Origin of the sequence: Pseudomonas saxonica (genome assembly GCF_007858365.1) — a bacterium.
In the GTDB taxonomy this organism is placed as follows: Bacteria; Pseudomonadota; Gammaproteobacteria; order Pseudomonadales; family Pseudomonadaceae; genus Aquipseudomonas; species Aquipseudomonas saxonica.
Genome location: NZ_VFIO01000014.1, coordinates 1 through 81,746 on the forward strand (window position 1 = coordinate 1; position 81,746 = coordinate 81,746).

Consider the following 81,746-nt stretch of genomic DNA (forward strand, 5'->3'; position numbering starts at 1 on the left):
TCAGATTTAACTATTTGAACCAGAAGCACTTCGTGCTCAGGTCTAATTTTGATGTTGGCCACTGACAGGCTTCCACGAATACGATGTTGGTCGCATGTTATCAGCGTTTTATTTGTAAACACCCTCTTACGGCGAGGTACTTTTGGCAAACGCCCCAAAAGTACCCAAAAGGTCTGTGCCCTACCATACGGCCGAGCTCGCCTAGGCTCGCCCGGTGCCTTCACTCCGGCACTGTTATGGGGGCCCGCCGCGACGGGCCATCCTTGGCCCGATCGCGGCTGGCTCGGCGTCCTGCCTCGCCACCCCCATAACAGCACCTGCGTTCAGCCTCCTGTGATGGGCCCCAGCGTCGCTCCCACTGTTTCGGTGGCAGCAGTGAGATTGTTTTGAAACTGAAAGCTGAAAGCTGGGCTAGATGCTCTGCAACGCCTGCTGCTGTGGCTGCAGCTGCTTCTGTAACAGATTCACGAGACTCTTTAGAACTGTCCGCTAATCAAATCCCTCAGCCCGTCATATCCTTATGCCCTAACGGTATTTAAATTAATTTTCTTATACCTATAAAGTCACACACCTGCGTACAGGTCGACCAATCGACGCGCCGCACGAAATGAACGAACACGGGACCTCCGTGAGTTTCTTATCGAATAGCGCGCTGTTGGGCGTGCACTGCGTGGGAGTGTTTTATGTCTGCACCGTCTGGCTCTACGATTGCTCTGAGCATCGCCCCTCAAGCGTTTCAAATCCGCCCCTTCAACGGAGCCGTTGGCGCCGAAATCATTGGGCTTGACCTGGCACTGCCGGTCAACGATGAAGACTTCGCACGCATTCACCGCGCCCACCTTGAGCACCATGTGGTGGTGTTCCGTGATCAGCGCATCACGCCAGAGCAACAGATCGCTTTCAGCCGCCGTTTCGGTGTGTTGCAAATCCATGTGCTCAAACAGTTCTTGCTAGCGGACCATCCGCAAATTCTCATCGTCTCGAATGTGATCGAGAACGGCCAATCCATCGGCCTCGGAGATGCCGGTAAGTTCTGGCACTCGGACTTGTCTTATAAAGAGCTGCCAAGCCTTGGCTCCATGCTGCATGCCCAAGAGCTGCCAGCCGAAGGCGGCGATACGTTATTTGCCGACATGCATCACGCCTGGGACACCCTGCCTCAAGCCCTGCGCCATGCGGTCGAAGGCCGTTCGGCGGCGCATTCCTATACCGCCCGTTACAGCGAAACCAAGTTCGAAGGCAACTGGCGCCCAACCCTGACCCCGGAACAACTGGCGCAGGTCAATGAAGTGGTGCACCCGGTCGTACGTACCCACCCGGAAAACGGCCGCAAAGCATTGTTTGTCAGTGAAGGCTTCACCACCCGCATCATCGGCCTGCCCGACGACGAAAGCCGTGAGTTGCTGGCGCAGCTCTACGCCCACAGCGTGCGCCCGGAAAATATCTATCGGCATCAATGGCAACCCCATGATCTGGTGTTTTGGGATAACCGTTCGTTGATCCATCTCGCGGCCGGTTGCCCCCGCCATCTGCGCCGCACGCTCTACCGCACCACCATTCAAGGCGACGCGCCTTACTGATCCGCCACGCTTTGACACTTTCAAGGAACTTCTCATGCCCCTGTCATTAAAAACGCTGGCCGCCAGTCTTGGCCTCAGTTTGCTAGCCGCAAGTTTTGTTGCGCCGAGCGTAGCCCATGCCGAAGGCGAGATTCGTATCGCAGAACAGTTCGGCATTGTTTACCTGTTGCTCAATGTGGTGCGCGATCAACAACTGATCGAGAAGCACGGCAAGGAGGAGGGCATCGACATCAAGGTGGACTGGACGCAATTGTCTGGCGGCGCGGCGATCAACGATGCCTTGCTCTCCGGCTCGATTGATATTGCCGGTGCCGGGGTTGGCCCGCTGCTGACGATCTGGGACCGCACCCACGGTCGGCAGAACATCAAGGCAGTGGCGTCGCTGGGCAATTTTCCGTATTACCTGGTGAGCAATAACCCGCAGGTCAAAACCATTGCCGACATCACCGACAAGGACCGTATCGCCGTGCCGGCAGTCGGCGTTTCGGTGCAGTCACGCTTTCTCCAGTACGCAGCCGCCAAGCAATGGGGCGACAAGGATTTCAATCGACTGGACAAGTACACCCTCGCACTGCCGCACCCTGATGCCACTGCGGCACTGATCGCCGGCGGCACTGAGTTGAGCGGGCATTTTTCCAACCCGCCGTTTCAGGATCAGGCGCTGAAGAACCCCAACGTGCATGTGGTGCTCGACAGCTACGACTTGCTCGGCCCCAATTCACCGACGGTGCTGTTTGCCACTGAGAAATTTCGCAACGACAACCCCAAAACCTATAAAGCGTTCACGCAAGCGCTGGCCGAAGCCGCCGAGTTTGCCCAAAACGATAAAGGCGCCGCCGCCGATACGTATATCCGCGTGACCAAAGCCAATATCGACCGCGCCGAGCTGCTGAAAATCATCGACAACTCTCAGTACGAATTCACCGTGACGCCGAAAAATACCTACCCGCTGGCCGAATTTATGTACCGCATCGGCGCGATCAAAAACAAACCCGAATCCTGGAAGGATTATTTCTTTCAAGACGCAAAACCGTTGCAGGGGAGCTGATCACCATGAACGCGTCTGTGCAAGGCCACACGGCCAGCCACTTGAACGCAACAGGGCCTGCCTTGTTGTCGGTTGATAACGTCAGCCTCGAATACCGCACGCCGCAGCGTGTGGTGCGGGCCACCCATCAGGTCAGTTTCGAGATTGACCCGGCGGACCGTTTTATTCTGTTGGGCCCCTCCGGGTGCGGCAAGTCCACCTTGCTCAAGGCTGTGGCCGGGTTTCACCCACCCTGCGAAGGGCAGATCAGGTTGCAGGGCCAAACAGTGACAGCACCGGGACCAGACCGGATGGTGGTGTTTCAGGAGTTCGATCAATTACCACCCTGGAAGACCGTCAAGCAGAACGTCATGTTCCCGCTATTAGCGTCCAAAACACTGCCACGGCGTGAGGCCCAAGAGCGGGCGCTGCACTATCTGGACAAAGTGGGGCTGGCGGCCTTTGCCGACGCGTATCCGCACACACTGTCGGGCGGCATGAAAGCCCGCGTGGCTATCGCCCGGGCGCTGGCCATGCAGCCGAAAATCCTGTTGATGGACGAGCCTTTCGCCGCGCTTGACGCCCTGACTCGGCGCAAGATGCAGGAAGAGTTGCTGCTGTTGTGGGAGGAGGTGCGCTTCACGTTGCTGTTCGTCACCCACTCCATCGAAGAAGCATTGGTCGTGGGCAACCGCATCCTGCTGTTGTCACCGCATCCGGGCCGGGTACGGGCCGAGATCAACAGTCATCAATACAACCTGCACAGCCTGGGCGGTCTGGAATTTCAGCACACGGCGCGCCGTATTCATCGGCTGCTGTTTGATGAGGCGGATACCGGTAACCCGGAACAAGCCCTGAATTTTGCCGATATTCGTATCGCTTATTGAGCCCTGGAGGATTGCCCGATGAGCCATTCATCATCTGTACGCCCGGAATACGAAGTTCACCTTGAACCCCTGGTGTCAGTGCCGCTGGAACGCGAACTGCCCTTGGGGCAACGGTTATGGCAACAGGGCTGGTTGCGTAAAAGCCTGATATTGATAGTGCTGGCGATACTTTGGGAAGTGGTTGCACGGGTGCAGAACAACGACCTGCTGCTGCCCAGCTTTGTGCAAACCGCCAGCGCGCTGTATGACGGCCTGATCAGCGGCGAGTTGCTGAGTAAAGTCGGTATTTCGTTGGTGGTGCTGATCAAGGGTTACCTGATCGGCATTGTGCTGGCGTTTGCCTTGACCACGTTGGCGGTGTCGACCCAATTGGGGCGCGACCTGTTGAGCACCTTGACCTCGATGTTCAACCCGCTGCCGGCCATTGCCCTGTTGCCGTTGGCGCTGTTGTGGTTTGGTCTTGGGCAAAACAGCCTGATCTTTGTGTTAGTGCATTCGGTGTTATGGGCGCTGGCCCTCAACACCTATGCAGGTTTCCTCGGGGTCTCGGAAACCCTGCGCATGGCCGGTCGCAATTATGGTCTGAAGGGTATCCGTTTTGTGTTGTTTATTCTGATTCCCGCCGCGCTGCCGTCAATTCTCGCGGGGTTGAAAATCGGTTGGGCCTTCGCCTGGCGCACCCTGATCGCAGCTGAATTGGTGTTTGGCGCCACCAGCGGCAAGGGTGGGTTGGGTTGGTACATCTTTCAGAACCGTAACGAGCTGTACACCGACAAGGTATTTGCCGGGTTGGCGGTGGTGATTCTGATTGGCTTGCTGGTGGAGAACCTGGTGTTCGACACACTGGAGCGGGTCACGGTCAAGCGCTGGGGGATGCAGCGCTAGCTCGTTCATGGCGTTAAATGGGGTCGAAACGACGGGCCTGTGATCGTGGCAAGCGCCGCCACACCAGTCGACCCAAGGCGATTGCCCAGTTAAGCAGGGCAATCAGCAAAATGACCGACAGCAGCGCCCCCATGCCTTGACTGACGATGATGAGCCCTGCCAGCCAGGGAAATCCGAAAACGCCAACAAAGTACGCCAGGCTGAACAGCACCAGCGATTGCGCGGTGTAACCGGCAGGGGCTTCGTTGGCGGCCAGACCATTGATCACCGAATACGTCAGACCGTAACCCACACCCAGCACAATGGCGGCGAATAAATAAGTAGCGGCAGTGTCAACGGTAAACATAAACATCAGCACTGACGTCACGATCAATGAGGTCAGAATACCGGCCATTCGATATGGGTCGCGCTTGACGATAAACCCGGCGACCAGCAAACGGCAGGTAATCACCGCTGCCATAAAGCCTAGAAAGAAAATCGAATAATCCAGTTGTTTAAGGTGTGCGTACGAGGTTTGAAAGCTCGACAACCCGCCGAAAATCGCGCCCCCCAAGCCGACCATGACGATTGCAAAAGCGGCTTTGGAACGCATGACCAGCGCACCCGCCTGAGGGCTAATCCGGCACACAGTGACCGCTCCCGATACGAGGTGCAGCTGCTTGATTTTCGGCCCTAGCAGTACAAAGGCAACGCCGCCGATCACGCTGGCCATGGCCGCCATCACAAAGGCTGCTTGCAGCGGGTAGCCAAATGCTTCGCTGGCCCGCCCCAGCAGAGGGCCTGTGCCGATACCGGACATCATGCACCCCGACAGCAGGGCGAAATACTTCACCCGGCGGGCGGGTTCAATCATCATCGCGACAATAATGGGGCCTAACGTATAGAACACGCCCCAACCCAAACCCAGAAGCAAGCCGAAGCCCAATGCGCTGAGACCGAACGTCGGGAAGCAGGCGAAGCCGGCACACGCGGCAGCCAGCAGAACTGCCCCGAATGCAATCGTTTTGGGTGCTCCGAACAGATCGGTCAGGTGTCCCGAAAAAATCACGGCAATAAAGGTACTGAACATAGCAGCCGACATAATGCTGCCAGCGTCTGCTTCGCTGGCGCCGTGGGCACTGAGGGACATGGCCAGTAAAAACGTGGTGCCATAGGAAACAGACAGCAGGTAACTGCCCCCGCAGAACAGGGCGAAGAGGCCCTTGGTGTTGCGCTCCTGGTAACCGGGGTTCGCGAGGGAGGGCATACGGGGCATCCTTGAGGTTCAATGGCTGTTTGATGAACCTGATATCAGAAAACCTGCACCCGGCAGGATTCAAACATTTGAATCCTGAGGTGAGTCAGTTCTAAACAAACGCTCAAACCGTTGGAAGAGGGGCCCTCATGACACAACCGGCTGCACGTGTGGGGCGACCGCTACGCGCTCGATCGCAGCCTTCGTTCCTCGTCAGCGGCTACAGGTTACCGCTCGCGAGCTTTTGATCTGCCGGAAGGGGCGGCAGATCACGATCAAAAACACGAGGGCTGTCGTTTACACCGCCGGGCGGGTATGGGGCTTGATCTGCGGGCTGGCGTATTGCGGTTTGAGCGTGCCCTGATTATCGAGCAACCAGGCATCCATCACTTTACGCACCACAGGGCCCGCCACCCGGCCACCCGCTTCGCCGTTTTCGATCATCACCGAAATCACAATCTGCGGGTCTTCGGCCGGGGCAAAGCCGACAAACAAGGCGTTGTCGCGATTGCGTTCGGCGGTCTTGAGTCGGTTGTAACGTTCGCCTTGTTTGATGGCCACCACCTGCGCCGTACCACTTTTGCCCGCGATGCGGTATTGCGCACCCGAGGCAGACGCCCTGGCAATGCCGCGCGGGTCATGCATAACCAATTGCATGGCATGGTTGACCTGTTCCCACTCTTTGGGGTCGTGCAGAACAATATTGGCGATCGGGTGTTCGTCCACCGGTGGCGTGCCGTCAATGGTTCGGGCCAGGTGCGGACGATTCCACACGCCTTTGTTGGCGATCAATGCGGTGGCCTGTGCCAGCTGCAACGGCGTGACCTGCATGTAGCCCTGGCCAATGCCCAGGATCACCGTTTCACCGGGGAACCAGGCCTGACGGCGAGTGCTGCGCTTCCAGTCACGCGAGGGCATCAAGCCTGATGACTCTTCGAACATGTCCAGCGAGACTTTTTGCCCGATGCCAAACATCGACATGTAATCGTGCATGCGGTCAATGCCCAGTTTTGAGGCCAGGTCATAAAAGTAGGTGTCATTGGAGCGCATGATGGCGGCGTTCAGATCGACCCAGCCGTCGCCGCTGTGGTTCCAGTTGCGGTATTTGTGGTCAACGTTGGGTAGCTGGAAGTAGCCGGGGTCGAACACCCGCGTCGAGGCCGAAATGACACCGCTGTCGAGACCGGCAATTGCCACTTCGGGCTTGATGGTCGAGCCGGGTGCATAGAGGCCGCGCAAAGCCCGGTTAAACAGCGGTTTATCGATGGAGTCGCGCAGTCCCGAATAATCCTTGGAGCTGATGCCGGTCACAAACAGGTTGGGGTCAAAGCTGGGCTTACTGACCATCGCCAACACTTCACCGGTTTTGGGATCCAGCGCGATGATGGAGCCACGACGATCACCCAAGGCTTCTTCGGCGGCTTCTTGCAGTTTGATGTCGAGGCTGAGCACGATATTTTTACCGGCCACGGCGTCCGTGTGGCGAAGCACGCGCATCACTCGCCCCTGAGCATTGGTCTCGACCTCTTCAAAACCAACCTGACCGTGCAATTGCGGCTCGTAGAAACGCTCGATGCCGGTTTTGCCAATCGACTGGGTGCCCCGGTATTGCGTCGGGTCTAGCTGCTTGGCTTCTTTTTCGTTGATTCGCCCGACGTAACCCACGGAGTGGGCGAAATGATCACCTTGCGGGTAATGACGGACAAATTGGGCGTCAACATCAATGCCCGGCAGGCGGTATTGATTGACGGCCAGCAGGGCAATTTGCTCTTCGCTCAGTTCGTACAGCAAGGTCGAAGGGTCAAATGGATGGCGCGCCTGCTTCATGGCTTTGGCGAACACGGCACGGTCTTCTTCGGGCAAGTGCAGAATACTGATCACCGTATCCAGCACCTTGGCGGTATCGCCCGCCCGCTCGCGGGTAATGGTCATGTTGAAGCTGGGCTGATTATCGGCCAGCAACACGCCATTGCGGTCGTAGATAAAACCGCGCTCCGGAGGGATGGGCAGCACGTGCACCCGATTGTTCTCGGACACCGTCGAGTTGTAGGCGAACTCGGTCACTTGCAGAAAGTACATGCGCCCGACCAGTGCACAACTGATGGCCAGCACCAGCGCGGCGCAGGCGACCAGTCTTTTGTTGACCAGCCGCTTCTCGGAGTCGTGATCTTTTAGAGGGATCGGCTCGGGCATATCAGGGGTGTCTCACGTCAGAAAACAGAAAGCAGCAGCCCGCAGATCGTTAGCGGGCTACGAAAGTCGGCGCACACCTTACCAAGAAGCCCGAGTGTGAGTCAGATTATTGGTCGCATTTGAGATGAAAGCCGACAGGCTGCCGAGGTGTAAACTCGCCTCTTTTTTTAATCAAATGGATGGGATCTGCATGTTGCCCCTGATCGATTGGCAGCCACGCGCCGCGCTGCAACGCTTGCACTTTGACTGGTTGCAACGGGCCGGTGTCGAGGTGGCGGTGCTGCGTCTGGATCAGATCGACTCACTGATCAGTGGCAACAAGTGGTTCAAGCTCACCGAACACCTGTTGGCCGCCCACAGTGGCGGTGCGCAGGGGCTGATCAGTCTCGGCGGGGCGCACTCCAACCACCTGCATGCCCTGGCCGCTGCGGGTAAGCGTTTTGGCTTTCCAACCGTTGGCCTGTTACGGGGGCATGCGCAACACACCCCAACCACCCGCGACCTTGAAGACTTCGGCATGCAGTTGCACTGGTTGGGGTTTGCCGGGTATCGGGCGCGCCATGAAGCCGGTTTCTGGCAGCCTTGGCTCGCGCGCTATCCAGCGTTTCATCCCGTCCCGGAAGGGGGCGGCGGGCTGGCCGGTGCGCGGGGGTGCATGACGCTGGTCGGGCAGGTGCGTGAGCAGTTGGGTGACGTGGGTTGGGACGATTACGACGGTTGGTGGCTGGCGGCTGGAACCGGCACCACAATAGCGGGTTTGCTTTTGGCTGAAGCGCCACAGCGCAGGATTTACGGGGCGCTGGCCGTGCCCGAAGATCATGGGGTGGCACCGCAGATCGAGGCAATCTTGCAAGCGGCACATCGCTCGGAATGCAACCTTGAACTGATTGATGCCAGTCGCGGTGGTTTCGCCCGAGTGGATGACACCTTGACCGGGTTTATCCACGACAGCGAATCCGCCAGCGGGCTGCTGCTGGAGCCGCTGTATACCGGCAAAGCGCTATTGGCCCTCAAACAAGCGGTCGACGCCGGGCGCCTTGCCACAGATCAGCGTTTGGTGTTCGTTCACACAGGCGGCTTGCAGGGCCGTCGGGGATTTGAAAGCGGGGCGTGAGGATCTTCGCCGGCTTTACGATTTCCTCTCTACGGTGCGTCAACCGGCTGCTGCGCGCACGGTGCAGCACCTCACGGCGGCCCCAGTCAGAGTGACGATGCCCCCTGATTATCGTAATCGCACGTCCTAAATTTCCTTTCAAACCTGATTAATCACGACGGGTCACTGCGCCTATAAATGTCCCGCTCGCCCAACTTCATTGAGGCAGAGTAACCCGCCAACAAAGATAGCCAGTTAGGCGGGGTGTAATAAGACACCAGGGGTTTACGCGCTCACGTACTTTCACGCTCGATCACCCTGCACGCCAGCTTATTCAGCCGTTGCACCTCGTCCTCCAGTGGCAAAACCCCCAGACTTTCCAGCACTCGCGTGGCCGCCAGCACACCGATCTCCAGTGCAGGCGGTTTGATGGTGCTTAAACTCGGCAGCAGCATTTCGGCAAAGGGATAATCGCCAAAGCCAAGCACCGCACAGTTTTCGGGAATCTTCAGCCCTGCGCGTTGCCCGGCAAGCAATCCGCCCGCCGCCAGGTTGTCGTTGGCAAAGATAATTGCATCCGGTGGAGCAGGGGCCAGCATGAGCGCTTGCATGGCCTGTTTGCCGGCTTCAAAGGGCGCCATACCCTCTTGGGGGGTATACACCCGCGGCTCCAGTCCCAAATCGCGAACGGCGCTGAGGTAGCCATCGCGGCGCTCCAATGCGCTGAAATCACCCGCGCTGCTGTTCAGTACAAAGGCAATGCGTCTATAGCCTTTTTTATGCAGGTAGCGCGCGGCTGTAACGCCCACCTCAACATGGGAAAAACCAATCTGTATCGGCCCGCGTGCGGGTTGGTAGTCCCAGGTTTCAATCACCGGGATGTCCGCTGCGGCGATCATTTTTTCGGTGCCCGGGCTGTGAAAGTGACTGGTCAACACCAACGCTGCGGGCGACCAGCCCAGGAATGCGCGCACCGCACTCTCTTCCTGCTCGACGCTGAAGTAACTGGATGCCAGCAGCAGTTGATAGCCGTGGCGACTCAGCGTGTCGCTGAAACCCTGAATCGTGTTGGCGAAAATTGGCCCCGATATGTTGGGAATGACCATGCCAACGATTTTGCCGCGCGCCGAGGCCAGCCCTCCAGCAACCAGATTGGGCACGTAGCCCAATTGCGCGACCACCGCAGCAATGCGCTCGCGTCGCTCCGGGGAGACCTGGTCTGGCTGATTGAAATAACGCGACACGGTGATGGCCGAGACCCCGGCCTGTTGCGCGACAGTGCTTAGAGTCACGCGCCCGGCGCCACGGCGTTTGCGGGGTGAATGGTCGATCAACGCGCACTCCTTGTAATAACTAAAGGGTATATCAGGGCAATATTTAAGTATTTGACGGTCTATGCGACGGTTATTGATACTGGCGATGTTAGCGCTAACAACGCGCTTTGTCTGCTACTCGCTCGAGCGAATGTCCAAGACACATTTCCGCCATTGTCGTCGTAGAACGGCAGCGGTTCAGGGCACTTTTTGAGCGGGTAGACCATGCGTATTTTTCCTGGGGCAACACACACACTGGCGCACACGTTGTGCGCTGCGGGGTGGTTCTTTACCGGCTTGGGCGTGGCGCCCGGCCTGACGTTCGCCGCCGACAGCAATGAACAGGCGGTGACCCTTCAATCCGTCACGGTCAGTGCGACCCGCCGCGAAGAACCGCTGCAAAAAATCCCCGTGGCCGTGACCGTCGTCAATGGCGAGCAACTGGAACGAGACGGGCGCAACAGCGTCTCGAGCATCGTCCAGCAAGTTCCCTCGCTGAATTTTCGTACCGGTGCCTCGAACAAGGACACCTCGTTGTTTGTGCGGGGCGTGGGCACGATCTCTACCTCGCCCGGCGTTGAGCCGACGGTGGCGACGGTGATCGACGGGGTGGTCTACGCGCGTCCGGGGCAGACGACCCTCGACCTGTTGGACCTCGATCGCATTGAAGTCTTGCGTGGCCCGCAAGGTACGTTGTTCGGCAAGAACGCCTCGGCCGGGGTGATGAACATCGTCAGCCGTGCACCCACCACTGAAACCCACGGTTACATCGATCAATCGAACTTCACCGGCAACGAAAGCCGTACGCGCTTCGGTCTGGGCGGAAGTTTGATTCCTGACACCCTCACGGGCTCGTTCACCGCCATGTTCCGAACCTATGACGGCAATGTCGATAATCAGTACAACGGGCAGGAGGTGAATGGCTACAACCATAAAGGCGCGCGCGGCAAGTTGGTGTTTACCCCTGACGATGACCTCACGCTCACAGTCATTGCCGACTACATGCAGTCCCATGACGACGCCCCCAATGGCGTGGTCGTCCAGTCACTGACGCCGGGCTTTGGCAATGCGCTGGCTCCGGTATGGGCGTCCAGCGACAACCGCAAGATCAATACAGACACCCGTTCGCGTGTGGCAGACATCAATAAAGGCCTGTCTGCCCAACTGGACTGGAATCTGGGTGATTACACCCTGACGTCGATCACCGCGTGGCGGGGTTGGGACAACACTCAATATCAGGATGGCGATCGCCTGAGTACCATCACCGCCGACTTTCCAGGCTCTGCCGACAAAGGCGACCTGACGTTCAATCAGTATTCGCAAGAGCTGCGGCTGGCTTCACCCAAGGGGGATTTTCTGGAGTACGTGGGTGGGCTGTTCTACATGCACGGCAAGGATGACGAAACCTATCAGCGCACCTTGACCACGCCTGCGAGCGTCAACCGCGGCGTCGCCGATTACAGTACCACCAGTGACAGCTACGCGGTCTTCGGCGAAAGCACGCTGAACTTCACCCCGACCTTGCGTGGCATTGCCGGCCTGCGCTGGACCCATGACGATTTGAAATACGATCACCGCCGAGTGTCCACGTCGGCGACCGCCGTGACGGGCATCCAGCCGGACACCAGCAGCTCCGGGTCAGTGGATGAAGACGGCTGGTCAGGTCGGCTTGGCCTGCAATACGACCTGACCGACACCGTCACCACCTATCTGACCTATTCGCGAGGCTATAAAGGCCCGGCCTACAACGTGTTCTTCAACATGCAGCCGCGTGATACCGGCGCACTCAAACCTGAAACGTCGAACAACTGGGAACTGGGGATTAAAACCACGGCCTGGAACCATCGCCTTACCGCTAACGTCGCGGTATTTCACAGCGAATACGACAATTATCAAGCGAACTTCTTCGACACGGTTGCAGGCCAAGTCGTTACCCGGCTGATCAACGCGGGGAGTGTCAGCACCGAAGGCGTGGAACTCGACTACGCGTTGCAGGCGACTCGGCAATTGAAGCTCTCTGGCGCACTGGCATACACCCATGCACGTATTGACGAATTTGGCTGCCCAGCAGGCGCGGCCGCATCGTGCAACGTCAATGGCAAGCCGCTGCCCTACAGCCCGGACTGGAAGAGTTATGTGCGCGCCGACTACAGCATCCCGCTGGATAACGGTCTGGATGTAGAACTGGGTACCGATTACAGCTGGCAGAGCGAAGTGCAGTACGACATCAGCCAGAACCCGGACACCAAGCAGGGCACGTATGGCATCTGGAATGCCAGCATCGCGTTGGCGGATTACACCAACGGCTGGCGTGTGGCGCTGCTGGGCAAAAACCTCGCGGACAAGTCCTATTCACCCTTGCTGGCCACAGGCGGCAGCTACATCTACCGCGCGGTTCCAAGGGACGATGAACGCTATTTTGGTGTGCAACTGCGCAAGGAATTCTGAACATGACTCGACAGCTCAAACTGGGCGCCTTTCTCATGGCCGGCGGTCACCACGTCGCCGCATGGCGTCACCCTGAGGCACCGGCAGACGCCGGGCTGGACTTCAGCCATTACAAACGCTTGGCACAGATTGCAGAGGCAGCGAAGTTTGACGCTTTGTTCGTCGCCGACAGCATCGCCGCGCCGAGGGATGACATCGCCAGTCGCATGGCCCGTTCGGCTTACTTTGAGCCACTGACATTGCTGTCAGCCTTGAGTGCGGTGACGGAGCGCATTGGGTTGATCGCCACGGCCACCACCAGCTACAACGAGCCCTACCATGTAGCGCGAAAATTCGCGTCGCTGGATCACTTGTCCGGCGGGCGGGCAGGGTGGAACCTGGTGACCTCGGATAACGCCGCTGAGGCGCAAAACTTTGGCCGCGAGCAACATATCAGTCACGCTGAACGCTACAGCCGCGCCCGCGAGTTTCATCAGGTCGTCACGGGACTGTGGGACAGCTGGGAAGATGATGCATTTGTCCGCGACAAGATCAGCGGCGCTTACTACGACCCCGCCAAGCTGCATGTGCTCAACCACCAGGGTGAGCACTTTCGGGTCAAGGGCCCGCTGAATGTGGCGCGTTCCCCGCAAGGGCAACCGGTGATTGTGCAAGCCGGCTCATCCGGGGTCGGTCGCGATTTGGCCGCACAAACGGCAGAGGTGGTGTTCACCGCACAAACCTCATTGGCCAATGCTCAGGCGTTTTACGCTGATCTCAAAGGCCGTTTGAGCCAATACTGCCGCCACCAGGACTCCCTGAAAATCATGCCCGGTATTTTTGTCGTGGTGGGGGCCACTGAAGCGCAGGCGCAGGAAAAATTTCAGACCTTTCAGCGGCTGGTCGAGCCTGAAGTGGGCGTGGCTTTGCTGGGGCGCATGCTGGGCAATTTCGATTTGTCGCAGTTCCCGCTGGACGGGCCGCTCCCCGACTTGCCGCTGACAGAAAGCGGTCAGCAAAGCCGTCAGAAGCTGCTGACCGAATTGGCAGGTGAAGAAAACCTTAGCCTCGCCGAACTGGGCAGAAAGATTGCCGGAGGGCGCGGGCATTACACCCTTGTGGGTACAGCGGTACAGATTGCCGACCAGATGCAGGCGTGGTTCGAGCAAGGGGCCGCCGATGGATTCAACGTGCTGGTGCCTCATCTTCCGGCAGGCCTGGAGGATTTCGCCAATGAAGTCATACCTGAGTTGCAACGCCGGGGCCTGTTCAGAACCGAATACGAAGGCCGTACGTTGCGCGAGAACCTTGGCCTGACCCGGCCTGCCAACAGCTTCACGCGACAACCACATTCCTCTACAGACCAGCAGGACATCGCTCAATGACCTATATCGCTGCCGAAAACCGCTACGACGCCATTCCTTATCGCCGCGTGGGCCGCAGCGGGTTGGTGCTGCCGGCACTCTCCCTTGGCCTGTGGCACAACTTTGGCGACAGCACGCCGATCGACACCCAGCGTGCGCTGTTGCGTACAGCCTTCGACCAGGGCATCAACCACTTTGACCTGGCCAACAACTACGGCCCGCCCTATGGCAGTGCCGAGATCAACTTCGGCCGTTTGCTGCGTGAAGATTTCAAGCAGTACCGCGATGAGTTGATCATCTCCAGCAAAGCCGGGTGGGACATGTGGCCCGGCCCGTACGGTCAGGGCGGTGGTTCGCGTAAATACGTGCTGGCCAGCCTCGATCAGAGCCTGCAACGCTTGGGCGTGGACTATGTCGACATTTTTTATTCCCACCGCTTCGACCCGGACACCCCGCTGGAGGAGACGGCCAGCGCCCTGGCCACGGCCGTGCAGCAGGGCAAGGCGCTGTACATCGGCATCTCATCCTACTCAGGGGTAAAAACCCGAGAAATGGCGGCGTTGCTCAATGACTGGAAAATCCCGCTGCTAATCCACCAACCGGCCTACAACCTGCTCAATCGCTGGGTGGAAAAGGACTTGCTGGACACCACTGAAGCACTGGGCAGCGGTGTGATTGCCTTTACCCCCCTGGCGCAAGGCTTGCTGACCGACAAGTACCTCAACGGTGTGCCGACGCAGGCGCGGGTCAATCGCGCGGGCGGCGACTCCTTGCTGCCCTCGCATCTGAGCGAAGCCAACCTCGCCCGGGTACGCGGTCTCAACGAGATTGCCAGGGCGCGCGGTCAGAGTCTGGCCCAGATGGCATTGGCCTGGACACTTCGCGACCCTCGGGTGACATCAGCGTTGATCGGTGCCAGTCGACCGGAGCAGATCATAGAGAACGTCGGTGCCTTGAAGAACCTGCACTTTAGCGTGCAGGAGCTGACCGAAATTGACCGGTTTGCCCAAGAGGGCGGGATCAACCTGTGGGAAAAGCCCTCGAAGGCTGAGTAAACAAGGCTATCTCAGGTGTTCTTCCAGACTTCAGCAGCGAGACAATCATGAAACTTCGCACCCTTTTATTTAGCGGGTTGGCACTGTTCAGCCTGACAAACGCCGCGCTGGCCGCAGACCCGGCAACCCTGAGAATCGGCTACCAGAAAGGCTCGATTGCCTTGTTGCTCGCCAAAGAGCATGGCCTGCTGGACAAACGCTTTCCTCACACGGCCGTGCAGTGGATTGAGTTTCCCGCCGGGCCGCAGATGCTCGAAGCGCTTAACGTCAATGCGCTGGACATAGGATCCACCGGAGACATCCCGCCGCTGTTCGCCCAGGCAGCGGGGGCCGATCTGGTCTACATCGGCGCCGAACCGGCAAAACCACAGGCGGAAACCCTACTGGTTCGCGGCGACAGCCCGCTTAACACCGTTGCCGACCTTAAAGGCAAGAAAGTGGCCTTTCAGCGCGGGTCCAGCTCACACAACCTGATCCTGAGGGCGTTGAACAAGGCCGGGCTGAGCTATCAGGACATCCAGCCCGTGAACCTGCCGCCTGCGGATGCTCGCGCTGCCTTCGAGCAGGGCAGCGTCGATGCCTGGGCCACATGGGAGCCTTATTCCTCGTTGGCCTTAAGTCAGGGCAATGCCCGTGTGCTGGCCAACGGTGAAGGGCTGGGCCTGTCAGGCCCCGTGTACACGGCCCGGCGAGCTTATGCCAATGCCAACGGCGCCTTTGTTCACGCATTGCTGGATGAATTGACTGACGCTGAAGCGCTGACCCGCAGCCAGCGGCAAGAAAGCCTCAAGGTGATCCAAAAATACATGGGGCTGCCCGATGCAGTGATTGCCAGCTACCTCGACAATCGGCCGCCATCTCCGGTGCTACCGATTGATCAAAGCATCATCAATGCGCAGCAAGTAACGGCGGATCTGTTTTATCAAAACAAGCTGCTGCCCAAAAAAATAGCGGTGCGTGATGCGGTATGGCAGGCCGCAGACTGAGCCGCACTCGGGGAGAAATGGGCCAGCCTCCCGAATACAGGGTGTCGAAAAGACAGGCCCGCACGTGGCACACGTGCGGGTTTGGCGATTTTAAATGAACTGCACACGAAACTAATTGCGTCTGGCATACCTCCATTACTTACCGACCCTCACCGACAACACCGGACGTAAGTGTGGTTTGACCTGACGTAGTCGCCTTTTGGAGGGTACGTGTAACCGCTCTGTACGTGTCCCCCTTGGCCAAAGGTGACCCTGATGACAGAACACCAAACAACCCTGCGTCTCAAAGAAGACACACCCAGCCCTGCCGGGAATGATCACAGCATAAAACTTCAGATAAACGGGCAGGTGTACCCCCTTGATGTGCCCGCCAATGCCATTTTGCTCGATGTGGTACGCGATCGCTTGCAACTGACCGGCACCAAAAAGGGCTGTGACCACGGCCAATGCGGGGCCTGTACGTTGCTCGTCAATGGTGTGGCCATCAACTCGTGCCTGTCACTGGCAGTTCAACATGATGGCGATAGCATCACCACCATCGAGGGGCTGGCCGAGGGCGATGCGCTGCATCCCGTGCAACAGGCCTTTTGGGAGCACGATGCCTTCCAATGCGGCTACTGCACCACAGGGCAGATCATGAGTGCAGTGGCCTTGCTCAATGACCCGGACAGTGCGGCGGACGATGCCAGTGTCAGGGAGGCCATGAGTGGCAATATCTGCCGCTGCGGTGCGTATAAAAACATCCTCGCGGCCGTGCAGTCGGCGCGCGTCAAAATGGCCGGGGGTGTCTGATGCAGACTTTCGATTACGTCCGGGCGCAGTCTTGCGCCCATGCAATAAATACAGCATCGACCCTTGAGCTGACCCGGTACCTGGCCGGTGGCACCACGCTTCTGGATCTGATGAAGCTGGATGTGGTCAAAGCCGACCACTTGGTCGATATCAACCGATTGCCCTTGCAGCAGGTTGAGACCCTGGACGACGGTCGCTTGCGCATCGGGGCGTTGGTCAGCAATACCGCGCTGGCGCGTCATCCACAGGTATTGACGCATTACCCGGTGCTCGCTCAAGCCATCATGGCGGGGGCTTCCACTCAGCTGCGCAATAAAGCCACCACTGCCGGCAATGTGATGCAACGGGTGCGCTGCAATTATTTCCGCGATGGGGTTTCACCGTGCAATAAGCGCCAGCCCGGCTCGGGTTGCGCAGCGCTTGTGGGCCTCAATCGCAGTGTGCATGCGGTGCTGGGTACCAGTGATCACTGCATTGCCAGCCATCCTTCGGACATGTGTGTGGCCATCGCGGCCATTGGTGCGCACGTCACCCTGCAAAACCCGCAGGGGCAGTCGCGTGAAGTCAATTTTGCTGACTTTCATCTGCTGCCCGGCGACACACCGTGGCGCGAGCATGCGCTAGAGCCCCACGAACTGATTACCCATGTGACGCTGGATGCGCCGCTGTCTGCAAGTCGTTCAGGCTACCTGAAGCTTCGCGACCGCACGTCTTACCAGTTTGCTCTGGCATCAAGCGCCATCATTCTGGTGATGGATGGGCCAACCGTAGTAGAGGCGCGTATTGCCCTTGGCGGTGTGGCCACCAAGCCGTGGCGAGCCGTTGAAGCAGAACAGCAGCTCACCGGGCAAACACTCTCAGCGCAGCTCATCTCACAGGTGGCCGAGGTGGCTCTGAAAGACGCGCGGGCCTATGAGCATAACGCGTACAAAATCCCCCTCGGCCAGCAGGTCATTGCGCGCAACCTTCGCGACCTGACGGCGCAGGAGTCGGTATGAACGAATCCATTATCGGTGTTCCTCAACGCAGGATTGACGGGCAGCTCAAGGTCAGCGGCAAAGCTCGTTACGCCGCCGACCACCCCATGGTGGGCATGCTGTATGCCTATGGTGTCTACAGCACCATTGCGCGCGGTCAGATTCGCACCCTCGATGATGCAAAGGCGTTGAAAATGCCCGGTGTCGTCAGCATCGTGCATCATCTCAATTGCCCGACACTGCATCGCACGCCGGCCACGCCGATGGACATGGCGAAAATTCTCGAAGCCAGCAAGGTTGATGAGTTTCGCACTCCGTTCGAAGATGATCGCGTGTCCTATCCGGGGCAGTTTGTCGCGCTGGTGGTTGCCCAAACCTTTGAACAGGCCAGGGCCGCGGCGCATCAGGTGTCGGTGGAGTACGACGTTGCCGAGCCAATCACCAGCTTGACTGAAGGTCTGAAGGCGCAAACTCCTCAGAACGGGGCAGGCGGGCACACACGGGGCAAACCGGAACCCGCATTTGCCTCGGCCGCTAAAAAAATCGACGTGACTTACACCACGCCTGTTGAAAATCACAACCCGATGGAAATGCACGCGACCACTGCATGGTGGGAGGATGGACACCTTTTTGTGTACGAAAGCTCTCAGGGCGTGGTCAACCACCGTAATGTGCTGGCCAATGTCTTCGATTTACCGCCTGACCAGGTTGAGGTGCGTGCGCCTTTTATCGGTTCGGGTTTTGGCAGCAAGTTATGGCCGTGGCCGCATTCCGTTGCCGCCTGCGTTGCGGCGAAAATCACCGGGCGACCTGTGCAATTGATGCTGCCCAGAGCGCAGATGTTCACCACCAGCGGCCACCGCCCGCAAACCTCGCAACGCATGCGTCTGGCCACGGACGGTCAGGGCAAGCTGGTATCGCTGCGCCATGAGTCCATCAACAGCACGTCGACCACCGATGCCTACACCGAACCTTGTGCCAGCGTGACCAAAAGTCTGTACGCCTGCCCGAATGTGCTGGTCAGCCACAAAAACGTGCCGGTAAACCGTGGCACGCCCACCTCGATGCGTGCTCCCGGTGCCGCCCCCGGTTTATTTGCCCTGGAGTCGGCCATCGATGAAATGGCCTTGGCCAATGGCATCGACCCCCTGGATTTTCGCCTGCTCAATCGGGCAGCCAAGGATGAAAGTGTCGGCCTGCCGTGGTCCAGCAACCACCTTGAAGAAGCCATGAACGTTGCGGCGCAGAAAATTGGCTGGCAGCAGCGCAACCCTGAAATCGGCTCCATGCGCGACGGCGACGAAATCATTGGCTACGGCATGAGCGCGTGTAATTGGGAGGCTTCACAAGTGCCCACCGATGCCCGTGTGATGTTGCGTGCGGACGGTACGGCGTTGGCGCAATGCGGTCTGCAAGATATAGGCACCGGTACTTACACGGTGGTGGCACAGACCCTGAGTCAGTTGTCCGGGCTGGCGCTGGATCGCATTGAAGTGCAGTTGGGCAGTTCAGCGTACCCACCCGGCGCAATGTCTGGCGGATCGTGGGCAACGTCGAGTGTCATGCCCGCCATCGCCGGTGCGACCCGTCAAGCGCTGGACAACTTGAGGCAGATCGCCGTGTTGAAAGGGGCGCCCTTTGAAGGTCAAAAAACCGAAGCCCTTCACGTAGAAGATGGGCATTTAGTGTGTGGCGATCAGCGCGCCTCATTCGGCGACATCCTCGATTCGCAGCGGGTGGCTCACGCCGAAGGCACCTTCCAGAGCGGTGCTGCCAAAGCTGACACCTATTCCTTCAGATCATTTGGCGCACATTTTGTGGAAGTGCGTTGGGACCCCGGCATTTCGCGCTTGCGAGTGGCCCGCGTGGTCAGCGCCATTGACGTGGGCCAAGTGGTCAACCCGCTGGCTGCACGCAATCAGGTTGAAGGAGCAATTGTCATGGGCATCGGCATGGCGCTGTTTGAGGCCGGGGAGTACGATCCGAACAGCGGTTTACCGACTAACAATAATTTCGCTGAATACGTGGTACCGGTGCATGCCGACCAACCCGATATCGATATCACCCTGCTGGATTACCCTGACCTCAACTTCAGTGAGTTCGGGGCCCGCGGCATAGGTGAAATTGGGATCACCGGGTTGGCCGCGGCCATCGCCAATGCGGTGTATCACGCCACCGGCATACGTATCCGTGACTTGCCCATCACCAAGGAAAAATTAATGCATGGACTCGCTTGATCTACAGGTTGTGCAACGCGCTCAGGGTTGGCTAGCCGAGGGTAAATCCATCTGGCTGTGCACGGTTGTGTCTACCTTCGGCTCTGCACCGCGCGGCCCGGGCGCCATGCTGGTGGCGTTGACTTCAGGTGAGTACAGCGGCTCGCTGTCGGGCGGCTGCGTCGAAGAAGACTTTATGACGCGGCTCTCACACGGTCATTTTTCTGAACACAATCATGTTGTGCGTTACGGCGAGGGTGGGCTGGCACCCAATGTGGCCTTGCCCTGTGGCGGCGTACTGGACGTATTGATTGAGTACCTGGCCCCCGATGACGATACGTACGAACACCTCCAGGCCATGAAGTGCGCCTTGGGCGGGCAGTACCTGGCCACTCGAACGGTTCAGCTCGGCAGTTCGCGCAGATGCCTGGCGCGCAGCGATGAAAACGTGCCGAGGGTCACGCTAAAGGTCGATGAGGTTTCTATCAGGGTGGGCGCTGTGCGTCGGCTGGTGCTGGCCGGTCTGTCTCCGGTGGCCGAGTTTTGTGCCAGTTTTGCCTTGGCCTTGGGCTATGAAGTCATCCTGTGTGATCCAAGGCCAGAAGTCATCGACCGCTTTTCCATGCCCGGCGTGCAGGTACATAAACGCCTGCCATCAGTCTATATCGAAGAGAACGGCTGCCACGCCACCACCGCAGTGGTAGCGCTTACCCATGACCCTCGGCTGGACGACTTGACCCTGATGGAGGCGGTGCGAACCGACGCTTTTTACATTGGCGCCATGGGCTCTCAACGCACCAGTGCAAAAAGATTTGAGCGACTGGCGCGCATTGGCGGGCTCGACGCTCAGGCATTGGCACGTATCCATGCCCCGATCGGACTGCGCCTTGGCAGCAAAACCCCGGCAGAAATCGCCCTGGCCGTCATGGCTGACATACTGCGTGTCTCCAATGGCATCAGTCACTGCAACTACGCCACTCAGAACGCAGCGCAGCCCCTGTAGCCGCTGACGAGGAACGAAGGCTGCGATCGGCGGCGAAGCCGTCGTAAAACCTGACACACCGAGTCGTCCTATCTTGCGACCGCTGCGCGCTCGATCGCAGCCTTCGGCAGCTGCTACAGATCAACGTGTCTCTGCGAGAAGGCGCGTAGCCGTCGTAAAACCTGACACAGCGAGTCGTCCCATCTTGCGACCGCTTCGCGCTCGATCGCAGCCTTCGGCAGCGGCTACAGGTCAGGTGTAGCAGCTGACGAGGAACGAAGGCTGCGTTCGGCGGCGTAGCCGTCGTAAAACCTGACACACCGAAGTGTTCCATTTTGCGACCGCTTCGCGGCCGATCGCAGCCTTCGGCAGCTGCTACAGGTCAGGTGTAGCCGCTGACGAGGAACGAAGGCTGCGATCGGCGGCGTAGCCGTCGTAATACCTGACACACCGAGTCGTCCCATTTTGCGACCGCTTCTCGCCCGATCGCAGCCTTCGGCGGAGCATGGCGCGTAGCAGCTGACGAGGAACGAAGGCTGCGATCGGCGGCAAAGCCGTCGTAAAACCTGACACACCGAAGTGTTCCATCTTGCGACCGCTGCGCGCTCGAACGCAGCCTTCGGCAGCGGCTACAGGTCAGGTGTAGCCGCTGACGAGTAACGAAGCCGTCGTAAAACCTGATACAGCGAGTCGTCCCATCTTGCGACCGCTGCGCGCTCGATCGCAGCCTTCGGCAGCTGCTACAGGTTAATGTGTGGCTGCGAGCATGGCGGCGTAGCCGTCGTAAAACCTGACACACCGAAGTGTTCCATCTTGCGACCGCTGCGCGCCCGATCGCAGCCTTCGGCAGCGGCTACAGGTCAGGGTGTTGCTGCGCGTTTGGGTCGTGGGCTCATGCTCTGATGCATCTGTATCGATCAATCATGCAAAGAGCTTTCGTGGTAAGGCATTGATGACGCCGGATGCAATCCTAATAACTTTTCGAAAAGCCACTTGGTGGAGCAGACGCAGCGTCCTTGCGTGCTCCTCGGGTTAGTGGTTTCTGACAGCAGTTGAATATTTCGCGCTCCAGAAGAATGTCCCCTTCAGGGGACGTTACCCTGTGCGCTTGGGTTTAGAGTGGCCTGAGACAAAATTTGTCCCCGAGAACAATAAAACAATAAACCGGGAGCCACCGGACCATGCATCAGCCTCAAGTCGTACCTCATAAGTCCCTCTATTTTCCCTATCAGGTTTACCCTGCTTTCGTGCAATCCCCAGGCATCGCCACTCGCTCACCCGTGGTGATTGTGGGGGCGGGGCCCATTGGCCTGACGCTGGCGCTCGAACTGGCGCGCTACGGTGTCGGCAGTGTTGTCCTGGCGGCTCAGCAGCAGGTCTGTGAAGGGAGCCGTGCGATTGTTTTCACCCGTCGTTCCATGGAAATTTTTCAGCAAGTGGGGGTGTCCCAGGCAGTGGCCGAGCAGGGGCTGCCTTGGCGCTTCGGAAATTCGTACTACCGCGGCCAGCGGGTTTTTCGCATGGAGGCTCCGGTCGACGAGCATGATCGTTTTGCACCGATGACCAACCTGCAACAGCAATATCTGGAGCAGCATCTGGTGGCCGCAGCCCAGGCACAGCCGCTGATCGAACTGCGGTGGGGCAATAAAGTCATCGATATCGAGCAACGGCTCGACCATGCTGTGTTGCAAGTCGATACCCCGGGCGATGTTTATTCTCTGGAGGCCGATTGGGTTGTGGCCGCTGATGGCGCTCGCTCCGGACTGCGTTCCATGCTTGGGCTCAAGCTTGAGGGGGCGTCCTATGAAGGGCGCTTCGTGATTGCCGATATCCGCATCAAGCTCGATCTGCCGACTGAACGTCTGGCGTTTTTCGATCCCTCCTGGAACCCCGGCAATACCGTGTTGATGCACCGCGAGCCCGGCGATATCTGGCGCATCGATTACCAGTTGCCCGTGGACGAAACGCCCGAGCAGGCGTTGCACCCCGACTCCTTGCGTGAGCGCATCAATGCGCAACTGGCGATGCTCGGCGTCGAGAACCCGGAGTGGGAGCTGGATTGGAGTTCTGTGTACTCGGCCCGGGCGCTGACCCTGGCGCACTACATTAATGAGCGTGTGATTTTTGCTGGAGACGCGGCGCACCTGTTGCCGATCTTCGGTGTACGCGGCGCCAATACCGGGTTTCAGGATTGCCACGACCTGGGCTGGAAACTGGCACTGCACATCAAGGGGTTGGCCGGTGCCGGGCTGCTGGCCTCCTACAGTGAGGAGCGGGTCAAGGCTGCACGGGAAATCATTGAGGAGGCGGGCAAAAGCACTAGGTTCATGGCGCCGCCCAGTCGCGGCTATCGACTGTTACGCGATGCGGTGCTGTCGCTGTCGTTGACCCGGGAATTTGTACGCCCGCTGTACCACTGGCGAACCTCAAGAGCTCACGACTATGCCGATTCGCAGCTCAACGCGATGGACGACGATAATCGTTTATTCGTTGGCGGCCCGCGCAACGGTGCACCGTTACTCAATGTGCGTTTGGCCGAGCAGCACTATTTGTTCGACGAGCTGGCGCCCGCCTTTCATTTGCTTTGCTTCACCGACGCTGCGGCGCTCGATACCGAAGTGGTGGCGCAGGTTCAGGCTCTGCGCCACCAGGGACTGGCCATACAAGTGATCGCGATCGCCATGAGTGGGGTCGATCAGGTGCAACATGCCGACCTGACCCTGGCCGATACGGATGATCTGTTCAGTACGCGTTATGGCGTGCAGCACGCTGGCGCCGCCTATCTTGCGCGCCCGGATCAGCATGTCTGCGCCCGCTGGCTGCATCTGGATGGCGAGCGTTTGCGCCATGGTCTAAACCAGGCCCTTGGCCACAACGGGAGTAACCACCCATGAGTCAGTCAATGAACATGACAGACCTGGAGCGCGTCTATGATCGGCTCGCCGAGGCGATTGATTGTACGGGTCACAACAGTGAGTTGTTTCTGGTCAAGCTGGCGCTGCTGGCGGCAGAGTCGCTGAACGATATCGAGCGCTTCGACGCACTGATCGAGAGCGCCGTGCAGGACCTGTAAAACCTTTGCGTCAGCCAATAATTACAATAATAGGATCACCCAATGCCATCCCATCCTGCTGTGGCCCTTGGCGAGGAGGCCGGCGCTCATCCGCTGGTTATTGCCAAAGTCTCGAAACGCCTGTTGTGGTTTCTCTTCATCTGCTTCGTTTTTTCGTTTCTGGACCGTATCAATATCGGTTTTGCCGGGCTAACGATGATGGGCGACCTGGGGTTGAGCAGTACCCAGTTCGGCATGGCAACCACGATTTTCTATCTGGCCTATATCGCATGCGGTATCCCCAGCAACATCGTTCTGGCCAAACTCGGTGCCCGTCGCTGGATCGGTAGCCTGATGATCGCCTGGGGTTTGGCCTCGACCGCAACCCTGTTTGCGTATGACGCAACCAGCCTGTATTGGCTGCGTGCATTGGTTGGCATCACCGAGGCCGGGTTTCTGCCGGGTGTGCTGTTATATATGACGTTTTGGTTTCCTGCGGCATACCGGGCGCGGGCCAATGCGTTGTTCATGATCGCCATGCCATTTACCGCGGGCTTTGGCTCGGTCCTGTCCGGCAGCATTCTGGGACTGGATGGCCTCTGGGGGCTGGCAGGCTGGCAGTGGTTGTTTTTGCTGGAAGGGTTGCCCTGCGTCCTTCTCGGTCTGGCAGTGTACGGTTATCTGGACGATCAGCCGTCTCAGGCACGCTGGCTGAGCAACAATGAAAAGCTACAGCTGGCAGACTTGATGGAGCGCGACCGTCAGGCACCTTCGCCTCACGCGCATTGGGGCCGTGAGTTGCTGTCGCCCTCAGTGATTCTGTTCTGCCTGGTGTACTTTTGCCTGGTCAACACCTTGGCGATGATCGCGGTCTGGACCCCGTTGATCGTCAAGAGCTTCAGCGCTGGTCAGAGCAATACGCTGATCGGATTGTTGTCGGCAATTCCGCAAATATGCACCATTGTTGGCATGATCCTCTGGGGCCGACACTCGGACCTGACCCAAGAGCGGCGTTGGCACCTGGCCCTGCCAATGCTGCTGGCTGCAGTGGGCTGGTTCTGCACAGCCCTGTCGAGCGAACCCATCGTACAACTGGCAGGGGTTTGCATGGCGGCGACCGGCTCCTACACGGCCATGTCGATATTCTGGACCCTGCCGGATCGGTCATTGAGCTTTCAAGCCAGGGCAGTGGGCATCGCCGTGATTAACGCAGTCGGTAATCTGGGGTCGGCCCTAAACCCTTTAGTGATCGGCTGGCTAAAAGACCTGACCCATGCCTATACAGCCGGTTGCCTGTATGCCGCGCTGCTATTATTAGTCGCGGCCTTGCTGGTGCGCACGCTGCCCCACAAACCCCAACCTTCCTACGTGAGCTGACCCCCAATGAACCACTGGCTGCTCACCACCGCTTACCATCAGAGCCCATTGACGACGGGGCAAGTCGCGCATCTATTGGCTCGAGTGGGCGAGGACTGCCGGACCTGGCTGGCCGCAGAATTACTGACTCTGGTGCGGGGTGAGATGCCGTTGGCACAATGTACGATTTTCGCTTATCCGGAGGGCCAGGAACCGCAGGTATTATCGTGTTCCGATCAGGCCAGGCTTGTCCAGATATCGCGCATTTCCCGCGATTACGTGAAGCGCTTTCACAGCCTGGACGGCAACCGTCAGGCGATGCTCGGTCATCGAGCGAAATATGGAGGCGCGCGAATCCTGGCTCAACTTCAGTCAGTCGAGGACATCACCCACCGTGAATATCGGCGGGTCTGCTATGAACAGCCGCAAATTTCCCAGCGCATGGCCTTGCTCAATCATCAGGAAGAGGGCGGGGGCTGGCTGTCGATCAACTTCTATCGAGGTCGTGAGCACGGTAACTTCACTCAACGCGAGATCGAATTTATCGAGTCAATGGCACCCTTGCTGATTCAAGTCACACGATTGCACTATCGCGCGTATATCGAAGCCAATCAGATGCCGGCCTTACTGAGCCAGCGGGTCGAGCAGCTTTATCCTGAACTGACTCGGCGGGACCGAGAGTTGCTCAGGTATTTACTCAGTGGTCTGGGAGCGGAAGACATCGCGCCCTTGATGGGCATTCAGCGCTCAAGCGCCGCTACCTACATCAAGCGGATCTATCGCAAGGTAGGTGTCAGCGGATATCGAGAATTGCTGGGGCTTGTCGTGAGAGGTCGCTGGTCCTGAGTGTGCTCTGCATAGTTGAATAAACGAAGGTTTGACTACGCGCAGAGAGTCCGGATTGTTAGATAAAACGCTTGCCTGACAACGCCTAGAGACTCTCTGGATCCCCAAAAAACATTTGAATCCGCGAACGAAGCCAGCGTTCACCCGGGTCGTTGTCCTGGGCGCCGCGCCAGGCCATGTGCAATTCAAAGCTTTGCATCTCTATTGGAGGGTCTTCGGCCCGCACGCCACCCGCGGCGGTCAAGGCCTGGGCCGTATAGTCCGGCACGGTGGCAATGATGTCGGTGCCGGCCAGCAAGGTGCTCAGACCATTAAACTGCGGTACCGCCAGCACCACATGACGCTTGCGCCCGAGTTTCTCCAGCTCAACATCAATAAAGCCGCTCAAGTCACCCGCAAAGGAGACCAGTGCGTGGGGGCGGGCACAGAAGTCGTCCAGGCTCATCGGCCCCGGCATGGTGTCAGCCCGCAGCAGTTTGGGCTTGCTGCGCCTTAGTACTTTGCGCTTGGCGTTGGCGGGCAGGTCGCTGGTGTAACTGACGCCCACCGAAATTTCGCCAGAGGCCAGCAACGGCGGCATCAATATGTAGTTGACCCGGCGGATGACCAGCACGATGCCCGGCGCCTCGGCGCGCAAGCGCTTAAGCAGCAAAGGCAGCAGGGCGAACTCTACGTCATCGGACAAACCAATGCGGAACACCGAGGTGCTGGTGGCCGGGTTGAACTCTGCGGCACGGCTGACAGCGGTTGAAATCGAGTCCAATGCCGGGGACAGCAAAGCGAAAATCTCGGTCGCCCGTGCCGTAGGCTCCATGCTGCGGCCGGTGCGCACAAACAGTGGGTCGTCAAACAAACCGCGCAGGCGTGAGAGCGCCGCGCTGATGGCAGGCTGCCCCAGAAACAGCTTTTCGGCCGCTCGGGTCACACTGCGCTCATGCATCAGGGTTTCAAAGACGATCAACAAATTCAGATCGACGCGACGCAAGTCGTTACGGTTCATCTGGCAGACTTCGCAGGCGGATCAACGGTAGAAGGGTAAGGATCTTACTGACAAAACCGATAGATCGTCACTCTGAAGATAGGATTTCGCGTTTTTATGTGTGAGAAACGTGCGAATCTTGAGCAGGAAACCCGGCTTTCCGGATGTAGAAAATGCCTGCGGATCAATGTCAGGCATGTCGACTATTAATGCTGTCTGTTAGTCTTGCTCACAAAGCCCGGATAAAGTCCCGTGGTATTAGCGATTAATTAAGCGAGGTTTGCAATGTCGCGCACGATCCGTTTTCACAAGTTTGGCCCGGCCGAGGTGCTCCAGTGCGAAGAGCACGAAGTCGCTGCGCCTGCGCCCGGCGAAGTGCAGGTGCGTGTCGAAGCGATTGGTATCAGCTGGTATGACGTGCTTTGGCGGCAAAACCTGGCCCCGAGCCCGGCACGTTTGCCGGCCGGTATCGGCCATGAAATGGCCGGTGTTGTGACCGCCGTCGGGGCAGGGGTTGATGATCTTGCCGTGGGCGACAAAGTGGCCAGTTTTCCCGGTCAGAGTGCCAACGATTACCCGACCTATGGCGAATTGATCGTCATGCCGCGCTCCACCCTGACGCGCTACCCAGATGTGTTGACGCCGGTTGAAGCCAGCGTGCATTACACGCCGCTGTTAATCGCTTATTTCGCGTATGTCGACCTGGCGCGGGTAAAGGCTGGGCAAACGGTGCTGATTACCGATGCCAGCCACTGTTCTGGCCCTTCATTCGTGCAGTTGGGCAAGGCGCTTGGGGTCAACGTCATCGCGGCCACAAAAAATGCGGATGAGCGCGAGTCCCTGCTTAAGCTCGGTGCTGACAAGGTGATCGTCACTGAGGAACAAGACCTGTTGCTGGAGATCAACAAGATCACTCACGACAAAGGTGTCGATGTGGTCATGGATGGCCTTGGTGGCCCACAGATGTCAGTGCTGGGTGATGTGCTGGCGCCCCGTGGCAGCCTTGTGCTCTATGGACTGCAAGGGGGCAATCACACTCCCTTTCCGGCCTGTGCAGCGTTTCAGAAGAACATTCAGTTCTTTGTGCACTGCATCGGTAATTTCACCGGCAAACCGGAGCTGGGCATCACCCAGGATGAGCAAGCCATGCAGCGTGCCCTGCGCGAGATCAACCAGCTGACGGCTGACCGGGTGCTGTTGCCTCTGGAAGTAAAAGTCTTTCCGTTTGAGGCCTTTGTAGACGCCCATCGCTATATGGATGATTGCCCATGTCGCGGCCGGGTTGCGTTGCAATTACCCAGTAACTGAAAGGCGGCATAACCTTTCATGAAAAACGCCTTCGAGCCGTGAGTTCGAGGGCGTTTTTGTGTATATACCCTCGGAAAAATGGATACTCACGGCCGCACCAAACCCCTGCCAAGTGCCGTCTTTAGCTGCTTTTATATTCGTATGGATAATTTAAAAATCAATTTGCATCCATTTGGTTTTGTTTTTTGTAGGGATATTCCTCTGCGGATGTGCGGTGCATCTGTAACGGATTGAAACCACAAGTTAATTGTGGGCGTTCCCGGTGCAGCTGCCGATAATAAAGCGCTCACATGGAGGGATGCCCTATGAACAATTTTCATGAACAAGCCATGAGCTTTGTTTATCAGCAAGTGCTGCATCGGTTACAGGGGTTTCTGGAACGTACCGAGCGCATTGCCTTGCAGCTGTTGATTCAGCGATTACTGGTGGCTGCCGGTGGCCTGGAGCGACTCGCCCAGTACCGGGTCATGGTTGTTCTTGAAGGGGGCAGGGAATGCGCCTATACACTGGCTTTTTTGCGTGCCGCTCAGTTGAGTATTGCGGGGCGCTATCCAGACACGTTCATATTGCGCGTGGCCATTTTGCACCAGCCTCGCCTCACGCCCAGGGTGTTGGAGCGGATACAGACTCAATGCAGTGAGTTGTTCCTGTATGACGACCATCGCGTCGAGTTGCTGTTCGTCAATGACAAGGGGGTTCGCAGGCTGGATAAACCTCTGGGCGGCATTCATAAACCTTGCGCCACCAACAGGACAATGATGCTGATGTCCGGCCATTTGACCCGGGGTGATGCGCGAGGGACTTTTTTTTATGCTGATTTGCTGGCGCGGGCAAAGCTCTTCAGCAGTGCCTTTGAATGGGGGCAACCGGCAGATGCCTTGATCGATCGGCGCCCGCCCAGGCATCTGGCTAGATACATGGCCTGGATTCAGCGTGTCGCCAGCCAGCGGGGGCATGCCGGCCAGCCGGTCAATGGCGATGATCTGCAAACCTCCGTCAGGCTGTGTTCCTTTCTCGACGACGACTACAAGGACGTCTTGTGCCTGCCGCCCACTGATCAACCCTGCAACCCCTTTACTGACGATACAAAAATAGCCGTGCTCAATGTCTTTGATTGCCTCTTCACCGACATAGACATGTTCAATTCAAGGTTGCTCACTTACCTGCACGGCTCGTTTGCCCTCAAAGACCTGGATATAGAAGAGCCACAAGTGGCGGTGATAGTGCTGGCTGCGCACCTTCAGGGGTTGCGTGCGGCCTGTGAACAACGCCTGAGCTATAGAGCCGCCGTTGAACTGTACTGGCAGCAGGCTGCGACTCAATACCCCCCGAACGAACGCCTCAAAGGTCAACTCATCAAGCTCCTGGGGACCGCGTTCAACACCCCGAGACGAATAGACCAAATGCGCCTGATAACGGCTCGATACCTGGATGAATTGCACGGTGTTAGCGACGTGCAGCTGGGCTGTTTTATCTACTCGCCCTTTATCAATGAAGGTCAGAACCTTGAGCTGTTTCTACGCAACTGTTACCCCGAGAAACTGCCATTCATCAATGAGTACCACCAAATGATGATGCATAAGCCGCTTTCGACGCCGGTTGACGTGACCTGGCTTGAGCATGTCAGTGGCTTGCCCCTGAGCTCGATTCAGGTGCTGTATCGCATGCAACACGTCCAGTTCCGCGAGGACGACTCCTTAATGACGTCACTGTGGGCCAGCGATCCGCACAAGCAGCCGTGGGCATTGGTTTAGACGTATCCGCCTGATGACTATGTGCCTGTCTGCCGCTTTGACAGGCGCCACGCAAGGCAACCGCTCATCCCTTCGGGTTGCCAGAGCGGTGAGCAAACTGCTATCTGTACGCATATCCAGTACCTAAAGTCAGTGGTTTGTTCTGCCTGTGATTTCCAATCCCCTTGAAGACCCCTTTTATTACCTGAAAAACTTTGATCATGTGCTCGGCTGGATTTCGGCGCGCTATGACGATGTATTAACGGTTGAAGAGCAGCAGTTCATCGCCGAGTTTGGCCAGTTGCCCAGCGCATCCCAAGCGCTGTGGGTGCGGATGGTCATGCGCAAAGGTCAGCATTTTCGGGCCAGCAAGCTCAGCTACCCGGAAATTGGCGACATCAGCCAGGCGGCGGCCCCTCTGCTGGGTGTGGGCTGGCTCAACGATCAGGCACCGCTCGCACTGCCAGAGGTGTTTGAGGTATTGAGCAAGCCCGAGATTCACGCCCGCTTTAGCTTGCATATCGCCAGGCCCAAGGCCAAAAAAGATCAATGGCTGGAAGACCTTGCGCCTCAATTCCCTCAAGTTCAGAGCCTCAGTCAGTGGCATCCCGCACTGGCGGAACAGCTTTACAGCCTGAGCCATCGTGAATTGTGTGATCGTCTGCGGCTGATGTTTTTTGGCAATCTGAGCCAGAGTTGGGCCGATCTTGTGCTGGCCGACCTTGGCCTGTTTACCTACGAGAAGGTTGCGTTCAGCCCGCAGTCACGGGCGCTGGCTTGTCGCGAAGACATTGAAGGCTATGTGCACCTGTACCGCTGCCGTGAGCAATTTGAAGCCGGTGCCGAGGTGATTGACGTACTGCCTCACGTATTGGAATACCGCGTGAACAATCCCTGGCTACAGCGCCGGCGTGAGCGTTTGTTGTTCATGCTGGGCCAGCACTGCGAGCGTGCGGGAGAACTGAGCCAGGCCCTTCAGATCTATCGGCATGGCCAGCATCCGGAGGCGCGGGTGCGCACGATCAGGGTGCTGGAGCGGCTGGGCCAGACGTCAGAGGCTTTGGCCCTGGCAGAGGCGGCAGAGCAGGCGCCCGGCAATGACGCCGAGCATCAACAGCTGCTGCGCATGCTGCCGCGCTTACGGCGCAGCCTTGGGCTGGCTGCGCGCGCAAAAGCCAAGCCGCGCAGTTATGAGCGCCTTGATCTGGTGTTGCCGCACGAGGCTGCAATGTCTGTGGAGTGCAGGGTCGCCACCCATCTGCACGGGCCTGAACAGCCGGTGCACTATGTCGAAAACACGCTGATCAATGCGCTGTTCGGCCTGCTGTGCTGGTCAGCGATCTTCGCGCCGCTGCCAGGTGCGTTTTTCCATCCGTACCAGAGTGGCCCGGCTGACTTGTTGGACGAGGACTTTTACCTGCGTCGTAGCGAGCTGTTTGATGCCTGCCTGCAACAGCTTGACGATGGACGCTACACGGACACCATACACGCGGCCTACGTGGCCAAATTTGGCGTTCAATCGCCTTTTGTGGCCTGGAACTGTCTGAGTCGATCCTTGCTTGATGAGGCTTTGCACTGCCTGCCGCCTGCGCACTTGAAGGTCTGGTTCAGGCGTTTGTTGCAGGACATAAAAGCCAACCGTACCGGCATGCCCGACCTTATCCAGTTTTGGCCGGCGCAAAAGACCTATCGCATGATTGAAGTCAAAGGCCCGGGTGATCGTCTGCAAGATAACCAGCTGCGGTGGTTGACGCTGTGTGAGCAGCACAACATGCCGGTGACCGTGTGCTACGTGCAGTGGCAGGATGTGGCGCACGCATGACGTATCGCATCGCAGTGCGTGCCTTGTGCGAGTTCACGGCCAAGGCCGGTGATCTGGATTTGCGCTTTACCCCATCGCCCACGGCGCAACAGGGCATCGCCGGGCATCGCACGGTCGCGTCACGGCGCAGCGTCGGTTATCAGGCCGAAATGAGCCTGCAAGGTGAATACGCCGGCGTGCAGGTACGGGGCAGGGCAGACGGCTATGACCCGCTGGGCAATGTGCTGGAAGAAGTCAAAACCTATCGTGGTGATTTTACCGCCATCCCGGCCAATCACCGTCAACTGCATTGGGCTCAGGCTCGGGTATATGGCTGGCTGGTGTGCCAAAGCCTGCAATTACCCGAGGTCAATATCGCGCTGGTGTATTTCGATATTGTCAGCGAAAAGGAAACACGTCTTCAGGAGACCTGGACTGCTGGGCAGTTACAGGGGTTTTTCAATCAGCAATGCACCCTTTTCGGGGCTTGGGCCGAACAGGAAGCGCAGCATCGGCAGGTGCGGGATGATGTGGCCCGCACGCTGGCATTTCCCCATGCCCAGTTTCGCACTGGCCAACGCGCGCTGGCTGAAGCCGTCTACAAGACCGCCAGTGGCGGCCGCTGCCTTATGGCGCAAGCTCCCACGGGGATAGGCAAAACCATTGGCACCTTGTTTCCCCTGCTCAAGGCCATGCCCGTCAAGCAGTTGGACAAAGTGCTGTTCTTGACCGCCAAGACACCGGGGCGAAAGCTGGCCCTCGACTCGCTGCAGGTGCTCTATCCACGCGCCTTGGATGCACCCTTGCGAGTACTGGAACTGGTCGCGCGGGACAAGGCCTGCGAATACCCCGCCAACGCCTGCAATGGCGACGCTTGCCCGTTGGCCAAAGGCTTTTATGACCGCTTGCCTGCAGCGCGACAGGCGGCGGTTGCGCAATCAACCCTGGACCAACAGACACTGCGCGACGTCGCCCTGGCGCACCAGGTCTGCCCGTATTACTTGAGTCAGGAAATGGCACGCTGGGCGGATGTGATCATTGCCGACTACAACTATTACTTCGACTTTACGGCGTTGTTGTACGGGCTTGCGCAGGCCAATCAGTGGCAGGTCGGGACATTGGTGGACGAAGCGCACAATCTGGTCGAGCGCGCCCGCCAGATGTACAGCGCAAGCCTCGACCAGCAAAGCCTCAACCGCGTTCGGCAAAACGCCCCGGCAGTGCTGGACAAGTCGTTCAAGCGCCTTAACCGGGAGTGGAATGCCCTGCACAAGGAGCAAATCGGGCCTTATCAGGTGCACTCACATTTGCCGGCCAAGTGGCTGAATGCCCTGAGTGGTTGCATCACTGCCATCGGCGACTACCTTAACGACCACCCGCAAGGGCTTGCCGGTGATTTGCAAAGCTTTTACTTCGAAGCCCTGCAATTCAACCGTGTGGCAGAGCTCTTTGACGGGCATTTTTTGTTTGACGTCAGCCTGCATGAGCACGGCAAACGTCGGCTGTCCCAGCTCAACCTGCGCAACATTGTGCCTGCGGCCTTTATCGGCCCACGGCTGGGCAGTGCGCAAAGCAATGTGCTGTTTTCGGCCACCTTGAGCCCGCGAACCTATTACGCCAACTTGCTGGGTTTACCGGCCGACACCGTGTGGATCGATGTCGAGTCGCCCTTCAACGAGCGGCAACTGGCCGTTCATGTGGTAAGCGAAATATCCACGCGCTTCAACCATCGTCAGGCCTCTCTGGGCCCTATTGTGGAGTTGATCGCCCGCCAGTTTGAGGAGAGACGCGGTAACTATCTGGCCTTTTTCAGCAGCTTTGATTACCTGCAGCAAGTGGCCCAACTGCTGGCCGAGCGCTATCCGCACATTGCGCAGTGGGTGCAATCACGGCGTATGGATGAGGCGGCGCGCCAGGGGTTTCTCGATCAATTCACCCACGCCAGTCAGGGCATCGGCTTTGCCGTATTGGGCGGCGCGTTTGGTGAAGGCATTGACCTGCCCGGCGCGCGATTGATTGGCGCATTCGTCGCAACCCTTGGGCTGGCTCAACTGAACCCGGTCAATGAACAGATCAAACAACGCATGGCAGCGCTGTTCGGCGCCGGCTATGACTACACCTACCTGTACCCGGGCGTGCAAAAAGTGGTGCAAGCCGCAGGGCGGGTGATTCGCACCCAAAGCGATCAAGGCACGCTGTTTTTGATCGACGACCGTTTTGCCGAGTACAAGGTGCAGCAACTATTGCCCAGTTGGTGGCGACTGGGTTGACCTGCGACCTTATGGCACACTACGGCGTCCCTGACGCATGAAGCGTCTGTCATCAGCAGTGGAGTTTGCCTATATGAGCATCAAACGTTTCGGTACTGGCGCAGTCGGTGCAGGCGGTCAACCCTTACCTTTCGCCCGTGCAGTCGAGGCTGATGGCTGGTTACACGTCTCGGGGCAAGTGGCGATGGAGAACGGTGAAATCATCAACGGTGGCATCATCGAGCAAACTCACAAAACCATGCAAAACCTGATCGCCATTCTCGAAGAAGCCGGCTATGGCCTCGAAGATGTGGTGCGGGCGGGCGTGTGGTTGCAAGACCCACGAGACTTCTGGAGCTTCAACAAGGTATTTGCCTCGTACTTCAAAAGCGAACATGCCCCGGCGCGTGCTTGTGTGCAGGCCATGATGATGGTCGATTGCAGGGTCGAAATTGACTGCATTGCTTACAAAGCCAAAGCGAGGGCCTGAGTGTGTCGATGATTTTGAAAGGTGCTGCCCAGCCGGGTGCTGATCTGGTACGCGACGTAAGTTTGCCTGCGCTGGTGATTCATCGCGATGCGCTGGAGCACAACATTGCCTGGATGCAGGATTTTGTAACCCGCAGTGGTGCCGTACTGGCTCCGCACGGCAAAACCAGCATGGCCCCGGCGCTGTTTCGCCGCCAATTGGAGCAGGGTGCCTGGGGTCTGACCCTGGCCACGGCGGTGCAGACCTGCACGGCGTATGCCGGTGGTGTGCGTCGGGTATTGATGGCGAACCAACTAGTGGGCCGCGCCAACATGGCGTTGATTGCCGACCTGCAGGACGACCCGGCATTCGAGTTTTACTGCATGGTCGACCACCCGGACAACGTTGCGGCCCTGGGGGCGTTTTTTGCTGAGCGTGGCCAACGTCTCAACGTAATGATTGAGTACGGTGTTGTCGGTGGCCGTTGTGGTTGCCGCACTGAAGACGAAGTACTGGCTTTGGCGCAGGCGATCAAGGCACAACCGGCGCTCGCCCTCTGTGGGATTGAAGGCTACGAAGGGGTTATCCACGGGGAACACGCGGTCGACGGAATTCGTGCGTTTGCGGCATCCCTGGTGCGATTGGCTCTGCAACTGCAACGTGAAGGCGCCTTTGCCCTCGACAAGCCGATCATCACGGCCTCGGGTTCAGCCTGGTATGACCTGATTGCCGAAGGGTTTGAAGCTGAAGCGGCCAGCGGGCGTTTTCTGAGTGTCCTGCGCCCTGGCAGCTATGTGGTTCACGATCACGGTATCTATAAAGAAGCGCAATGTTGTGTGCTGGATCGACGCAGCGATCTGCATGAAGGGTTGCGCCCGGCGCTGGAAGTCTGGGCCCATGTGCAATCGTTGCCTGAGCCGGGTTTTGCCGTTATTGCGCTGGGTAAACGTGACGTTGCCTACGATGCCGGATTGCCGATGCCGTTGAAGCGCTACCGCGAAGGTGTGTTGCCCGCAGTGGGTGATGACGTCAGCGCGTGCAAGGTGACGGCGGTGATGGATCAGCATGCGTTTATGACCGTGGCACCCGGCACTGAGCTTCGGGTAGGGGACATTATCAGTTTTGGTACTTCACACCCTTGTCTGACTTTCGATAAATGGCGAACTGGCTGTGTGGTGGATGAGCAGTTCAAGGTGGTTGAGGCGATAGAGATCACGTTCTGAGTGTCAGGCTGTGAGCTTGTAGCTTCAAAAACAATGCCACTGCCGCCACCGAAACAGTGGGAACGACGCTGGGGCCCATCACAGGAGGCTGAACGCAGGTGCTGTTATGGGGGTGGCGAGGCAGGACGCCGAGCCAGCCGCGATCGGGCCAAGGATGGCCCGACACTCGGCGTTTGCCAAAAGTACCTCGCCGTAAGGGCGAAACCACAACTTCAACTAGACGCTAGTAATGGATATGTACTCGAAGCTTTTAATTGGCCTGCGTACATATCCATTAGGTGTATTAAGACGTTCTACGGGTTACGCCCTTACGGCGTGTCACTTTGCAAAAGCGGCAAAGTAACCAAAGCGCTTCCGCCCCCGCGTACGGCCCTCGCTTCGCTCAGGTGTCCCTCACTCCGGTCCCGCTCCGTGGGCACGCTGCGACGGGCCATCCATGGCCCGATCGCAGCTCTCCCGGCATCCATGCCGGTCGACCCACTCCGCAGAACCTCCACTCGGCCTCCCGACGGGGCGGTAGATCAAGATCAAGATCAAGATCACAAGCAAGATCACAATCAAATGCTCGCTTACGCTCTTGTAGCCGCTGTCGAGGCACGAAGGCTGCGATGCGGGCCGCAGGACCGCTGATTAATCTCGGTAAAACACTTGCACCAAGTGATAACCAAACTTACTTTTGACCGGCCCGTGCACCACTCGCAACGGCTTTTTGAAAATAATCTGGTCAATCACACCCACCATCTGCCCCGGTCGCACTTCACCCAGATCTCCACCGCGTTTGCCCGACGGGCAGGTCGAAAATTTCTTGGCCAACACATCGAACGCTTCGCCCTTGGCAATGCGTTGCTTTAATGCTTCGGCTTCTTCGGCAGTTTTTACCAATATATGGCGGGCTTGAGCTTTCATGTCGTGGGACCTTGGAACTGTGGGGCAATGTGCGCGGCCGCGGATTATGCCTGAGTTTCTTCAACATGGCGCGGCAGGTATACCCGCACGCAGGTGCCCACACCCACTTCGCTGCTGAGGCTGACATGCCCGCCTGACTGTTGGGCAAAACCGTAAATCATCGACAGACCAAGTCCGGTGCCGACGCCTACCGGTTTGGTAGTGAAGAAGGGATCAAAGGCTTTGGCAAGGATCTGCGGGTTCATGCCTGTACCGTTGTCAGACACTTCAAACATCACGTAATCACCCGAGTTAACGGTTTCAAGGCTGCTGATCGTGCGGCCATCAAGCACACTGTTCGCCGTTTTGATGCTCAGTGTTCCACCATCGGGCATGGCATCCCGGGCGTTGACTATCAGGTTGAGCAGGGCACTTTCAAGTTGCCCTGTATCGGTATTGACCGGCCAGATGTCTTGGCCCAGTTCAATAACCAGCTGGATCTTCGCGCCTTTGGAACTGTTGAATAATGCCTGCAAGGAGTTGACCAGCACGTTGGGGTCCAGCGGCTTTCTGTCCAGCGACTGACGCCTGGAAAACACCAGCAAACGGTGGGTCAGTGCTGCCGCACGCTGCGCAGAGGACACCGCAGCATCGGTAAAACGGTCAATTTCGTCACTGCGGCCTGCTGCGATGTAGCGTTTCATTAAGTCCAGACTGGCAATGATTCCGGTCAGCATGTTGTTGAAATCGTGAGCAATACCGCCCGTCAATTGACCGACCGCTTCCATTTTTTGCGCATGCAGCAGCGCGTCCTCGACCCGCTCACGCTCAAGCATCTCGTGTTGTAATTGCTGATTGGCCTGCGCCAGGGCCTGGGTGCGCTCGGCGACACGCTCTTCCAGGGTTTCATTGAGCTCACGCAGGGCTTTTGAGGTTTGCTTGAGTGCCGTGCGCCGACGGGATATTTGCACCGCAATCATTAATATGCCGGCAACCTTGCCTTGCTCATCGCGCACGGGGCTGAAGGTCAGGTCAAGCCATAGTTCGGTCGCGTGCTGGTGATCGGGCAGCACATAGTACTGGTCGACATATGACAGGCTTTGACCCGCCAGCACCGCTTTAATGATCGGCTGGCTGTACGTGCTGTACTCCGGCCAGCAGAGGTGGAACGGCTGGGTAAAAGCGGTGGGGTGTTTATGCCCGGCCAGTACTGCAAAGCTGTCGTTGTACACCTGCGTCAGTTGTTCGCCCCATAGCAAAAGCATAGGGACAGGCGAGCTGAGTACCACTTGCGCAGTGGTGCGCAAACTTTGCGGCCAGTCTGCAACATCCCCCAAGGGGCTGAGGGCGAGCGAGCGGCGTTGACTGCCAGAAAATACAACGCTCATGGATAAGTCCCGAGTCTGAATCTAAAAAAGTGCGTATTTAATGCTGGATACCGGCAAAAGGCCATCTTTTGAGCGAAAAGCCTTGAGATTGAGCCTTCGACTAAGGTCGTATGAGTGTCCGGCTAAGCCTTTCGTACAATTGCGCGTTTTTTCTGGATTGAGGTAAACCGTGCTGCCACTAGCAGTCGGTAGATCTTCGATTGGTTTTGTTGTGCGAATGATTCGCTGTTGGAGCTCGTCCATGGTTGTCCCTTTTTCATTGTCTCACTGCCGGGTTGCTCGGGTTGGCGCGCTGGCGGTGTGCGCCGGTTTTGCGGCTAACACGCAAGCGGGCGGTTTTTTTGAAGACAGCAGCGCCAAGCTGGAAGCCCGTACGGTGTATTTCAACCGCGATTTTCGCGATGGCAGCAGCTCCAGCCCCCAAGGCGCCTCCAAACGCGAAGAGACCGCAGAAGGTTTTATCCTTAATGTGCAATCGGGTTATACCGAAGGCACCGTGGGGTTTGGCCTTGATGCGCTGGGCATGCTGGGGATCAAACTGGACTCCAGCCCGGCCGACAGCAACAGCGGTCTTATGCCTTCGACAGGCCATGACCCGCGTCGTTCCAAAGATCAGTACGCCAAGTTCGGCCTGACCGCAAAAATGCGCGTTTCCGAGACCGTTCTTAAATACGGCGCGTTACTGCCAGATCTGCCGTTGCTCAAGTACAACGACGGCCGCTTGCTGCCGAACATGTTCAATGGCGCCATGCTGGTCTCGCAGGAAATCAAAGACCTGACGTTCACCGCCTCGCGCCTGAACCGCTATACCGCGCGTGACTCAAGCGATTCACAGGACTTGCGTCTGAACTGCAAAAACAAGCGCTATGCCTGTGATATCACCGCCGATCATTTCACCTTGTACGGGCTGGATTACAAGGTGAATGACCGTCTGACGGCGCAGTACCAATATGGCGAGCTGGAAGACATTTATCGTCAGCACTTTGTCGGTCTTTTGGCTAATCAACCGATAGGCCCCGGCGTGCTGGCGGCGGATGTGCGCTTGCTCAAGAGTGACAACGCCGGTTCGGCCAAGGCCTCGACCATCGACAACCGCGCGCTGGGTGCGCTGCTGACCTACTCGCTGGGCGGGCACAAGTTCGGCGTGGGCGGGCAGCGCATGAACGGCGAAACATCGATGCCGTACCTGGATGGCAGCAACCCGTATCTGGTCAACTACTTGCAGGTCAACGACTTCGCCAACGCTCAGGAACGTTCCTGGCAACTGCGTTATGACTATGATTTCAAGGCCGTGGGCGTCAAGGGCCTGACCTTTATGACCCGCTATGTGAACGGCGATCATATCAACGTCAAGGGCCGCGACGGGGAGGGCAAAGAGTGGGAGCGCGACAGCGAGCTCAAGTATGTCGTGCAAGGTGGCACGTTCAAGGACTTGAGCTTTCGCCTGCGTAACGCCACGTATCGCACCAACTATTCGAAGTTCGCCCGCGACGTGGATGAAACCCGTTTGATCGTCAGCTACAACCTGTCGATCTTTTAAACCGCGCGGCCTTGCTCACAGTTCTGTGCGGTAGGGCAAATCCGGGCCGGTTTTGCTGCAGGTCAGCGCTGCCGCCCGGCTGGCGAAATCGAGCAGGTCGTGAAGTTGCGACAGGCTCAGTTGCTGTAACCCTGCAACCGAGTCCAGGTTGTGCTCGGTAAGCCAGGCAATGATCGCCGCCTGAAAGGTATCGCCTGCGCCCACAGTGTCAGCGACCTTGACCGGGATGGCTGCGACAGCATGGTGGCCATGGGTACGGCTGAATACGCTGGCACCGTCCGCGCCACGGGTCAAAAACACCAGTTGGCAACGCTGTTTCAGCCATGACTGGGCTATCTGTTCGGGATCTTGCCCCGGATACAGCAGCTCGAGGTCTTCATCACTGACCTTGATCAGATCAGCGTAAGGAATGAGCTGGTTGATGCGCTCGCGCCACAGGTTGATGTCCGGTTGTGGATTGAGCCGCACATTGGGGTCGAGACTGATCAAGCGTTGCCCGCTTTCGCGTTGCACGAGTGCGAGCAAGGTGTCGGCTATCGGTTGCACCACCAACGAAAAGGATCCGACATGGATACCGCGCACTTGCGGGCCGAGTTCGGGCAGATGGTGAGCGTGCAGTTGCCTATCGGCGCACCCTTCGCCTCGAAAGCTATAGGCGGGCGAGCCGTTGGCGTCCAGGGCCACCATCGCCAGCGTGGTGGGGGAGTCCACATCCAGCAAAAATTGATCACTGACGCCTTCGTCCATCAGGACGCGCTTTAAACGACGGCCCAGATAGTCGGTGGACAGCCCGGCAAACAACCCGGCCTCAACCCCCAGACGGCGTAAGCCCACGGCCACGTTGAAGGGCGAGCCGCCGGCAATTGCCTTGAAATCGACCCGATTGGCCTGCTCACGGCTGTCGGCCTGAGCGAAAAAATCAAACAGTGCTTCTCCACATACCAGATACATAACATTCACTCGGATAAGGCTGCGACCTGTTGACGGTAGCGCAGATAGAGTTGTTCGTAGGCTTGAACGTTTTCGGCAATGGGCCGGCTTTCGCTCGTGGGGTCAAGGCGCACGCAGCGCTGGCAGAGATCGGCCAGCGTTTGCTTGCCGGCTGACACGCACCAGGCCGCCTGAATCGCCGCCCCCAATGCCGCGGCTTCGCTTTGTTCGGTACAGATGACCGGGGTGTTCATGATGTCGGCAACCAACTGACGCCACAACGGACTTTTTGATCCGCCGCCCACCAGGCGGATGGTCTGGCTTTGTACGCCGTTGGCGCGCAGTAGATCCAGACCGTAACGTAAGCCATAGGTGGTGCCTTCCAGTGCGGCCCGGCAGATATTGGCCGGGGTCATAGTGGTCAGCGTCAGGCCCTGAATGCTGCCCGTTGCGTCGGGCAGGGCGGGCACGCGCTCGCCATTGAGAAAGGGCAGCATGCTGACGCCTTCGGCGCCAATGGGCGCCTGACCGGCCAGGGTATTGAAGTCGTTGAGAGACAGCGACAGCAATTCGCGCACTGCGCTGGTGGTTGTGGTCAGGTTGAGGGTGCAGATCAGCGGCAGCCAGCCACCTGTAGACGAACAAAAGCCGGCCACACTGGCGTCCGGGTGGGTCGGCGGCTGCTGATCAAAGGCGTACACCGTGCCGGATGAGCCCAGGCTCATGGTGATGATGCCGGGCTCGATATTGCCGGTGCCGATGGCGCCGAGCATATTGTCACCGCCACCGCTGGCCACCACGGCCTGAGGGTTCAAGCCCAGTAGGCGGGCCACCTCCGGGCGCAGGGTGCCCACGGGTTGATGGGATTCGATCAGTTCGGGGAGGGCGCGTTCGAGCCGTCCGCCGGGGTCAATATGGCGCAGGATGCCAAGGTCCCATTGGCGCGTTTTTACATTGAAGTAACCGGTGCCGCTGGCATCGCCATACTCGCTACAGCAGCGACCGGTCAGCCAATGGTTGAGGTAGTCATGGGGCAGCAGGATATGAGCGATTTGCGCGAAAATCTGCGGGTGATGGTCGCGTGTCCAGAGCAGTTTGGAGACGGTGTAGCCCGGTGCGATAACCAGCCCCAGACGTTCAAGGCAGCCGGATTCGCCGCCGAGCCAGTCCAGCAACTGGTTGTTCTCGGGGGTCGATTGGGTGTCGCACCAGAGTTTGGCCGGGCGCAAGACTTGCCCCTGTGCGTTCAGCAAGACCAGCCCGTGTTGTTGGCCACTGACGCTGATACCGCGGATGTGCTGGCCATCGATATTGGCCTGGGCAAGCGCTTGACCGGTGGCCAGTGCGAGGGCGTTTAGCCATTGCTCAGTGTCTTGCTCGCGGCGACCGTGTTCGCCTTGAGTCAGGGTATGCGGGGCTGAGCCTATGCCCAGCACTTGTCCGGTATCGCTGTCCAGCACCAGCGCTTTGGTGCCTTGGGTTCCGCAATCGATGCCCAGAAACAAATTGTTCATGGCTGTGGCCTTATCAAGATCAAAAGCACCCTAACCCTCTCCCAGAGGGAGAGGGGACTGATTGGGGGTGGTAGGAGAATTGCGCTGAATCCGAAAAACACTTCGTTCAAAATCTTCCTCCCAGAGGGCGAGGGGCCGATTGGGGGGTGGTAGGAGAATTGCGCCGAACCGCAAACACCTCGTTCAATATCTTCCTCCCAGAGGGCGAGGGGCTGATTGGGGGTGGTTGGAGAATTACGTTGAATCGCAAACCACCTCGGTCAAGTCCCCTCTCCCTTTGGGAGAGGGCTAGGGTGAGGGGCTTTACAGCCGCACCACCCTCTCAAGCGTTCCACTCACGCCCACCTCCCGCAAACTCTTCACGCCCCACTCAACTGCCGCAGCAAATGCCTGCGACTGCCCGATCACACTGCCAAATATTTCCTCAACGGCCAACAGTCGCGGCACCATCAGTGCCTCATCCGCCACCAACCCTTGGCAAAATTCAGCCCGAGGATCGGGTATCGCATATGTCTGGCCTGTTTCATCAACCCCTTTGAGGTACAGCGCCCACGCCGCAACCACCAGCGCCGCACGCCTCAACTCACCCCCGTCACTAATCAACTGCTCAATGGTTGGCACGGTGAATTTGGGAAACTTGGACGAGCCATCCGAGCACACTCGCTCCAATTGGTCGGCAATGGCCTGATTGGAAAAACGCTCGACCAGCGTGTCCTTATAGATGGTCAGATCAATCCCCGGCACGTCGGCCAGTTGCGGCGTCACATCCTTGTCCATGTACTCACGCATATACGCCACAAACAGCGGGTCATTCATCGTTTCGTGAACGAAGCGATAACCCTTGAGAAACCCCAGGTATGTCAGCGCCAGATGGCTGCCGTTGAGCAGTTTGATTTTCATCGCTTCATAAGGGCTGACGTCATGGGTGAACTGCACGCCGACCGTTTCCCAGGCCGGGCGACCGTTGCAGAAATCATCTTCCAGCACCCACTGAACAAACGGTTCACACACCACGGGCCAGGCGTCGTCGATGCCCAACTGGGCGTGCAGCTGCTGACGATGGGCATCACTGGTCATGGGCGTTATGCGGTCAACCATCGCATTGGGAAAGCTCACATGCTCGGCAATCCAGTCATGCAGTTCCACATCCAGCAGGGCGGCAAAGGCCAGCAGCGCTTTGCGCGCCACGCCACCGTTGTGCGGCAGGTTATCGCACGACATCACGGTGAATGCCTGGGTGCCGTCTGCACGTCGCCGGGCGAGGGCGGCGCTGAGTACGCCGAACACACTGGTCGGCGTATCGGGGTGGGCCAGGTCATGCTGAATCTGCGGCAACGAGGCCATAAACTCGCCGTTGCTGTCGTCGATGCAATACCCCCCTTCGGTGATGGTCAACGAGACAATGCGAATGTCAGGGCTGGCCAATTTGTCGATGACCGCGCCAATACTGTCCTGTGCCAGCAACATGTCGCTGATCGAGCCAATGATGCGGCTTTGGCTGTCGTCGCCGTCGTCCAGTTCAAACAGGGTGTAGAGGTAATCCTGGCCAGCCAGATCGTCACGGACTTTACGGTCTTCATCGCGCAAGCCAATGCCACAGATGCTCCAGTCCAGGTCGCGGCCAGAATTGAGCAGTTGATCGGTGTAATACGCCTGATGGGCGCGGTGAAAGCCGCCAACGCCGATATGGGCGATGCCGTGCCGGGTGGCCTGAGCCAGGTAAACAGGCTTGGCCACGCGGTCAGTCAGGTGTTCGAGGTTGCGACGATTCAGTTTCATGGGGGCTATTCCGTTAGGCAGCAGCGCGCAGTGGACGGGTCATGGCCAGCCCCTCTGCGTCGAAGAGATGGCAATGCTCACTGTCCAGATGCAACTGCAATTGCTCCCCGTAGCGGCTGGCCATATCACCGCGGATACGCAGGGTCAGTGGCTCGCCACACGCCGTGTTGACGTGGCAAAAGGTGTCGCTGCCCAGCCGTTCACTGACATCGGCGGTGACGGTCAGGGTGCATTCGCCGGGTTTGGCAAGGTTAAGGTGTTCGGGGCGAATACCCAGAGTGACCGAACTGCCAAGGCTCAACGAAGGACCGCTCAAGGGCAGCTGGATGCGGGTGCCGGCGTCCAGTTGAACGTCGCAACCCAAGGCATCGATACGGCTGATGGTGCCCTTCAAAAAGCCCATTTTCGGGGTGCCCAGAAAACCCGCAACAAACAGATTGGCGGGCTGGTGATACAGCTCCAGCGGTGAGCCGACCTGCTCGACTTTGCCCGCATTGAGTACCACCACCTTGTCAGCCAGGGTCATGGCTTCGACCTGATCGTGGGTCACGTAAATCATCGTGGCCTGCAATTCCTGGTGCAAGCGTGCCAATTCCAGACGCATTTGTACCCTCAGGGCGGCATCCAGGTTGGACAGCGGTTCGTCAAACAGGAATATCTTTGGGTTGCGCACAATCGCCCGGCCAATCGCTACCCGTTGGCGCTGCCCGCCGGACAGGTGTTTGGGTTTGCGCTCCAGCAGCGGCGCCAGTTCAAGAATATGGGCGGCTTCATTGACCTTTTTCTCAACCTCGGCCTTGGCCACGCCCGCCAGGTCCAGAGCAAAGGACATGTTCTTGCGCACGGTCATGTGGGGGTACAGCGCGTAAGTCTGGAAGACCATCGCCAGATCGCGCTTGGCCGGAGTGACCTCGGTGATGTCGCGGCCATCCAGCTCGATGGTCCCGGCGGTCACTTCTTCAAGCCCGGCAATCAGGCGCAGCAGGGTGGATTTGCCACACCCCGACGGACCGACAAAGACCACGAACTCCCGGTCGTTCACTTCAAGGTCAATGCCTTTGATGATCGGGAAGCCTTCAAAACCTTTTTGCAGATTGTTGATTTTCAGATGGGCCATGACGGGCCTCCACTCGATATTTTATTTAACCGCGCCAAAGGACAAGCCGCGTACCAGTTGCTTTTGACTGATCCAGCCGAAAATCAAAATCGGCGCACAGGCCAGCGTCGAGACGGCCGATAATTTGGCCCAGAACAAACCTTCAGGGCTTGAGTAAGAGGCGATCAGAGCGGTCAACGGCGCGGCGTTGGATGACGTCAGGTTCAGTGACCAAAAGGCTTCATTCCAGCACAGGATCAATGACAGCAGCAGGGTCGAGGCCAAACCGCCCTTGCTGATGGGCAGCAACACGCGAACCATCTCCTGCCACAGGGTGGCCCCGTCCAGCCGGGCAGCTTCAAGGATGTCTTTGGGAATGTCCTTGAAGTAGGTGTAAATCATCCACACCACAATCGGCAGGTTGATCAGGGTGTAGATGATGATCAGCGCAGTGCGGGTGTCGAGCAGGCCAAAACTCTTGGCCAGCAGGTAGATCGGCATCAGCACGCCCACCGGCGGCAACATTTTGGTGGAGAGCATCCACAGCAACGTGCCCTTGGTGCGCTTGGTTTCGTAGAACGCCATCGAGTACGCGGCCGGGATGGCAATCAGCATGCACAGGGCGGTCGCGGTGAAGGAGATCACCACCGAGTTCCAAGCAAAGCGGAAATAGCCGCTGCGGTCTTCAATGTGAACGTAGTTTTCCAGCGTCGGGGTGAAGATGAACTGTGGCGGTGTGGCAAACGCATCGATCTCGGTTTTGAAACTGGTCAGCACCATCCAGAAAATCGGAAAGAAGATCAGGATTGCGATGGCCCAGGCCAGCGTGCCGAGCAGCACGCTTTGCAGACGACGGGATTGTTGAAGTGTCATCACTGTGCCCTCACGGCTTGTCTGTCAGGTTTTTGCCCAGCATGCGCACCAGCAGGATGGCGGCGATATTGGCGATGACCACGGCAATCAAGCCTCCGGCCGAGGCCATGCCGACATCGAACTGCACCAGCGCCTGGTTGTAGATCAGGTACGCCAGGTTGGTGGAGGCATAGCCGGGGCCACCGTTGGTGGTGGTGAAAATCTCGGCAAAAACCGACAGCAGAAAGATGGTTTCAATCATCACCACCACGGCAATCGGACGCGCCAGATGCGGCAGGGTCAGGTGCCAGAAAATCGCAATGGGGCCGGCGCCGTCCAGCCGCGCGGCTTCTTTCTGTTCCTGGTCGAGGGACTGCATGGCGGTCATCAGAATCAAGATCGCGAACGGCAACCATTGCCACGACACAATGATGATGATCGACAGCAAGGGGTAATGCGCCAGCCAGTCCACCGGCTGGGCACCAAATAGCTTCCACACCGCGGCGAGCACACCGGAGACCGGGTGAAAGATCAGGTTTTTCCAGACCAGTGCGCCCACCGTGGGCATGATGAAGAACGGCGAGATCAGCAATACGCGCACAATCCCGCGGCCCATAAAATCGGTCGCTTCGAGCAAGGCACTGATCAGTACCCCGAGTACCACGCTGATCAGCAACACACTGCCAACCAGCAGCAGAGTGTTGGTAGCGCCGGGCAAAAAGCCTGTGTCGGTCAGGAAGTAGGTGAAGTTTTCCAGCCCGACAAACTCGTTTTCACCGGGGTAGAGCAAGTTGTAGCGGATCAGGGAAAAGTACAGCGTCATGCCTAGCGGCACGATCATCCATAGCAGCAGCAAGGCCACCGACGGTGACACCAGAAACCAGCTGGGATCGAACCGGCGCGGCTTGCGCGTGGGCAGCGATGGCTCAAGTGCAGCGCTAACACTCGATATTGTCATGGTGATTACACCTTAATTGGGGCGTGTCCTGGTGTGACTGCCGACGGCTGGGAAAAGCTGCGTCGGGGCTTCGAGAAAACGGGTTGCAGAGCAACCCCTCGCAGCCTTCGGCAGCGACTACAGGCGCGGGCCGTGTTTACTTGGGATAGCCCGCGCGTTTCATCTCGCGTTCGGTGGTTTGTTGCGCGGCCGCGAGTGCCTGATCGACGCTGGTCTGCCCGATCAGCGCTGCGCTGAACAACTTGCCAACCTGCGTGCCGATGGCCTGAAACTCGGGAATGGTCACCAGTTGAATGCCCACGTACGGAACCGGCTTAAGCGTCGGGTCTTTAGGGTTAGCGGCTTTGAGCGACTCCAGTGTGACCTTGGCGAAGGGAGCGGCGGCCAGATACGCGTCGCTGTACGTCGAGGCTCGGGTGCCCGGTGGCACATTGGCAATGCCGTCTTTCTCCGCCACCAGCGCGCCGTATTCCTTGGACGTGGCCCAGGTACTGAACGATTTGGCAGCGTCCTTGGCTTTGGATGTGGCGGGAACGGCCAGGGCCCATGAGTACTGCCAGGCACTGCCTTTGTCAGTGACCTGGTGGGGGGCGAAAGCAAAACCGACATGATCGGCGACTTTGCTCTGGGTTTTGTCCGTGACAAACGAACCTGCCACGCTGGCATCGACCCAGATGGCGCATTTACCGCTGTTGAAAAGCGCCAGGTTTTCATTAAAGCCGTTGCTGGTTGCGCCCGGCGGGCCGGACTCTTTCAGGGTATTCACATAAAAGTTCAGGGCGTTCTTCCACTCCGGGCCATTGAACTCGGGCTGCCACTTTTCATTGAACCAGCGGGCGCCGAATGCGTTGGCCAGTGTGGTAATCACTGTAATGTTCTCACCCCAACCCGCTTTGCCGCGCAGGCACAGGCCATATTGCTCCTGCTCCGGTTTGTTCAGCACTTTGGCGAACTGAGCGATCTGCTCCCACGTCGGGTGTTCAGGCATGCTCAGCCCCGCGTCCTTGAACAGGTCGGTGCGGTAGTAGGTCATCGAACTTTCAGCGTAAAACGGCAGGGCGTAAAGTGTGCCGTTGACCGACAGCCCTTCGCGTACCGCAGGGAACACATCATCAAGGGCATAACTGGCCGGCAGGTCGTTCATCGGCTCGAGCCAACCCTTGGCGCCCCAGAGTGCGGCTTCGTACATACCGATGGTCAATACGTCGAACTGACCGCCTTGCGTGGCAATATCGGTGGTCAGGCGTTGACGCAGGACATTTTCTTCCAGCACCACCCAGTTGAGCTTGATGTCGGGGTGCTCGCTCTCGAAGGTTTTAGCCAGCTTTTGCATGCGGATCATGTCGCTGTTGTTGACGGTGGCAATGGTCAGGGTCTGTGCCCCCAGACTGATGCCGCTGACAGTCATGCAGGTCGCTACACACAGCGCTTTGACAGGAATATTCATTGAGCACTCCTCTTCATCCGCCGGGGAGGGCATTTGAAGGACGGTTATTGTTTTTATAGCTGCCAGCCTGAGGCTGGCACGTGGGCCGATTACAGCCCGCCAACACCGTCGTGACAAATCATTGGAAGCACTTCAATTGATACTATTTTGCACTGCGCAGGCGAACGCCCGATGGCGACAGGTTTTGCTCGGTCATGCGCTGTTCCGAGAGGCGCCGATAATGTGACGGTGTCATGCCTTTGAGTTGCTGAAAACGGCGGTTGAAATTGGAAATATTGTTGAAGCCGGACTCGAAGCACACGTCTGTCACCGGCTTCTCGCCGTCGGCCAATAGCTCACAGGACTTGCTGATGCGCAGCCGATTAACGAACTCGATAAAGCAGCGACCGGTGGCTTGTTTGAATACACGGGAGAAATAGGTGGGTTTCATGCCCATATAGGCAGCGACTTCTTCAAGCGGCAGTTCGCGGGTGTAGTGGTTAAAAATATACTCCACGGCGCGGTGGGTACGGTCGATGGTGTGCTCGTCGGCCAAATGGTTGGAAGTCAGCCCTGACAGCAAGTGGTAATCGTCACAATCGGCCAGCCGTTGCAGCAGTATCAGAAAGTGCCCCAGACGAGTGACGCCGCTGGAGTCGGCGATGGCGTGCATCAGTTCTGTCGCCTGGGCTACGGTGTCGCGGCAACGGAACTCGATGCCGTATTGGGCACGTTCCAGCAGCGGCGCCAGGCCTTTAAGTTCAGCAAAGACCCGCGTGGCGCTTTCCAGCAACTCATCGGTGAAGTTGACCAGCATGTCGCGGGTCGGCACCACTTCATGTTCGCCAATCTGGCTGATCCAGTTATGGGGCAGATTGGGCCCGGTGAGAAACAGCGTCTGGGGATGAAAGTTGCCGATATAGTCGCCCACGAAGACTTTACCGCTGCTGGCGGTGATCAGGTGCAGTTCGTATTCTTTGTGAAAATGCCAGCGCACCAAGGGGCATGGGAAACCATGCTGGCGGTAAATGATCGACAGGCCGTTATGGTCGTCCATCAGTTCATAAGACGGGTCAGTCGCTCGGGCGAGTCGCGTCATGGTTAAGTGCTTACTAGAGTAGTTATGGGCCAGATCATGCCGACTTCACCGGCGTCCTGCCAGCGCCGGTTAACGTTCCTCCACATAAAGAGCACGATTGGATGAAAACACTGCTTTTAATCGGTATCGGCGCAGGCAACCCGGAGCACATCACCGTCCAGGCGATCAATGCGCTGAACCGTGCCTCGGTGTTCTTTGTTCTGGACAAGGGCCAGACCACCGAGGACCTGGTCAGGCTGCGGCTGGAGATTTGCCAACGCTATATCGAGGAGCCCAACTACCGCGTGGTGCAGGTCAGTGATCCGCAGCGCGACAGTGCCACGCCGTCGTACACCCAAGGGGTCGAAGACTGGCACGAACAACGGGCAGAAGTGTTTACACGTCTGATCGATGAAGAACTGGCAGAAGGGGAGTGCGGTGCCTTCCTGCTATGGGGCGAGCCGGGCTTATACGACAGCACGTTGCGCATACTGGATCGGGTTCGGGCCAATGGCTGCAGCGATTTTGATTATGAAGTGATTCCTGGCATCAGCAGCGTGCAAGCGCTGGCTGCCCGTCATCGTGTACCGCTCAACGAAATTGGCCAGCCGATTCGTATCACCACGGGGCGGCGCCTGGTGGCCGAGGATCTGGACAATGTAGTGGTGATGCTCGATGCCCACTGTGCGTTTCAGGCGTTTGTCGGTGAAGACGTCGATATTTACTGGGGCGCCTACATTGGCACCGACGATGAAATCCTGATTGCCGGCAAACTGGCGGACGTGTGTGAAGCGATCAAAACAGCCCGCGAGCAAGCCCGGCAGCGCAAAGGCTGGATTATGGATACTTACCTGCTCAGACGGCCTTGAAAACTGTCGACCGCCAACAAAGAGGAAGCATCCCTCTCGATTATAGGAAATAGCTGATAGCGACTTAATAAAGTTGGCCGATAAAGTCCGCGCACATTAACGGATCGATCCGCAAAGGTCTTGGTGATATCGGCTTACTTATCGTTAAGGAACGTACGCTATGTACATGCGACTTTGGTGGCTTGGAGGTAAAAGTCCTCTACTCCGGTGGAGTTGCGGGTGGTTTTGCGATGGGGAGTGCGCTGACGGCATCCACTACAGGTGCTATCTGTGCTGGATTAGGTGCGTCGACTGTAGGGGTAGGGGGTGTAGTGTGCGGAATTGTCGTCGTTGGGGCTGGATCTTTTGCGGGTGGAGTAGGAGGGGGGATGATTGGAGAAATGGGTGGTGAATTGATTTACAAGAGCACGAAATGAGCACTGCAGAATACATAGCAGGACATATCGCTATCGTCATTATCCTTAGTTTATTTTTCTTCTTGGCTCTCGCCTTGCATATGGCATACACCAAGATTGACTTGATACTGGAGCATTTAAAAAACTGTACAGCCATCATGGCCCGTGCCCCGCTCAAACACGGTGGACCTTGGGGGAGGCTTCTTTTGATTGGCGGTATTTCAGGAATTCTAACGTTTCCAAATTTCTATCTAAAAAGAGGCGAGTTATGCCCTGAAGATTTAGAAAAATTTCCGGCGCTGCTCAAGAGAAAGCTGGTTGTAATGCAGTGGGCTATCCTTATTTTGGTGGTTGGCATGTTCCTGCTGGCATTGATTGGGAAGTCCGGCTTACTCAAGTAATGATAAATGCGATTGCTCGCCAATAGGTGAATGCCTGCAGTAAGCGAAAACCCAATATGAAATAAATTCTTCAGCCACTACTGTGTGGGCCTGAATTTGCCTTCTGGTGGTTTGGCTGGATTGGCCTGCGGGATCGGGTGTGGTTGGAGCAGGTGCGTTCTCGGCTGGATAGGTTGGTAGGGAATTAGGCGAAGTCATCTATGAGAATGTCAAATGACTGTAAGTGTCGCTGATCAAGTGTTTCTTGTGCTAGGTCTGTCAATCTTCAGTGGGGCATTTATTTGTATAGGGCTCTCACTTTATATGGCCTGTACCAAGAGGGAGCTGATGTTGGAACAATTAAAGAATTGCTCGATTGTTAGAACTCATGCCCCACTCAAAGATGGCGGGCCTTGGGGGAAACTTATGTTGCTTGGGTGGATAGCTGGAGTATTCGCTTTTCCTGAATATTACCTAAAGCGTGGTCAAGCGAGTCATGATGATTTAAATAATTTTCCAGTGCATCTAAGAAATAAATTAGTGATGCTTAAATGGGCCTCGTTTGTGTTATTTACTGCGATGGTTGTTCTCTTCATTTTTAGAAAGTCAGGGTTGCTAAAATAGGTTTTTGAGGGGGGCTCTTTTTTTACATTCGGGTCGGTTTGGCCCTGCCGTCAGTCAGGCGATTTTTTTGGTGCGCAAGGCCTGGCGCGTTGCGCCCAAGCACAACCAGTTTGGCTGTGGTGGCCTCGCTGGTGACTTGGAGGTGAAAGTCCTCTACGCCGGTGGAGTTGCGGGTGGTTTTGCAATGGGGAGTGCGCTGACGGCATCCACTACAGGTGCTATCTGTGTTGGATTAGGTGCGTCGACTGTAGGAGTAGGGGGTGTAGTGTGTGCGCTTGTGGTAGTTGCTGCAGGATCTTTAGGTGCAGGAGTGGTCGGCGGAAAGGCGGGTGAGGAAATTGGCGATATGATTTTCGAGTTAGTGCAATGAGTGCAAGCCCTGAGAATATTTTGATTTTGTGTACAGGACTGTTGATTTTTACGGGCTATATGACTTTCCTTGTGATCGCGCTTTATGTGGCTTATACAAAACTTGATGCACTGTTGGGTTATTTTCAAAATTCGCCTGCTGTGATGATTAGGGCATCTTTCAAAAATAGTGGGCCATGGGGACGACTATTTATGCTCGGTGCAATAGTGGGCGTTATTAAAACGCCTGGTTTGTATCTTCCCGATGGAGGGGTTAGCGCTGAGGATATTGCTCGTTTCCCACAGGGTCTTAGAAAAAGGTTGCTCCTGCTTAATAGAGTGGGTGGAGGTTCTATTTGGGCTTTGATGACCTATTCCGCTGTCTTGCTCGTGGATTGGTCAACGATGGGTGTCATTCGATTAACGATTGTAGTCGCAACCCTTGTCGTATTGTGTGCCTGGGGTTTTCTGTGTGTTTATCTAGGCAGCACTCAGATCAATCATATGGCTGGCATCTTCAAGCACAGTGAATCAATACAATCTCGGTTAAAGCTTGATGCGGGCGGCTACTTTGGGAAGGGTTTATTTATCGTCGCGGCCTCGGTCATTGTGGTGTGTAGCCCGGTCTTTATAAAACGTGGCACACTTGATGTTCACGACTTTAGGGGTATACCTGGCGGGCTTAAATCAACGCTTTATGGGGTGTTTTTTATGACGGTGTGCCTAATGGTTACCTTATGTGTGCTCTATCTATTTCGTAGGTGAGAATTTACATAAACTGTGGTCTTCACTATCCGGACCACTCCATTTTGAAAAGTGCACTTGGGATAAAACCAATAGCCGATCATGCAGTCCTTGTGTCCTTCTGCTGCGAGCTGACCGCATAGGGAGCCATTTCGCCCCCAGCTGGAACCGACCCGATTAATGTGAGATCACGGGTAGCGTCAGTCGCAGTTAATCTGAGTCGAAAATCGCGTTGATTGCGAGCACGGCCGTTTTCGATCGCAAGCCCTTACACTTAGGAAACGGTATGCCAGCCCCATCAAACGCCCTTCGCTCTGCACTAGTACTTTGGTTGTACGCCGCGGCCCTAGTGCATCTACTAGTCAGCCTCGCGCTGACCTGGGCCGGCCATTCGGGGTTACTCGACGGTTACCTACAAACCATCGAACAAGTCTTCTGGGCAATCGACGCCGTCCCCATCGCCGCTCGCGCCCAACAAGTCTGGTGGGTCGCCTTATTCGGCGCCACGCTGCAAAGCTACTCCCTCTACATGCTCGCCCTCGTGCGCATGGGCCATCGACTGAGAAGTCCCATGGCCTGGGGCTGGTTAATCGCCGGCATCGTGCTGTGGGCGCCGCAAGACATGTGGGTCTCCGCCCAGGCTCGTGTCTGGTCACACCTGTGGTTCGACAGCCTCGCGCTGCTCACCCTGCTGCCGCCGCTGATCTGGCTCTATCGCCATGACCGCGGCACCGCCCCTTCAAACAACACGCCGAGTGACGCCAACCATGTCTGATTTTTCTCTCCTGGATTGGGCGGTCGCGCTGCTTATTGCCCAAGCCATTCTCGGGGCGCTGGATACCCTCTATCACCACGAACTCACTGTCGCGTTGCCTTATCGGCACAGCGCTCGGCTGGAGTTGTCGATCCACGCACTGCGGTCGTGTTTCTACGGGATTCTGTTTCTGGGAATGGCGCATCTGGCGTTTCAGGGTGCGTGGGCGATTGTGATTGCGTTGCTGTTCGCACTGGAGATTGGCCTGACTCTATGGGATTTCGTGGTCGAGGATCGCAGCCGCAAACTGCCAGCCATCGAGCGGATCATGCACACCGTGCTGGCGGTGAATGGCGGGGCGTTTTTTGCCTTGTACGGGGTGCAACTGGCGCAATGGGCGAGTCTGCCGACGGGCCTGAGCGCGATCGATTTCGGCTGGCGCGGCTGGTTGCTGACGTTGTTCGCTGTCGGCGTGACGGCCTCGGGCATTCGCGATGGATTGGCGGCGCTGCGCATGCAGCGCGAAGGCAAGCCGTCGAACCCGTTCGCGGGCGGCGCTTCTAAGCGCGTGCTGGTGACCGGTGGCACCGGGTTTATCGGTGAAATGCTGGTCAATCAATTGCTCGACGCCGGTCACACCGTCAGCGTGCTGGCTCGCGATCCGCTGAAAGCGGCGTACCTGTTTGATGGCCGCGCCCGGTGCCTGCGTTCGCTGAGCAAACTGGGCTACAACGAAACCTTCGACGTGGTGATCAATTTGGCCGGTGCGCCGGTGGCGGGGCCACGCTGGTGTGCCAAGCGCCAGGCGCAACTGATCGCCAGTCGGGTTAACACCACTGAAACATTGATCAACTGGCTGAAGAACGTCCGGCGTAAACCGGCGCTGTGGGTTCAGGCCTCGGCCATTGGTTTTTACGGCGTGCGCGATGCTAGCGAAAGTCTTGATGAACGCGCCAGCAAGGGTGACGGATTCATGGCTGAGTTGTGCGCAAAATGGGAAGCCGCCGCGCAACCGGCCATCGAATTCGGCATGCGTCAGGTGGTGCTGCGTCTGGGGGTGGTGTTCGGCCCCGGCGGCGCGTTGTTGCCGTTGCTGATTCCGTTCCGCCTGGGGTTTGGCGGGCGGATGGGCGATGGCCAACAGATCATGAGCTGGGTGCACCGCGATGATGTGATTCAAGTGATCGCCCGCGCATTCGCCGACGACAACCTGAGCGGCACCTACAACCTGGTGGCGCCGGACGCGGTCAGTCAGGCGGTGTTCGCCGAGCGTGTCGGTAAAGTCTTGAAGCGCCCGGTGTGGTTCCACATTCCGGCTACGCCGGTACGCGCACTGGCCGGAGAAATGGCGCAGTTGTTCTTCGACGGTCAGCGCGTTGTGCCCAGCCGTCTGACCGAGGCGGGTTACACGTTCCGTTACCCGACCCTCGACGCTGCCCTGCGCGATCTAGCTTGAGGACAACCCATGAGCAAGCCTCTGATGTACCTGCTGGCCGGCAACGGTGGTGCCGCCGATTGGTGGGATGACGCGTTGCCGCACTTTCAGCGCTATCAGGTGGTACCACTGGAACTACCAGGCTTCGGCAATAATCCTCAAGCCCCGTGTGAAGACCTTGCCGCCTACGCTCAGGCCCTGGTGACGGCGACCGTCAAAGGCAGCGCGATCATGGCGGTCGGGGTGAATGCGTTGCTGGTGTTGCATGCGCTACAACGTGAGCCGGGTCACTTTTGCCGCAGTGTTTTGTTGGCGCCGGTGGGGGCGTTTTTGTGGCAACGACGGCTGCCGGCATTGATGTCGCCGCTGCCCATTCGCAAAACCATTCACTGGCTGCTGTCGAACAAGTCCGCGCTGTTTGCGCACAAGTTTTCCAACCAGACCTGGACGCCCGCGCAGTACCAGCGCATGGGCGCCGGCTATGCACGCTGCCGCGCATTTGTGCCGCACTGGGACCTGGTACGGGCGGACACCGCGTTGCCATTGCTGGAGTGGATCACCGATCCGGTCGAGTTGGTCTGGGGCGATCAGGACAATGTGCTGGGCATCGAGCAGGCTGCCGCTTGGTCGGCGATTCTGGCTCGCGCTGATCTGACTATCAGCCTGAAAACCGGTTGGGGGCATTACCCATGGATCGATTCGCCGGCCGAGTTCGCTGAGTGGCTGGAGTCGGGTGAATGCGGATTCGTCGCTCACACCAAGGGTGGTCGGTTGCGTCTGGCCGAGTTGGCCGGGCAAGCGGTGCCGCCCGCGCTGTCACTCAATGACTGCGATGATTCACGCTTGCCGGCGTTCCTCGCCAGCCAACCGGGGGTCACGTGGGCGGTGCGTTCCTCCAGTTACGGCGAGGATCAGGCCGATTCGGCGAATGCGGGTTTGAGCACTACGTTCCTGCGAGAATCGACTTCGAACGTGCCGGCTCGTATTACCGAATTGAGCGCCGCGGGTGTTGAAGAAGTGGTGGTGCAGCGTTTCATCACACCGCAGCTGTCCGGCATCGCTTTCGTTCGTCACCTGTCGGTGGAACTGGAATGGGTGCAAGGGCATCTTGAGTCACTGGCCGATGGTCAGGTGAGTCCCGAGCGCGCAATCATTTCCCGCCTCGGCGCCTCCTGGAGCAGCGACACCTTCAAGCCTTCACTGGGCTTGACCGCTGACCTGTTGTGGCGCTTTCTACAAGACGTTTTGCGGGTCTTTCACTATGTGCCTGGCGACGTTGAATGGGCCTGGGACGGTACGAAGCTGTGGCTGTTGCAATACCGGCCGATCAGCGACTACGGTTGGCGTCGTCACCTGACGGCCGCCAACATCGCAGAAATCCTGCCACCACAACCGAGCGTTTTCGTGGAGTACGCCCAGCGACGTGCGGCGGCGAGTATTCCGGCGATCATGGCGCGTTGGGATTCGCGGGTGTTGCAGGATAACGAACCGTTCACCGCTGTGTTTGACGGCGCGTCGTACATCAACAATGATCTGTTTCTCGCTCGATTGGCCGACTGGGGGATCTCTGCCAGCAGCTACGCCGGTGAAGTCGGCGGCGCGACCCCGCATCTACCTTGGCGACCGCTGCGAATGCTGCGCTCGCTGCCGTTGTTCCTGCGTATGCAGCGTATCGCGCGCGGGCATTTGCTGACGTTAGAAAAGCGCTTGCGCCGTTTTGACGATGAACTGTCCGAGCTGATCGCCCAAGGCGCTGACGGCCAACAACTGGCCGACTGGTTCACCCGGTTTTATGTGTTCGTGGTGCAAGGCAACTTGTGCATCGCCACCTCACTGGCCAGCAGCGGCGGCGACCTGCTGGGCCGGCCGCCGACGGCTTATGACGACCTTGATAACAGCCCGCATCGACTGCCCTGGGAAACCGATCCGGCCAAGCCGCGCCCGGCCCCAACGGATCTGCCATTACAGGCCTTCCCCCAATGGCCGGGGTTTATCCGCTTAGCCCATTCGGCCGGCTTGCCGGGCCTGCGTGGTTACTACCTTCAAGTGCGCGAATGGTATCGCGACAACCTGATGCGGATCTTTTTTCGCCTGCACCACGCCATGCCGATGGCGGATCGAGCGCATTGGTTTGCGCCTCATCCAGACATTCGCAGCCGCGACGGCAGCTTCTGGCAGGACGGTCGCGAAGGCACCGAACAAGCCACCGGTTTCATGATCTATCCGGGGCAGGTGCAAGGGGTTCTGGGCGACGACATTTTACTCGAAGACACCCTTGATCCGGGGCAACATGCACACTACCAAGCGGCGCGGGCGGTGATTGCGCGGATGGGCGGGCGCTTGTCCCACGGCTCGACGTTGTTGCGCGAGTTGCGAAAACCTTCAGCGATACTGCCTCAAGTAGATGTGGCGTGGTTAGGGTGTGAGGTGCTTTATCGCGATGGTGAGTTGACGTTGGTGAAGTAGGGGGCTATCCGTCCGAGGATCACGCATTGCGTAACTAAACCGGTTGCCACTTATGTGGCAGCAGCTGCGCAATATCACTCGCCCGCTGCTCTCGGTACCGGCACGCATGGCGATCCTGACGTTAAGGGTAACTGCGTCCGCACAAAAGGTGGACACAATCAACTCAAGCGACGGTGTCAGGAAGGTTTGCCTGGACGGTTACAGAGCTAGGGCAAAGCCTTTGGAATCTGGCATCACGCACACGCGATGACGGACAAGACCGAATCTATGCAGTGCTTAATCAAATGGCACCGACGATGAAATCCTGATTGCCGGCAAGTTGGCGGACGTGTGTGAAGCGATCAAAACAGCCCGCGAGCAAGGCCGTCAGCGCAAAGGCTGGATTATGGATACAGATCTACTGCGGCGCCGGCGAGCAGTTTGACTTATCTCCTACAAACTAATCAGACCCTAATGACGGTGCTGATTCAAAAAAAGGCATAGCTTTCGTTTTCCGTATCCGCATTGAAAAACGGAAAACATCTCATGCAACGTACCTCTGTGACTTATGTGCCGGCAATAGACGGGCTGCGTGCCATCGCGGTGCTTGCAGTCATCGTGTTTCACGCCGGCTTCCTCGATTTCCTGCCGGGCGGCTTTACCGGCGTTGATCTTTTTTTTGTCATCTCCGGATATGTAATCAGCCAGTCGCTTGCAGAGCGCAGGCATTTGAAATTCGGCGAGTATCTGCGCGACTTTTACCGCAGGCGCTGCCTGCGCATATTGCCTGCGTTACTGGTCATGCTGTTGTCCAGCTTCGTGTTGTCAGCGCTGTTTATGCCGCAGTTCTGGCTCAGCGACCAGATCAACTACACAGGGTTCGCTGCCTTTGCGGGTATCAGCAACGTGGTGCTGGCCCGCCATGGCAATGCTTACTTTTCGCCGGGCACCGAGCTCAACCCTTATACACACACATGGTCACTTGGCGTTGAGGAACAGTTCTATGTGGTGTTCCCCGTGCTGTTTTTCCTGTGGCTTCGCTATAGAAATAAGACGCCTGTGGTGTGGACTCTTCTACCGGCTCTGGCCATTGCCTCTCTCATCATCTGTGCCATCCAGACCCCGGCAGACGCGCATTCAGCCTTTTATCTGTTGCCCGGCCGTTTTTGGGAGCTGGCCGCCGGGGCCATGCTTTATCAAGGGATTGAAGCCTGGCGCGGCACGCTGCGCTCCAGTGGTATCGTCAATGCCATATTGCTGTGCGGGCTGGGCTTGCTTGCCAGCGGTTTTCTGTTGGCCACACCCCTTCATTTTCCATTCCCGATGGCCATTGTCACGGTGTTGGGCGCGGTGTTGACGATAGCCGGGCTTGCACTGCCTGCACCCGAGTACACCTCGACCCTGCAGCGCCTGCTGCAAGTGCCGTGGTTGACGTATATGGGACGCTTGTCTTTCTCTCTTTATCTATGGCACTGGCCCGTGCTCGTGGTGTTGAGATGGACCACCGGGACGCAGCTTGTTGTTGTTCAACTCCTTTATCCGTTGGTGGTCTTTGTACTGGCCGCAATGTCTTATCACTGGATCGAGCTACCCGTGCGCACTGCCAGCTGTCTCTGGTTGCGCACGCCGTGGCGGACTTTCGGGCTTGCCCTGTGCACCCTTGTCCTGTTCGGCGGCAGCGCGTTTTGGGTCACGCATAACACAGAGCGGCTGTCCTTGAGCCAGACCCGCGACACCTATACCTGGTATGCCTATAAGCATTACCCGCGAGAGCCCTTTAACAGAATAAATGACGCCCGGGTGCGTGGGCGTCAGCTGTTTGTGATTGGGGATTCTCATGCAGCGGCCTATCGCACTCTGCTCAATAATGTCGCCATCAAGCTGGGCATTAAAGTGGTGGTGTACGAGCAGGGCGGCTGTGGTGTGGTGACCCTGCAGGATGCCGACCCGGCCAACTGTGCCCGCGGTCGTGAAGCGGACTTCAAGGATATTGAAGCCCGGGCCAAGCCGGGAGACATTGTTTTTTTGGCGTCACTGCGGATGCCGGAACTGCAAGACCGGGACTGGGCCCTTGGCCAGACCGCGGTCATCAGTCAGATGCTGAAGGAGCAAACACCTGCGAGGCTTGCCGCCGCAAAAACTTCTGCTGAAGCCGATTTGGCAAGGTTAGAGGCCATCAATGTACATGTCCTGATAGATGCGCCAAAACCCCTGTTCAAATCACCGCCCAATCGCTGTTCTGACTGGTTCAACCGCATGAATCCGGTGTGCTCTCAAGGCATGACGGTAGGACGTGAACCTCTTTTACGTTTACGTGAAGCGCAAATGAAGCTTTTGGCGGCGTTAATGCGTGAGCATCCGGGCCTGACAGTCTGGGACCCATTCCCTTTGCTGTGCCCGGGTACTCAGTGTTCGGCCTTTGATCCATTGGGCAAGCCGATGTTTTTCGACTCCAATCATCTCAGCGGTAATGGTAATCGCGTGCTTGAGCCTTCCTTCACTCAAGTGTTGCTGCACATCTGGGATCAATCCTGAAGGCGGTTTTTGGCTTCGATCCACTGTGACATGTATTGCGTACTTTTATGCTGGTGGTGTCGCAGCATGGCCCCGGTGAAGTTGTTGCGCCGGTGCTGTTCAAGCTCGGCGCGGCAGGCTTTGATGCGTTCAACCAGCGCCGGGCCGTGGCTCGACTGCAAGTACCGCTCAGCCAGCAGCTTCTGCCCGTGTTGTTGGGCCTGCTGCCAGGCCTGCGGGTTTTGGTAGAGGTCAACCGCGGCGGCAGCAATCGCGCTGGCGCTCTGTTCAATGGCCCCGGCCCACGGCAAGTCGCCGTGCATGCCTTCAGCGCCGACCGGCGTGGTCACATTGGGTGTGCCGCAGAGCATGGCATCGGCAATTTTGCCTTTGATCCCCGCGCCAAACCGCAACGGCGCCATGCAAACGCGGGCGTTACTCATGACGGCCAGCGCATCTTCGGCCCAGTTGAGCACGTGAAACCCTTGGGCCGGGTTGTGCAGGGCGGTGGCTTTAGGCGGGGTGTAGGCACCATAGACATGCAGTTGCGCGGTGGGCAGTTGCTGGCGAATCAAGGGCCAGATATGAGTCTTCATCCATAACACCGCGTCCCAGTTCGGCGCGTGGCGGAAGTTGCCAATACTCAGGAAGTGCTGACGCTGTTCATAGGGCACGTAGGTCTGCGGCACGTGGTCGACCATCAGCGGGCACCAGTGCAACAATGCTTTGGGGACGTTGAAGTGCTCCACCAGCAAGTCGATTTCGTACTCGGAAATCATCAGGTTGAGGTCGCTGCGGTAAATCGCGGCTACTTCTCGCTGCGCCAGATCCGCATCCGCCATGTGCTCATAGGTTTCGCGGGGGGCCGGGGCGAACAGGCTGCTGAAGTCATCTTGCTCGGGATTGTGCTTGAGCCGTGCCTTGAGCTGTTGCTGGCGGGCGTCACGCAGGCTTTGCAGGTCGGAGGTTTCAAGCACGCGCAATGCACTCGGGCAGTGTTTCTCGACCCTCCAGCCAAACTGCTCTTCCATCATGAAACGGTCGAACAGCACGATGTCGGGGGCCAGTTCAGTGATAAAAGCGTCAAAGCTGCTGTTATTCAGCTCGATGTTCACTTCATCGATGCCCAGTGTGGCCAGATCGGCCTTGTGTTCACCAATCCCTGCCGGGCTGCTGAAGGTGATGTGCCAGCCTTCCTGCAAAAAGCTCTCGATAATCTGCATCATGTGCCCACCCGCCGCCGAGGAGCGTGGTTCGGGCCACACGTAGCCAATGATCAGGACGCGGGTTTGCGGGGTGGACGGCATGGACAGATCCTTTAAGCGCAGAGGACGAAAAAAGGCGGCAATTAGAACACAACGCGCCCCTCGATACCGACTGGCATTGACCTGTTACATGGCACTGCGTAGCCTTGCGCTTTCGAGGTTCTTCGCACTGCGAAGCTAAGAAGGGAACGCGGTATGCCGCGGCTGCCCCCGCAACTGTAAACGGTCGATTACTGTGCAATGCCACTGCGTCATACGCGGGAAGGCGCAGAGTAGGGCTCAGCCTTTGGCTGACGCCCAGCCGTAAGCCAGGAGACCTGCCTCGTGACAGATTTTTACTTCAACCGGGCGGGGTGATCCGGTGGCGAAAACCCGTGTGCCCAGGCCCGCGATGTCGTCCCGTATGCCCGCCGCTTTGCCAAAGGGCATCCGATGAAAACACTGGCCAAAACTCCCGTCACGATCGTCACCGGCTTTCTCGGCTCGGGCAAAACCACGTTGCTGCGCCATATGCTGGACAACGCTCAAGGCCGTCGCATTGCCGTGATCGTCAATGAATTCGGCGAGTTGGGCATCGACGGTGAAATCCTCAAGCAATGCTCCATCGGTTGTACCGAAGAAGAGGCCAACGGTCGGGTCTATGAACTGGCCAACGGTTGCTTGTGCTGCACCGTGCAGGAAGAGTTCTTCCCGGTGATGCGCGAGCTAGTAGCCCGCCGTGGGGATATCGACCATATCCTGATCGAAACCTCTGGCCTGGCCCTGCCTAAACCTTTGGTGCAAGCCTTCCAGTGGCCGGAAATCCGCAGCGCCTGCACGGTAGATGCCGTGATCACCGTGGTCGACAGCCCGGCCGTGGCGGCCGGTACATTCGCGGCCTTCCCGGATCAAGTCGATGCCCAGCGCAAACTTGACCCAAATCTTGACCACGAATCGCCTCTGCACGAACTGTTTGCTGACCAACTGGCCAGCGCTGACCTGGTGATCCTCAACAAGGCTGATCTGATCAGCCCTGAAGACCTGGCCAAGGTGCGCGCCGAAGTCGCTGAAGAACTGCCACCGGCGGTGAAAATCATTGAGGCCAGCAGCGGTCGCTTGCCACTGGATGTGTTGCTGGGGCTGGGCGCGGGTTCTGAAGACCATATTGATGGCCGTCACAGCCACCATGACCATCATCACGATGGCGATGATGACCACGACGATCACGACCACGATGCGTTTGATTCCATCTCCATCGAACTGCCGCAAGCCGAAGAGCGCCTGTTGATGGACGCCTTGACCGCGCTGGTGGTTAAGCACGGCATTCTGCGGGTCAAGGGTTTCGCCGCGATCCCGGGCAAGCCGATGCGGTTGCTGATTCAGGGCGTGGGCACACGTTTTGACAAACACTTCGATCGTGCCTGGGGCGCCGATGAGGCGCGCAACACCAAGCTGGTATTGATCGGTCAAGACCTTGACGCCGCATTGCTCGAATCCACCTTGCGTACAGCGTTGAGCGTATAAGCCATGCATTTGCTCAGGACTCAGCCCGGTGGCTTTGTATCGGACGATAACATTGCCGATTTAGGCCAGACACCCGCCGAGCTGGTGATCCTGTGCAGTGGCGATTCAAGCCTGGCACTGCTGGCCGAAGCGGCGCAGCAGTTGCCTGAAGATTATCCAAGCCTGCGTTTGGCCAACCCCATGCAGGTGCAAAACCATGCATCGGTCGACCTTTATGTCGATCAGGTGCTGCAACACGCCAAGGTGATACTGCTGTCATTGCACGGTGGTATTGGCTACTGGCGCTATGGCATTGAGCGCCTCGTGCAGCTGGCGGAACGCGGCGTCACGTTGATTCTGGTACCGGGCGATGATCGCCCCGACCCGGAACTCAGCGGTCTGAGCACCGTGCCGGCGGAACAGGGCGAACGGCTTTGGCATTTTCTGCGTCAGGGCGGGCGGCACAACGCGTTGCAACTCTATCGCTGCCTGGCCAGCCAATGGTTGGGGCGTGACTATACGTGGGACGAACCACAGACCCTGCCGCGTACCGCGATCTACCACCCGGCCCATTCCAGCCCGCAGCTCACCCATTGGCAAGCCGACTGGCTGGGCGGGCAACCCGTGGCCGCAGTGTTGTTCTATCGCTCTCACTTGCAAGCGGCCAACACCGCGTTTGTCGACGTGTTTTGCCAGCGTTTGCAGGCAGCGGGACTCAATCCCCTGCCAATTGCTGTCGCCAGCCTCAAAGAACCGGGCTGTTTGGCCGTGGTCCAGGACCTGCTGGATGAGGTGGACGCGGGCGTCATTCTGAATACCACCGGCTTTGCGCAGTCCAGCCCGGAGGCGCCGCACCTGCGTCCGTTCCGGCGCAATATTCCGGTGATTCAAGCCATTTGCGCTCAGGATAACGAACCCGGCTGGCGTGGCAGTGAGCAGGGCCTCGGCCCCCGAGACTTGGCCATGCACATTGCGCTGCCTGAGCTGGACGGGCGGATCATCAGCCGCCCGATCAGCTTCAAGGATTTGGCCTGGCGCAGTGAGCGCAGTCAGTCGGACGTGGTGTGCTATCGAGCGCAACCGGAACGCATGGATTTTGTCGCTGAACTGGCGCGGCGCTGGGTCGAGCTGGCCCGGGTGGCCAATGCAGACAAGCGCATCGCCCTGATTCTGGCCAATTACCCGACCCGTGATGGCCGCATTGGCAATGGCGTCGGTCTGGACACGCCAGCCGCAGCACTGAATATCTTGCGGGCATTGCAAATGGAAGGTTACCCGCTTGATTGCCCGTTGCCAGACAGCGGCACCGAGTTGATAGCGCAGTTGCTGGGTGGGGTAAGCAACGATCTGGACAACCTCGATCTGCGTCCGTGCCTGCAAAGTCTGGGGCTTGATGAGTACCAGGCGATGTTTAATGCCTTGCCCGAGGCCAATCGGCAGGCGGTGACCGAGCGTTGGGGTGAGCCGCACAAGGATCCGATGTTCCGGAACGGGCGCATAATGATTGCCGGTCTGCGTTTTGGACTGACTTTTGTCGGAATTCAACCGGCACGGGGGTATCAGGTCGATGCCAGCGCGGTGTATCACGATCCGGATCTGGTGCCGCCGCATGCTTATCTGGCGTTTTATTTCTGGTTGCGTCACACCTACGGCGCTCATGCAGTGGTGCATGTGGGTAAGCACGGCAATCTCGAATGGTTGCCGGGCAAGGGCGTCGGGTTGTCTGAGCACTGTTGGCCGGACGCAATCCTTGGGCCGATGCCCAACGTTTATCCGTTTATCGTCAACGACCCCGGCGAAGGTGCGCAAGCCAAGCGGCGCACGCAAGCGGTGATTATCGATCACTTGATGCCGCCACTGACCCGGGCTGAAACCTACGGGCCGTTGCGTGACCTTGAACTGCTGGCCGACGAATATTACGAAGCACAACTGCTGGACCCGCGCCGTGCCCGTGAATTGCAGCGCGATATTCTCAATCTGGTGCGTGAAACCCGAATCGACCGCGAGCTGCAACTTGACGAACAACTCGACAGTGACGCCGATGCGGCCATCTGGCTGCCTCGGCTGGACACCTATTTGTGTGATCTCAAGGAATCACAAATCCGTGACGGTCTGCACATCTTCGGTGAATCACCTGCCGGGCGTTTGCGCATAGACACCTTGCTGGCCCTGTTGCGTATTCCGCGGGGTGATGGCCGGGGAGCGCAGTCGAGTGTATTGCGAGCGCTGGCCAAAGCCTTTGAACTGGGCTTTGACCCGCTTGACTGTGCGTTGGCCGAACCCTGGACAGCGCGACAACCACCCGAGCTGCAAGCCGTTTGCGACTCGTTGTGGCGCACCGCCGGGGATTGCCGTGAACGCCTTGAGTTGTACGCCGCGCAGTTGATCGAACAAGCGTTGCTGGGAGAACTGCAACTTCCTGACAGCGATGAGTGGGCGGATGTTCGCTCGATTTTTGACGCTTTGCTGACAGTGGTTGCACCTCGTCTGGATGCCTGCGGCCCGGCGGAAATGCAGGGTTTGCTGGATGCCTTGAGCGGCCGTTTTGTGCCTGCGGGCCCTAGCGGTGCGCCCAGTCGCGGGCGGCTCGACGTATTGCCCACCGGGCGTAACTTCTTTTCTGTGGACGTGCGCAATTTGCCCACGACCACGGCCTGGCGGATTGGCTTTCAGTCGGCCAACCTGATTCTCGAACGCCATTTGCAGGATCACGGCGACCACCTGCGCCAGCTCGGCCTGTCGGTGTGGGGCACTGCAACCATGCGCACCGGCGGCGATGATATCGCTCAGGCGATGGCCTTGATGGGCGTACGCCCGGTGTGGGCGACGGGCAGTCAACGGGTCGATGACTTCGAGATCTTGCCGGTCAGCTTGCTGGATCGACCGCGAGTGGATGTGACCTTGCGCGTGTCCGGGTTCTTCAGGGACGCGTTTGCCAATCTGATCCGTTTGTTCGATGCCGCGGTGCAAGCGGTGGCAGCGCTGGATGAACCGGACGAGCTGAACCCGCTGGCGGCGAAAGTACGCAGCGAGCGTGCGCAACTTGAACGCGAAGGACTGAGCCCGGAACTGGCAGCACGTCAGGCCGGATGGCGCATTTTCGGGGCAAAACCCGGTGCCTATGGCGCGGGCGTGCAAAACGCAATTGATGGTCGGTTGTGGCAGAGTCGAGATGACCTTGCCGAGGTGTATCTGAACTGGGGCGGGTATGCCTATGGCGCCAGTGATGAAGGCACCGCCGCCCGTGGCCAGTTTGCTCAGCGCCTGAGCCAGGTGCAGGCCGTGGTACAAAATCAGGACAACCGTGAGCATGACTTGCTCGACTCCAACGATTACTACCAGTTTCAGGGTGGCATGCTGGCAGCGGTCGAAAGCTTGAGCGGTGAACAGGCGGCCAGCTATCACGGCGATCACAGCCAGCCGGACTTGCCCAAAATCCGTACGCTGAAAGAAGAATTGAACCGGGTGATTCGTTCAAGGGCGGCCAATCCCAAGTGGATTGACGGGGTTAAGCGCCACGGCTACAAAGGCGCCTTTGAAATGGCGGTGACGCTGGACAACCTGTTTGCCTTTGATGCCACCACCCATTTGATCGATGACCACCAATACGCGTTGCTGGCCGATGCCTATTTGCTCGATCCGCAAACGCGTGAGTTTGTTCAGCAGCACAACCCGCATGCGTTGCGTGACATGACTGAACGAATGCTCGAAGCCCAGCAGCGTGGACTGTGGAGTGAGCCGGGGGAGTATAAAGAGGCGCTGGAGAATCTTTTGCTCGATATAGAGGAAGATTGAGGTTACGGCCGGCCCTCACCCTAGCCCTCTCCCAGAGGGAGAGGGGACTGACCTAGCATACATCTTCAATATTCCCCCATCGGTTCCCTCTCCCTCCGGGAGAGGGCTAGGGTGAGGGGAGGCGATTTAAACCATTTTCGGAACATCCAAATGACTGACATCCCGCATTTCCCGTTATCCGCGGTAGTCGGCGCCGACGATTTAAAGCTTGCGCTGTGCTTGACCGCGATTGACCCGAAAATCGGCGGTGTGCTGATTGAGGGGCCGCGCGGCATGGCCAAGTCCACGCTGGCCAGAGGCCTCGCAGACTTACTCGCCAGCGGCCAGTTCGTCACCTTGCCCCTGGGGGCAACCGAAGAGCGCTTGATTGGCACCCTTGATCTGGACGCAGCGCTTGGCCAAGGCAAAGCGCAGTTCTCTCCTGGCGTGCTGGCCAAAGCAGACGGCGGCGTGCTGTATGTCGATGAAGTCAACTTGCTGGCTGACCATCTGGTTGATCTGCTGCTGGATGTAGCCGCCAGCGGCACAAACGTGGTCGAACGCGATGGCATTTCACATCGCCATACGGCGCGCTTTGTCTTGATTGGCACCATGAACCCTGAAGAAGGCGAGCTGCGCCCACAACTGTTGGACCGTTTTGGCCTTAACGTCGCCATGATCGGGCAGCCGCCACCGGCGGAACGTGCCGCTATCATTCGCCGTCGTTTGCAGTTTGATGCCGACCCGCACGCCTTTTGCGCACAGTGGGCGTCCGAGCAAGCCGCGTTGGCTGAACGCTGCCAGCAAGCACGTGAACGTTTACAAGGCATCGAACTGGATGAGCAATCGTTGGCGTTGATTACCGAGCGGTGCTTCGCGGCAGGCGTAGACGGCATGCGTGCTGATCTGGTCTGGTTGCGGGCCGCTCGCGCCCATGCAGCCTGGCGGGGGGCACAGACAATCACTGAAGACGATATTGAGGCGGTCGCCGAGTTCGCCTTGCGTCATCGCCGCCGCGAAAACAGCAGGCCAGCAGCGCCAGCTGAACAGCCGCAATCGCCTCCACCGGCTACCGGCACCTCATCAGCATCGGGGCAAGGTCAGTGGGGCGAAATGCCCGCGCAACCGCAAAATATGGGCGTGCGACGTGAAGTGCCGAGCTGGCCAAAAAAGCCGTAGGCATTCGTCCTCACCCCCGTGTGGGGGCGGATGCCAAACCCCGGGCGGGTCAACATTCTCACGGCAAGCTGGGGGCCAGCCGCAGTGCTGGCGAAGGCGCCGTCGACTGGGTGCAGACTTTGCTGCGCGGACGCCCGCGTCAGGTGGACGATCTGGCGTTCAAAACCCGTAAAAGCGCCGCGCAAGAATTATGGGTCGTGGTGGTTGATGCTTCGGCCTCAACCCGTCGTCATCAGGCATTGATCGATGCCAAGGGCTTGTTGGTGCAGTTGTTTGAGGACGCTTATCGTCAACGCGTACGCGTGGCGGTGTTGCAAGCCAGTGGCAACAGCCCGCAATGGCAGGTCAGCGGCGCGAAGGCATCGAAAATGCTGGGCGACTGGCTCACCACGCTAGGCGCCGGTGGCGGTACGCCGTTGTTGCAAGCGCTGGAAGATGTAGCGGGGTGGTTGAGGTTGCGCCGCAAGCAGTTACCGCAAGAACAGCAGCGCTTTTTGCTGGTGACCGACGGGCGTTTGAAAGCGTGGACGACACTGCCGGTGTTGGAGTGTCCAGGGCTTTTGATCGATATCGAGCGGGGGCCGATACGGCTGGGAAAATCGCGGCAGATGGCCACTGAACTGGCGATTGATTACCTGCACATCGATGAAACAGTGTCCTGCTAGAAGCGAACCTTGCTCGCTGCCAGCAGGACAAATCAGCATCACGCCGGCATGACCCAAGGTTGCAAGGTATAGCCTTCATTGCTCAGCTCGTTGCGGGCTTGAGTCAACAAATCTTCCAGTTGGGCGGCATCGGCGCAGGCACTGCGCGGAATTTGTTTGCGGCCAATGCGGTTACTGATGCGGTCAATGACCGTCAGGCTCAATTCACCGTGGCCATCCTGGGCAGCCCAGGCGACGCATTGAAAAGGTTCAAAGGCGTGGCCGGCAATCAAAAGTGCTTCGTTGAAACGGAGCGGGGCGTTCATAGGGTGTGCTCTCAAGTGTGCCCATCAAGTGATTAACCGCAGGTTGGGCGTTCCTTGCGGTTGGTTACTTGTACTGATGACTCCAGACCGTACTCAGGTCACACACTTTCTGATTTTTTTTAAAGCGTTCTGCTTGAGGGTGATTTAAATCAATTTTTTTATGGGGCCTCGAATCATGGGCTCGGATTTTATGCACCTTTCAATTCGCTATAACGCTTATAAATATTTAATCCAAGAAAGTGTCAATATTTTGCTACTGTTAAGATTGCTGTCAGCAAGATGCTGATTTAAATAATCTTTTATTTTTTGGCGCCAAGGAAATGACATGCTCGCAACGCCCTCTTCGCGCCGACTGTTAGTCATTGATCCTCATAAAGAATGTCACAACATAATGCCCGAATTGCAATCACTGGGCTGGGAGATGGAATTTGCCAGCTTGGCCACCGCAAATGATCATTCTTGTGACGTGGGTTTAATCCGGCTTGAGCCCCTGCACCTGATACGACCCGAAGCCGTCAAAGAAATGATCAGACTCAGCGGCATCGAATGGATTGCGGTGGTCAGCCCTGATGATCTGGCAATCAGCAATGTAGGCAACTTCGTATGTGAATGGTTTTATGATTTTCACACCTTGCCTTTTGATGTGCAGAGGTTGGCGGTTACCCTCGGCCGAACCAGCGGCATGGTGCACCTGCGCACTCAGAGCGCGCCCCCGGTCAACATCCCCGACCATCAGTTACTCGGTGAAAGCCACGCGATGCAGGACTTGCGCACGCTGTTGGGTAAATACGCCAGCGCTGAGTCCCCTGTATTGATTGAAGGGGAAACAGGCACCGGCAAAAAACGTGTGGCCTTGACCTTGCATCATCAATCCCGACGCCATGATCAGCCGTTTGTCGCCATCAACTGCGCGGTGGTGCCACAACACCTGCTTGAGACGCAACTGTTCGGCCATGACGCAGGGCCGTTCAGTGGCCTGGCGCGCAAGATCGGGCTGATCGAAGCCGCCAATGGCGGCACGTTGTTCCTCGACGAAATTGATGAGTTGACCCCGGAGCTGCAATCCAGCTTGTGGCGCTTTTTGCTTGAAAAACAGATTTGGCGGGTGGGCAGCAACCATCCGATCCCTATTGATGTGCGTGTGTTGGCAGCGACCTCTGCAGACCTGGAAGCTGAAATCAACAACGGTCGTTTTCGGGCCGATTTGTACTATCGGCTCAATGTGTTACAGGTGAAGGTCGCGCCATTGCGTGACCGGCATGGCGATCTGGAGATTCTGGCTAACCATTTCTCCCGTTTTTACAGTCTGGAGGTAGGCCGCCGCCCACGTACCTTCAGTAAGGACGCATTAATGGCAATGGGCATCCACGACTGGCCGGGCAACGTCAGAGAATTGGCAAATCGGGTGCGTCAGGGGCTGGCACAGGCGCAAGGACGGCAGATTGAGGCTGCCGATCTGGGGTTGGCCTGCACCCAGCAATCCACAGAATCAATCGGTACGCTTGCCGATTACAAAGACCGGGCCGAGCGTCAGGCCTTGTGCGATGTATTGCATCGCTACAGCCGCAACTTGAGCATGGCGGCCAAGGTGCTGGGCGTGTCACGACCGACGTTTTATCGCTTGCTGCATAAGCATCAGATTCGCTGACAGGCCTTCATTCGGCCCTGAGCAATTTCTCAACTGCCGCGCAGGCGCTGAGTTGACGAGCCTGCCAATCCCCGGTGATCACTGACAACGGTTGTTGGTGCTCACTCAGCCATTGATAGCTGTCGTTGAAGAACTTCTGTCGTTCAGCCAGCGAGGGCTGACAGCGCTGGCCATCCGCTGTCCATTCCACGCCTTCGGGCGAGAGCAGCAAGTGCAGGTCGTAATGGCGCTTGAGCAGTTCAGGTTCAAGCCAGTCCGGGCAGTTGCCAAACAGGGTCTGGCTCCACAGAATGTTGCTCAGCAGGTGCGTGTCCAGAATCAGCAATTCGGGTTGTTGGGCGCGGGCGTCATCTTCCCATTGCAGTTGCCCGCGAGCGATTTCAGGAATATCCGCAAGGCAGGTGTCGCGGGGGTTCTGTTCGATAAAGTAGCGCACGTATTCGCCGACCAGAATGCCCCCGAAGCGCTGTTGCAACAACGCTGACAGCCAACTTTTGCCGCTCGATTCCGGCCCCGCCAGTACGACCACCTTCATGTGCGTAGCGCCAGATCGCGCTGCCAGTCACGCCAGCCGGCAATTGCTATGGCGGTAAACAAGCCGTAGAGGGCGGCCGTCAGGTACAGATCCTGGTACGCATAAAAGCCCATGTACAGCACGTCGAGCACGCACCACAGTGCCCAGCACTGCAGGCGCTTTTGCGCCATCCAGAGTTGGGCCACCAGACTGAACGCGGTGAGCGTCGCATCCGGCCAGGGGAAGTCAGAATCAGTCCAGTGGGCCATTGCAGAACCCAGTCCAAGGCTGATCACCGCGCCTGCCGCCAGCCCCAGCAAGACTTGCCAATGGCTCAGCCGTGAGACCATACGGCCTTGATGCTGCGCACCTGCCTTTGTCCATTGCCACCAGCCATAGACTTGCAGTACGGCAAAAAAAACCTGCAACAGCATGCTCGAATACAACTTGATGTCGAAAAAAATCCAGCTGTAGAGCAGCACCATTACCAGCCCGATCGGCCAGCACCAGGGGTTTTGCTTGACTGTTAACCACACGGCTACAACGCCGAGTACGGCGGCAAACAGTTCGAGCCCTGACATGGGTATTCCTTAGGTGAAGGAGGAGGGCGCAGAGTGTACCTGCTGTCGTTGCTCAGGCGTCAAGGCTGTGAGGGTGAACCACTACTTTTTAAGGCACATAGAGCAACACGTAGTCATTTTTGTCGAAGCGACCGCTCAACGTCGGTGCGCTATCGCCTGCTGGAGTGCCTTGCAGTTGCACATAGTCTTTGCGATCCATCACCACCCAAACCGGTTTGCCTACGTTTTGCAGTTCTACCGCTGACTGTGTAAACACAGGCATGAGGTCCCGGTTCAGGTTAACCATAAACTTGATCGCCTTGGCGTCCTTGCCCATGCCATGCAGCACCAGTGGCGCAGGCGTCTGGTCAATCATGCGCATGGCATTGTCGGTGAAGGTGCGGGTGTCGTAGAGGTCGCGCTCAACAGGTTCGAACACCAGAATAAAACTGGCCCAAAGCGCCATGACCGCACAGGCCGCCAATCCGGCAGGTCGCCACTGCGGTTTGAACAGCAGCGAAAGCGCAACGGCCTGTAAAACCCCCAGCATGACGAACAGCAGGGTCAGTGAAGGCAAAGGTTGATCGACGCGTTTTCGCGCCAACATGAGGCCCACCATCAACAACGCCGGCACGAGCAGAAAAATGCATTGCATGAGGCCCCGCAACCCGGCAAACGCGCGCCCCTGTACACCTGCGAATGGATAGGCCGCAATGATCGCCGCCATTGGCAACATGGGTAGCAGATAGCGGGCTTTTTTTGCCTGAGGTATCGACAGGCCGATCATCACCACCAAACCTGCGCCGAGGCAGTAAATGACCAATTTCAAGCCGGGCCCGGACAGTGCGCGTCTGTTCATCAGGAGCGCAATCAAGCCCAGCACCGCCAGTGGATAGGCCAGGGCATAGTTGCCCAAGGAGCTGGTGAAGTAGTAGAGCGAACCGCTCGCGCCTTCAGTGCCGTCGAGCCGCCCGGTGACTTGCATGCGGATCACTTCGTGGACGAACCCTTGGCCACCACTGACCCAGGCCAGCAGCAATAGCGCCCCGATACACAACACCAGCAACAGCAATGCTTGCAGACCGACACTGAGCAGGCGGCGCCATTGGCCGCCGAGCAGGTAGTAACTGCACAGCATGCCAGTGGGAATCACCAGCCCGATGGGGCCACGGATGGCAAACCCCAATACCAGTAAGGCCAGTAAACCAGCATGCCGACGGGGGGCACCAAAGTGGTCGTGGGCGTAGGCCAGGTAAAACGCGGCCAGGCTGACCGCCGCGAGCATCTGGTCCAGCGACACGGCACGGGTTTCAGTGATGAAGGTCATGCTCAACAGCAACATCGCCACGCTGGTCAGCGCCCACGTCCGTGACTGTGGCGCGACCAGGCGATAAATCAAGGTCACGATGACGGCCCCGGCAATAGCCGTAGGCAGCCACGCGGTCAGGCTGCTGACCTCGCCGAAGAGCAAGGACAGCAACCAGGTGAATAGCGTCGAAGTTGCACTGTAGTCCGCATAAGGCTGGCCATAGGTGGTGGGGAAGAAGCCCGGCCCGTGACGCAGCATTTCTTTGGCGAACAACACAAAACGTGAATCAAAGCCGATGGCCGCCTGATGCGGGTCGCCCAAGATAAACAACACAAGTGCCAGCCCCCCTAACAGCAGGGACTGGCGACGCACGCTTCGCAGAGCGTCAGGTGAAGTGATGACCTGCATTGCGTGCTTCTCCGGCTTACAAAACGCTCGCGGCCAACGCTGTTGAACCTCGTGATACAGGCAGGTTGCACGATTCGCCACGGCCCATCGGGAAGTACTGCAAGCCCGCCCGAGCGACGCGTTCGCCGTCATACAGGTTGCGCCCGTCGAATATAACCGGGGTCTTGAGCCGCAATTTGATCAGGTCAAAGTCCGGCGCCTTAAACTGTTGCCACTCCGTGCAGACGATCAGTGCATCAGCACCGTTAAGCGTCGATTCTGGCGTACCCATCAAACTGAGGCGCAACTCGTCTCCGTACAGTCGCTGGGTTTCCTGCATGGCTTCGGGGTCGAATGCGCGGACGTCGGCACCCGCATCCCACAAAGCCTGCATCAATACGCGGCTCGGAGCGTCGCGCATGTCGTCTGTGTTGGGTTTGAACGCCAAGCCCCACAAGGCGAAGGTTTTACCTTTGAGCTCACCTTTGAAGAAGCTGTTGATACGGTCAAACAATTTGTGTTTTTGCCGTTCGTTGATCGCTTCGACCGCTTGCAACAAATCGCTCGAACAGTTGACTTGCTGGGCGCTATGAATCAGTGCACGCATGTCTTTGGGGAAGCACGAGCCGCCGTAGCCGCAGCCCGGATAGATAAAGTGATAACCAATGCGGGTGTCCGCACCAATGCCCAATCGCACCGCTTCAATGTCAGCGCCCAAGTGCTCGGCCAGTTCGGCGATCTGGTTGATGAAACTGATCTTGGTGGCCAGCATGCAGTTGGCGGCGTACTTGGTCAGTTCAGCACTGCGCAAGTCCATGAAGATGATGCGGTCATGGTTGCGGTTGAACGGTGCATACAAGTCGCGCATCACGTCGCGCACTTCTTCGCGGGCGCAGCCAATGATGATGCGATCAGGACGGCGGCAGTCCGTGACGGCTGAACCTTCTTTCAGAAATTCGGGGTTGGACACCACGTCAAATTGCAATGAACGACCACTGATGCTCAGGGCTTTATTGATATGCGCCGTGAGCGCATCACCGGTGCCGACAGGCACGGTGGATTTCTCCACCAGAATCAGGGGCTCTTCACGGTGACGGGCAACCGCATCACCCACCGAGTACACCGCGCTGAGGTCGGCTGAGCCGTCTTCGCTCGGCGGCGTACCGACTGCGATAAACAGCACCTGGCCATGTTCCACCGCGAGTTTTTCATCGCTGGTGAAGCGCAGGCGTTTGCTTTCGAGGTTCTCACGCACCAGGCTGGATAGACCCGGCTCAAAAATGCTGACGTGACCTTGCTGTAGCAACTCGACCTTGTTTTGATCAATGTCCATGCAAATCACATCGTGGCCGACTTCAGCCAGAACGGTCGCCTGCACCAGGCCCACATAACCACTACCAAATACACTGATTTTCATGCGCTGTTCCTGGAGCTTGGGGTACGTCGAAAGTTGATCGTAAGCACCCCTAGAATGACCAAGGTCACACCAAGGGTTTTTGAAAGCGTGAAGCTTTCGTGAAACGTCGGCAGGCTGGCGGCCAGCAAATAGACCAGTGCATAGCTGATGCTTAATAACGAATAAGCGCGGCCCAGCGGCAGGTCGCGCAAGGCCAGCAACCAGCACAGCATCGACAGTGCGTAAGCCGCGATAGCGGCCACGACCACCGCCAGGGCGCTCAAGGAGACATCGCCCTGACTGATTGCCGCCAACCATTGAGCCGGCTCGGGCAAGCGCGTCATGCTCCAGCGCATGCCCAGTTGAGCACTGCTGACCAGTGCGACACTGCCAGCGGCAAAGGCCAGACCTCTTGTCGAACTCATGCCTGTTGCCCCAGCAAAATCACCCCGGCAATCACCAGACCCACACCACACCAATGGCGCAGGTCGATGGTTTCTTTGAACAGGTAGCGTGCCACGAGGGTGATCAATACAAAGTTCAGGCTGAGCATCGGGTAGGCGATGCCGACTTCAAGGCGTTGTAATACCAGCAGCCATACCAGCAAGCCCAGGCCGAGGCACAGCAACGCCAGCCACAACCAGGGAGAGCGCAGTTTGTGCGCCACTCCCGAGTCGACCCCGCGCCAGCTTTCGACGGCGTACTTTTGTGCAATCTGGCCAGCGCAGGTCAGCAGGCAAGCTAATAGCAGCAACGCCAGTGTCATGGTGCACGCTGCGGGAAAATCAAAATCACCATGTTGCCTTCGTCATAGCGCTGGCCATCTTTGGGCAGCAAGTCCATTTCATGGCTTTCGTCGCTGTTCTTGACACGCATCACCACGCCCACCGGACCTTCGCGACGCGCGTTGGCCATCCATGACTCAATCTCGTCCAGGCCCAGGCTTTTGCCTTTGGCGTCGTCATAGGTCAGACCGTATTTGACTTCACCTTGAGTGTTGTAGAGCGTCACATCCGGACGGCGCAGACGCCATGACAGGGCAGAGGCGGCGCCCAGATCGTTACTGAGCAGGTGTTTGGCCCCTGACAACGCCTGCACATGCTCAAGAATGAACTGGTCGGGCATTTTGTTGTGCACCACGCTGCTGGGCATGGCCGCCGGCAGCAGCAACACCAGAGCCCCCATGGCCACGGCAGGCGCCGCCCACATTTTCAGTGGTTTGGCGAACGTCAGCAGGCCCGTGACGATCCAGGTCAACAGCACAATCACCAAGAGGCTCAGGTGCACTGTTTCGTCTTCGTAGAAGGGCTTTTTGATTTCGAAATAAACCAGAGCCAGCAATGCGACGCCGCTCAACAACACATTGAGCAACCCGTTAAGACGCAAGGACAGCGGTTTGGCCGTTTCCACGCGTTGCATCAAGGCATGGCCCAACAGCAGTGCCAGCGGTAACAGGCACGGCATGATGTAGGTCGGTAATTTACCTTTGCTCAGGCTGAACAGGGCTAGCGGCAGTAGCAGCCACAGCAGCAGGAAGATCACCCCGCGATGACCCTTGTTATGCCATGCATCCTTAAAGGTCGCAGGCAACAGCGCCGCCCACGGCAAGCTGGAGACCACCATCAGCGGCAGATAGAACCACCACGGACGGCCATGCTGGGCATCTTCACCGGCAAATCGGCGGATATGCTCGTGCCAGAAGAAAAAGCGCCAGTAGTCAGGCTCCTGAGCGTGAACCGCGAGCACCCACGGCAACGAAACAATCGCCGCCACCAGCATGGCAAGCAGGCCGTACTTGACCAGTTCGACAAAGCGTTTTTGCCAGACCATGTAGGGCAGGGCAATCAACACTGGCAGCAGAAAGGCCAGAAAACCTTTGGTCATAAAGCCCATGCCGCAGGCAAAGCCCAGCACTGCCCAGCTGATCAGGCGACCGCGGGTGGAGGTGCTGTCCACGGCAAACCACAAGGCGGCCAAGCTCAAGTTGACCCACCAGGTGAACTGCGGATCGAGGTTTGAATACCCGGCTTGCCCGGCAATCAGGCCAAAGGTCATGTACACCAGCGCGCAAGCAAAGCTTTTACGCGGGTCGTTCCACAAACGGCGTGCCACGAGGTACGCCAGCATGACGCTGAGACCGGTAGCAATGGCCGACGCGATGCGCACGCCAAACAGGTTTTCACCAAAGATGGCCTGCCCAATAGCGATCATCCAGTAGCCGGCAATCGGCTTCTCGAAGTAACGCAGATCCATAAAGTGCGGGGTGACCCAATTACCATCAATCAGGATCTGCTGGCCAATTTGTGCATAGCGCGTTTCGTCCGGTATCCATAAACCGTGGGTGCCCAGCGGCAGCAGGTAGAACGCAATAAAAGCCAAAACCAAAAGCGGTATTGCCCAGCGCTGCGTCATGGTTGCTGCACTCCCAGCCAGCCTTCACGGCCATCCAGAACACCACGACTCAATTGCCCGGCGGGCAGGCTGTCGAGCGCTGCGGGCAGCAAGTCGCGCAAAGGGTGAAAGTGAATATCGCGGGCACGGGCCTGCGCCAGTAATTGACGGAAGTCGTTGGCCATTAGAATCCCTTCTACTTCAGCGTGAATGGTGTACGCATTCAGCTTTTGCGGGCTGAAGCGATCAAGAATGTAGGCGTTGAAGTCGGCGGCGCTGATCTGCGGCCCGACGACTTCATCGAACGTGGGTAAATCGACAGGGATTTGCGGCGCGCCCAGGCTGCCATCGGCCAACCTTGGCCGAAACAGGCTGTGCCCGCGGCAATCACTGTTATAACGAAAACCAAAGGCTTGCTTGGCCTGGACTACGCGTTCATCGGCACGCCAGCCGGCGGCGGCCGAGCACTCGACCGCCTGCCCGGTGATGTCGCTCAGGGTGTCGACGCCGCGTCGAATCTGCTCAATCAACTGCGCCTCGCTCCAGCGTCCGGCATTGGCTTGCCAGCCGTGGTGATCCCAGGCATGCAATCCCACTTCGTGGCCGGCGTCGAGGGTCTGACGCATCAAGTGCCCCAGATCCTTGCCGATCGGTTTGCCGGGCCAGGCAGTCCCGGCCAGCAAAATATCCCAGCCGTACAGGCTGGCTGCCTTGGAGCGCATCATTTTCCAGAAGAATTGGGGCTTGATCAGCCGCCATAAATGGCGGCCCATATTGTCTGGCCCCACGCTAAAGAAAAACGTGGCTTTGATCTGCGCTTCATCGAGCATGTCGAGCAGCCGGGGAACCCCTTCACGGGTTCCTCGGTAGGTGTCGACATCAATGCGTAGTCCAGCCTGCATCAGCGTTTTTCCGCGAGTTCAACCATGGCTTCGCGCAGGAAGAAATCCAGGGTTTTGGCGATGGTCTCGCTGAGCTCGATGGTCGGCGTCCAGTCGATCAGGCGACGGGCGTTTTCTACGCTTGGCTTGCGGTGGCTGACGTCTTGATAGCCAGTGCCGTAGAACGACTGGCTTTCTACATCACGGAAGCCGGCAAACGGCGGGAAGTTGTCACGCAGCGGGTGAGCCTCGAACTGACGCAGCAGCTCTTCGCCCAGTTGACGGATGCTGGCTTCGTTGTCCGGATTACCGATGTTGATAATCTGGCCGTCGCACTTGCCACCCTTGTTGTCGATGATCCGCGCCAGGGCTTCAATGCCGTCGGCCACGTCGGTGAAGCAGCGTTTTTGTTCGCCGCCGTCGACCAGACGAATTGGCGTACCTTCGACCAGGTGCAGAATCAACTGGGTAATGGCGCGCGAGCTGCCCACCCGTGCCGAATCCAGGCGGTCAAGGCGTGGCCCCATCCAGTTGAATGGGCGGAACAGGGTAAACTTCAGGCCTTTTTGCCCATAAGCCCAGATCACCCGGTCCAGCAGTTGCTTGGACACGGAGTAGATCCAGCGCTGCTTGTTGATCGGGCCAACAATCAGGTTGGAAGTGTCTTCGTCGAAGTTCTTGTCCTGGCACATGCCATACACTTCGGACGTGGATGGGAAGATCACGCGCTTGTTGTACTTGACGCAGTAGCGCACCAGCTTGAGGTTTTCTTCGAAGTCCAGTTCAAACACGCGCAGCGGGTTGCGGGTGTACTCGATAGGCGTTGCGATGGCCACCAGCGGCAAGACCACGTCGCATTTTTTGATGTGGTACTCGATCCACTCGGTGTGGATGCTGATATCACCTTCCACAAAGTGGAAGTTAGGGTGGCTGCGCAGGCGCTCAATGGCGTCGGAGCCAATGTCCAGACCGTACACTTCATACCGGTCGTCTTGCAGCAGGCGCTCGGACAGATGGTTACCGATAAAGCCGTTGACGCCCAGAATCAGCACGCGAGTGCGACGCGGCGCCCGTCCTGATTCACTGCCACGCAAACGTGAACCTTCAACCAGGCCCAGTTCGCGAGCCAATTGCGGGCCGCTGAGGAACAGGCCGTTGTCGTTGCGCTGACCGGCCGTGACCAGCAATGAATCCTGACCGCAGGCAATGCGCAGCGGGTCGCAGCTGATAACGTGCCCCGGCGCGTGCCCACCATTGCCCGCGACCACTTCGGCGCCCCAGACAATCAGTTTGTGCTCACCCACCGCGCAGAACGCGCCAGGGTAGGGTTGGGTCACGGCGCGAACCAGATTGAACAGTTCTTCGGCCGGGCGAGCCCATTGCAGCAGACCGTCTGCGGGGGTGCGACGACCAAAATAGGTGGCCTTGGACTCGTCTTGCGGGGTTTCTTTGAGTTGCCCTTCAGGCAGCAGTGGCAGGGTTTCAGCCAACAGTTTTGCGGCGGTTTCGCGCAGCTTGCCGTGCAGGGTCAACGCGGTGTCCGAGCGTTCAATGCTGATGCGTTGCTGGGCCAGAATGGCCCCTGCATCGGCGCGCTTGACCATACGGTGCAGGGTGACGCCGGTTTCGGTTTCGCCATTGACCAGCACCCAGTTCGCCGGTGCGCGGCCCCGGTAGCGTGGCAGCAACGAGCCGTGCAGGTTGAACGCGCCTTTGCTGACACTGTTGAGCAGTTCTTCGCCCAACAGGTTGCGGTAGTAGAACGAGAAGATGTAATCGGCGTTCAGCTTGCGAATACGTTCAATCCACAGCGGGTGGTTGGCGTCTTCCGGGGCATGAACGGGAATGCCTTTGCGGGCACACAGCTGGGCAACAGAACCGTAGAAGTTGTTTTCCTTGGGGTCGTCGGCATGGGTAAACACCGCAGCAATTTCATAGCCTGCATTGAGCAAGGCTTCGATGCCTGTGCAGCCAATATCGTGATAGGCAAAAACAACGGCTTTCAAACTCATGATTGAACCTGTGCGGTATTAGAAAAAGACGGGGTGTGCGTGTGTGCGGCGGGCGCTTGCGGTTCGGCGCGCACGATTTTTTCGATAAAGAAACGCGGGCGGGCCCGAACGTCGCTGTACATGCGACCGAGGTATTCACCCAGCAGCCCCATGCCGATGAATTGGCCGCCGGTGAAGACAAACAGCACTGCGAACAAGACAAAGGTGCCGTCACCTGCCCATGTCGCGCCGAAGATCAAGCGCAAGACGATCAGCAAGATGGCAAACAGACCGCCCAGTAACGCCATGCTGAAACCGATAATGCTCAGCAAGCGTAAAGGCGTGGTGGTCATGCACGTGATCAGGTCGAACATCAGATTGATCAGGCGCATGGGGCTGTATTTGGAGTCGCCGTGTTCACGCTCGGCGTGCTCTACCAACACTTCAGTGGTATGGCGGGCGAAGCTGTTGGCAAGGATCGGAATAAAAGTGCTGCGTTCGCGGCAGGCGAGCATGGCGTCGACAATGGAGCGGCGATAGGCGCGCAGCATGCAGCCGTAATCGCTCATGGCAACGCCCGTGGAGCGCTGTACAGCGAGGTTGATCAAGCGTGACGGCCAGCGGCGCCAGGCAGAATCCTGACGGTTGTTGCGCACCGTGCCGACGACGTCGTAACCCAGTGCAGCCTGAGCCACAAGCCGTGGGATTTCTTCGGGCGGGTTTTGCAAGTCGGCGTCGAGGGTAATCACCACGTCGCCTTTGGAATACTCAAAGCCGGCCATGATGGCGGCATGTTGGCCGTAGTTGCGATTGAGGATTACAGCGACTACGGGGCTGCCTTCACGGGCAGCAGCGTCTTCAAGAATCTGCGCCGATGCATCGCGGCTACCATCATCGACCAGAACGATTTCGTACGCTTGCGTCAGCTGTGCACAAGCCGCTTCGGTGCGGCGCAACAGCTCAGGCAAACTCTCTTCTTCGTTGTAGACCGGAATCACGATCGACACACACTGGATGGGGTAGGGTTTCAAAGTATTCGTTCCAGTCAATTTCAATGGCACAAGATGACTCATGTGAAAGTCGGCTTACTCAGTACGGCACAAGGCCACACTCGCATTGAGTAAAGCTTATAACTTACAAAGGTAAAGTTATCGACCTACGTTATCTACATGATTTCCCTACAGACTCTTGCAGCTTTTCGCTGAAGGAATGGCTATACGTTAAACGTAGAATTGTGAAAAGCCTATGAAAGTTAGATCAACACCGCATGTTTTCCAAACACTAGACAGGTGCTATTCAGGAATAGGTTTTACAGGGCCAAACAGTTAAAAAGTTTGTTTGGCCTGCTTTTGGCGTGAACCGTGTTTCTTACAGGGGAGGCGGGTAATGAAACAATGATGTGGGTCAATAAACCGGGTTTTCAACGTGATCGAAGCGACAGCCCCAACTTTGCGGATATGTGACGCGCATCACAGCGGCCGGGGCTGTGCAGGTTCTGTCGTCATAATCAGCGCAAGCCACAGCGCATAAAAAGCCTGTGATCCGGCTCGCGAGCTAACTTTTGATCTGGCTTGTGATCTGATTTTGATCTGATTTTGATCTGATTTTGATCTGGCTTGTGATCTGGCTTGTGATCTGGCTTGTGATCTGGCTTGTGATCTGGATTTTGATTTTGATCTTGATCTGCCGCCCCTTCGGGAGGCCGAGTGGAGGTTTCGCGGAGTGGGTCGACCGGCATGGATGCCGGGAGAGCTGCGATCGGGCCATGGATGGCCCGTCGCAGCGTGCCCACGGAGCGGAACCGGAGTGAGGGACACCTGAGCGCAGCGAGGGCCGTACGCGGGGGCAAGGACCTTTTGCTTACTTTTGGGGCTGTTTGCCAAAAGTGAGCCGCCGTAAGAGGGTGTTTACAAATAAAACGCTGATAACATGCGACCAACATCGTATTCGTGGAAGCCTGTCAGTGGCCAACATCAAAATTAGACCTGAGCACGAAGTGCTTCTGGTTCAAATAGTTA

62 protein-coding genes, 2 pseudogenes and 1 riboswitch are annotated in these 81,746 nt (G+C 57.9%); of the genes and pseudogenes, 38 read left to right on the plus strand and 26 right to left on the minus strand.

What is annotated here, in order from left to right; all coding sequences use genetic code 11:
* Positions 1 to 683: 683 nt before the first annotated feature.
* Genes FJD38_RS22195 through FJD38_RS22210 form a run of 4 tightly spaced genes read left to right on the plus strand, consistent with a single transcriptional unit; the run spans position 684 to position 4,379 of the window.
* Entirely contained in the window at positions 684 to 1,580 is an 897-nt protein-coding gene (locus FJD38_RS22195; protein ID WP_122784261.1) for a TauD/TfdA dioxygenase family protein, read from the plus strand.
* 34 nt (positions 1,581 to 1,614) lie between these two features.
* On the plus strand, positions 1,615 to 2,628 hold the full coding sequence (locus FJD38_RS22200) for an ABC transporter substrate-binding protein (protein WP_146387587.1): 1,014 nt from the start codon (positions 1,615 to 1,617) through the stop codon (positions 2,626 to 2,628).
* Positions 2,629 to 2,633: 5 nt separating this feature from the next.
* Positions 2,634 to 3,494 carry an ABC transporter ATP-binding protein gene (locus tag FJD38_RS22205; RefSeq protein ID WP_146387589.1) on the plus strand — a complete coding sequence of 287 codons (861 nt, stop codon included), beginning with the start codon at positions 2,634 to 2,636 and terminating at the stop codon, positions 3,492 to 3,494.
* Positions 3,495 to 3,512: 18 nt separating this feature from the next.
* The gene (locus FJD38_RS22210; RefSeq protein ID WP_146387591.1) at positions 3,513 to 4,379 is read left to right on the plus strand and encodes an ABC transporter permease; all 867 of its coding nucleotides are present in this window, start codon (positions 3,513 to 3,515) and stop codon (positions 4,377 to 4,379) included.
* A gap of 13 nt (positions 4,380 to 4,392) precedes the next feature.
* Here FJD38_RS22210 and FJD38_RS22215 read toward each other — a convergent pair whose 3' ends face one another.
* Complete coding sequence (locus tag FJD38_RS22215; protein WP_146387593.1) at positions 4,393 to 5,625, minus strand: MFS transporter; 1,233 nt, start codon at positions 5,623 to 5,625, stop codon at positions 4,393 to 4,395.
* A 285-nt stretch (positions 5,626 to 5,910) separates the two neighbouring features.
* The gene (mrdA, locus tag FJD38_RS22220) at positions 5,911 to 7,806 is read right to left on the minus strand and encodes a penicillin-binding protein 2 (RefSeq protein WP_122784256.1); all 1,896 of its coding nucleotides are present in this window, start codon (positions 7,804 to 7,806) and stop codon (positions 5,911 to 5,913) included.
* A 190-nt stretch (positions 7,807 to 7,996) separates the two neighbouring features.
* On the opposite strand from mrdA, the gene FJD38_RS22225 reads away from it, so the two are divergent.
* Positions 7,997 to 8,920, plus strand: coding sequence for a 1-aminocyclopropane-1-carboxylate deaminase/D-cysteine desulfhydrase (locus FJD38_RS22225; protein ID WP_146387594.1), 924 nt, complete (start codon positions 7,997 to 7,999; stop codon positions 8,918 to 8,920).
* A gap of 272 nt (positions 8,921 to 9,192) precedes the next feature.
* On the opposite strand, the gene FJD38_RS22235 is transcribed toward FJD38_RS22225, so the two are convergent.
* On the minus strand, positions 9,193 to 10,233 hold the full coding sequence (locus FJD38_RS22235; protein ID WP_146387596.1) for a LacI family DNA-binding transcriptional regulator: 1,041 nt from the start codon (positions 10,231 to 10,233) through the stop codon (positions 9,193 to 9,195).
* Positions 10,234 to 10,437: 204 nt separating this feature from the next.
* Between FJD38_RS22235 and FJD38_RS22240 the strand changes: the two genes are divergently transcribed.
* The 12 genes from FJD38_RS22240 (at position 10,438) to FJD38_RS22295 (ending at position 26,265) form a co-directional block, all read left to right on the plus strand.
* Entirely contained in the window at positions 10,438 to 12,660 is a 2,223-nt protein-coding gene (locus tag FJD38_RS22240; RefSeq protein WP_146387598.1) for a TonB-dependent receptor, read from the plus strand.
* 2 nt (positions 12,661 to 12,662) lie between these two features.
* On the plus strand, positions 12,663 to 14,024 hold the full coding sequence (locus tag FJD38_RS22245; protein ID WP_146387600.1) for an LLM class flavin-dependent oxidoreductase: 1,362 nt from the start codon (positions 12,663 to 12,665) through the stop codon (positions 14,022 to 14,024).
* Entirely contained in the window at positions 14,021 to 15,058 is a 1,038-nt protein-coding gene (gene mgrA / locus FJD38_RS22250; RefSeq protein WP_122784249.1) for an L-glyceraldehyde 3-phosphate reductase, read from the plus strand. The genes FJD38_RS22245 and mgrA overlap by 4 nt, the downstream gene beginning before the upstream one ends.
* 47 nt (positions 15,059 to 15,105) lie before the next feature.
* Positions 15,106 to 16,044 carry a sulfonate ABC transporter substrate-binding protein gene (locus FJD38_RS22255; protein WP_122784248.1) on the plus strand — a complete coding sequence of 313 codons (939 nt, stop codon included), beginning with the start codon at positions 15,106 to 15,108 and terminating at the stop codon, positions 16,042 to 16,044.
* A 255-nt stretch (positions 16,045 to 16,299) separates the two neighbouring features.
* Positions 16,300 to 16,836, plus strand: coding sequence for a (2Fe-2S)-binding protein (locus FJD38_RS22260; protein ID WP_146387602.1), 537 nt, complete (start codon positions 16,300 to 16,302; stop codon positions 16,834 to 16,836).
* Positions 16,836 to 17,834, plus strand: a complete 999-nt coding sequence (locus tag FJD38_RS22265; protein WP_122784246.1) for an FAD binding domain-containing protein — start codon at positions 16,836 to 16,838, stop codon at positions 17,832 to 17,834. Before FJD38_RS22260 ends, FJD38_RS22265 begins: the two co-directional genes overlap by 1 nt.
* On the plus strand, positions 17,831 to 20,050 hold the full coding sequence (locus tag FJD38_RS22270) for a xanthine dehydrogenase family protein molybdopterin-binding subunit (protein ID WP_146387604.1): 2,220 nt from the start codon (positions 17,831 to 17,833) through the stop codon (positions 20,048 to 20,050). The genes FJD38_RS22265 and FJD38_RS22270 overlap by 4 nt, the downstream gene beginning before the upstream one ends.
* On the plus strand, positions 20,037 to 21,032 hold the full coding sequence (locus FJD38_RS22275) for an XdhC family protein (protein ID WP_146387606.1): 996 nt from the start codon (positions 20,037 to 20,039) through the stop codon (positions 21,030 to 21,032). The genes FJD38_RS22270 and FJD38_RS22275 overlap by 14 nt, the downstream gene beginning before the upstream one ends.
* Before the next feature lie 1,160 nt (positions 21,033 to 22,192).
* Entirely contained in the window at positions 22,193 to 23,905 is a 1,713-nt protein-coding gene (locus FJD38_RS22280; RefSeq protein WP_146387608.1) for an FAD-dependent monooxygenase, read from the plus strand.
* On the plus strand, positions 23,902 to 24,084 hold the full coding sequence (locus FJD38_RS22285) for a DUF2783 domain-containing protein (RefSeq protein ID WP_146387610.1): 183 nt from the start codon (positions 23,902 to 23,904) through the stop codon (positions 24,082 to 24,084). Before FJD38_RS22280 ends, FJD38_RS22285 begins: the two co-directional genes overlap by 4 nt.
* Before the next feature lie 42 nt (positions 24,085 to 24,126).
* Positions 24,127 to 25,440: an MFS transporter gene (locus tag FJD38_RS22290; RefSeq protein ID WP_146387612.1), complete on the plus strand. Its 1,314-nt coding sequence runs from the start codon at positions 24,127 to 24,129 to the stop codon at positions 25,438 to 25,440.
* A gap of 6 nt (positions 25,441 to 25,446) precedes the next feature.
* Positions 25,447 to 26,265 (plus strand): helix-turn-helix transcriptional regulator, encoded by an 819-nt coding sequence (locus tag FJD38_RS22295; RefSeq protein WP_146387614.1) that lies wholly within the window; start codon positions 25,447 to 25,449, stop codon positions 26,263 to 26,265.
* 85 nt (positions 26,266 to 26,350) lie between these two features.
* On the opposite strand, the gene FJD38_RS22300 is transcribed toward FJD38_RS22295, so the two are convergent.
* A complete protein-coding gene (locus tag FJD38_RS22300) occupies positions 26,351 to 27,265 on the minus strand; it encodes a LysR family transcriptional regulator (RefSeq protein WP_122786479.1) in 915 nt (304 codons plus the stop codon).
* A gap of 264 nt (positions 27,266 to 27,529) precedes the next feature.
* Here FJD38_RS22300 and FJD38_RS22305 point away from each other — a divergent pair, with 264 nt between their 5' ends.
* From FJD38_RS22305 to FJD38_RS22330, 6 genes are all read left to right on the plus strand, one after another.
* Positions 27,530 to 28,552, plus strand: a complete 1,023-nt coding sequence (locus FJD38_RS22305; RefSeq protein WP_122786478.1) for a zinc-dependent alcohol dehydrogenase family protein — start codon at positions 27,530 to 27,532, stop codon at positions 28,550 to 28,552.
* 305 nt (positions 28,553 to 28,857) lie between these two features.
* Complete coding sequence (locus tag FJD38_RS22310) at positions 28,858 to 30,306, plus strand: hypothetical protein (RefSeq protein WP_146387616.1); 1,449 nt, start codon at positions 28,858 to 28,860, stop codon at positions 30,304 to 30,306.
* Positions 30,307 to 30,454: 148 nt separating this feature from the next.
* A complete protein-coding gene (locus FJD38_RS22315; RefSeq protein ID WP_146387618.1) occupies positions 30,455 to 32,107 on the plus strand; it encodes a VRR-NUC domain-containing protein in 1,653 nt (550 codons plus the stop codon).
* A complete protein-coding gene (locus tag FJD38_RS22320) occupies positions 32,104 to 34,356 on the plus strand; it encodes an ATP-dependent DNA helicase (RefSeq protein ID WP_146387620.1) in 2,253 nt (750 codons plus the stop codon). Before FJD38_RS22315 ends, FJD38_RS22320 begins: the two co-directional genes overlap by 4 nt.
* Before the next feature lie 73 nt (positions 34,357 to 34,429).
* Entirely contained in the window at positions 34,430 to 34,825 is a 396-nt protein-coding gene (locus tag FJD38_RS22325) for a RidA family protein (protein ID WP_122786474.1), read from the plus strand.
* 8 nt (positions 34,826 to 34,833) lie between these two features.
* Entirely contained in the window at positions 34,834 to 36,027 is a 1,194-nt protein-coding gene (locus FJD38_RS22330; protein ID WP_122786473.1) for an amino acid deaminase, read from the plus strand.
* 630 nt (positions 36,028 to 36,657) lie between these two features.
* Here the strand turns inward: FJD38_RS22330 and FJD38_RS22340 are convergent.
* Positions 36,658 to 36,933 carry a peptidylprolyl isomerase gene (locus tag FJD38_RS22340; RefSeq protein ID WP_122782148.1) on the minus strand — a complete coding sequence of 92 codons (276 nt, stop codon included), beginning with the start codon at positions 36,931 to 36,933 and terminating at the stop codon, positions 36,658 to 36,660.
* Positions 36,934 to 37,001: 68 nt separating this feature from the next.
* A pseudogene (locus FJD38_RS22345) lies at positions 37,002 to 38,300 on the minus strand (ATP-binding protein); the annotation flags it as partial.
* A 241-nt stretch (positions 38,301 to 38,541) separates the two neighbouring features.
* Here FJD38_RS22345 and FJD38_RS22350 point away from each other — a divergent pair.
* Positions 38,542 to 39,840: an OprD family porin gene (locus FJD38_RS22350; RefSeq protein WP_122782146.1), complete on the plus strand. Its 1,299-nt coding sequence runs from the start codon at positions 38,542 to 38,544 to the stop codon at positions 39,838 to 39,840.
* Positions 39,841 to 39,855: 15 nt separating this feature from the next.
* On the opposite strand, the gene FJD38_RS22355 is transcribed toward FJD38_RS22350, so the two are convergent.
* From FJD38_RS22355 to FJD38_RS22390, 8 genes are all read right to left on the minus strand, one after another.
* The gene (locus FJD38_RS22355; protein WP_146387622.1) at positions 39,856 to 40,791 is read right to left on the minus strand and encodes a carbohydrate kinase family protein; all 936 of its coding nucleotides are present in this window, start codon (positions 40,789 to 40,791) and stop codon (positions 39,856 to 39,858) included.
* A gap of 5 nt (positions 40,792 to 40,796) precedes the next feature.
* Positions 40,797 to 42,284 carry a xylulokinase gene (gene xylB / locus FJD38_RS22360; RefSeq protein ID WP_146387624.1) on the minus strand — a complete coding sequence of 496 codons (1,488 nt, stop codon included), beginning with the start codon at positions 42,282 to 42,284 and terminating at the stop codon, positions 40,797 to 40,799.
* A 303-nt stretch (positions 42,285 to 42,587) separates the two neighbouring features.
* Positions 42,588 to 44,063: a mannitol dehydrogenase family protein gene (locus tag FJD38_RS22365; protein ID WP_146387626.1), complete on the minus strand. Its 1,476-nt coding sequence runs from the start codon at positions 44,061 to 44,063 to the stop codon at positions 42,588 to 42,590.
* A 13-nt stretch (positions 44,064 to 44,076) separates the two neighbouring features.
* Complete coding sequence (locus FJD38_RS22370; protein WP_122782142.1) at positions 44,077 to 45,180, minus strand: ABC transporter ATP-binding protein; 1,104 nt, start codon at positions 45,178 to 45,180, stop codon at positions 44,077 to 44,079.
* Between the two features lie 21 nt (positions 45,181 to 45,201).
* Positions 45,202 to 46,035: a carbohydrate ABC transporter permease gene (locus FJD38_RS22375; RefSeq protein ID WP_122782141.1), complete on the minus strand. Its 834-nt coding sequence runs from the start codon at positions 46,033 to 46,035 to the stop codon at positions 45,202 to 45,204.
* Between the two features lie 7 nt (positions 46,036 to 46,042).
* On the minus strand, positions 46,043 to 46,969 hold the full coding sequence (locus FJD38_RS22380; protein ID WP_122782140.1) for a carbohydrate ABC transporter permease: 927 nt from the start codon (positions 46,967 to 46,969) through the stop codon (positions 46,043 to 46,045).
* 136 nt (positions 46,970 to 47,105) lie between these two features.
* Positions 47,106 to 48,416 carry an ABC transporter substrate-binding protein gene (locus FJD38_RS22385; protein WP_146387628.1) on the minus strand — a complete coding sequence of 437 codons (1,311 nt, stop codon included), beginning with the start codon at positions 48,414 to 48,416 and terminating at the stop codon, positions 47,106 to 47,108.
* Positions 48,417 to 48,558: 142 nt separating this feature from the next.
* On the minus strand, positions 48,559 to 49,494 hold the full coding sequence (locus FJD38_RS22390) for an AraC family transcriptional regulator (protein WP_122782138.1): 936 nt from the start codon (positions 49,492 to 49,494) through the stop codon (positions 48,559 to 48,561).
* A gap of 101 nt (positions 49,495 to 49,595) precedes the next feature.
* Here FJD38_RS22390 and cobF point away from each other — a divergent pair, with 101 nt between their 5' ends.
* From cobF to FJD38_RS22435, 9 genes and pseudogenes are all read left to right on the plus strand, one after another.
* Positions 49,596 to 50,342 carry a precorrin-6A synthase (deacetylating) gene (gene cobF / locus FJD38_RS22395; protein ID WP_146387630.1) on the plus strand — a complete coding sequence of 249 codons (747 nt, stop codon included), beginning with the start codon at positions 49,596 to 49,598 and terminating at the stop codon, positions 50,340 to 50,342.
* A 412-nt stretch (positions 50,343 to 50,754) separates the two neighbouring features.
* The gene (locus tag FJD38_RS22400; protein WP_146387632.1) at positions 50,755 to 51,138 is read left to right on the plus strand and encodes a hypothetical protein; all 384 of its coding nucleotides are present in this window, start codon (positions 50,755 to 50,757) and stop codon (positions 51,136 to 51,138) included.
* Between the two features lie 327 nt (positions 51,139 to 51,465).
* Positions 51,466 to 51,741: a hypothetical protein gene (locus FJD38_RS22405; protein WP_244302791.1), complete on the plus strand. Its 276-nt coding sequence runs from the start codon at positions 51,466 to 51,468 to the stop codon at positions 51,739 to 51,741.
* Between the two features lie 366 nt (positions 51,742 to 52,107).
* On the plus strand, positions 52,108 to 52,854 hold the full coding sequence (locus FJD38_RS22410) for a hypothetical protein (protein ID WP_146387635.1): 747 nt from the start codon (positions 52,108 to 52,110) through the stop codon (positions 52,852 to 52,854).
* Positions 52,855 to 53,119: 265 nt separating this feature from the next.
* Entirely contained in the window at positions 53,120 to 53,608 is a 489-nt protein-coding gene (locus tag FJD38_RS22415; protein ID WP_146387637.1) for a cell division protein, read from the plus strand.
* Positions 53,601 to 55,043, plus strand: coding sequence for a TIGR01777 family oxidoreductase (locus FJD38_RS22420; RefSeq protein ID WP_146387638.1), 1,443 nt, complete (start codon positions 53,601 to 53,603; stop codon positions 55,041 to 55,043). Before FJD38_RS22415 ends, FJD38_RS22420 begins: the two co-directional genes overlap by 8 nt.
* Before the next feature lie 9 nt (positions 55,044 to 55,052).
* Positions 55,053 to 57,488, plus strand: coding sequence for a PEP-utilizing enzyme (locus FJD38_RS22425; RefSeq protein WP_146387640.1), 2,436 nt, complete (start codon positions 55,053 to 55,055; stop codon positions 57,486 to 57,488).
* 286 nt (positions 57,489 to 57,774) lie between these two features.
* Positions 57,775 to 57,912 (plus strand): annotated as a pseudogene (locus tag FJD38_RS24895) (precorrin-6A synthase (deacetylating)); the annotation flags it as partial.
* A 101-nt stretch (positions 57,913 to 58,013) separates the two neighbouring features.
* Complete coding sequence (locus FJD38_RS22435) at positions 58,014 to 60,002, plus strand: acyltransferase family protein (RefSeq protein ID WP_146387642.1); 1,989 nt, start codon at positions 58,014 to 58,016, stop codon at positions 60,000 to 60,002.
* On the opposite strand, the gene FJD38_RS22440 is transcribed toward FJD38_RS22435, so the two are convergent.
* Positions 59,993 to 61,288, minus strand: coding sequence for a glycosyltransferase (locus tag FJD38_RS22440; RefSeq protein ID WP_146387644.1), 1,296 nt, complete (start codon positions 61,286 to 61,288; stop codon positions 59,993 to 59,995). The genes FJD38_RS22435 and FJD38_RS22440 overlap by 10 nt on opposite strands.
* A 98-nt stretch (positions 61,289 to 61,386) precedes the next feature.
* A riboswitch (cobalamin riboswitch) is annotated at positions 61,387 to 61,585 on the plus strand.
* A gap of 93 nt (positions 61,586 to 61,678) precedes the next feature.
* Between FJD38_RS22440 and cobW the strand changes: the two genes are divergently transcribed.
* The 4 genes from cobW to FJD38_RS22460 all read left to right on the plus strand — a co-directional run bounded on the left by cobW (position 61,679) and on the right by FJD38_RS22460 (position 68,346).
* On the plus strand, positions 61,679 to 62,749 hold the full coding sequence (cobW, locus tag FJD38_RS22445; protein ID WP_146387646.1) for a cobalamin biosynthesis protein CobW: 1,071 nt from the start codon (positions 61,679 to 61,681) through the stop codon (positions 62,747 to 62,749).
* 3 nt (positions 62,750 to 62,752) lie between these two features.
* The gene (gene cobN / locus FJD38_RS22450) at positions 62,753 to 66,523 is read left to right on the plus strand and encodes a cobaltochelatase subunit CobN (protein WP_146387648.1); all 3,771 of its coding nucleotides are present in this window, start codon (positions 62,753 to 62,755) and stop codon (positions 66,521 to 66,523) included.
* A 150-nt stretch (positions 66,524 to 66,673) separates the two neighbouring features.
* Positions 66,674 to 67,681 carry a magnesium chelatase ATPase subunit I gene (locus tag FJD38_RS22455; RefSeq protein WP_146387650.1) on the plus strand — a complete coding sequence of 336 codons (1,008 nt, stop codon included), beginning with the start codon at positions 66,674 to 66,676 and terminating at the stop codon, positions 67,679 to 67,681.
* A gap of 110 nt (positions 67,682 to 67,791) precedes the next feature.
* On the plus strand, positions 67,792 to 68,346 hold the full coding sequence (locus FJD38_RS22460; protein ID WP_244302792.1) for a vWA domain-containing protein: 555 nt from the start codon (positions 67,792 to 67,794) through the stop codon (positions 68,344 to 68,346).
* Between the two features lie 38 nt (positions 68,347 to 68,384).
* On the opposite strand, the gene FJD38_RS22465 is transcribed toward FJD38_RS22460, so the two are convergent.
* The gene (locus tag FJD38_RS22465; protein ID WP_122782126.1) at positions 68,385 to 68,651 is read right to left on the minus strand and encodes a hypothetical protein; all 267 of its coding nucleotides are present in this window, start codon (positions 68,649 to 68,651) and stop codon (positions 68,385 to 68,387) included.
* Positions 68,652 to 68,976: 325 nt separating this feature from the next.
* On the opposite strand from FJD38_RS22465, the gene FJD38_RS22470 reads away from it, so the two are divergent.
* Entirely contained in the window at positions 68,977 to 70,299 is a 1,323-nt protein-coding gene (locus FJD38_RS22470; protein ID WP_146387654.1) for a sigma-54-dependent transcriptional regulator, read from the plus strand.
* A gap of 7 nt (positions 70,300 to 70,306) precedes the next feature.
* On the opposite strand, the gene FJD38_RS22475 is transcribed toward FJD38_RS22470, so the two are convergent.
* From FJD38_RS22475 to arnC, 10 genes are all read right to left on the minus strand, one after another.
* Complete coding sequence (locus FJD38_RS22475) at positions 70,307 to 70,834, minus strand: AAA family ATPase (RefSeq protein ID WP_146387656.1); 528 nt, start codon at positions 70,832 to 70,834, stop codon at positions 70,307 to 70,309.
* Positions 70,831 to 71,394 carry a nicotinamide riboside transporter PnuC gene (gene pnuC / locus FJD38_RS22480; RefSeq protein WP_146387658.1) on the minus strand — a complete coding sequence of 188 codons (564 nt, stop codon included), beginning with the start codon at positions 71,392 to 71,394 and terminating at the stop codon, positions 70,831 to 70,833. Before pnuC ends, FJD38_RS22475 begins: the two co-directional genes overlap by 4 nt.
* An 88-nt stretch (positions 71,395 to 71,482) precedes the next feature.
* Positions 71,483 to 73,090: an ArnT family glycosyltransferase gene (locus FJD38_RS22485; protein ID WP_146387660.1), complete on the minus strand. Its 1,608-nt coding sequence runs from the start codon at positions 73,088 to 73,090 to the stop codon at positions 71,483 to 71,485.
* Positions 73,091 to 73,106: 16 nt separating this feature from the next.
* Positions 73,107 to 74,486, minus strand: a complete 1,380-nt coding sequence (locus FJD38_RS22490; RefSeq protein WP_122782118.1) for a UDP-glucose dehydrogenase family protein — start codon at positions 74,484 to 74,486, stop codon at positions 73,107 to 73,109.
* Entirely contained in the window at positions 74,483 to 74,890 is a 408-nt protein-coding gene (gene arnF / locus FJD38_RS22495; protein ID WP_146387662.1) for a 4-amino-4-deoxy-L-arabinose-phosphoundecaprenol flippase subunit ArnF, read from the minus strand. The genes FJD38_RS22490 and arnF overlap by 4 nt, the downstream gene beginning before the upstream one ends.
* Positions 74,887 to 75,231 (minus strand): 4-amino-4-deoxy-L-arabinose-phosphoundecaprenol flippase subunit ArnE, encoded by a 345-nt coding sequence (gene arnE, locus FJD38_RS22500; RefSeq protein ID WP_122782116.1) that lies wholly within the window; start codon positions 75,229 to 75,231, stop codon positions 74,887 to 74,889. The genes arnF and arnE overlap by 4 nt, the downstream gene beginning before the upstream one ends.
* Positions 75,228 to 76,877, minus strand: a complete 1,650-nt coding sequence (arnT, locus tag FJD38_RS22505) for a lipid IV(A) 4-amino-4-deoxy-L-arabinosyltransferase (protein ID WP_146387664.1) — start codon at positions 76,875 to 76,877, stop codon at positions 75,228 to 75,230. Before arnT ends, arnE begins: the two co-directional genes overlap by 4 nt.
* A complete protein-coding gene (arnD, locus tag FJD38_RS22510) occupies positions 76,874 to 77,758 on the minus strand; it encodes a 4-deoxy-4-formamido-L-arabinose-phosphoundecaprenol deformylase (protein ID WP_146387666.1) in 885 nt (294 codons plus the stop codon). The genes arnT and arnD overlap by 4 nt, the downstream gene beginning before the upstream one ends.
* Complete coding sequence (gene arnA / locus FJD38_RS22515; RefSeq protein ID WP_146387668.1) at positions 77,758 to 79,749, minus strand: bifunctional UDP-4-amino-4-deoxy-L-arabinose formyltransferase/UDP-glucuronic acid oxidase ArnA; 1,992 nt, start codon at positions 79,747 to 79,749, stop codon at positions 77,758 to 77,760. Before arnA ends, arnD begins: the two co-directional genes overlap by 1 nt.
* A complete protein-coding gene (arnC, locus tag FJD38_RS22520; RefSeq protein ID WP_122782112.1) occupies positions 79,746 to 80,759 on the minus strand; it encodes an undecaprenyl-phosphate 4-deoxy-4-formamido-L-arabinose transferase in 1,014 nt (337 codons plus the stop codon). Before arnC ends, arnA begins: the two co-directional genes overlap by 4 nt.
* Positions 80,760 to 81,746: the final 987 nt, after the last annotated feature.

Bases quoted from the DNA above. Each gene is read 5' to 3' on its own strand.
- FJD38_RS22195 (WP_122784261.1), top strand. From the start codon at position 684: ATGTCTGCACCGTCTGGCTCTACGATTGCTCTGAGCATCGCCCCTCAA.
- FJD38_RS22200 (WP_146387587.1), top strand. From the start codon at position 1,615: ATGCCCCTGTCATTAAAAACGCTGGCCGCCAGTCTTGGCCTCAGTTTG.
- FJD38_RS22205 (WP_146387589.1), top strand. From the start codon at position 2,634: ATGAACGCGTCTGTGCAAGGCCACACGGCCAGCCACTTGAACGCAACA.
- FJD38_RS22210 (WP_146387591.1), top strand. From the start codon at position 3,513: ATGAGCCATTCATCATCTGTACGCCCGGAATACGAAGTTCACCTTGAA.
- FJD38_RS22215 (WP_146387593.1), bottom strand. From the start codon at position 5,625: ATGCCCTCCCTCGCGAACCCCGGTTACCAGGAGCGCAACACCAAGGGC.
- mrdA (WP_122784256.1), bottom strand. From the start codon at position 7,806: ATGCCCGAGCCGATCCCTCTAAAAGATCACGACTCCGAGAAGCGGCTG.
- FJD38_RS22225 (WP_146387594.1), top strand. From the start codon at position 7,997: ATGTTGCCCCTGATCGATTGGCAGCCACGCGCCGCGCTGCAACGCTTG.
- FJD38_RS22240 (WP_146387598.1), top strand. From the start codon at position 10,438: ATGCGTATTTTTCCTGGGGCAACACACACACTGGCGCACACGTTGTGC.
- FJD38_RS22245 (WP_146387600.1), top strand. From the start codon at position 12,663: ATGACTCGACAGCTCAAACTGGGCGCCTTTCTCATGGCCGGCGGTCAC.
- mgrA (WP_122784249.1), top strand. From the start codon at position 14,021: ATGACCTATATCGCTGCCGAAAACCGCTACGACGCCATTCCTTATCGC.
- FJD38_RS22255 (WP_122784248.1), top strand. From the start codon at position 15,106: ATGAAACTTCGCACCCTTTTATTTAGCGGGTTGGCACTGTTCAGCCTG.
- FJD38_RS22260 (WP_146387602.1), top strand. From the start codon at position 16,300: ATGACAGAACACCAAACAACCCTGCGTCTCAAAGAAGACACACCCAGC.
- FJD38_RS22265 (WP_122784246.1), top strand. From the start codon at position 16,836: ATGCAGACTTTCGATTACGTCCGGGCGCAGTCTTGCGCCCATGCAATA.
- FJD38_RS22270 (WP_146387604.1), top strand. From the start codon at position 17,831: ATGAACGAATCCATTATCGGTGTTCCTCAACGCAGGATTGACGGGCAG.
- FJD38_RS22275 (WP_146387606.1), top strand. From the start codon at position 20,037: ATGGACTCGCTTGATCTACAGGTTGTGCAACGCGCTCAGGGTTGGCTA.
- FJD38_RS22280 (WP_146387608.1), top strand. From the start codon at position 22,193: ATGCATCAGCCTCAAGTCGTACCTCATAAGTCCCTCTATTTTCCCTAT.
- FJD38_RS22285 (WP_146387610.1), top strand. From the start codon at position 23,902: ATGAGTCAGTCAATGAACATGACAGACCTGGAGCGCGTCTATGATCGG.
- FJD38_RS22290 (WP_146387612.1), top strand. From the start codon at position 24,127: ATGCCATCCCATCCTGCTGTGGCCCTTGGCGAGGAGGCCGGCGCTCAT.
- FJD38_RS22295 (WP_146387614.1), top strand. From the start codon at position 25,447: ATGAACCACTGGCTGCTCACCACCGCTTACCATCAGAGCCCATTGACG.
- FJD38_RS22300 (WP_122786479.1), bottom strand. From the start codon at position 27,265: ATGAACCGTAACGACTTGCGTCGCGTCGATCTGAATTTGTTGATCGTC.
- FJD38_RS22305 (WP_122786478.1), top strand. From the start codon at position 27,530: ATGTCGCGCACGATCCGTTTTCACAAGTTTGGCCCGGCCGAGGTGCTC.
- FJD38_RS22310 (WP_146387616.1), top strand. From the start codon at position 28,858: ATGAACAATTTTCATGAACAAGCCATGAGCTTTGTTTATCAGCAAGTG.
- FJD38_RS22320 (WP_146387620.1), top strand. From the start codon at position 32,104: ATGACGTATCGCATCGCAGTGCGTGCCTTGTGCGAGTTCACGGCCAAG.
- FJD38_RS22325 (WP_122786474.1), top strand. From the start codon at position 34,430: ATGAGCATCAAACGTTTCGGTACTGGCGCAGTCGGTGCAGGCGGTCAA.
- FJD38_RS22330 (WP_122786473.1), top strand. From the start codon at position 34,834: ATGATTTTGAAAGGTGCTGCCCAGCCGGGTGCTGATCTGGTACGCGAC.
- FJD38_RS22340 (WP_122782148.1), bottom strand. From the start codon at position 36,933: ATGAAAGCTCAAGCCCGCCATATATTGGTAAAAACTGCCGAAGAAGCC.
- FJD38_RS22350 (WP_122782146.1), top strand. From the start codon at position 38,542: ATGGTTGTCCCTTTTTCATTGTCTCACTGCCGGGTTGCTCGGGTTGGC.
- FJD38_RS22355 (WP_146387622.1), bottom strand. From the start codon at position 40,791: ATGTATCTGGTATGTGGAGAAGCACTGTTTGATTTTTTCGCTCAGGCC.
- xylB (WP_146387624.1), bottom strand. From the start codon at position 42,284: ATGAACAATTTGTTTCTGGGCATCGATTGCGGAACCCAAGGCACCAAA.
- FJD38_RS22365 (WP_146387626.1), bottom strand. From the start codon at position 44,063: ATGAAACTGAATCGTCGCAACCTCGAACACCTGACTGACCGCGTGGCC.
- FJD38_RS22370 (WP_122782142.1), bottom strand. From the start codon at position 45,180: ATGGCCCATCTGAAAATCAACAATCTGCAAAAAGGTTTTGAAGGCTTC.
- FJD38_RS22380 (WP_122782140.1), bottom strand. From the start codon at position 46,969: ATGACAATATCGAGTGTTAGCGCTGCACTTGAGCCATCGCTGCCCACG.
- FJD38_RS22385 (WP_146387628.1), bottom strand. From the start codon at position 48,416: ATGAATATTCCTGTCAAAGCGCTGTGTGTAGCGACCTGCATGACTGTC.
- FJD38_RS22390 (WP_122782138.1), bottom strand. From the start codon at position 49,494: ATGACGCGACTCGCCCGAGCGACTGACCCGTCTTATGAACTGATGGAC.
- cobF (WP_146387630.1), top strand. From the start codon at position 49,596: ATGAAAACACTGCTTTTAATCGGTATCGGCGCAGGCAACCCGGAGCAC.
- FJD38_RS22400 (WP_146387632.1), top strand. From the start codon at position 50,755: ATGAGCACTGCAGAATACATAGCAGGACATATCGCTATCGTCATTATC.
- FJD38_RS22405 (WP_244302791.1), top strand. From the start codon at position 51,466: ATGTTGGAACAATTAAAGAATTGCTCGATTGTTAGAACTCATGCCCCA.
- FJD38_RS22410 (WP_146387635.1), top strand. From the start codon at position 52,108: ATGAGTGCAAGCCCTGAGAATATTTTGATTTTGTGTACAGGACTGTTG.
- FJD38_RS22415 (WP_146387637.1), top strand. From the start codon at position 53,120: ATGCCAGCCCCATCAAACGCCCTTCGCTCTGCACTAGTACTTTGGTTG.
- FJD38_RS22420 (WP_146387638.1), top strand. From the start codon at position 53,601: ATGTCTGATTTTTCTCTCCTGGATTGGGCGGTCGCGCTGCTTATTGCC.
- FJD38_RS22425 (WP_146387640.1), top strand. From the start codon at position 55,053: ATGAGCAAGCCTCTGATGTACCTGCTGGCCGGCAACGGTGGTGCCGCC.
- FJD38_RS22435 (WP_146387642.1), top strand. From the start codon at position 58,014: ATGCAACGTACCTCTGTGACTTATGTGCCGGCAATAGACGGGCTGCGT.
- FJD38_RS22440 (WP_146387644.1), bottom strand. From the start codon at position 61,288: ATGCCGTCCACCCCGCAAACCCGCGTCCTGATCATTGGCTACGTGTGG.
- cobW (WP_146387646.1), top strand. From the start codon at position 61,679: ATGAAAACACTGGCCAAAACTCCCGTCACGATCGTCACCGGCTTTCTC.
- cobN (WP_146387648.1), top strand. From the start codon at position 62,753: ATGCATTTGCTCAGGACTCAGCCCGGTGGCTTTGTATCGGACGATAAC.
- FJD38_RS22455 (WP_146387650.1), top strand. From the start codon at position 66,674: ATGACTGACATCCCGCATTTCCCGTTATCCGCGGTAGTCGGCGCCGAC.
- FJD38_RS22465 (WP_122782126.1), bottom strand. From the start codon at position 68,651: ATGAACGCCCCGCTCCGTTTCAACGAAGCACTTTTGATTGCCGGCCAC.
- FJD38_RS22470 (WP_146387654.1), top strand. From the start codon at position 68,977: ATGCTCGCAACGCCCTCTTCGCGCCGACTGTTAGTCATTGATCCTCAT.
- FJD38_RS22475 (WP_146387656.1), bottom strand. From the start codon at position 70,834: ATGAAGGTGGTCGTACTGGCGGGGCCGGAATCGAGCGGCAAAAGTTGG.
- pnuC (WP_146387658.1), bottom strand. From the start codon at position 71,394: ATGTCAGGGCTCGAACTGTTTGCCGCCGTACTCGGCGTTGTAGCCGTG.
- FJD38_RS22485 (WP_146387660.1), bottom strand. From the start codon at position 73,090: ATGCAGGTCATCACTTCACCTGACGCTCTGCGAAGCGTGCGTCGCCAG.
- FJD38_RS22490 (WP_122782118.1), bottom strand. From the start codon at position 74,486: ATGAAAATCAGTGTATTTGGTAGTGGTTATGTGGGCCTGGTGCAGGCG.
- arnF (WP_146387662.1), bottom strand. From the start codon at position 74,890: ATGAGTTCGACAAGAGGTCTGGCCTTTGCCGCTGGCAGTGTCGCACTG.
- arnE (WP_122782116.1), bottom strand. From the start codon at position 75,231: ATGACACTGGCGTTGCTGCTATTAGCTTGCCTGCTGACCTGCGCTGGC.
- arnT (WP_146387664.1), bottom strand. From the start codon at position 76,877: ATGACGCAGCGCTGGGCAATACCGCTTTTGGTTTTGGCTTTTATTGCG.
- arnD (WP_146387666.1), bottom strand. From the start codon at position 77,758: ATGCAGGCTGGACTACGCATTGATGTCGACACCTACCGAGGAACCCGT.
- arnA (WP_146387668.1), bottom strand. From the start codon at position 79,749: ATGAGTTTGAAAGCCGTTGTTTTTGCCTATCACGATATTGGCTGCACA.